The organism is Bacillus sp. BB51/4 (assembly GCF_008368845.1).
GTDB classification, from domain to species: Bacteria; Bacillota; Bacilli; order Bacillales; family Bacillaceae_G; genus Bacillus_A; species Bacillus_A wiedmannii.
This window is the reverse complement of sequence record NZ_QOSC01000006.1, coordinates 115,344-230,686: the sequence shown is the minus strand read 5'-3', so window position 1 is coordinate 230,686 and position 115,343 is coordinate 115,344. Positions and strand designations below refer to the sequence as shown.

Annotated in this window: 116 protein-coding genes, 6 pseudogenes and 1 riboswitch (1 of these 123 only partly in view); of the genes and pseudogenes, 86 read left to right on the top strand and 36 right to left on the bottom strand. The window is 35.5% G+C overall.

Features of this window, described 5'->3' with window-relative positions; all coding sequences use genetic code 11:
- The first annotated feature begins 114 nt into the window (after positions 1 to 114).
- The 3 genes from DN392_RS07255 to DN392_RS07245 all read left to right on the top strand — a co-directional run bounded on the left by DN392_RS07255 (position 115) and on the right by DN392_RS07245 (position 1,082).
- Complete coding sequence (locus tag DN392_RS07255) at positions 115 to 504, top strand: YflT domain-containing protein (RefSeq protein WP_000448802.1); 390 nt, start codon at positions 115 to 117, stop codon at positions 502 to 504.
- A 50-nt stretch (positions 505 to 554) separates the two neighbouring features.
- Complete coding sequence (locus DN392_RS07250) at positions 555 to 755, top strand: CsbD family protein (protein ID WP_029442042.1); 201 nt, start codon at positions 555 to 557, stop codon at positions 753 to 755.
- Positions 756 to 830: 75 nt separating this feature from the next.
- Complete coding sequence (locus tag DN392_RS07245) at positions 831 to 1,082, top strand: GlsB/YeaQ/YmgE family stress response membrane protein (protein ID WP_000522901.1); 252 nt, start codon at positions 831 to 833, stop codon at positions 1,080 to 1,082.
- Positions 1,083 to 1,263: 181 nt separating this feature from the next.
- Here the strand turns inward: DN392_RS07245 and DN392_RS07240 are convergent, their stop codons facing one another.
- A complete protein-coding gene (locus DN392_RS07240) occupies positions 1,264 to 1,464 on the bottom strand; it encodes a hypothetical protein (protein WP_061672069.1) in 201 nt (66 codons plus the stop codon).
- Between the two features lie 197 nt (positions 1,465 to 1,661).
- Here DN392_RS07240 and rsbV point away from each other — a divergent pair, with 197 nt between their 5' ends.
- The 5 genes from rsbV (at position 1,662) to DN392_RS07215 (ending at position 5,057) form a co-directional block, all read left to right on the top strand.
- On the top strand, positions 1,662 to 2,000 hold the full coding sequence (gene rsbV / locus DN392_RS07235; protein WP_002108734.1) for an anti sigma b factor antagonist RsbV: 339 nt from the start codon (positions 1,662 to 1,664) through the stop codon (positions 1,998 to 2,000).
- A 6-nt stretch (positions 2,001 to 2,006) separates the two neighbouring features.
- Complete coding sequence (rsbW, locus tag DN392_RS07230; RefSeq protein ID WP_000970216.1) at positions 2,007 to 2,489, top strand: anti-sigma B factor RsbW; 483 nt, start codon at positions 2,007 to 2,009, stop codon at positions 2,487 to 2,489.
- Positions 2,452 to 3,228, top strand: coding sequence for an RNA polymerase sigma factor SigB (gene sigB, locus DN392_RS07225; RefSeq protein ID WP_002108732.1), 777 nt, complete (start codon positions 2,452 to 2,454; stop codon positions 3,226 to 3,228). Before rsbW ends, sigB begins: the two co-directional genes overlap by 38 nt.
- 70 nt (positions 3,229 to 3,298) lie before the next feature.
- A complete protein-coding gene (locus tag DN392_RS07220; protein WP_064056324.1) occupies positions 3,299 to 3,739 on the top strand; it encodes a ferritin-like domain-containing protein in 441 nt (146 codons plus the stop codon).
- A gap of 175 nt (positions 3,740 to 3,914) precedes the next feature.
- Positions 3,915 to 5,057, top strand: a complete 1,143-nt coding sequence (locus tag DN392_RS07215) for a fused response regulator/phosphatase (RefSeq protein WP_048566986.1) — start codon at positions 3,915 to 3,917, stop codon at positions 5,055 to 5,057.
- A 38-nt stretch (positions 5,058 to 5,095) separates the two neighbouring features.
- Here DN392_RS07215 and DN392_RS07210 read toward each other — a convergent pair whose 3' ends face one another.
- The 3 genes from DN392_RS07210 to DN392_RS07200 form a co-directional block, all read right to left on the bottom strand.
- Positions 5,096 to 5,953 carry a CheR family methyltransferase gene (locus DN392_RS07210; RefSeq protein ID WP_016089041.1) on the bottom strand — a complete coding sequence of 286 codons (858 nt, stop codon included), beginning with the start codon at positions 5,951 to 5,953 and terminating at the stop codon, positions 5,096 to 5,098.
- A gap of 16 nt (positions 5,954 to 5,969) precedes the next feature.
- Positions 5,970 to 8,660, bottom strand: coding sequence for an ATP-binding protein (locus DN392_RS07205; RefSeq protein WP_149237973.1), 2,691 nt, complete (start codon positions 8,658 to 8,660; stop codon positions 5,970 to 5,972).
- Between the two features lie 205 nt (positions 8,661 to 8,865).
- Entirely contained in the window at positions 8,866 to 9,117 is a 252-nt protein-coding gene (locus DN392_RS07200) for a hypothetical protein (protein WP_000991708.1), read from the bottom strand.
- Positions 9,118 to 9,339: 222 nt separating this feature from the next.
- On the opposite strand from DN392_RS07200, the gene DN392_RS30285 reads away from it, so the two are divergent.
- From DN392_RS30285 to DN392_RS07180, 4 genes are all read left to right on the top strand, one after another.
- Positions 9,340 to 9,480, top strand: coding sequence for a hypothetical protein (locus tag DN392_RS30285; RefSeq protein WP_001004564.1), 141 nt, complete (start codon positions 9,340 to 9,342; stop codon positions 9,478 to 9,480).
- Between the two features lie 36 nt (positions 9,481 to 9,516).
- On the top strand, positions 9,517 to 10,047 hold the full coding sequence (locus DN392_RS07195) for a general stress protein (protein WP_048566990.1): 531 nt from the start codon (positions 9,517 to 9,519) through the stop codon (positions 10,045 to 10,047).
- A gap of 309 nt (positions 10,048 to 10,356) precedes the next feature.
- Positions 10,357 to 10,560, top strand: coding sequence for a DUF4028 family protein (locus DN392_RS07185; RefSeq protein WP_048566992.1), 204 nt, complete (start codon positions 10,357 to 10,359; stop codon positions 10,558 to 10,560).
- A 142-nt stretch (positions 10,561 to 10,702) separates the two neighbouring features.
- Positions 10,703 to 11,014: a YbjQ family protein gene (locus tag DN392_RS07180; RefSeq protein WP_000637510.1), complete on the top strand. Its 312-nt coding sequence runs from the start codon at positions 10,703 to 10,705 to the stop codon at positions 11,012 to 11,014.
- Between the two features lie 90 nt (positions 11,015 to 11,104).
- On the opposite strand, the gene DN392_RS30690 is transcribed toward DN392_RS07180, so the two are convergent.
- Both DN392_RS30690 and DN392_RS31140 read right to left on the bottom strand, forming a co-directional pair.
- Positions 11,105 to 11,518, bottom strand: a complete 414-nt coding sequence (locus DN392_RS30690) for an alcohol dehydrogenase catalytic domain-containing protein (protein WP_420885477.1) — start codon at positions 11,516 to 11,518, stop codon at positions 11,105 to 11,107.
- Between the two features lie 383 nt (positions 11,519 to 11,901).
- A pseudogene (locus DN392_RS31140) lies at positions 11,902 to 12,086 on the bottom strand (hypothetical protein).
- A 136-nt stretch (positions 12,087 to 12,222) separates the two neighbouring features.
- Between DN392_RS31140 and DN392_RS07170 the strand changes: the two are divergent.
- From DN392_RS07170 to DN392_RS07155, 4 genes are all read left to right on the top strand, one after another.
- A complete protein-coding gene (locus DN392_RS07170) occupies positions 12,223 to 13,440 on the top strand; it encodes a sensor histidine kinase (protein WP_000723583.1) in 1,218 nt (405 codons plus the stop codon).
- On the top strand, positions 13,430 to 14,074 hold the full coding sequence (locus DN392_RS07165; RefSeq protein WP_000876843.1) for a response regulator: 645 nt from the start codon (positions 13,430 to 13,432) through the stop codon (positions 14,072 to 14,074). The genes DN392_RS07170 and DN392_RS07165 overlap by 11 nt, the downstream gene beginning before the upstream one ends.
- A gap of 159 nt (positions 14,075 to 14,233) precedes the next feature.
- Positions 14,234 to 14,668 (top strand): hypothetical protein, encoded by a 435-nt coding sequence (locus DN392_RS07160; protein ID WP_000212319.1) that lies wholly within the window; start codon positions 14,234 to 14,236, stop codon positions 14,666 to 14,668.
- Positions 14,669 to 14,738: 70 nt separating this feature from the next.
- Complete coding sequence (locus DN392_RS07155) at positions 14,739 to 15,134, top strand: hypothetical protein (protein WP_000479664.1); 396 nt, start codon at positions 14,739 to 14,741, stop codon at positions 15,132 to 15,134.
- A gap of 66 nt (positions 15,135 to 15,200) precedes the next feature.
- On the opposite strand, the gene DN392_RS07150 is transcribed toward DN392_RS07155, so the two are convergent.
- A complete protein-coding gene (locus DN392_RS07150; protein ID WP_000273536.1) occupies positions 15,201 to 15,341 on the bottom strand; it encodes a YflJ family protein in 141 nt (46 codons plus the stop codon).
- Between the two features lie 154 nt (positions 15,342 to 15,495).
- Between DN392_RS07150 and DN392_RS07145 the strand changes: the two genes are divergently transcribed.
- On the top strand, positions 15,496 to 15,858 hold the full coding sequence (locus DN392_RS07145) for a hypothetical protein (RefSeq protein WP_000582795.1): 363 nt from the start codon (positions 15,496 to 15,498) through the stop codon (positions 15,856 to 15,858).
- Between the two features lie 25 nt (positions 15,859 to 15,883).
- Here DN392_RS07145 and DN392_RS07140 read toward each other — a convergent pair whose 3' ends face one another.
- Positions 15,884 to 16,069 carry a YhzD family protein gene (locus tag DN392_RS07140; protein ID WP_000539550.1) on the bottom strand — a complete coding sequence of 62 codons (186 nt, stop codon included), beginning with the start codon at positions 16,067 to 16,069 and terminating at the stop codon, positions 15,884 to 15,886.
- A 353-nt stretch (positions 16,070 to 16,422) separates the two neighbouring features.
- On the opposite strand from DN392_RS07140, the gene DN392_RS07135 reads away from it, so the two are divergent.
- The 6 genes from DN392_RS07135 (at position 16,423) to DN392_RS07105 (ending at position 23,029) form a co-directional block, all read left to right on the top strand.
- Entirely contained in the window at positions 16,423 to 17,664 is a 1,242-nt protein-coding gene (locus DN392_RS07135) for a metallophosphoesterase family protein (protein WP_000815724.1), read from the top strand.
- Positions 17,661 to 20,585, top strand: a complete 2,925-nt coding sequence (locus DN392_RS07130) for an ATP-binding protein (protein ID WP_149237972.1) — start codon at positions 17,661 to 17,663, stop codon at positions 20,583 to 20,585. Before DN392_RS07135 ends, DN392_RS07130 begins: the two co-directional genes overlap by 4 nt.
- Before the next feature lie 41 nt (positions 20,586 to 20,626).
- The gene (gene yhaM, locus DN392_RS07125) at positions 20,627 to 21,571 is read left to right on the top strand and encodes a 3'-5' exoribonuclease YhaM (protein ID WP_000726645.1); all 945 of its coding nucleotides are present in this window, start codon (positions 20,627 to 20,629) and stop codon (positions 21,569 to 21,571) included.
- A gap of 286 nt (positions 21,572 to 21,857) precedes the next feature.
- On the top strand, positions 21,858 to 22,115 hold the full coding sequence (locus DN392_RS07115; protein WP_000511218.1) for a hypothetical protein: 258 nt from the start codon (positions 21,858 to 21,860) through the stop codon (positions 22,113 to 22,115).
- A 178-nt stretch (positions 22,116 to 22,293) separates the two neighbouring features.
- On the top strand, positions 22,294 to 22,677 hold the full coding sequence (locus DN392_RS07110; RefSeq protein ID WP_000876519.1) for a hypothetical protein: 384 nt from the start codon (positions 22,294 to 22,296) through the stop codon (positions 22,675 to 22,677).
- A gap of 94 nt (positions 22,678 to 22,771) precedes the next feature.
- Positions 22,772 to 23,029 carry a hypothetical protein gene (locus DN392_RS07105; protein ID WP_000952060.1) on the top strand — a complete coding sequence of 86 codons (258 nt, stop codon included), beginning with the start codon at positions 22,772 to 22,774 and terminating at the stop codon, positions 23,027 to 23,029.
- 230 nt (positions 23,030 to 23,259) lie between these two features.
- Here the strand turns inward: DN392_RS07105 and DN392_RS07100 are convergent.
- Positions 23,260 to 24,125 (bottom strand): annotated as a pseudogene (locus DN392_RS07100) (IS4 family transposase); the annotation flags it as partial.
- A gap of 514 nt (positions 24,126 to 24,639) precedes the next feature.
- Here DN392_RS07100 and DN392_RS07090 point away from each other — a divergent pair.
- Positions 24,640 to 24,972, top strand: coding sequence for a DUF1904 family protein (locus DN392_RS07090; RefSeq protein ID WP_001120954.1), 333 nt, complete (start codon positions 24,640 to 24,642; stop codon positions 24,970 to 24,972).
- A 213-nt stretch (positions 24,973 to 25,185) separates the two neighbouring features.
- Here DN392_RS07090 and DN392_RS31135 read toward each other — a convergent pair.
- Both DN392_RS31135 and DN392_RS07080 read right to left on the bottom strand, forming a co-directional pair.
- Positions 25,186 to 25,466: pseudogene (locus DN392_RS31135) on the bottom strand (Tn3 family transposase); the annotation flags it as partial.
- 217 nt (positions 25,467 to 25,683) lie between these two features.
- On the bottom strand, positions 25,684 to 26,310 hold the full coding sequence (locus DN392_RS07080) for a LysE family translocator (protein ID WP_000432978.1): 627 nt from the start codon (positions 26,308 to 26,310) through the stop codon (positions 25,684 to 25,686).
- A gap of 924 nt (positions 26,311 to 27,234) precedes the next feature.
- Between DN392_RS07080 and DN392_RS07070 the strand changes: the two genes are divergently transcribed.
- The 12 genes from DN392_RS07070 to glpD all read left to right on the top strand — a co-directional run bounded on the left by DN392_RS07070 (position 27,235) and on the right by glpD (position 39,450).
- A complete protein-coding gene (locus DN392_RS07070) occupies positions 27,235 to 28,179 on the top strand; it encodes a ring-cleaving dioxygenase (RefSeq protein WP_000272958.1) in 945 nt (314 codons plus the stop codon).
- Positions 28,180 to 28,223: 44 nt separating this feature from the next.
- Positions 28,224 to 29,201: a ring-cleaving dioxygenase gene (locus DN392_RS07065; RefSeq protein WP_088083411.1), complete on the top strand. Its 978-nt coding sequence runs from the start codon at positions 28,224 to 28,226 to the stop codon at positions 29,199 to 29,201.
- Between the two features lie 271 nt (positions 29,202 to 29,472).
- Complete coding sequence (locus tag DN392_RS07060; RefSeq protein WP_033659809.1) at positions 29,473 to 30,348, top strand: alpha/beta fold hydrolase; 876 nt, start codon at positions 29,473 to 29,475, stop codon at positions 30,346 to 30,348.
- A 77-nt stretch (positions 30,349 to 30,425) separates the two neighbouring features.
- Complete coding sequence (locus DN392_RS07055) at positions 30,426 to 30,626, top strand: sporulation YhaL family protein (protein WP_000449230.1); 201 nt, start codon at positions 30,426 to 30,428, stop codon at positions 30,624 to 30,626.
- A gap of 171 nt (positions 30,627 to 30,797) precedes the next feature.
- Complete coding sequence (locus DN392_RS07050; RefSeq protein WP_098671147.1) at positions 30,798 to 31,649, top strand: DUF2935 domain-containing protein; 852 nt, start codon at positions 30,798 to 30,800, stop codon at positions 31,647 to 31,649.
- Between the two features lie 292 nt (positions 31,650 to 31,941).
- Complete coding sequence (locus tag DN392_RS07045) at positions 31,942 to 32,598, top strand: DUF7018 domain-containing (lipo)protein (protein ID WP_048567080.1); 657 nt, start codon at positions 31,942 to 31,944, stop codon at positions 32,596 to 32,598.
- A gap of 28 nt (positions 32,599 to 32,626) precedes the next feature.
- Positions 32,627 to 33,700: a DUF3994 domain-containing protein gene (locus DN392_RS07040; RefSeq protein ID WP_048566999.1), complete on the top strand. Its 1,074-nt coding sequence runs from the start codon at positions 32,627 to 32,629 to the stop codon at positions 33,698 to 33,700.
- A gap of 282 nt (positions 33,701 to 33,982) precedes the next feature.
- On the top strand, positions 33,983 to 34,432 hold the full coding sequence (locus DN392_RS07035; RefSeq protein WP_064473044.1) for a helix-turn-helix domain-containing protein: 450 nt from the start codon (positions 33,983 to 33,985) through the stop codon (positions 34,430 to 34,432).
- 88 nt (positions 34,433 to 34,520) lie between these two features.
- The gene (gene glpP / locus DN392_RS07030; RefSeq protein WP_000394290.1) at positions 34,521 to 35,081 is read left to right on the top strand and encodes a glycerol uptake operon antiterminator GlpP; all 561 of its coding nucleotides are present in this window, start codon (positions 34,521 to 34,523) and stop codon (positions 35,079 to 35,081) included.
- A gap of 228 nt (positions 35,082 to 35,309) precedes the next feature.
- Positions 35,310 to 36,131, top strand: coding sequence for a glycerol uptake facilitator protein GlpF (gene glpF / locus DN392_RS07025; RefSeq protein WP_001272204.1), 822 nt, complete (start codon positions 35,310 to 35,312; stop codon positions 36,129 to 36,131).
- Positions 36,132 to 36,143: 12 nt separating this feature from the next.
- Entirely contained in the window at positions 36,144 to 37,634 is a 1,491-nt protein-coding gene (gene glpK / locus DN392_RS07020) for a glycerol kinase GlpK (protein WP_000759998.1), read from the top strand.
- Between the two features lie 133 nt (positions 37,635 to 37,767).
- The gene (gene glpD / locus DN392_RS07015; protein ID WP_000672821.1) at positions 37,768 to 39,450 is read left to right on the top strand and encodes an aerobic glycerol-3-phosphate dehydrogenase; all 1,683 of its coding nucleotides are present in this window, start codon (positions 37,768 to 37,770) and stop codon (positions 39,448 to 39,450) included.
- Positions 39,451 to 39,649: 199 nt separating this feature from the next.
- Here the strand turns inward: glpD and DN392_RS30275 are convergent, their stop codons facing one another.
- Positions 39,650 to 39,814, bottom strand: a complete 165-nt coding sequence (locus tag DN392_RS30275) for a hypothetical protein (protein ID WP_000561154.1) — start codon at positions 39,812 to 39,814, stop codon at positions 39,650 to 39,652.
- 555 nt (positions 39,815 to 40,369) lie between these two features.
- Here DN392_RS30275 and DN392_RS07010 point away from each other — a divergent pair.
- Positions 40,370 to 40,780, top strand: coding sequence for a DUF2283 domain-containing protein (locus DN392_RS07010; protein ID WP_000734000.1), 411 nt, complete (start codon positions 40,370 to 40,372; stop codon positions 40,778 to 40,780).
- 251 nt (positions 40,781 to 41,031) lie between these two features.
- On the opposite strand, the gene DN392_RS07005 is transcribed toward DN392_RS07010, so the two are convergent.
- Positions 41,032 to 41,397 (bottom strand): DUF3221 domain-containing protein, encoded by a 366-nt coding sequence (locus tag DN392_RS07005; RefSeq protein ID WP_001124850.1) that lies wholly within the window; start codon positions 41,395 to 41,397, stop codon positions 41,032 to 41,034.
- 358 nt (positions 41,398 to 41,755) lie between these two features.
- Here DN392_RS07005 and DN392_RS07000 point away from each other — a divergent pair, with 358 nt between their 5' ends.
- From DN392_RS07000 to DN392_RS06990, 3 genes are read left to right on the top strand one after another with little or no spacing between them, the layout of a single operon-like run.
- A complete protein-coding gene (locus tag DN392_RS07000) occupies positions 41,756 to 42,289 on the top strand; it encodes a sigma-70 family RNA polymerase sigma factor (RefSeq protein WP_149237970.1) in 534 nt (177 codons plus the stop codon).
- A 4-nt stretch (positions 42,290 to 42,293) separates the two neighbouring features.
- Positions 42,294 to 42,701 carry a PadR family transcriptional regulator gene (locus tag DN392_RS06995; RefSeq protein WP_149237969.1) on the top strand — a complete coding sequence of 136 codons (408 nt, stop codon included), beginning with the start codon at positions 42,294 to 42,296 and terminating at the stop codon, positions 42,699 to 42,701.
- Between the two features lie 7 nt (positions 42,702 to 42,708).
- Positions 42,709 to 43,965, top strand: a complete 1,257-nt coding sequence (locus DN392_RS06990) for an FtsW/RodA/SpoVE family cell cycle protein (RefSeq protein ID WP_001034642.1) — start codon at positions 42,709 to 42,711, stop codon at positions 43,963 to 43,965.
- Between the two features lie 85 nt (positions 43,966 to 44,050).
- Here the strand turns inward: DN392_RS06990 and DN392_RS06985 are convergent.
- The 4 genes and pseudogenes from DN392_RS06985 to DN392_RS06970 all read right to left on the bottom strand — a co-directional run bounded on the left by DN392_RS06985 (position 44,051) and on the right by DN392_RS06970 (position 48,976).
- A pseudogene (locus tag DN392_RS06985) lies at positions 44,051 to 44,614 on the bottom strand (hypothetical protein).
- 84 nt (positions 44,615 to 44,698) lie between these two features.
- Positions 44,699 to 47,035 carry an RNA polymerase recycling motor HelD gene (gene helD, locus DN392_RS06980; protein WP_149237968.1) on the bottom strand — a complete coding sequence of 779 codons (2,337 nt, stop codon included), beginning with the start codon at positions 47,033 to 47,035 and terminating at the stop codon, positions 44,699 to 44,701.
- Between the two features lie 458 nt (positions 47,036 to 47,493).
- On the bottom strand, positions 47,494 to 48,357 hold the full coding sequence (gene prsA, locus DN392_RS06975; RefSeq protein WP_064056313.1) for a peptidylprolyl isomerase PrsA: 864 nt from the start codon (positions 48,355 to 48,357) through the stop codon (positions 47,494 to 47,496).
- A 424-nt stretch (positions 48,358 to 48,781) separates the two neighbouring features.
- Positions 48,782 to 48,976, bottom strand: a complete 195-nt coding sequence (locus DN392_RS06970; protein WP_000172691.1) for a hypothetical protein — start codon at positions 48,974 to 48,976, stop codon at positions 48,782 to 48,784.
- Between the two features lie 117 nt (positions 48,977 to 49,093).
- On the opposite strand from DN392_RS06970, the gene DN392_RS06965 reads away from it, so the two are divergent.
- Positions 49,094 to 49,429 carry a DUF1878 family protein gene (locus DN392_RS06965; RefSeq protein WP_064056312.1) on the top strand — a complete coding sequence of 112 codons (336 nt, stop codon included), beginning with the start codon at positions 49,094 to 49,096 and terminating at the stop codon, positions 49,427 to 49,429.
- Positions 49,430 to 49,434: 5 nt separating this feature from the next.
- Here the strand turns inward: DN392_RS06965 and DN392_RS06960 are convergent, their stop codons facing one another.
- The 3 genes from DN392_RS06960 to DN392_RS06950 form a co-directional block, all read right to left on the bottom strand.
- Positions 49,435 to 49,992 (bottom strand): HTH-type transcriptional regulator Hpr, encoded by a 558-nt coding sequence (locus tag DN392_RS06960; protein ID WP_000834920.1) that lies wholly within the window; start codon positions 49,990 to 49,992, stop codon positions 49,435 to 49,437.
- A gap of 298 nt (positions 49,993 to 50,290) precedes the next feature.
- Positions 50,291 to 50,653 carry a YtxH domain-containing protein gene (locus DN392_RS06955; RefSeq protein WP_088121566.1) on the bottom strand — a complete coding sequence of 121 codons (363 nt, stop codon included), beginning with the start codon at positions 50,651 to 50,653 and terminating at the stop codon, positions 50,291 to 50,293.
- A 185-nt stretch (positions 50,654 to 50,838) separates the two neighbouring features.
- On the bottom strand, positions 50,839 to 51,273 hold the full coding sequence (locus tag DN392_RS06950; RefSeq protein ID WP_001016839.1) for an HIT family protein: 435 nt from the start codon (positions 51,271 to 51,273) through the stop codon (positions 50,839 to 50,841).
- A 560-nt stretch (positions 51,274 to 51,833) separates the two neighbouring features.
- On the opposite strand from DN392_RS06950, the gene ecsA reads away from it, so the two are divergent.
- Genes ecsA through ecsC form a run of 3 tightly spaced genes read left to right on the top strand, consistent with a single transcriptional unit; the run spans position 51,834 to position 54,502 of the window.
- Positions 51,834 to 52,577, top strand: coding sequence for an ABC transporter ATP-binding protein EcsA (gene ecsA / locus DN392_RS06945; RefSeq protein WP_001292607.1), 744 nt, complete (start codon positions 51,834 to 51,836; stop codon positions 52,575 to 52,577).
- Positions 52,570 to 53,781 (top strand): ABC transporter permease EcsB, encoded by a 1,212-nt coding sequence (gene ecsB / locus DN392_RS06940; protein WP_001089119.1) that lies wholly within the window; start codon positions 52,570 to 52,572, stop codon positions 53,779 to 53,781. The genes ecsA and ecsB overlap by 8 nt, the downstream gene beginning before the upstream one ends.
- Positions 53,782 to 53,794: 13 nt before the next feature.
- Positions 53,795 to 54,502, top strand: a complete 708-nt coding sequence (gene ecsC / locus DN392_RS06935; RefSeq protein WP_064056311.1) for an ecs operon protein EcsC — start codon at positions 53,795 to 53,797, stop codon at positions 54,500 to 54,502.
- A 39-nt stretch (positions 54,503 to 54,541) separates the two neighbouring features.
- Here ecsC and DN392_RS06930 read toward each other — a convergent pair whose 3' ends face one another.
- On the bottom strand, positions 54,542 to 54,703 hold the full coding sequence (locus DN392_RS06930; RefSeq protein WP_149238006.1) for a sporulation protein YjcZ: 162 nt from the start codon (positions 54,701 to 54,703) through the stop codon (positions 54,542 to 54,544).
- Between the two features lie 156 nt (positions 54,704 to 54,859).
- Here DN392_RS06930 and DN392_RS06925 point away from each other — a divergent pair, with 156 nt between their 5' ends.
- The 5 genes and pseudogenes from DN392_RS06925 to DN392_RS06910 all read left to right on the top strand — a co-directional run.
- Complete coding sequence (locus tag DN392_RS06925; protein ID WP_000164863.1) at positions 54,860 to 55,441, top strand: TetR/AcrR family transcriptional regulator; 582 nt, start codon at positions 54,860 to 54,862, stop codon at positions 55,439 to 55,441.
- A 2-nt stretch (positions 55,442 to 55,443) separates the two neighbouring features.
- Positions 55,444 to 55,611, top strand: coding sequence for a hypothetical protein (locus DN392_RS30270; RefSeq protein ID WP_000783815.1), 168 nt, complete (start codon positions 55,444 to 55,446; stop codon positions 55,609 to 55,611).
- 79 nt (positions 55,612 to 55,690) lie between these two features.
- Positions 55,691 to 56,167 (top strand): PH domain-containing protein, encoded by a 477-nt coding sequence (locus tag DN392_RS06920; RefSeq protein ID WP_000371356.1) that lies wholly within the window; start codon positions 55,691 to 55,693, stop codon positions 56,165 to 56,167.
- A complete protein-coding gene (locus DN392_RS06915; RefSeq protein ID WP_000278229.1) occupies positions 56,160 to 57,599 on the top strand; it encodes a PH domain-containing protein in 1,440 nt (479 codons plus the stop codon). Before DN392_RS06920 ends, DN392_RS06915 begins: the two co-directional genes overlap by 8 nt.
- Before the next feature lie 22 nt (positions 57,600 to 57,621).
- Positions 57,622 to 57,765: pseudogene (locus DN392_RS06910) on the top strand (CPCC family cysteine-rich protein); the annotation flags it as partial.
- Between the two features lie 73 nt (positions 57,766 to 57,838).
- Here the strand turns inward: DN392_RS06910 and DN392_RS06905 are convergent.
- Positions 57,839 to 58,114, bottom strand: coding sequence for a hypothetical protein (locus tag DN392_RS06905; protein WP_239661039.1), 276 nt, complete (start codon positions 58,112 to 58,114; stop codon positions 57,839 to 57,841).
- Between the two features lie 439 nt (positions 58,115 to 58,553).
- Between DN392_RS06905 and DN392_RS06900 the strand changes: the two genes are divergently transcribed.
- The 6 genes from DN392_RS06900 (at position 58,554) to DN392_RS06875 (ending at position 70,118) form a co-directional block, all read left to right on the top strand.
- The gene (locus DN392_RS06900) at positions 58,554 to 59,090 is read left to right on the top strand and encodes a TetR/AcrR family transcriptional regulator (RefSeq protein ID WP_064471029.1); all 537 of its coding nucleotides are present in this window, start codon (positions 58,554 to 58,556) and stop codon (positions 59,088 to 59,090) included.
- A gap of 171 nt (positions 59,091 to 59,261) precedes the next feature.
- Positions 59,262 to 59,354: riboswitch (cyclic di-GMP riboswitch) on the top strand.
- 59 nt (positions 59,355 to 59,413) lie between these two features.
- Positions 59,414 to 65,842: a SpaA isopeptide-forming pilin-related protein gene (locus DN392_RS06895; protein WP_149237967.1), complete on the top strand. Its 6,429-nt coding sequence runs from the start codon at positions 59,414 to 59,416 to the stop codon at positions 65,840 to 65,842.
- Between the two features lie 729 nt (positions 65,843 to 66,571).
- The gene (locus DN392_RS06890) at positions 66,572 to 67,465 is read left to right on the top strand and encodes a hypothetical protein (protein WP_064473581.1); all 894 of its coding nucleotides are present in this window, start codon (positions 66,572 to 66,574) and stop codon (positions 67,463 to 67,465) included.
- A gap of 248 nt (positions 67,466 to 67,713) precedes the next feature.
- On the top strand, positions 67,714 to 68,010 hold the full coding sequence (locus tag DN392_RS06885) for a hypothetical protein (protein WP_000606811.1): 297 nt from the start codon (positions 67,714 to 67,716) through the stop codon (positions 68,008 to 68,010).
- A 220-nt stretch (positions 68,011 to 68,230) separates the two neighbouring features.
- Positions 68,231 to 68,707: a PH domain-containing protein gene (locus DN392_RS06880; RefSeq protein ID WP_088091237.1), complete on the top strand. Its 477-nt coding sequence runs from the start codon at positions 68,231 to 68,233 to the stop codon at positions 68,705 to 68,707.
- A complete protein-coding gene (locus DN392_RS06875) occupies positions 68,700 to 70,118 on the top strand; it encodes a PH domain-containing protein (RefSeq protein ID WP_000278138.1) in 1,419 nt (472 codons plus the stop codon). Before DN392_RS06880 ends, DN392_RS06875 begins: the two co-directional genes overlap by 8 nt.
- A gap of 146 nt (positions 70,119 to 70,264) precedes the next feature.
- On the opposite strand, the gene hmoB is transcribed toward DN392_RS06875, so the two are convergent.
- Positions 70,265 to 70,768 (bottom strand): heme-degrading monooxygenase HmoB, encoded by a 504-nt coding sequence (hmoB, locus tag DN392_RS06870; protein ID WP_061672953.1) that lies wholly within the window; start codon positions 70,766 to 70,768, stop codon positions 70,265 to 70,267.
- A gap of 127 nt (positions 70,769 to 70,895) precedes the next feature.
- Here hmoB and DN392_RS06865 point away from each other — a divergent pair, with 127 nt between their 5' ends.
- The 4 genes from DN392_RS06865 (at position 70,896) to hemY (ending at position 76,640) form a co-directional block, all read left to right on the top strand.
- Positions 70,896 to 73,013 (top strand): transglycosylase domain-containing protein, encoded by a 2,118-nt coding sequence (locus tag DN392_RS06865; RefSeq protein WP_000756245.1) that lies wholly within the window; start codon positions 70,896 to 70,898, stop codon positions 73,011 to 73,013.
- Between the two features lie 189 nt (positions 73,014 to 73,202).
- Complete coding sequence (gene hemE / locus DN392_RS06860; protein WP_000252602.1) at positions 73,203 to 74,249, top strand: uroporphyrinogen decarboxylase; 1,047 nt, start codon at positions 73,203 to 73,205, stop codon at positions 74,247 to 74,249.
- A 14-nt stretch (positions 74,250 to 74,263) separates the two neighbouring features.
- Positions 74,264 to 75,199: a ferrochelatase gene (hemH, locus tag DN392_RS06855; RefSeq protein ID WP_088608398.1), complete on the top strand. Its 936-nt coding sequence runs from the start codon at positions 74,264 to 74,266 to the stop codon at positions 75,197 to 75,199.
- A 19-nt stretch (positions 75,200 to 75,218) separates the two neighbouring features.
- Positions 75,219 to 76,640 (top strand): protoporphyrinogen oxidase, encoded by a 1,422-nt coding sequence (gene hemY / locus DN392_RS06850; RefSeq protein WP_149237966.1) that lies wholly within the window; start codon positions 75,219 to 75,221, stop codon positions 76,638 to 76,640.
- Between the two features lie 43 nt (positions 76,641 to 76,683).
- On the opposite strand, the gene DN392_RS06845 is transcribed toward hemY, so the two are convergent.
- Entirely contained in the window at positions 76,684 to 78,036 is a 1,353-nt protein-coding gene (locus tag DN392_RS06845) for a DUF4026 domain-containing protein (protein ID WP_149237965.1), read from the bottom strand.
- 241 nt (positions 78,037 to 78,277) lie between these two features.
- On the opposite strand from DN392_RS06845, the gene DN392_RS06840 reads away from it, so the two are divergent.
- Both DN392_RS06840 and DN392_RS06835 read left to right on the top strand, forming a co-directional pair.
- A complete protein-coding gene (locus tag DN392_RS06840) occupies positions 78,278 to 80,644 on the top strand; it encodes a DUF6359 domain-containing protein (protein ID WP_098189613.1) in 2,367 nt (788 codons plus the stop codon).
- 104 nt (positions 80,645 to 80,748) lie between these two features.
- Entirely contained in the window at positions 80,749 to 81,048 is a 300-nt protein-coding gene (locus DN392_RS06835; protein WP_149237964.1) for a hypothetical protein, read from the top strand.
- Positions 81,049 to 81,144: 96 nt separating this feature from the next.
- Here the strand turns inward: DN392_RS06835 and DN392_RS06830 are convergent, their stop codons facing one another.
- Entirely contained in the window at positions 81,145 to 81,999 is an 855-nt protein-coding gene (locus DN392_RS06830; RefSeq protein WP_046958356.1) for a hypothetical protein, read from the bottom strand.
- 327 nt (positions 82,000 to 82,326) lie between these two features.
- Between DN392_RS06830 and DN392_RS06825 the strand changes: the two genes are divergently transcribed.
- From DN392_RS06825 to DN392_RS06810, 4 genes are all read left to right on the top strand, one after another.
- Complete coding sequence (locus tag DN392_RS06825; RefSeq protein ID WP_000963376.1) at positions 82,327 to 82,899, top strand: TetR/AcrR family transcriptional regulator; 573 nt, start codon at positions 82,327 to 82,329, stop codon at positions 82,897 to 82,899.
- A 215-nt stretch (positions 82,900 to 83,114) separates the two neighbouring features.
- Positions 83,115 to 85,850 carry a YhgE/Pip domain-containing protein gene (locus DN392_RS06820; protein ID WP_048567014.1) on the top strand — a complete coding sequence of 912 codons (2,736 nt, stop codon included), beginning with the start codon at positions 83,115 to 83,117 and terminating at the stop codon, positions 85,848 to 85,850.
- 102 nt (positions 85,851 to 85,952) lie between these two features.
- Positions 85,953 to 86,168 carry a hypothetical protein gene (locus DN392_RS06815; protein ID WP_002108716.1) on the top strand — a complete coding sequence of 72 codons (216 nt, stop codon included), beginning with the start codon at positions 85,953 to 85,955 and terminating at the stop codon, positions 86,166 to 86,168.
- A 35-nt stretch (positions 86,169 to 86,203) separates the two neighbouring features.
- Positions 86,204 to 86,509, top strand: a complete 306-nt coding sequence (locus DN392_RS06810; RefSeq protein ID WP_000140288.1) for a DUF2087 domain-containing protein — start codon at positions 86,204 to 86,206, stop codon at positions 86,507 to 86,509.
- A gap of 27 nt (positions 86,510 to 86,536) precedes the next feature.
- On the opposite strand, the gene DN392_RS06805 is transcribed toward DN392_RS06810, so the two are convergent.
- From DN392_RS06805 to DN392_RS06795, 3 genes are all read right to left on the bottom strand, one after another.
- On the bottom strand, positions 86,537 to 86,890 hold the full coding sequence (locus tag DN392_RS06805; RefSeq protein WP_001068215.1) for a PH domain-containing protein: 354 nt from the start codon (positions 86,888 to 86,890) through the stop codon (positions 86,537 to 86,539).
- Between the two features lie 109 nt (positions 86,891 to 86,999).
- Positions 87,000 to 87,500: a DinB family protein gene (locus DN392_RS06800; protein WP_098189617.1), complete on the bottom strand. Its 501-nt coding sequence runs from the start codon at positions 87,498 to 87,500 to the stop codon at positions 87,000 to 87,002.
- A gap of 92 nt (positions 87,501 to 87,592) precedes the next feature.
- Positions 87,593 to 88,534 carry a helix-turn-helix transcriptional regulator gene (locus DN392_RS06795; RefSeq protein ID WP_098189618.1) on the bottom strand — a complete coding sequence of 314 codons (942 nt, stop codon included), beginning with the start codon at positions 88,532 to 88,534 and terminating at the stop codon, positions 87,593 to 87,595.
- Between the two features lie 196 nt (positions 88,535 to 88,730).
- Here DN392_RS06795 and DN392_RS06790 point away from each other — a divergent pair, with 196 nt between their 5' ends.
- Positions 88,731 to 89,747: a LacI family DNA-binding transcriptional regulator gene (locus DN392_RS06790; protein WP_088062396.1), complete on the top strand. Its 1,017-nt coding sequence runs from the start codon at positions 88,731 to 88,733 to the stop codon at positions 89,745 to 89,747.
- A 39-nt stretch (positions 89,748 to 89,786) separates the two neighbouring features.
- On the opposite strand, the gene yhfH is transcribed toward DN392_RS06790, so the two are convergent.
- A complete protein-coding gene (gene yhfH, locus DN392_RS06785) occupies positions 89,787 to 89,915 on the bottom strand; it encodes a protein YhfH (protein ID WP_000567010.1) in 129 nt (42 codons plus the stop codon).
- A gap of 180 nt (positions 89,916 to 90,095) precedes the next feature.
- Between yhfH and DN392_RS06780 the strand changes: the two genes are divergently transcribed.
- From DN392_RS06780 to DN392_RS06755, 6 genes and pseudogenes are all read left to right on the top strand, one after another.
- Positions 90,096 to 90,830 (top strand): MBL fold metallo-hydrolase, encoded by a 735-nt coding sequence (locus DN392_RS06780; RefSeq protein WP_088121591.1) that lies wholly within the window; start codon positions 90,096 to 90,098, stop codon positions 90,828 to 90,830.
- A gap of 9 nt (positions 90,831 to 90,839) precedes the next feature.
- Positions 90,840 to 91,829: a lipoate--protein ligase gene (locus tag DN392_RS06775; RefSeq protein ID WP_097908043.1), complete on the top strand. Its 990-nt coding sequence runs from the start codon at positions 90,840 to 90,842 to the stop codon at positions 91,827 to 91,829.
- Positions 91,830 to 92,002: 173 nt separating this feature from the next.
- Positions 92,003 to 92,431 carry a hypothetical protein gene (locus DN392_RS06770; RefSeq protein WP_098189620.1) on the top strand — a complete coding sequence of 143 codons (429 nt, stop codon included), beginning with the start codon at positions 92,003 to 92,005 and terminating at the stop codon, positions 92,429 to 92,431.
- Between the two features lie 161 nt (positions 92,432 to 92,592).
- Complete coding sequence (locus DN392_RS06765) at positions 92,593 to 94,125, top strand: fatty acid--CoA ligase family protein (RefSeq protein ID WP_149237072.1); 1,533 nt, start codon at positions 92,593 to 92,595, stop codon at positions 94,123 to 94,125.
- Positions 94,126 to 94,238: 113 nt separating this feature from the next.
- Positions 94,239 to 94,490, top strand: a complete 252-nt coding sequence (locus DN392_RS06760; protein ID WP_000435468.1) for a hypothetical protein — start codon at positions 94,239 to 94,241, stop codon at positions 94,488 to 94,490.
- Between the two features lie 99 nt (positions 94,491 to 94,589).
- Positions 94,590 to 94,759 (top strand): annotated as a pseudogene (locus tag DN392_RS06755) (S-layer protein); the annotation flags it as partial.
- A gap of 152 nt (positions 94,760 to 94,911) precedes the next feature.
- Here the strand turns inward: DN392_RS06755 and cytK2 are convergent.
- On the bottom strand, positions 94,912 to 95,922 hold the full coding sequence (cytK2, locus tag DN392_RS06750) for a beta-channel forming cytolysin CytK2 (RefSeq protein ID WP_149237071.1): 1,011 nt from the start codon (positions 95,920 to 95,922) through the stop codon (positions 94,912 to 94,914).
- 158 nt (positions 95,923 to 96,080) lie between these two features.
- On the bottom strand, positions 96,081 to 96,626 hold the full coding sequence (locus DN392_RS06745) for a TetR/AcrR family transcriptional regulator (RefSeq protein WP_064471091.1): 546 nt from the start codon (positions 96,624 to 96,626) through the stop codon (positions 96,081 to 96,083).
- A 169-nt stretch (positions 96,627 to 96,795) separates the two neighbouring features.
- On the opposite strand from DN392_RS06745, the gene DN392_RS06740 reads away from it, so the two are divergent.
- From DN392_RS06740 to DN392_RS06730, 3 genes are all read left to right on the top strand, one after another.
- Positions 96,796 to 97,713: an alpha/beta hydrolase gene (locus DN392_RS06740; RefSeq protein WP_149237963.1), complete on the top strand. Its 918-nt coding sequence runs from the start codon at positions 96,796 to 96,798 to the stop codon at positions 97,711 to 97,713.
- 146 nt (positions 97,714 to 97,859) lie between these two features.
- Entirely contained in the window at positions 97,860 to 98,966 is a 1,107-nt protein-coding gene (locus tag DN392_RS06735) for a metallophosphoesterase (protein ID WP_149237962.1), read from the top strand.
- 226 nt (positions 98,967 to 99,192) lie between these two features.
- Positions 99,193 to 100,170 (top strand): HD domain-containing protein, encoded by a 978-nt coding sequence (locus tag DN392_RS06730; protein ID WP_064471089.1) that lies wholly within the window; start codon positions 99,193 to 99,195, stop codon positions 100,168 to 100,170.
- Positions 100,171 to 100,209: 39 nt separating this feature from the next.
- Here the strand turns inward: DN392_RS06730 and DN392_RS06725 are convergent, their stop codons facing one another.
- Positions 100,210 to 100,542, bottom strand: a complete 333-nt coding sequence (locus DN392_RS06725) for a winged helix-turn-helix transcriptional regulator (protein ID WP_064449001.1) — start codon at positions 100,540 to 100,542, stop codon at positions 100,210 to 100,212.
- Between the two features lie 135 nt (positions 100,543 to 100,677).
- Here DN392_RS06725 and DN392_RS06720 point away from each other — a divergent pair, with 135 nt between their 5' ends.
- Positions 100,678 to 102,057, top strand: coding sequence for an MFS transporter (locus DN392_RS06720; RefSeq protein ID WP_064449000.1), 1,380 nt, complete (start codon positions 100,678 to 100,680; stop codon positions 102,055 to 102,057).
- Between the two features lie 41 nt (positions 102,058 to 102,098).
- Here DN392_RS06720 and DN392_RS06715 read toward each other — a convergent pair whose 3' ends face one another.
- Both DN392_RS06715 and DN392_RS06710 read right to left on the bottom strand, forming a co-directional pair.
- The gene (locus tag DN392_RS06715; RefSeq protein ID WP_064448999.1) at positions 102,099 to 103,217 is read right to left on the bottom strand and encodes an anti-sigma factor; all 1,119 of its coding nucleotides are present in this window, start codon (positions 103,215 to 103,217) and stop codon (positions 102,099 to 102,101) included.
- 5 nt (positions 103,218 to 103,222) lie between these two features.
- A complete protein-coding gene (locus tag DN392_RS06710) occupies positions 103,223 to 103,708 on the bottom strand; it encodes an RNA polymerase sigma factor (RefSeq protein WP_064448998.1) in 486 nt (161 codons plus the stop codon).
- A gap of 136 nt (positions 103,709 to 103,844) precedes the next feature.
- Here DN392_RS06710 and DN392_RS06700 point away from each other — a divergent pair, with 136 nt between their 5' ends.
- The gene (locus DN392_RS06700) at positions 103,845 to 104,747 is read left to right on the top strand and encodes an AraC family transcriptional regulator (protein WP_149237961.1); all 903 of its coding nucleotides are present in this window, start codon (positions 103,845 to 103,847) and stop codon (positions 104,745 to 104,747) included.
- Positions 104,748 to 105,014: 267 nt separating this feature from the next.
- Here the strand turns inward: DN392_RS06700 and DN392_RS06695 are convergent, their stop codons facing one another.
- Together DN392_RS06695 and DN392_RS06690 are read right to left on the bottom strand one after the other, a co-directional pair.
- Positions 105,015 to 106,757 (bottom strand): sensor histidine kinase, encoded by a 1,743-nt coding sequence (locus tag DN392_RS06695; RefSeq protein WP_149237960.1) that lies wholly within the window; start codon positions 106,755 to 106,757, stop codon positions 105,015 to 105,017.
- Between the two features lie 9 nt (positions 106,758 to 106,766).
- Complete coding sequence (locus DN392_RS06690) at positions 106,767 to 107,471, bottom strand: response regulator transcription factor (RefSeq protein WP_000283856.1); 705 nt, start codon at positions 107,469 to 107,471, stop codon at positions 106,767 to 106,769.
- Between the two features lie 140 nt (positions 107,472 to 107,611).
- Between DN392_RS06690 and DN392_RS06685 the strand changes: the two genes are divergently transcribed.
- From DN392_RS06685 to aceA, 9 genes are all read left to right on the top strand, one after another.
- Positions 107,612 to 108,460, top strand: a complete 849-nt coding sequence (locus tag DN392_RS06685; protein WP_001067969.1) for a CPBP family intramembrane glutamic endopeptidase — start codon at positions 107,612 to 107,614, stop codon at positions 108,458 to 108,460.
- A gap of 1 nt (position 108,461) precedes the next feature.
- A complete protein-coding gene (locus tag DN392_RS06680) occupies positions 108,462 to 108,818 on the top strand; it encodes a hypothetical protein (protein ID WP_064448996.1) in 357 nt (118 codons plus the stop codon).
- Between the two features lie 31 nt (positions 108,819 to 108,849).
- A complete protein-coding gene (locus DN392_RS06675) occupies positions 108,850 to 109,149 on the top strand; it encodes a hypothetical protein (protein WP_001006045.1) in 300 nt (99 codons plus the stop codon).
- A gap of 12 nt (positions 109,150 to 109,161) precedes the next feature.
- Positions 109,162 to 109,350, top strand: coding sequence for a hypothetical protein (locus DN392_RS06670; protein WP_000882301.1), 189 nt, complete (start codon positions 109,162 to 109,164; stop codon positions 109,348 to 109,350).
- Positions 109,351 to 109,484: 134 nt separating this feature from the next.
- Positions 109,485 to 110,750 carry a M48 family metallopeptidase gene (locus DN392_RS06665; protein ID WP_001233302.1) on the top strand — a complete coding sequence of 422 codons (1,266 nt, stop codon included), beginning with the start codon at positions 109,485 to 109,487 and terminating at the stop codon, positions 110,748 to 110,750.
- Between the two features lie 96 nt (positions 110,751 to 110,846).
- A complete protein-coding gene (locus DN392_RS06660) occupies positions 110,847 to 111,749 on the top strand; it encodes a DMT family transporter (RefSeq protein WP_081113559.1) in 903 nt (300 codons plus the stop codon).
- A 209-nt stretch (positions 111,750 to 111,958) separates the two neighbouring features.
- Positions 111,959 to 112,600, top strand: coding sequence for an S-layer homology domain-containing protein (locus DN392_RS06655; protein ID WP_341057524.1), 642 nt, complete (start codon positions 111,959 to 111,961; stop codon positions 112,598 to 112,600).
- A 216-nt stretch (positions 112,601 to 112,816) separates the two neighbouring features.
- A complete protein-coding gene (gene aceB, locus DN392_RS06650) occupies positions 112,817 to 114,406 on the top strand; it encodes a malate synthase A (RefSeq protein WP_061672207.1) in 1,590 nt (529 codons plus the stop codon).
- A 23-nt stretch (positions 114,407 to 114,429) separates the two neighbouring features.
- On the top strand, positions 114,430 to 115,343 hold the 5' portion of the coding sequence (gene aceA, locus DN392_RS06645) for an isocitrate lyase (protein WP_000787360.1). 364 nt of this gene lie beyond the right edge of the window; the window shows 914 of its 1,278 coding nt (coding positions 1-914); it begins with the start codon at positions 114,430 to 114,432; its stop codon lies beyond the right edge, outside the window.

Genomic DNA, 115,343 nt, shown 5'->3' with positions numbered 1-115,343 from the left:
ATTCTCTATAAAAAAATCTAAATAACTTTTTTCATATTTTATGTTTAACATTTCGAAAATGGGTGTATTACATATAATATAACAAATAATTCATTTTAAAGGAGGAAGTTAAAGATGGAAACGAAGTATAGTAAACCTTTTGTATATGAATTTATTACGGAGAAAGAGGTCATGAATGCGGCGAATGATCTAGTGAAGAAAGGGATAGACCAAAAAGATATTTACGTATTAACACATGAGAAAGATAGGACAGATAGAATCGCAGACAATGCGGACGTGAATACAATTGGAATAAAAGAGGAAGGACTTGGGACAAGCATTATTAACGTCTTTCAAAAAACGGGAGATCAGTTAAGAAATAAGATGCAAGAGTTAGGGCTTAATGAGGAAGAAGCAAACTTCTATGAAGAAAAACTGGATGAAGGGAAAATCTTGTTATTCGTTAAGGATTTAGAAAGAGTCGGTGAATGGTTACAAGAAAGAAGATGCATGTATTCTATTTAAATTTGTATCCTTTAAATCTATAAATCTATTACGAAAAGGAGATTAGAAATATGAGTGAGAGCGGGCTAAAAGAACAAATTACTGGTAAGGTTGAAAAGAAAAAGGGCCAAGTAAAAGAAGGAATTGGTGAAATTACAGAAGATAGAGAGTTGAAAAATGAAGGGAAGTGGGAGAAGACAAAAGGAACGATAAAAGAAAAAGTCGGAAAAGTGAAACAAAAGATAAGTGATGGGTTGGATAATAAAGAATAATACATGTTTATCAAGCTTTGGTTACATACCAAAGCTTGATAAATCCAATATAAAACGAATATAGGAGGTTTAATTGTGGGACTTATTATTACGTGTATTGTAGGTGGACTTATTGGTGCGTTAGCTGGAATGATTACAGGAAAAGACTTTCCTTTAGGTATAGTTGGTAATATTATTGCCGGATTAATCGGATCTTGGGTAGGTAGTGCGTTATTTGGTCATTGGGGTCCTGAATGGGGAGGCATCTTTATTCTTCCAGCTTTATTAGGTGCAATCGTCTTTATTTTAATCGTTACATTCTTTTCTAGAATGCTGCGGAAAGCGTAAGTATTATAATGAATAGTAATCTTAAGTTTATTATATATAGCTATAAAGTTAATAAACTGATAAATATACATAAAAAAGCATCCAATTAAACTAATTTGGATGCTTTTTTAATGTAATCTTCATAGGAATGAGTGGAGGATGAAGAACCCCCACTCATTAAAATTACACTTTCTATTATGTATTAAACCATCGTTACTTTTTCACAATTATTTATTTTTACGACCTGCCTTGGTTCTATATGAGATAAGTCATCGCTATTACCTATATCCACTACAATTGTATTCGTTAGTATGTTAATAATGGAACCAATTAATTTTGTAGCATGATCGTGTCGATAAGAAAATTGAACAAAATCTCCCTTTTTAAAGTTGTGCTCTTCCATAGATAGATCCCCCTAAAAATAATGTTTATACATTATACATACACAAATTTATAAGGTTTAAACATTTGGTAGTATTTTTTTTAGTGTTAAGCTGAGAAAGGTGTAGAAAATTTATTTATAATTAAAATGAAAAAATATGTTTAAAACTAATTTTTATGGGTAATTAAATAGTAGTAGTTTGAGATAAGGGGGCGGAAATGATGAATTTGGCAATAAATATTTTGCAAAATGATGTAGGTTATACAGTACAACTTAATGGTGAGATTGATGCATATACGGCATCAGATTTAAAAAATAAGATCATGCCTATTGCAAGTGAAAAAGAGGTTCATATTGTAGTAGATTTTCATAACGTAGATTATATGGATAGTACAGGTTTAGGCGTTTTTATAGCGCTATTAAAAGCAATTAAGAAAAATGATGGAAAACTAGAGTTTATTGGTGTATCTAAAAGACTAAAAAGATTATTTGATATTACAGGACTAACAGAAATATTAAATTTGAATTCAGATTTTGAAAAAGTAGAAAGAAGGTGACTAGGGATGATGGAGAAATTTGAAAAGATAGAAATGAAAATTCCTGCAAAAGCAGAATATGTGGCTATTATTCGTTTAACAATGGCTGGTGTTGCAAATCGAATGGGCTTTGCTTATGACGATATAGAAGATATGAAAATTGCTATTAGTGAAGCTTGTACAAATATTGTACAACATGCATATAAAGAAGATGTTGGAGAAATTACAATTGTCTTTGGTTTATATGAAGATCGATTAGAAATTATGGTTGCGGATAATGGGGTTAGCTTTAATTTTAATAACTTAAAAAGTAAAGTTGGTCCGTATGATATTAATAAACCAGTAGAACATTTGCCGGAAAATGGTTTAGGTTTATATTTAATAAATACGTTAATGGATGATATACAAATTATGCATGATGAGGGCATGACAGTTTTAATGACAAAATATATACAAAGAGAGCAGGTGGAGAATGATGGAAATCCAATCTCAACCTACAAATCTTACTAAAGAAGACGTTATTAAACTAATTGCAGAATTCCAACAAAACCAATGTGATGAAGCGCAGGAAAAATTAGTTAATCACTATAAAAATCTCGTACATTCCATTGCATATCGCTATTCAAAAGGTGGTCCGATGCATGAGGATATTATACAAGTAGGAATGTTAGGGCTCTTAGGCGCAATAAGAAGGTATGATTATTCGATAGGGAATGCTTTTGAGCCATTTGCAATACCTACGATAGTAGGGGAAATAAAAAAGTATTTACGTGATAAAACTTGGGGTATTCATGTTCCAAGGCGAATTAAAGATTTAGGCGGGAAGATTAAACTTGCGATAGAGGAGCTAACAGATCACCTGCAACGTTCACCGAAGATTATAGAGATTGCAGATCATTTAGGACTATCCGAAGAGGAAGTGCTAGAAATTATGGATGCGAAAAATAATTATAGAGTATCTTCCTTAGATGATGTAGTTGAAAACTCATCTGATGGCAGTTCGGTAGCGAGAATTGAATCTGTAGGTGAGGTAGAGCAAGGATATGAAGAGACAGAAAGACGTCTCGTTTTAAAGGATATTTTTAACGTATTAAATGATACGGAAAAGAGTGTTATTCATTATATATTTGGTGAAAATTTAAATCAAAAGGATACAGGGGAACGATTAGGTATTTCACAAATGCACGTTTCTCGTATTAAAAGACAAGCGATAAGTAAATTGAAGCAAGCGGCGTTTTTAGATACATAAAAAAATTTAAAGAATTATGTTTAAAACATGAGAAAAGGGGTAGTTATTAAGTATAGGAGGAGATATAAAAATGTCACACGATGTGAAAGAACTAATCGAAGGATTGAATAAAGATTTAGCAGGAGAATACTCGGCGATTATTATGTATAACCATAATGCAGCTACAGTTTCTGGTATATATAGACAAGTGTTAAAACCTTTCTTTGAATCTGAAATTAGTGATGAACAAGGACATGCCCTATATTTAGCGGAGAAAATTAAGACGTTAGGTGGTACACCTACTACGATCCCTTTACCAGTGAAACAAGTAGAAGATGTTAGAGAAATGTTAGAAGAAGCTAGGAAGTCAGAATATGAAACAATTAAGCGTTATGAAATGAGAAAAGAACAGGCAGCGAAGTTAAATATGACAGAGTTAGTTGTAAAGTTAGAAGATATGATCGCAGATGAAACAAATCATATGGAAGAGTTAGATCGTCTTTTAAGTGATAAAGCAATGGTGTTAAATTAAAAGTGGAAATTTATAGAGTGAAAGAACAAACTCTCATTTCTGGGGGTTTGTTCTTTTTCTGTATAAAAAATATGTTTGAGTAGGAAATTTTCATTTTATAACTGAGTATGTAATACTAGAAAAATAGAAAATGATAATAGATTTACATTTTAAATACGAAAAGGGGAAATAACTTGTGTCCATTTTAATTGTCGATGATAATCCGGTTAACATCTTTGTAATTGAAAAAATTTTAAAACAAGCCGGATATCAGGATCTTGTATCGCTGAATTCTGCACAAGAGCTTTTCGAATACATTCATTTTGGAAAAGATTCTTCCAGGCATAATGAAATAGATTTAATTCTATTAGATATCATGATGCCTGAAATTGATGGACTTGAAGTTTGTAGGCGATTACAAAAAGAGGAGAAGTTTAAAGATATTCCTATTATTTTTGTAACAGCTTTAGAAGATGCGAATAAATTAGCTGAGGCTCTTGATATGGGGGCAATGGATTATATTACGAAACCTATAAATAAAGTTGAATTGTTAGCGCGTATGCGTGTAGCATTACGCTTGAAATCGGAATTAAATTGGCATAAAGAACAAGAAGAAAATCTTCGAAATGAACTAGATTTAGCTACACAAGTACAAAGAAACTTATTAAGTAGCCCATTAAGAGAAGAGCATATAAAAATTGAAGCAAGTTACTTACCTTCATTTAAACTAGCTGGAGATATGTATTATTGGTATAAAATCGATGAAAATCGCTACGGTATTATATTATTAGATGTGATGGGACATGGTGTATCTGCTTCATTAGTTTGTATGTTTATTTCGTCTGTATTACGTGAAACGATTAAATGTTTAATCGATCCAGAACTCGTTATTAAAGACTTAAATAAATATATGACTCTTTTACATAATGAGAATGACAACATTCCATATTATTTTACAGCGATATACTTAGTAGTGAATACAGAAAATAGAACAATTGAATATGTAAATGCAGGACATCCTTCTGGATATGTTTTAGTTGATGAAACAAATGTAGTTGAACTAGATCGCGGGAGTTGTGCGGTAGGATTTTTTGATGAAATAAAAGTTCAGAAGACAGTTATACCTTTTGAGAAGAACGCTCAAATCGTATTGTTTACAGATGGTGTACTTGAAGCAATTGCAAATGATGAATTTGAGTCTGAAGAGAAACTACGCACTTTTACAGGAAGAAAATGGGGAGATTTAGAAGAAGAGATAGAAGGGTTTTATAAGGAAAAACAGAAGAAAGCACAATCAGATGATATGTGTCTAATTATGATACAAACGAATGCGAAATAAAAAGCGTATGAAATCCAAATAGAGGATTTCATACGCTTTTATTGTATTTTTTGATAAATTTGTTCGTTAGGATTAAATTGGATATAATGCGGCATTATATCTGAAAAACGAAGAGTTTCTTTATTTCCTAAACATAGGAATCCATTGTGACCTAAACTTTCATAAAATAGTTGCTGTACTTGGTTTTGAAGTTTACTCGTAAAGTAAATTAAAACGTTACGGCAAAGTATAATATGAAATTCGTTAAAAGATTGATCAGTTACTAAATTATGCTGCGCAAAAATAATGTTTTGTAAAAGAGAAGGATTAAAATAAGCGAAACGATTATCTGTTGAATAATAGTTAGAAAATGCTTGTGTACCACCAGCTTGTAAATAATTTTTCGTATAAGTTTGCATTTTATTTAACGGAAGGATAGCTTGTTTTGCTTTCTCTAACACATCTGTATTCATATCTGTTGCGTAAATAACAGCTTTTTCACTTAATCCTTCTTCGTGAAGTAAGATGGACATTGATAATACTTCTTCACCAGTTGCGCATCCAGCGTGCCAAATTCTAATTTCAGGATACTTTTTTAATTCAGGAATCACATGCTCTCTTAGCGCTTTAAAAAAGTTAGGGTTACGGAACATTTCAGTTACATTAATGGAGAAATCATTTAATAACTGTTCTAAAACCCCTTCCTCATGAATTACTTTTTCAATTAATTTTGAAATGGTAGGGATATTAGAGAGCTGCATTCGATTACAAATTCTTCTATAAATAGATGTGCGAGCATATTGTCGAAAATCAAATCCTGATAGTTTAAATACCGCTTCCAATAGTAATTCAATTTCTAAGTTCGTGCGCTTATCCATATCTACAGATGGATCAAAATTATAATACTTATTTTCCACTTAAACTAAACCTCACTTATTTTATTAACCATACACTCATTACCGAATAGAGTTGATGTAAATTTAATGGTTTACTTATATAATCTGAAGCGCCAGCAGATAAACATTTTTCTTTATCATTTGGCATTGCTTTAGCAGTTAATGCGATAATAGGTATTTCATGTAACCTTAAGTTCATTCGGATATGTTCCATCGTTTCATAACCGTCCATATTCGGCATCATAATATCCATTAAAATAAGGTCAATATTTGTATTGTTTTTTAGTATGTCTAAACACTCTATGCCGTTTTGTGCAGTAATAATGTTAGCATGTTGTTTTTCTAATGCATTTTGTAATGCAAATATATTTCGATGATCATCATCGACAATTAAAATAGTTTTCTCTTGGAAGACGTTATTTGTTTCTGGCGTCACGATAGTTTCCTCAACAACTTCAGCAGGAATAACGTCATCTATCGTTGCTGCGACTTCTAAATTGGATACCTGTATATCATGTAATCCATTTGGAAGGTTAGGAATGTATACCGTGAAAGTACTGCCTTCTCCTATATTACTCTGTAACGTAATCCAACCACCTAATAATCTAGCAAACTCTTTACAAATAGATAAACCTAAGCCTGTACCACCATACTTCCGAATCGTTGCGCCATCCGCCTGTTGAAAGGCTTCGAAAATAAGTTGATGCTGTTCTTTAGCGATACCAATACCAGTATCTTTTACTGAAATTGTAATCCAATCATTACTGATAGACTGCATATCATGACTCAAATTGGTTGTTTCTATTGAATCGAAATGTAAAGAGACAGATCCTTTTTCCGTGAATTTAAATGCATTGGATAATAAGTTTTTAATAATTTGTTCAATCCGTTTTGCATCTGTGTAAAACAAATCAGGAATCGTATCACTATCTTCAACAGTAAATTCAACATTTTTTTGTGCAGCGATATGTAAGAAGTTTTGGTGCATACTTGCCGCCATATCACTTATGTTCGTTGCTTCAAAAATGACGTCTAGTTTTCCGGCTTCTACTTTAGATAAATCTAGTATGTCATTAATTAAAGTAAGTAAATCTTTCCCTGATGAATGAATGACGGTTGCTAATTCAATTTCATCATCGGATAAATGATTATCATGATTTTCTCTTAACATTTCAGATAATAGTAAAATACTATTTAATGGTGTACGTAATTCATGTGACATATTTGCTAGGAATTCTGATTTGTATTTTGAGCTACGTAACAACTCGCTTGCTTTTTCTTCTAATTCTAATTTAGTAATTTGTAAGTCAGCTGTCTTTTGCTCAGCCTCTTCAGTTCTAGACTCTAATTGTTCATTGGTTGTTCGTAATTCTTCGGCTTGCATTTGTAGTTCTTCCGCTTGCGTTTGCAATTCTTCTGATTGAACTTGTAACTCTTCTGTCATTGCTTGTGATTCATGTAAAAGAGTTTGAATTCGCATACGTCCCATAATACTATGGATTGTTAAACCTAGATTATCAACAGTTTGTTGGATTAAATCTTGATGTAAGTCTGAGATCTCAGTTACACTTACTAACTCCATTACTGCAATCACTTTATCTTCAAATAAGATAGGGACGACTAGTAGATTTTGAGGGCGTATTTCTAATAAGCCGCTAGTGACATAACGAAATTCTTCTGGTATTTCTCGAAGAATAAAGCTTTGTTTTTCTAAAGCACATTGCCCAATTAAACCTTCCCCCATTTTAATAGATTGTTTTCCAATATCAGCACCTTGATCAGCGAAAGAAGCTTTCTTCACATAGTAGACAGTTTCTTCAACTTCTTCACGTACATAGAATGCACCGCAAGAAGTTTGCGTTTTTTGTATAATTCCACTCAAAATTTTGTTACCTAACATCTCAATAGAAGATACACCTTGATACATTAAAATTAATTCTGCAAGCTCAGTTTGTAACCATTCTCTTTTCGATATTTCGTCTAGTAGGTGATTTGTTGTATGAGCAAGATCTTTTATTTCATCATGTGTATTTACATGAATTCTTTCCGTAATTTTTTCTTTAGAAGAAATGGATTTAATAGCTTGAATTACATTTTTAATCGTTTTTGTAATGGAATTCGAAATATAGAGTGAAACGATAATAGAAATACAAGAAAGTAAGAACAATAAACTGTATAACCAAAGCTCTAATTTACTATTTTCAGTATCTAATTGTGCAGCTCTTTTTTTCGTTAGTTGCTCCTCAGTGCTGCGGAAGTTAGTTACCTGCGATTGTAATGATTGAATTTGAGTCGTATCGATTGCTTGTACGTTATTATTATTGCTATTCGTAATGAGTGGATGAATCTCTTTATTAATCCAACTAGTAATGTTTTCATTAATCTGTTTTAATTTTTCTTGCTGAGAGGGGTTATCCTCTAATAGAGCAAAAAGATCTTGATAATGTTTTTCGTAATCCTTTTCCGCAGCGTTAAGGGATTGAACGTAATTTGCATCATTAGAAGTGATAAATCCTTTCGCTTTATTTTCAATTGTTAGCAATTCTTTCTCCACTTGATTCGTTAAATTAAGAACTTTAAAATCGTGATCAATAATAAAATTACGAGATTTTTGTAAACTAGAAATCTCATTGTTTAGCATAATGAAAGAAATAAGTAAGAACAAAATGATAACTAAATAACCAGCCATAATTTTGTAGCGAATACTAAATTTTGCTTTCGATTTCATTAAAAATTCCTACCTTCAAGGTTATTCAAAGTTTTCTATTGTAAAGAATGAAAAACGTAATATATATTATATCAGTTTTCATAAGGCCAAACTAGAAATCCCCCTATTGTATTAGGGGGCTCATTTTTCATAGAGGAAATCATTTTGAAATATAAAACTATATATGAAAAGTAACAATCGAGGGAATAGGGGGATCATATAACTTTTAAGAAGGAAAGAGTGTTCTTAAAGCTTTTTTTGCATCTATTCCTTCAAAGATAAATAATACAAGCTCTCTCTTTTTTACAGTAAGGAAAAAGGATACTAATGTGCTTAAGTTTTTAATAGAAGTAAGTGTTCCATGTTTACTTATAAATACATTCGTTTGAAATGTTGTCATTAAAGCATAAAAATGATGAATCTGCGTTATTGTAGGTGTTTCATTATAAAGAATAGTAGTAGATTGGATTGCATTCATCGAAATATTCCTTTCCATATAGTAAGCATAACGATATAAACATACCCGTTTTAAAAAATGTTAAACATATAAACGTAAAAAAATATAATTATAGTTTTTTACGTTTAGAAAGCGTTACGAAGGGTATACATATACTACAAAGAGATTGACTGAAGATGAATTATAAGATTTCTAGTCTATAAAAATATACTTTTACTTTAAATAAAAAGGAGTCTGGTATACATGAATGAAATGATGATTGATATTACATTTGATTTAATTTACTTGTTAAGTAGTTCGCTTGTAATCCTTTTACTATTCGCTTTTTTCGTAAATGGTTATGTTAATAAGAAGATTAGTGTATACAGAAATGAAGAAAGATAAAGATACATTATATAAAACTTTAGGAGGTTAATAGTTATGGATGTAGATAGAAAAATAGTAGGTGTTTTTAGAACAATTGATGATGCGGCATGTGTTATTAATGAATTAAATGATAAAGGATACTCGGCGGATAATATTTCAGCTATTGCGAAGGATCAAAAGGAAATTGAACATCTGGAAGAAAAATCGGGTAAAAAAGTGAATCATGAAACTGCACATAAAGCGGATATCTTTTCAGCGACAGGGCTTGTGGCAGGAGGAGTAGCAGGCGGACTCGGTGGTTTATTAACAGGTCTTGGTATACTTGCCGTTTCTGGAATGGGTCCAATCGTAGCAGCGGGACCTATTGCAGCAGCTATTGGAGGAGCCGGTATTGGCGGAGGAGCTGGAAGTTTAATAGGAGCATTTATCGGATTAGGAATTCCTGAAGAACACGCTAAGAAATATGAAGAATACATTTACGATGGAAATATATTAATTTTAGTAGATGCAAAATTAGATGATAAGTTAGAAATTTATAAAATATTTGATAAGCATAATGCTTATAACTCTGATTTCTTTAAATAATATTTACTTCACATATCAATTATGCAAAATGTAAACATAGTGAATATCGTTTTTTGATCTTACAACTTTGGCGCGGCCGAGGAGTCGTATGACTATAAGAGAGGAAGGGCTTATAGTAAAAGATCAAGTTCTATTCTGTTATCCCGCATTAACGGGCAGTAAGACCCCCACCTCAAAATTCAGTGAAAACAAAGAAGTTAGGCGGGGATCAACTGCCCGTAAAAGCCCGATTGGTTCAACTAATAATCAGTGGGGATGCCCCCCACTGATTAAAGTTTCACTTTATTGAAAAGGAAGGGGTGTCTTTTCGTGATTGTAAAAATAGTAAAGGATAGTAGTAATAGTTTCCTTTGTACAGTTCAAAATCAAAATGGAGAGAAGTATGTGAAGAAATGGTTTCGTAAACAGAAAAACAATGAAGAATTAGGACGACCAACTTTTAAAGAAGTAGAAAAGGACTGGAAAGAAAATAGAGAATCTTTTATGTATCCCAATATTAAAGCGCTTTATTAAAATTAAACATAATGCGCGTTTTATTCTTACAAAACTGTCACATTCCTGTAAGGTAATTCAATAGATTAGTTACTTTTTCCATGTCATAATAAAGACATAAGAAAGCTAATTAAAACTACAACTTATTAGGAGAGTGTCAGTCATGATTGTAACAACAACGTCTGGAATTCAAGGTAAAGAAATTATTGAGTATATCGATATTGTAAATGGTGAAGCTATTATGGGTGCAAATATTGTTCGCGACTTATTCGCTTCTGTTCGTGATGTTGTCGGTGGTCGTGCTGGTTCTTACGAAAGCAAGCTAAAAGAAGCTCGTGATATCGCAATGGATGAAATGAAAGAACTTGCAAAACAAAAAGGTGCGAACGCTATCGTTGGTATTGACGTAGATTACGAAGTAGTTCGTGATGGAATGTTAATGGTTGCTGTAAGTGGTACAGCTGTACGTATATAAGTAAATAAAAAACAGGCTCACCTCTCGAAGCTTATGCTTTGAGGGGATTTTTTTGTCCTTGCTTATTCCAAGGTCGCTTCTGTTCTTGGATTATGAATAATTGTTTCCTGCCTTGCTATAAAATTCATAAGCAAAAAAGCCAAATAAATAGCCGATTGCAGCTCCTAAACTCACTGCAAGAAGTGAATAATCTGGGAAAAACATGCCGAAAATCAAACCGATTATACAGCCAAGGAGCATTCCAATTGGTATTAAACTATATAGTAACACTTGAGCGTTTTTTGATTTTTTCTTACCTAATGTGCCGTTGTCATATTTATTTTTAAGCCTTCCAATCACATCTTCTACAATACCAACGCCTTCATAACCAGGTATGTTAGGTAACGGAATTCTATGGGCATACGCTCCGGTAACAGGAATTAAGTCAGATGGATTAATTGGTCTAACTAACATACGAACGAGAACTTCATTCTCTTTTAATGGTTCTATATTTTTATATTCCACTTGTAATACATCTTTTGGGTTGCCAAACTTGTGAAATTGAATGTGTTTTCCGTGCAAGATGAATGTGCCCCTTAGTTTGATTGGGTTTATTATAGCATTTTTGGTTTGGGTGGTTATTTCATTAGTAAAAAATAAAGGGGAACAGAAAGTCGTCGTTTATCCATTTGATAAAATCGATTTCTCCTGAATACATAGTAATATAAGAAAAAGACGCTTTTGTGAGCGTCTTTTTCCAACTTGAGATAGATGCATCATTATTGTTCTGCTAGGTTACATAGTTCTCGTATAAAGTCTTCTCACACAAATGATCTGTGTATCAATTTGTTTTTGAAATACAGATCATTTGTATGAGAATTCTTATAAATGATTGCTGAATGATAACCTTACATGAATGCTTTTAAAAGCTCTTGAACTAATGGAATTACTCCACCTACAAATTTTAAAACTGCCATTGCGATTTCCATATGATTGCCTCCTTTTTTAATGGTAAGATGTAATGAATCTTTATACCATCATTATAGTAAGCGCTTACGTAAATATCGATGCATTTCGATATGCAATATTTCATATTTATATTTGGTAATGAGGATGAAGAGGAATCAGTAACTTATCCTGCTATTTGTGGGGGGCGGGCTGCATGTAAAAGCCTTCACTTTATCAAAATGTAAGCTGCATCTTGTATAATATAATGGTGGAGGTCGAATATGAAAAAAATAAATTCAAATATTGATTTGGATAAAAATGTATTGGAAGCGGTATTTATTCCGAGAAGGTTTATTGTTTTATGGATTACACTCGTATATATAGCTTCATTGCTTTTAGAATTTCGTAATAATATTCTCTCGATGGATAATTTCTTCTTTACAATGGTCATTGTTATTCATACTGTTTTTCATTGGTATGCTAGTTCATTAAGGAATAGGCAATTGTTATATTTCTTTTTTGTACAACTGTTCATTGTGTTTTTGGCAGCATTCATTGCATCAAATGCTTCGATAGCAATTTTTGTTGGATTAACCCCTATTTTAATTGCCCAAAGTCTATATGTTTATCACAATATATTTAAAGTAATAGCAGTTTTTACTCTTATGTATGCAATATTTTGTACTGCAATTAGTATAAATTATGGTGTGAATAAATTAGCTATTCTTATCTCTATGTTTCTGTTAGTGTTAGCAATTATTATTCCTTTTTCTTATATTAATAAGCAGCAATATGATGCACGGAATCGTATACAGAGCTACCTTCAAGAGTTAGAGTCTGCATATATGAGAGTAGAAGAATTGACATTAGCTAATGAAAGACAGCGAATGGCAAGAGATTTACATGATACGTTAGCGCAAGGTGTAGCGAGCTTAATTATGCAATTGGAAGCAATAGATGCCCATATGCAAAAAGGGAATACAGTGCGATCTCAAGAGATTATGAAACAAACTATGATAAGAGCGAGACAAACTTTACATGATGCAAGGCTGGTTATTGATGATTTGCGTCATACTACCAATTCATTTAATAAAGCAGTAGAGGAAGAAGTTCAACGTTTTTCTGAGGCTACGTCTATACACGTGAGATTTACTATTCAAAGCCCTCCGCATATTTCAAGCTTAGTAAAGGAACATTGTTTATATGTAATTAGTGAATGTTTAACGAATATCGCAAAACATTCGCAGGCAACAGAGGTAAATTTAAAAGTTGAATATATCGATGATCTTGAAAAACTTACTATTGAAGTTGAAGATAATGGAATTGGTTTTGACACTGGAGATATCGGTAAGAGTCCTGGACATTACGGCTTAATTGGCTTAAATGAGCGTGTTCGATTGATGAATGGAGAAATACATATATTGAGTGAAAAGATGAAGGGTACGAAAGTGTATATTCAAGTACCTATCAATAATGAAGGAGATAGCCATGAAGTATAACGTATTAATTGTGGATGATCATTTCGTTGTAAGAGAAGGTCTGAAATTAATATTAGAAACGAGTGATTCATTTCAAATTATAGGTGAGGCTGCAAACGGAGAAGAAGCCCTTTCTTTCATAGAAAAAAAGGAACCTGATGTTATTTTAATGGATTTAAATATGCCTAAAATGAGTGGTTTAGAAACAATTGAAGCTTTAAATAAAAAACAAAATCATACGCCGATTATTATATTAACTACTTATAACGAAGATGAATTAATGTTAAAGGGAATTGAGCTAGGAGCAAAAGGATATTTGCTAAAAGATACGGATCGTGAGAATTTGTTTCGAACATTGGAAGCGGCTATTCGAGGTGAGATATTACTACAACCCAATATTATGGAAAAGATAGTGAATTATAAAAGGAAAGAAATACATGCTAATATGGTTGAAGAAAATAACTTAACAGAAAAAGAATTGTTTGTGTTGAAAGCTATTGCGCGTGGAAATAAGAATAAAGAAATTGCATTCGATATGGGAATAGCTGAGCGAACGGTAAAAGCGTATTTAACAAATATATACAATAAATTAGGTGTTAATTCAAGGTCAGAAGCAGTAGCTGTATCTATTGAAAGGAAATTAATTCATTTTTAAAACATTATATATGCCCAATCGTACATTATAGGCTTGCCCTTTTGTACGATTTTTTTATTTCTTTCTCATGTTATGCTTTAGAAAGTATGAGAGATTTAAGAACGCTCTAATTGCATTACACAGACGTTTTTAATGTGGGAAAGGAAGAAGAATAATTAAATGGCAACTTTGTTTTTAATTTCTGTAGTAATTTTCTTTATTTGGCTGCAAAGCAAACAAACAAAATTAAACTGGATACATATTATTACTTTTCTCATGATGATAGGGATTATTACTTATACGGCGCCGCAACCAATGACTAGAGATTTACAAGCAGAGTTACTGGCAGTTACGCTTTTTTCTTTTGCTATTGGTGTTTGGCAAGGTGGGGGAATTATAGCCTGTAATAAGGATAAAATTTTATATATTACAAATGGAAAACAGTATTCTATTTCATGGATTCTCTTAATCATTGGCAACATAATTATTATTAACATATTTGAAGGCGGATTTATATTGAATGGAGTGTGGTTCCTTTTGTGTAGTGTTTTCATAGCATCTGGGGTAAAAAACAGTATTCTATGTGTTCAATACAAATTAACAGTGCGAAATTGAATGAAAAAGTAAAACTGTTTTCTTTTATCGCAACCTTGAACGTGTTGGAAGAATGGGGGAGTTAACGTAGATGTTTCTACCTATTACTAAATTTGATAAGTTTAATTGGCTTGGAAATGTTGCTTTCTCTTCAGAAAAGGTTAGCAGGAATCGAGTGCTTTCGAGGGCTGAAGAGAGAGAGGATAAGTTGCGTAATAAGAAATGTATAGATTCAGTTACTAAAGTTCATAAGGAAATAAAGATAGGTTTTGTGAAATATGGTGCTAATTATGTATCGGGCTGTGCAGAGCCTTATTCAATCATTGTCATAACGAGTGGTGATATGCTTGTTGGAAGTGGGCGGGTTAATAAGTTTGGCGAATTTAAAATATATACGAATGATTATTTGGAAGAGTATTTGGTAATAGAGATTCAGTTGATAACGGGTGGTTTCTATCAAGGGGGTATAACGATAGAGGTAGAATAAGGTATTATGATTTCCTTTTTATTTAATAAATAAAAAGGAAGCAACCGTAGTTGCTTCCTAAACCTATTAAGCCGAAGCTTTCTTCATTCTCTCAAGTAAACTAGATAATACATGCGTACGATACGATTCTAGTTTTTTACCTTCATAAGTACGGATACCTAATTTTTTAAGTTCTTTTACATACCAACCTTTGCTTCCGAAATACATGTGATCGCTCCCCTTCAACTTTGTTTTTATTTGTTCTGATTGCATATGGAGGTACAGGTAATATAATGAAGGAAATGAATTTCGCACGAAAATGGTTAACTTTGTTGCAAAAGACATATATACTAAGGATAGTATATAACGAGGTGGGCAAGACGTGATTATAGAGAAGCACGAAATTCAAATTGACCAAATTACGAGCGGTAAAGTGAATATCTTTACTTTCTATAGAAATAGAAAGCAAGTTGATGATCATTTTTTACGATTGCAAGAACCATCGCTTACAGCAAACTACTTCTTCCATTTTCATTTTGATGCAGAGAGCTTGCATCTACTGCAGGAAGAGTTTCCAAGCATATATCCGTACAACGGTAGTGAAACGATTCACGACTGGACGGAAAAGATGAAAGCAGAATTGCAACATCAGATCCAAACAGGAAAATGGAATAAGCGCGTACGTATCGGTAATCGCATTCTAGATGTGGTGTTTACGTGGTGTGACGAAGATATAGTAGAGTAAAAAGAAGCGGATGACGCTTCTTTTTTTAGCGCTGGAATAAAACGAGCTTACCTGCAGAAGATGTACAGCGATGTGTTTTTTCGTGCAATCCTTTTTCTTGTAAAATAGATTCACCTTTTGCTTTCGCTTCTTTTTCAGTTGCCGCCTCGAATGATTCGTCTAATGCTTTAGAACCATCTTTTTCAAAGACTGTTAGAACGTATACTCCCATGAAAATTCCCTCCAATGATAAAAATCAGAATCTTATAACTATTTTGGCATAAATCACTAGAATATGCAAAGAAATATATGACATTGCGTGTTACAATAAAGTGACACTTTAACTAGTGGGGAGTCTTTTCATCCCCACTAGTTATTAGTGGAACCAATCGGGTATTTACGGGCAGTTTGCTTTCAGACTGACTTCTTAGGCTTACTGCCCGTTAATACGGGGTAAAGTGAAACTTTAATCAGTGGGGAGTTTTTTATTTCCTGCTTATTACTAGTTTTCACCAATTGAGCATGTATTGTTTGTGCTCATGCGGATAAAATGAAACTTTTGAAATATAGAAAGGATCGTTATTTGTGAAACAAGTGAAGTTTATACATGCGGCTGATTTGCATTTGGATAGTCCGTTTAAAGGGATGGAAATGAATGTACCGCAGTCTGTTTGGGAAAGAATGAAACAAAGTACGTTTGAATCGTTCGAACGTATTGTTGATAAAGCGATTCAAGAGCGCGTTGATTTCGTATTACTAGCCGGGGATTTGTATGATGCGGAGACGAGAAGTTTGAGGGCGCAAGTGTTTGTGCGCGAGCAAATGAAGAGACTGTCGCAGTACGATATCCCTGTTTTTATTATTCACGGTAACCACGATCATTTAGGGGGAAGCTGGGCAGCAATTGAGTTTCCGGAAAATGTTCATGTGTTTACGGAGCCTTATGTAGAAGAGAAGTCGTTTTATAAAAATGGTGAGTTGTTAGCTTCTATTTACGGGTTTAGTTATTTGCAGCAAGCGGTAACGGATAATATGACAGCGCAGTATACGAAAATGAGTGATGCGCCTTTTCATATTGGCATGCTTCACGGAAGTGTTGAAGGGGATGCAGAGCATAATCGCTATGCACCGTTTCAAATTCGTGAGCTAAAAGAAAAGCAGTTTGATTATTGGGCTCTTGGCCATATACATAAACGTGAGATTTTATCAGAAGAGCCGTACATTATTTATCCAGGGAATATACAAGGACGTCATCGTAAGGAAACGGGCGAGAAGGGTGCATATCTGATTGAACTTACGAAACAAGGATCGCAATGTTCATTTTTCCATACGGCAGATGTTGTATGGGATGAAATTGAAGTGAATATTGATGGACTTGAAACTGTTGATGAACTTATGACGAACGTATCGAGTGCGATGAATGAATACCGAAGAGAAGAGGAAGGGACGCTACTTACTGTCGTATTTACAGGACAAGGCCCACTTTCTCCTTATTTACGTGATGAAAAACGTGTGGAAGAGATTTTTCATATTTTAGCAGCGGGCGAAGAGCGAAAAGACTTCGTATATGCGATGAAGTGGAAAAATGAGACGGTTTCTTTTGCGGAAATCGAGCGTTTGAAAGAAGAAAATCATTTCGTCGGTAGTGTGCTAAAAGAGCTAGAAGCTTTCACTAATATGGACGGTGTGTTACGCACGATTTGGACATCTCCTGTAGCGCGTAATAGTATTGAATCTTTTACAGAAGAAGAGAAGAAAGAGATTCAAAAAGAAGCAGAAAATATTATTTTAGAGCAATTATTCCAGCAAGAGAGGGATAAGAAATGAGAATTGAAAAACTCCATATTTATGGGTACGGAAAATTAGAGAATGTGGAAATGGATCTGTCATTGCTGACGGTGTTGTACGGTGAAAATGAAGCGGGGAAATCGACAATTCGCTCATTTATGAAAAGTATTTTATTCGGTTTTCCGACGAGGGGACAGCGCCGTTATGAGCCGAAAGAAGGCGGCAAGTATGGCGGTGCGATGACTGTACAAACAGAGAAGTACGGCCGTTTGAAAATTGAGCGATTGCCAAAGACGGCAGCTGGCGAGGTGACCGTTTATTTTGAAGACGGGAAAACGGGCGGCGAGGAAATTTTAAACGATATATTAAGCGGGATGAATGAAAGTTTATTTGAATCTGTCTTTTCATTTGATATGCACGGTCTTCAAAATATTCATCAGCTAGGCGAAGCGGATATCGGAAATTATTTATTTTCGGCAAGTGCAGTCGGAAGCGATGCGTTATTGCAGCTCGATAAAAAGCTAGAGAAAGAAATGGATCAGCGTTTTAAGCCGAGTGGGCGAAAACCAGAAATTAACGTGTCACTGCAAGAGATGAAGAAGCTTGAAGAGAAGATGAAAGAGTGGCAAGGGAAAATTGGCACGTATGAAAAGCAAGTGGAGCAGTTAAAAGAAAGTGAAGAGAAGCTAGCTTTTGTTCGCGTGGAAAAAGAGAGTGCAGAAAAGCGAAAGCAAGATTATGAAATATTAGCTGCGCTTGAGCCTCTCGTTATTGAAAAGCGTGCGCATGAGAAAGTGTTAGAAAATGAGAGCGGACAATTTCCTGTAAACGGGATGGCGCGCTATGAAGCGATTAAGGCGAAGATGGAGCCGCTCCAATTACAAGTTGATTCGCTCCAGAAAAAAATAGAGAATGTGCAATCGGAAATGGAATCGATTCAAATAGATGAAGAGTTTTTACAAAAAGAAAGTTATGTAGAAGAACTTCGTATGCAGCATATGTCTTACGAAAATGCACGCCAAGAAATGCGTGATATGACAGGAACAATTACGAATATAAAAGAAGAACTGGCAGAACTAGAGCAACAAATCGGTGCTACTTTTGAAAAAGAAACAGTTCTTTCGTTTGATATGAGTTTGGCAACGAAAGAGTTAATTACGCAAACGGTGCAAAAGGCGCGCGAACTAGAAACGCAAAAAACACAGCTGGATGAGCGTTTTAAAGTAGCGCAGGAGCAATTAGAAGAACAAGAAGAAAACATAAAACAGGTTAAGCAACAAATGTTAGCGGATGAAGAACGAAATACGCTAGTTGAGAAAGAAAAGTCATTCCAAGATGCGGCGTTTATCGGTATGGGCGCAGAGAGAATGAAGCGCAAGTATGAAGAGAAGGCAGGAGCGGCAGTGCAAAAGAAAAAACAGTGGCAAAGAGTTTGTCTTCTGTTACTTCTTATTAACACAGTTGTTTTATTCACAAGCTTATTTATGGACAACCGCCTACTCTTATTTATTAGTGTCATTATTTTTGTAGGGATCGTTCTTGCTCTCGTTTTATATAAAGATCCGTCAAGTGGATTACAAGAAGAGCTTCTTACTCTTCAGCAAAGTGCTGGCGGGAGACAAAGTGAAGAAGCGATGTCTGTGCGCTATGAGTTAGAAAAAGATGAAGAGATTCGTAAGCTATTTGAGCGCGAGTCGTATAAGTTGCAGCAAATGGAGCGAGCGTATGATAAAGTCGTTTCATCGTATGAGGAATGGGAGCGAGAAACGTTCCGCATTAGCGAACAAGTAAATGTGTATAAAATGCGCTATACGTTCCCTGAGTTTTATACGTATGCGCACATATTACCGGCGTTTGAGCGTATGGAAAAAATGCAGCAATTATATCGCGAATTAGAGAAGCAAGGCGCGCGAAAATCTTCATTATATGAAATGATTTCGCAATTTGAACATAAACTAGAAACTGTTATCGGTAGCGCAGAATATAGTAAGCTGCACGAGGCACAAAGTCGTATGCAAAATGAGAAAGAGAAGCGCCAAACTTGTAAGCAGCTAAAAGAGAAATTAGCGGAATGGCAAGAAGAATACGAGTTCACGCAAGAGCAATTGAAACAACTATTAGTAGAAAGAGATGGATTATGGCATATCGCATATTCTACAGATGAAGAGATGTTTTTAGAGGCAGGTAAACTGGCGGAAAAACGTGAAGATGCTGAGAAACAAGTAGGGCGTTTATTACCACAAATTGATCTATTAGAACAGCGTTTAACGAGTTTATCATTAGCTGAACATTATGAAGCTGACGGTTATGATGAAAAATTAAAGCAAGAAATGACAATCGCGCAAAATTGTCTTACGAAAGAGAAAGAACTGACAGAGCGTATTGCGAAACATCGTATGGAAATTGCGAATTTAGAAGAAGGCAGTACGTACGGCGATTTAATGCACGAATGGGAAATGAAAAAAGCGCAAGTGCGTGAACAAGTGAAGAAATGGGCTGCTTATGCGGCGGCAAAGACAGTGTTAACGAAAACGAAGCAATATTATCATGAGGTACACCTTCCTCGTATTTTACAAAAATCAGAAGAGTACTTCGTCTATTTAACAGGCGGACGATATAGTAAAATCTTTTCACCGTCAGAGGCGGAACCTTTTATTGTGGAACGTAACGACGGTATGCGTTTTTACAGTCATGAACTAAGCCAAGCGACAGCAGAGCAGTTATATTTATCGTTACGGTTTGCATTAGCGAAAACATTTGAGCATGATTATCCGTTTATTATTGATGATAGTTTCGTGCATTTTGATGCGGTAAGGACGAATCGTACGATTGAACTAATAAAGGAAATTGCGCAAGATAGACAAGTCATCTTCTTTACATGTCATGCACATTTGCTAACATATTTTACAGAAAAACAGATTATAAAATTAACGCATAAGCGTAAAGAAAATGAGTTGTAGTGTGCTATACTAAAAGTAACTGATATGGTGGAGGAATTCGAATGAAAAAGAAAATTGCAGAATATGAAGTTGGTGAACAAGTCGATGTTTTCTTGTTAATTAAAACAGCGACAAAAGGTTTAGCAAGCAATGGGAAACCATTTTTAACAGTAATCTTACAAGATCCAAGTGGAGATATTGAAGCGAAGCTATGGGACGTATCACCAGAAGTTGAGAAACAATATGTAGCGGAAACAATCGTTAAAGTAGCTGGTGATATTTTAAACTACAAAGGACGTATTCAATTACGTGTGAAACAAATCCGTGTTGCGAATGAAAATGAAGTAACGGACATATCGGATTTCGTAGAAAAAGCACCAGTGAAAAAAGAAGATATGGTTGAAAAAATTACGCAATACATATTTGAAATGAGAAACCCGAACATTCAACGTCTAACAAGACATTTGTTAAATAAGCATCAAAACGAATTTTTAGAATATCCAGCAGCGACAAAGAACCATCACGAGTTCGTATCGGGACTAGCTTATCACGTTGTATCGATGCTTGATTTAGCGAAAGCTATTGCGGCTTTATACCCATCGTTAGATAAAGACTTACTATATGCAGGCGTTATTTTACATGACCTTGGTAAAGTAATCGAATTATCTGGCCCAATTTCTACAACATACACGTTAGAAGGAAATTTATTAGGCCACATTTCTATTATGGTGAACGAAATTGGTAAAGCAGCAGACGAATTGCAAATCGATGCAGAAGAAGTATTAATTCTTCAACACATCGTCCTTTCTCACCACGGAAAAGCAGAATGGGGTAGCCCAAAACCACCGTTAGTAAAAGAAGCAGAAATTCTGCACTACATCGATAACTTAGATGCAAAAATGAACATGATGGACCGCGCATTAGGACGCACAAAACCAGGCGAATACACTGAACGTGTCTTTGCTCTTGATAATCGTTCGTTCTATAAACCGACGTTCCATAATTAATAGTGTGAATAAAGTGGCCTCATTAAGTGTTAATACGCTTAGTGAGGCTGTTTTTTTATTAAAAATGAAATGAAATAGTTAAAAGGAAATAATTGAAGAAGAATCTTTTAAAGAACATGATTTTTTATCAAATGATATGGAGTTAATTAGACATGAAATATTCGAATCTCGATTTGAAGGGATTTTTAAAACTGATTATAAAACAGCACATAATGCAACTTTAAGATCCGGTCGCCCTTGGAAGATATCTGATATAGATGCAGAATAAAAATGGAGGAGATACACTATGGGAATCCATATAACAATGAATAAAGAATTTGAAGATGCAGAGATAGTTGTATATCAATATTATCCATCTGAATCACCAGAAAAAGTTGGGAAAATGTATTTTCATAAAAAAGAGGAAATGTTTTATGATTTAGAACCTGTTCCAGAAGAATCAATCGGAACAAGAAATCATTATTTTAATTGTGCGATTTCTAGGATAGTAATATGCCTGAGAAATGGCGGAGAATTTTTGGAAGAAATGACATACGGAGTATAGCGCAACAAACAAAGATATAAAAAAATTAGCTCAAATAAAGAGCTGGTTTCTTTTTCATACTGTTACTAGGTTAATAGACTTCATTTACAATAACATCTTTACCCTGCCAAGAAGAGTATTATTGAAACGTAGATTATTAATCTATAAACCCTGCTGATTAATAATAGGAGGAAAAAATATGAAATACATGGCGTATGTAGAAAAAACCAATAAGTTAATCGAAGAGGAGGTTACAATAAATATTAACGGTGTAGTGTTTACGGGATTCTCCACTGTTTGTCCATATAAAATTGAAGAAGGAAAAAATTATCCTGTTATTCTCGACATTACAGTTTTTGATAGTATTGAAATAAATGAAGGAATAGATGGAGTGAAAAATTTAAAGAGAATTGATAATTCTTTCGAATATCGTATTAGTGGAATATTAAATCGTGGGTTTATTGATGCAGGGATTATTATTACAGACGAAGATGAAATATTCCCGGAACACAGTGAATACTTTAACAAGCATGTTGAAATTGAAGTTGATAGAATCAACATTGAATTTTTAAAAGAAGACTAGTCATTTTCAACAACTTCAAACTAGAAATCAGGAAATCATTTTTCTCAGACAACTTCAAACATGAAATTCAATATAAATAAAGGGGCCCTTATTTATGGCAATATGTTTATTAATGACTAAAGAATTTGAGGATGAAGAGATAGTTGTTTATCAATACTATCCTTCTGAATCACCCGCTAAAATAGGTAAGATGCACTATAATAAAAAGGAACGAATGTTTTATGACCTAGAGCAAGCTCCAGTGGATTCATTAAATATGAGAGAACATTATTTTAATTGTGCGTGTACTAGGATTGTGCGATGTCTTAGAAAGAACGAGGAATTTCCAGATAGCATGGCATATCAAGCATAATTAAACGAACATAAAAAAAGCCGCCCAACAGGACCATAGCCATCAAGTTTAAAAAAATGAGTCCGATGCCTTTTGGCATTGGACTCATTTTTTTACAATAGGGAGTAGAAGAGTGCCGTTTTGGACATACTCAAATAAGACTCTCTGGATTTCGTATTTTTTATACGGCTTTGTGAAGTCTTTTCGTACATTCTTGAGTGATACTAAGGATATCGAACGGTGTACGACACTTATACCTTCGTGCTTTTCGTCCGTTTTTGACAAGATCCTGGAAGAGCCTGGTTAGCACTGATACAGGATGTTGAAAGGTTGTGAAAAGCACGTCGTGTATACTAGAGAAGTAAATTTTGACGATATATGTACACTTATACTCACTAACCTCTTTTTGTTTTTTCTCCCATATAAGCCTTCTCATTCGATATGTAATGCTAGCTACCAAACACAAACCAATTAATTGCCCATATAAATGACATTGAAATCGTTCCAGTTTCACAGGTTTCACTTCATGAATTTTAAAAATAGACTTCCATGTTTTAAATATAATTTCAATTTGCCACCGTAAAGAATACAGTTCATACACTTCATTGTGTGGAAGGTGTTTACTAGATACGTTCGTAATAAGAAGGTTGATACGACTTGCATATTTCGGCATCTTCTTTTTCGCTTTCTTGTGATGTTCCAAACGTTTCGCCCACTCAGTTTGTGTTAGACGATATATGACAAGGCGTGTTTTATGTTTTTGGTGAAGCCCTATATAGATTTCCGGTAATTCTAGTATTTGTCCTTCAGGTAGGTCTTTCGTCAATTTTTCTAAATCGAGAAGATTCCATTTTCCACCTTTCTCTTTTTGATAGACTTGTGTATTCCAGCGAATACGTGACACATAAAATGCTTTTCGATCCGCAATTTTTTCTAAATCATAAATAGAAAAATAGCCAAGATCACGAAGAGAAAGTTCCCCTGGCTCTAATGTTTGCGTACGTTCCTGTCCATAACGGCAATCGCTACTTGTTCCATCTCTTACAGCTGTTTCTAAAAATTCTCCAGAAATCAGTTCATACTCTAATTGAATTTTCACGCCAGCTTCTGAACCTCCTTTTTTCGTTCTATGGACCTATGCATTTTTTCATACATTCCTATTCTGGCGCGGTTTTAGGTTTCTCGTTTGTTTTTGGATCAACCAAAGAACTGTATTAAATCTTGTTTGATCTTAGGGGTCACTATATATGAACACTACGTATTTGACTTTCTCAATGACCAACATTACTTAACGTGGTAAAATAATATCCAATGTTATTAAAATTAAAGTGGTTATCAAGTCGGAGGAAGGCACTTTAGGGTGTCCTTTCTTTTTTAAATATATAAGCGCACCATCCCTTTCCTAATAGAGATCCTCTCATGCATCCTTACAGGGAGAATGATAAGGCATTTTTTATTTACCCAATTACCGAGCTCTCACATGTTTTAAATAGTTACAATACTTGTATTGCTTCAATAACATATGATCATTCTTAAGAATGTCATTGAAATGTATCAATAGATTCTAGTGTAGCAAAATAAATTGTGCTATGATGTGAGCAAATATAAAACTATCTAACGGAGGGATTCACATGCCGCATGTTGTGTTTCGTGGAATTACTACTGAACAATTAAAACACATAAGCAAGCCATTAGTAGAAGAGCTCGCAGAGATTTGTGAGTGTGGTACGGATAATTTTACGTTGGAACTACCAAGTTCTACGTTTGTATTCAATGGAGAAGAAATAGAAGCGTTTCCTCTTATTGAAGTGAAATGGTTCGAGCGTGGACAGGAAATTCGTGATCGATTTGCCAAGGCCATTACTACATATGTAATGGATTTTGGACTTCCAGAAGTAGAGGTTGTATTTACGGTTTTCACAGAATCAGCGTATTATATTAACGGGAAGCATTGTGCAAGTTAGAGCTATTTGAAAGATTTTTGTAACATTTATAAGGGGTAGAACCACATCGCTATTAAGCTAACTAGACAAAATACCCCCTAAAAAGAAAAAGGCGTTATTCTTTCTGAGAAATCATAGGAAAGGATAACGCCTTTATATCAATATGGGGTACAGCCGAGATACGTGTAAAAATAGGTCATAGACTTCCTTTTTTCCAACTTTGACCTATTGAGTTTATAAAGGGATTGCTTCTTCTATTGGTTGGGGGATTTTCTGTAAATCAATTACATAATCCCCAAAGCGTTTTATATGCATAGTCATATAAGGACTTAGCCTTTCTAAATCTTGGCGTGAAAAGCGATAACCTTCTTTTTTAGTTGCCATAAAATTATAGTGATATCTACTACATTTTGAAAAATTACAGAATTGGTGATTAAATCATTGTATTTAATACGTTTTTCTTGTTCGATTGGATCGTTTTCCGTAATAATACCATCGCGGCCAAAAAACAACCATCATGATATAGAGGCAAATATAAAGAACATGTTAATCAAAACATGTTCTTATTTAATATAATCGATTCACTTTTTTATAAAAAGTTTGGTTATTTTATTGAAGCTTATTCCACAAACACACTCGTTTGTTAACTTTTTTACTGTTTGAAAGCCATATTTTTTATATTGATTCATTTATTGGAAAAACCGAAAGTTTTAAACTCTCTCTATTACATATTTATTTTTGGAAAAATAGCCTAACTCCAAATACTAATAATACTGTGCCAGTAATACCCTCTATTGTACGGTTCACCTTTTCTTTTCTTAAAAAAGTTCTTAATTGACGTATTAGAGAGATATAAAGTAAATACCATATTGCTGTCAAAGTCGTAAATGTGAATCCCAACAAAAGAAATTGGAAGAAATGACTTTGATTACTCACAATAAATTGGGGTAGAAAACTAAGGAAAAATACAGCCGTTTTTGGGTTTAAGATTGCCGTGGTAAATCCTTGTCTAAAACTTTTAACCGTTCCAATATCCTTAGAGTTTATTTCCACTGAACCTGACATATCTTCTTTTTTAGAAAAGGCACTTTTAATTGACTTTACAGCTAAATAAATTAAATAAAATGCCCCAGCATATTTTATTAATGTAAATAGCATAGCAAATTTCATTAAGATAGCAGAGAGTCCTAGTGTAGCCATTATTGTATGAATCATCATTCCAGATACCGTTCCTAAAACGGTCTTTATCCCACCATTTCTACCATGAGAGATAGTGTTTTTTGTAACTAAAGCAAAACCGGGACCAGGCATCATTATAATAAGGAGTGCTGTAAGGATAAATAGTAAGTAATTTTCCATGTTATGGTATTTCCTTTCTGGTTTTTAGTTTTGCTTATAGTATAGCTTTTTTCCTTAAAACATTAAATATGAAAAGTGTGATCAGGATAGTATCATAAACTTTCAAGGAGTTGTAATTGAATTATAGAGGGCTTCACTTGAATAATGTTCTTCTGTAAATGAGCGTTTTAATGGAATTTCAATTACATAAATAATCAGATTTTTGTATGAAAGGATAACTCAATTAAATAAATTAAGAGCGTTTTTTAATTACTTTTTCTCGGAACACTCTTAATTTTCTTTCGTTTATCGAGGGTATTAGTATCAACTTGACCAAACATTATCCAAAAACTACATTTAACATTTACGAAAGCATATTCGAATAATCATTCATTAAATTTCTTATCAATCACCAAAAATTAATAATCATAAGGAAGAGGTACGTGACCTTTTATTTAAGAAATTACTTATTCTTAAAAAAAATGAATGAACTCCCCATAAATAATTGTAAAGATATAAAATTCTATAATTCCCTCGGACCAAAAAATTATCCTTTATAGCAACGAAGTTCATTTTTATCGTTTTGGGGTAGTGTATTCTTGTTAGCTTGATGGGCATGGGGAGCTTTGAGTCTTTAGCTGGATAGTGACGCTATCCAGAAATTAATGATTTTACACCCTAAATGTTATTTAACTAAAAAAAATCTCAAATTCGAGATTTTTCGCTTGCTTTCCAATCACTTGAGGTGTAAAGTGATAGTAACGAAAGTGATTGAGTCATATGAAAAACATACACTCACTTGCTTTCGATTAAAAAACGAAGTAACTTATTCAGTAAAAACTAAGATGAATTTACAAAAATATAATGAGAATAAATTGAAAAGCTAAGAAGCATATTATTTTTTAATTATCACTTGACTAGTAAAATGAAGCGGAGGAATTATCAATGTATGAAATTAAAGGGCATCATCACATTTCAATGGTTACGAAAAATGCAAATGAAAATAATCACTTTTATAAAAATGTACTTGGTTTACGTCGTGTGAAAATGACAGTAAACCAAGATGATCCGTCAATGTATCACTTATTTTACGGAGATAAAACGGGAAGTCCAGGTACGGAGCTATCGTTTTTCGAAATTCCTTTAGTAGGAAAAACATACCGTGGTACGAATGCGATTACTCGAATTGGGTTACTTGTTCCTTCAGAGGATAGCTTGCATTACTGGAAAGCACGACTTGAGGAATTTGATGTGAAACATAGTGAAATGACAACATATGCAAATCGTCCTGCTTTGCAATTTGAGGATGCTGAAGGTCTTCGCTTAGTACTACTCGTTTCAAACGGAGAAAAAGTGGAGCACTGGGAGACTTGGGAGAAATCAGAAGTTCCTGCTGAACATCAAATCCAAGGAATGGGTTCTGTGGAAATGACAGTTCGTAGACTTGATAAAATGGCGAGTACACTTACAGAGATGTTTGGTTATACAGAGGTTAGCCGAAATGACGAAGAAGCGATTTTTCAGTCCATTAAAGGAGAAGCTTTTGGAGAAATCGTTGTGAAATATTTAGATGGTCCTACTGAAAAACCGGGCCGCGGTAGCATTCACCATTTAGCAATTCGTGTGAAAAATGATGCAGAGCTTGCTTATTGGGAAGAACAGGTGATACAAAGAGGCTTCCAGTCTTCAGGAATCATCGACCGTTTCTATTTTAAAAGCTTATATTTCCGTGAATCAAACGGAATCTTATTTGAAATTGCGACAGATGGACCAGGATTTACAGTTGATGGAGATGTAGAACATTTAGGAGAAAAACTTGATCTACCGCCGTTCCTAGAAAATCAGCGAGCAGAAATTGAAGCGAAATTAGCGCCTATTGAAGAGAAGTAATAGAAGAGAAACTATAAAATTGAAAACCACTGGAGGAATATAAAATGAATCAATTAAAAGGAATTCACCACGTTACAGCAATTACAAGTAGTGCAGAAAAGAACTATGAGTTCTTCACTCACATTTTAGGAATGCGTTTAGTTAAAAAAACAGTAAACCAAGATGATATTCAAACGTATCATTTATTCTTTGCAGATGATAAAGGTAGTGCAGGAACAGATATGACATTCTTTGACTTCCCAGGTATTCCTAAAGGAGTACACGGCACAAATGAAATTTCAAAAACTTCATTCCGCGTTCCAACTGATGCAGCATTAGAGTATTGGGTAAAACGCTTTGACCGTCTTGAAGTGGAGCATACAGGCATTAAAGAGCAATTTGGTAAGAAAACTCTTTCTTTCGTTGATTTCGATGATCAACACTATCAATTAATATCTGATGAATTAGATAAAGGGATCGAATCAGGTACACCGTGGCAAAACGGGCCAGTTCCATTAGAATATGCAATTACTGGTTTAGGACCTGTATTTATTCGAATCGCGAACTTTAGTTTCTTTAAAGAAGTGTTAGAAAAAGTTCTATTATTTAAAGAGGTTGCGCAAGAAGGAGAATTCTATTTATTTGAAGTAAACGAAGGTGGAAATGGTGCTTCTGTCATTGTAGAACATAATACAGTTCTTCCAGAAGCAAGACAAGGTTTTGGTACAGTGCACCATGCTGCATTCCGCGTAGAAAATCGCGCTGTATTAGAAGAGTGGATTGAGAGAATCGGTAGCGTTGGACTTCCTTCATCTGGCTATGTAGACCGTCACTTCTTCGAGTCATTATACGCAAGAGTTGCACCACAAATTTTATTTGAATTTGCAACAGACGGCCCAGGATTTATGGGAGATGAGCCATACGAAACACTTGGCGAAAAGTTATCATTACCTCCATTCCTAGAGCCAAAACGTGAAGAAATCGAAAAATTAGTTCGTCCAATCGATACAGTGAGAAGTACAAAGGAATTTATTAAAGAGTAAAAGTAGAGGTAATAAGTAGGAGAGCAAGTATTTTTGGCTGATAGCTAAAAATACTTGTTTTTTTATTTTCGCTTTATAAGTATATTGAATAAAATAATTGACTTACTTTTTATATGTAACTATAATAGTTACAAAGTAATCTTTAACAATGGCAGTGAGTAATATTTTTTTAGTATAATTGTAACTGTTATAGTTACAATTAAAATTAATCATAAAAAAACCAAATAATGTAAAAACTTTAAATAGCAACAAGAGAAAGGAGACGGGAATGTTGAAACGGTTTAAGTTTTATATGATTAGCGGTATTGTGCTCGTTTTGTTAATCGTTTGTAACTTCGTTGATAAGCCGATTGCGAAGGTTGGAGAAGTGAAAGATACTGTTATGATGAAGATAAATACGAAAGAGAGTATGGCACAGATTGATGGGCAGACGATTTATTTTAAGCAAATTGGTGAGGGAAAGCCACCTTTACTTATGCTGCACGGGTTTGGTGGTTCTTCTGATGGATTTAGTGATATTTATCCGGAACTTGCGCGAGATCACACAATTATCGCAGTTGATATTTTAGGATTTGGACGTTCTTCTAAGCCAGTTGATTTTCAGTATTCGTTTCCTGCGCAAGTGAATTTATATTATAAGTTAATGAAGAAGCTTGGATACGATCAGTTTGCGGTGCTCGGTCATTCAATGGGCGGAGAGATGTCTCTCAATTTAGCGTATTTATATCCGGATGCAGTGACGCATCTCATTTTGGCAGATTCTACAGGAATAGAGTCTTTCCAGCAAAAAGAAAGTTATGAAGTGCCGCCGTTATCAACTGATCTTCAAACGGTAACAGAGATTACGAATTATAATAAAGATGAAGTAAAAAATAGTCGCGACGATAAAGAGCATTATGATCAGCTGACGAAAATGAGAGAGCGCCGCATTGCGATGGAAGCTGATAAAATTAAGGTGCCTACTTTAATTATATGGGGACGACACGATAAGAGCGTTTCTTGGAAAAATGGTGAGCTGTATCATCAGCTATTTGCAAATAGTACGTTCCATATTATTGAAAAAGGATACCATGCGCCGTTTCGCCAGGAACCAATAGAGTTTATGGAATATGTACAAGCGTTCTTCGCGAAGAATCCACAACGATAAAATTTTAAGCATAAATCCACTTCTTTCCTCATACAGTGAAACTAATAAGGCTTGTCTAAGGAAAGGAATGAAGTGGAGTGGAAACTTTACCATGGTGGGTGTATCTTGTAATTGTTGGGATTGTACTAAGTGGCTACATGGTTTTATATACTTCAAAAAAAGAGCAAGAGATGGATAATGAGTTTATCGAAAAAGAAGGCGAAGTGTATATGAAGCGCTTAGAAGAAGAGCGTGAGAAACGTAATCAGAGTAGTGATAAGGATTCGGTATTGCTTTAATAGAAATTTTGAATGGCTACCATCTAGTAGAACTTTACATCTAGGTGGTAGCCTTTTTCTTTTTGGAAAGCATGTATACGAAATTCATCATGAACTTTTATTGATGGTATTTATATATATTTCTACTCATAAGAATGGAACTAGCGTGTTATTTACTGGGGGGGATTAACAATGCATAGGGATGAAACATCATTACATCCTGATACAGGTGTTACATCTGTAATGTTTGTTGAGCGTTCATTAAATGAAATTCGTTTTTGGTCTAGGATTATGAAAGAGCATTCTTTTTTTCTTCGCCTTGGATTTAGATGCGAGGATACGCAACTAATTGAAGAGGCGAATCAATTTTATCGATTGTTTGAACATATTGAACAAATAGCGCATTCCTATACAAATGAAACAGATCCTGAGCAAATAAAAAGATTTAATGCAGAAGTACAACAAGCCGCAACTAATATTTGGGGATTTAAACGAAAAATTTTAGGGTTGATTCTCACATGTAAATTGCCAGGACAAAATAACTTTCCGCTGTTAGTTGATCATACAAGTAGGGAAGCAGATTATTTTAGAAAACGTTTAATGGAATTAAATGAAGGGAAATTAGATGCTCTTCCTGATGCTATTATTAAAGAAAATGTTTTCTTTTTAAGGATTATGGCAGACCATGCTAAATTTATTGGTCATCTTCTTGATCCATCGGAAAGAAAGCTTGTAGACACAGCGCGGAATTTTAGCAATGATTTTGATGAATTGATGTATCAAGCAATTGACTTAGAATCTATGAAACCACAATCTCAAACAGTCCCACTTTTAGATCAATTTTTAGATCAAAATCGTGTGTCGGTTGCATCTCTTCGGGATTTTAAGAAAACAGCACGTGATTTAATTGAGCAATGTAAAATAAAGAGTATCATTCATCCGTTATTGGCAGACCATGTTTTCCGTGAAGCTGATAGATTTCTTGAAATCATTGATATGTATGATGTTCACCTTACAAATATTCAATCACAACCTAGATATTAGAAAAGATCAAGAAAGATAATATTTTATTTTCAGCTGAGAAGTTAACAATTTATTGTTAGCTTCTTTTCTTTGTGATTAAAATTCCTTTTCGTTTAGTAAATGTCTCTTTAAAGACTACATAAATCTCTTTGACCAAATATGTAATTCTCTGTAAAATGATATATGGAAAGATTATGAATATACAGGAAATCTATGGATAGTAGATGCTAAGAAATTATTCGGGGGGAATTTGTTAGTTAAGTATGTTAATTTGTTTGCACTACATTTTACAAATAAAGGGGTATTAGTAATCATGAAAGCAAAGAAATTAGTAAGTTTAGCGTTACCAGTTATGTTATTGAGCGGTTGTATTACAATTGAAACTGATGGTAAGAAAGCTGAACCAAAGAAAGAAGAAACGCAAAAGGTAGAGAAAGAGAGTAAGTCTGCTGACAAAGAGAGTAAGTCAACTGATAGCAAGAAAGAGGATAGCTTATCTGTAGCGAAAGGTGAAGGTACAAATAGTAGTTCATCAAGTAGTCAACAAGGTAATAATTCAACTGCTTCTAATTCTTCAACTGGTAAGGTAATGGGTTCAGATGTTGAAAGGTACAAGGCAGATATTATAAACAGTGCTACTCAAATTGAAGATACAATGAAATTAATTGAAGGAATAGCAGATTCAGACGTAAAATCATACAAACAAAAGAAAAGTGAAGTACAACTGAGTTTAGGTGGAGCAAAGGCAACTGCAACGAAACTGAAGAATCTACAAGCGCCTCCTGAATTACAGGGAGAGCAGGCGAAGATAAAGCAATCAATGGAACTGTATGCGGATTGTTTTCAACTTCTCTTTGATGCATTAGACCAAGAAGACGAGAGTAAAATGCATCAATCATTAAGTAAAGCACAAGAAGGCTCAAAACTGTTTGAAGAAGCAGCGAAGAGTATCGGTAGTAAAACCAACTAAGAACAAATGACTTAAAGGGGTATGAGGTATGAAAGTAAAAAAACTAATAGCTGCTGCAGTTCCAGTTGCCATATTATTAAGTGGTTGTGTTACAGTAAAAGATTCGGCAAATAAAGAGGAAAAGACAGAAGAAACAAGTAAATCTAAGGCTGCTGAAACGAAAGAAAAATCAACTAATTCGAAAGAAGAAAGTAAAGATGTTCAAAAGGTTCGAGTTTTAGATGAAGATTATGCACAGTATTTATTAGACATTGAACAGGATATGTTAAGACGATTTGATTACTATGATGCTTCTGTAAAAGATTTGAGAAATGGAAGTAAATCAAAAGCTGAGGTATTAGATAGTATTAAAGACATCTATAAAGTATTTGATAAGATAGAGAAGATTTACGCACCGCCAAAACATAAAGAAGACCAAAAAGAGATTGAAAGAGCGACAGGTAAACTAAGAGAAACATTCAGTGAAATAGAGAAGTTATTCAACGAGAAAGGCTTCAGCTTAGAGACTGATAAGGAAATCTTAAATAAAGCAAATACAAAACTAGAGGAAGCAAAACGTATTTGGAAACCTACATTCGATAAGTTAAGATCCGAAATAAAAGGTGATACAGCCACAGAAAAATCTACTAGTACAACAAGTAGTCCTACACCGACAAACCCAACTACTGGTAGTCAGGCTCAAACAGATAAAAGCCAAGCTAAAACGGGAGTATTTGTAGGTACAGTTGGTACAAGTGAAGAGTTGGGAATTAATTATGGAAACATGGAGAAGAACATCAAAGATGGTACTGAGATTATTGGAAATTGGGGTATTGATTACGGTAGTGGCGTAAAAACTACATTAGTACTAAAAGGTGATAAAACATTTGAGTCCTATGCGAATGGTTCTTATCCGAATAAAGATAACTACCTAACAGGAACATATGCGGTAGATGTTCCGTCATTCCAGTTATCCTTAAAAGTAACCAAAGCAGTTAAAGACGATCAAGAAGTAAAGTTAACAAATGATAGTATGATGTATAAATTACAAAACTATGATGGAAACACATTACAAATTTATCATATGGACGATAATGTTCGTATTCGTTATGCAAAACAATAAATACTTGGCAAAAAACTCTGTAATAAATTTTACAGGGTTTTTTGTTCGTTCTAATTGTATTTCTTTATTATTTTCCCTGGGGCTATCCGTAATAGTGGTGTATCCGTTCATTGTATTATTGTTCGGGAAATTATTATTTGAGCATAGTATATGAAAGCTCCATATGAAATAGCGTCATTATAACCTGTAACGCACAAGTTGCACAGGCTACGCAACGACAACTAGCTTTACTCTTCATCAGTTATTTGTCCATACTAGACGTAGAGAGGTGATAAACACAGTATGATTTTTAGTGAACGCTTAAAACAAGAACGAGAGAAACGAAATTGGTCGCAAAATGATTTGGCTGAAAAAATTCATGTAAGTAGGCAAGCTGTTTCGAAATGGGAGACGGGAAAGAACTATCCGAGCATCGAAATCATTATTCATTTAAGCGATCTGTTCGGTATTACGATTGATGAGATGCTAAGGAGTGATGAAGAGTTGACGCAGAAAGTAATTGAAGATAGTAAGCAATTAGCATATCCAAAGTGGAAGGTGTTTTTCGATAGTCTATTCATGCTGGGAGTATTTCTGTTTCTTACAAAAATCGTTGTATGGATGTTAAATAAGTTTGCAGGAGCAAGTATTACAATTGTAGCGGATGCGCCATATGTAATGAATTTTTTACCTCTCATATTAATGGTTATAGGTGGTATGGGATCTGATAAGTTGAAGAAAATATATAGATAGAGGAAATAATTTCCCCGCACTAGCTGTTCTTTCTACTCAAATTGTGTACTATAAAGGATAGGATGACATAAAGAAGGGGACATTTAGAATGGAATTTCATGAACAGAAGATTTTGCCGGCAGTGAGGCAAATTAAAGATTTGGAGAAGCTATTACATAGTTCGTATGAGTATATTGTTATTTTAGATATTCATGTTGGTCAATTGAAGAGTGTTGTGTCACTTGCGAAGCAGCATGGGAAAAAGGTGTTTTTACATGTTGATTTGATCCATGGATTACAAAGTGATGGGCATGCGACGGAGTTTTTATGCCAAGAATATAAACCGTACGGGTTATTGTCAACAAAGGCGAGCGTAATTATGAAGGCGAAGCAAAAGGGTGTCGTCTCAATTCAGCGCATCTTTTTAATTGATTCTAGCGCGATGGAAAAGAGCTGTAATTTGCTAGAAAAGACGAAGCCGGATTATATAGAGGTGCTTCCTGGAGCGTTAACGGATGTGATTGCTGAAGTGAAAGAGCGTACAGGTGTACCGATTTTAGCAGGTGGCTTCATTCGTACTGTAGAAGATGTTGAAAGAGCTTTAAATGCTGGTGCGACAGCGATTACGACATCGAAGAAAGAACTATGGAAACATTACCAAAAAAAGTGACGAAAATGTGAAAAAATTCTGTTGACACCGCTTTCATGAAAGGTTAACATTATAGACAAGTTAATAAACGTGACGGAGAAAAGAAGAGATCCACATTTCATTGTTTCTATATAAATTTATATAGAAGCGTGCAAAGCTGTGGGTCTTTTTCTTTTGACAAAAACGAATGGCCATTCATTTTACCTCTATCACATTTGGAAGCGTTTAAATTGATTGTGGAGGGATACTATGTCAGCATTTTTAGGAGAGTTAGTAGGGACTGCGTTGTTAATCTTACTTGGTGGCGGCGTTTGCGCTGGTGTAAGTTTAAAGAAATCGTTTGCGAAAGATTCTGGTTGGATTGTTATTACAATGGGCTGGGGCTTAGCAGTTGCTATGGCAGCGTATGCAGTTGGATCAATTAGTGGGGCACATTTGAATCCGGCTTTAACGATAGGATTAGCATTTAAGGGAGCGTTCCCATGGAGTGACGTACCAGGTTATATCGCAGCACAAATGATTGGGGCAATTATCGGGGCAGTTCTTGTATATTTACATTACTTACCACACTGGAAAGAAACAGAAGATCCAGGAACAAAATTAGGTGTATTTGCAACAGGTCCAGCAATTCCGAACACATTTGCAAACCTTTTAAGTGAAATGATTGGAACATTCGTTTTAGTATTTGGTATATTAGCAATTGGAGCAAATAAATTTGCAGATGGTTTAAATCCATTTATCGTAGGTTTCTTAATTGTAAGTATTGGTTTATCATTAGGTGGAACGACAGGATACGCGATCAACCCGGCTCGTGATTTAGGTCCGCGTATCGCACACTTCTTCCTTCCGATTGCAGGAAAAGGCGGTTCAAATTGGAAGTATGCATGGATTCCAGTAGTTGGTCCAATTTTAGGTGGATCACTTGCAGGATTATTCCATCAAGTTGTATTTGAAGGAAAACAAAATGCAGCACTTATTTATGTGATTATTGCAACTGTGATTGTACTAGCAATCTCTTATATGACAAGTAAAAAAAGTGAAAGCAATACAAATAGTAGAAAAGTAGCATAGGGGGAAACCGATATGAAAAAATATATTCTTTCTTTAGACCAAGGAACAACTAGCTCACGCGCAATTCTGTTCAATAAAAAAGGTGAAATTGTTCATTCAGCTCAAAAAGAGTTTACACAACATTTTCCAAAGCCAGGTTGGGTAGAGCATAATGCACAAGAAATTTGGGGATCTATTTTAGCAGTTATCGCAACTTGCTTAAGCGAAGCTGATGTAAAACCAGAACAAATCGCTGGTATCGGTATTACGAACCAACGTGAAACAGCGGTTGTGTGGGATAAAACGACTGGAAAACCAATTTACAACGCAATCGTATGGCAATCTCGTCAAACAGTTGAAATTTGTGATGAGCTAAAAGAAAAAGGTTATAGCGAAATGGTTCGCGAAAAAACAGGTCTTTTAATTGACGCATACTTCTCTGGTACGAAAGTAAAATGGATTTTAGATAACGTTGAAGGTGCAAGAGAAAAAGCAGAAAACGGCGATCTATTATTCGGAACGATTGATACGTGGCTTGTATGGAAATTGTCTGGCGGTAAAGCGCACGTAACGGATTACTCAAATGCATCACGTACATTAATGTTTAATATTCACGACTTACAGTGGGATGATGAGCTTCTAGACATGTTAACAGTACCAAAGAGCATGCTTCCAGAAGTACGTCCATCATCTGAAATATATGGAGAAACAATTGATTATCACTTCTTCGGTCAAAATATACCGATTGCAGGTGTAGCTGGTGACCAACAAGCAGCATTATTTGGACAAGCTTGTTTCGGTGAAGGTATGGCGAAGAACACGTACGGAACTGGTTGCTTCATGTTAATGAACACAGGTGAAAAAGCAGTAGCTTCTGAGCACGGCCTATTAACAACAATTGCATGGGGTATAGATGGTAAAGTAAACTACGCATTAGAAGGAAGTATTTTCGTAGCAGGTTCTGCAATTCAGTGGTTACGTGACGGAATGCGCATGTTTAAAGATGCAAGTGAGAGTGAGGTATATGCTTCTCGCGTTGAATCAACTGACGGTGTATATGTTGTACCAGCATTCGTAGGTTTAGGTACACCGTACTGGGATAGTGAAGTACGCGGCGCTATGTTTGGTGTAACGCGCGGTACGACGAAAGAGCATTTCATTCGTGCAACACTAGAATCTTTAGCGTACCAAACGAAAGATGTACTATGCGCAATGGAAGCAGATTCAGGTATTGAACTGAAAACATTACGCGTTGATGGCGGAGCAGTTAAAAATAACTTCTTAATGAAGTTCCAAAGTGATATTTTAGACGTTCCTGTAGAGCGTCCGGTGATCAATGAAACGACAGCTTTAGGTGCAGCGTACTTAGCTGGTCTTGCGGTTGGGTATTGGAAAAACCAAGATGAAATTAAAGAACAGTGGCATATGGACAAACGCTTTGAACCAACGATGGAAGCGGAAACAAGCGAAGAGTTATATGCTGGATGGAAAAAAGCAATTGAAGCAACAAAAGCTTTCAAATAATCATAAACAGTGTTATAATGGTGACAAGTTAATAATTCGGTAGGAGATTTGGAGAGACCACAACACGCTATAGAGGCGAAATCTATAGCGGAGTTCGTGGTCTCTTTTTTCGTTATCAAAGGGAGGAATTACCATGAAATTTTCAAGTAAACAACGTAAAGACGTATTAAACGGAGTAAATAAACAAGAGTTAGATGTGATCGTAATTGGTGGAGGTATTACTGGTTCTGGTATTGCATTAGATGGGGCAACACGCGGGTTATCAACAATTGTGTTTGAAATGCAGGACTTTGCAGCAGGTACATCAAGTCGTTCAACGAAGCTTGTACACGGTGGTCTACGTTATTTAAAACAACTTGAAGTGAAAATGGTAGCAGAGGTGGGGAAAGAGCGTGCGATCGTATATGAGAACGGTCCCCATGTAACAACACCAGAGTGGATGTTACTTCCGTTCCATACAGGCGGTACGTTCGGATCATTCAGTACATCAATTGGTCTTCGTGTATACGACTTCTTAGCAGGTGTAAAACGAAGCGAGCGCAGAAAGATGTTTAACCGTGAAGAAACATTAAACAAAGAGCCTCTTGTGAAAAAAGAAGGATTAAAAGGTGGCGGTTACTACGTAGAATATCGTACAGACGATGCGCGTCTTACAATTGAAGTAATGAAAGAAGCAATTGAGCATGGTGCGAAAGCTGTTAACTACGCAAAAGTAGACAGTTTCTTATATAAAGATGGGAAAGTATGCGGTGTACGTGTAATCGATTTACTAGACGGAGAAGTGTACGAAGTTTACGGTAAGAAAATTGTAAACGCAGCTGGTCCTTGGGTAGATACACTTCGTGAAAAAGATAACTCGAAAAAAGGGAAAGTACTTCAATTATCAAAAGGTGTTCACTTAGTCATTGACCAAAAACGTTTCCCATTAGGGCAAGCGATTTACTTTGATACACCAGATAAACGTATGGTGTTCGCGATTCCTCGCGGAGGAAAAACATACGTAGGTACAACAGATACTTTCTATGATAAAGATGCAGCTGTACCACACATGACAACAGAAGATCGCACATACATCATTAACGCGATTAACTACATGTTCCCAAGTGTGAAAATTACAGAAAAAGATGTGGAGTCAAGCTGGGCTGGTGTACGTCCGTTAATTTACGAAGAAGGTAAAAACGCATCTGAAATTTCTCGTAAAGATGAAATTTGGACTTCTGAATCTGGTTTAATTACAATCGCAGGTGGTAAATTAACAGGATACCGCAAAATGGCTGAAATGGTAGTAGACTACGTAACGAACTTACTACAAAAAGAAGGTCATAGTGCATATCCGAAGAGCGACACGAAACATATGCCAATCTCTGGTGGACATGTAGATGGTTCACACGGATTCCCAGCATTCGTTGCGAAAAAAGCAGGCGAAGGTACGAAACACGGTTTAACGACAGCACAAGCAGAAGAATTCGCGAAATTCTACGGCTCTAACGTTGACGTACTGTTCGACTTAGCGAAAAAACATAAAGACGAAGCGAAAGAATACAACATGCCGCTTGACGTTCTAATCCCACTTGTATACGCAATGGATTACGAAATGACAGCAAAACCAGTTGACTTCTTCGTACGCCGTAGAGGCGCTGTATTCTTCAACATCCACTGGGTATATGAGTGGAAAGAAGCAGTAATTAACTACATGGCTGCGAAACTAGGCTGGAGCAAAGAAGAGCAAATGAAATACACAGCTGAATTAGAAAAAGCATTAACAGACGCTGTCATTCCTGTAGATCAACAAGAACAGGCAGCTGCATTAGCATAAAATAGAGAAACACCTGGAGGGAAGCCCTTCAGGTGTTTTTCATCTTGACTAAAAATAAATAAAATGTGTTACAATGATGATAGAGTATTTAGTATGAATTTTGCATAAAATAAAGAAGACAGAAGCCTGAGAAACTTCTGCCTTGTGTAACCTAACTTGCTATTGTGGTGGTAGTAGGTGCGGTTATAAGACAATTACATTAACGTTTTAGCCGAGAACCGCCCTTACCTTTTCCACGAAGCAGGGTGGTTCTCGCTTTTTTGTATACAGAAATTAGCCATGGACCGACGTATCTTCTACCGATGACAACGCCAGCTCCGGTTAGGATACCATACACTAATTTAATTACAAACATCGCGATCATATTATCACCTCCCCCTTTTTTCAAAATGGAAGAGATGATTACCACACCTACTAGTTATAGCTTATTAAGTTACGTATTAATTGTATTATGTTTTAAAATAGGGAACAAGACATATGGATGAAAAGCCCTAGTTTTAAATGGTTGGTTATTGTGTAAAGTGTGGTTTGTCATATACAACTTGTTTGTGAGGTGCCTACAAGCTAAGGTTTTCATTTGAGTTACGTTTCTTTTCTTTAATTTCATTAAGTTGTTCCATCAAGAATGTAGCATCAGATTTTGTTAATTCAACTTTCGGAATGCCATTTTCAAAAATGATTAAAAAGTAACTTATAATTCTCCTTACAATTTGTTCCTTGTTAAATAAACAAACATAATTAAAAAAATAGGGATACTGATAACAACGTTCAAATGAAATACACAGCAGAACTAGAAAAAGCAGCTGTGTTATGTATAGAACTTCAAATACTATACTTGTATTTTATAACCAAAAAACCTAATATTTAGTTTATAAAGATAAATTTAATGAAAAAATAAGATACCAATATGAGGTGTATCATGAAAAAATTAATTACCTATGACCCTGAAATCCAGATGGCATATCTGTATGTAATTCCATTTACTTCAGAAATTGAGATTGAATCGACTGAAGAATTGGAAGAAAATCCGAAATTGAATTTAGATATAGATCAATTTGATCGTATAGTTGGGATTGAGTTTTTTGGAGAAAATGCAAGTAAATTAAAAGGATTAACAAATAGGAGTAAAATATATAAAAAGGAAACTTCAAATGATAATAACTACATATACTCATTTCGAGTTTCTCAGGAAAATCATTTGCAAAAAGTGTTATTTCATAATATCGTATTTTATTTTTCGGATAAAAAGTATGAAGAATTTATCGGTTTTGATATTATGAAGCCCTCTTTGTATGGCCATGAGATATTAGATTCTTTAAGTGAGTATTAGGAAGAAGGAGGACTCGGTGAAATGAGTTCTCTTTTTCATTTAGCGGTGAGGGGAATATTGACTATAGAAAACGAAGGCAAAATCCTTATTGCAAAATGAAAGAGCGCCTTGTGAGGAAGACGCTTTTTAGGTGAATGTAGTGTAATGACTATTCGGTTTATTATATGTAATTTGCTGAGGGAATGATTTCGCAAAAAATATTATTTTAAAAAGGGAGTTGTAATTGATGAAATCGAGAGTTCCTAAGGTTGCTATTCATTAGGTATTTTTTCAATCGTAGCATCATTTGCAATTGGAGGTGTAGATTTAGTCGTTGCGCCGAAAGATATAACGAGTTTATCCCCCAATTGATAATTCCTATTTTTTTCGATAGGAAGTTTTAATAGTTTATTTGGAATAAATTTCATTGCTTCCACCTCGGAGTAGGAAAGTGCTTCCTTTTTTGTAGGGGTATCTGCAACGAGTATGTATACAGTGTCAATTGAAATAACATATCCTGTGAAAGTCTCCGTTTTTAGAGAAGCAGTACTAGTTTGGTTGGGAGAATCTAGTGCTACTGTGCATCCGCAAGCTAATGTTAGGGTGGTTAGTAAAGTTATGATTTTTTTCTTTGGCATTATTAGTTTTGGCCTCCGTATAGTATATGTTTTGTATTATTATATTCGAATGTCTAGATAAATGAAATTATACCATGAGAAAGTGGATTTAAGTTAGAGATATAGTATAAGTACGATTAAAAATATTATTTGGAAGTGAAAATGAGCTTGAACTTTAGATGGAGATGGAGTAGTACTTATAAATAAGTGGCTGCCTCCTATGCAGAGTTTAAAGGGCTACATGGATTTTATGAAATCAAGAGTACTTGAAATAAAGGTTAAACAAAACGGTACGGACATTACCATCTGTATTTTTTTATAAATTTATAAAACTTTTCCATACAGTACGTCGTCTAATATATGGGAAGGAGGAAATGCTGTGGATGAATTAACGATAGAAGCGTTTGAAATAGAAGATAAGGAACTCCTTATTGATGAAATTATGAACAAGTATGGACAAGAAGTCCTGCAGCTTGTGTATTCATATGTGAACAATAAAGAGGTTGCGGAGGATGTAACGCAAGATATATTTGTGAAATGCTATAAATCTCTTCATACATATAAAGGGAATTCGAATGTAAAAACGTGGTTATGGAGAATTGCGATTAATCAATGTAAGGACTATATAAAAAGTTGGTATAACAAAAAGGTGATCGTGACAGAGGATGAATCTGCTTATATGGGGGTTCAAAATGATAGTGTCGAACAAACTGTCATTCAAAATGCGGAGGACCGTGAGCTCGCTTCTGCGGTAATGAATTTACCGATAAAATACCGAGAAGTCATTTATCTATTTTATTATGAAGAATTATCAATTAAAGAGATTGCTACGGTAATAGAAGTGAAGGAAAATACGATAAAAACGAGATTGAAAAAAGCGAAGGAGCTTTTGAAGAAAGGATTGGAGGAATAATCAAATGGAAGATCGATTAAAAGGCCTGCGAAAATCAATGGAGAATACAACGTTTCAACATTTGAGTTTTTCTGATCAGCATCGAAAGCGGGTGCGTGAAAAAATCAATCAATCGTCCGAAAAGGAAGAAGATATCCTTTTAGCAGTGTTGCAACTTCTTATGAATGAAAAAACAGGTTATGAATTGATGCAGTTACTGCGTGGGAGAGGGATTCAAAAATTCGAAGGTGATGAAGGGTCTCTATACACTTTATTACATCGTCTAGAACAGAATCGCTTTATCCAATCAAGCTGGGATCACGCGGGAGCTAAATATTATCAATTAAATGATAAAGGAAGAAAGATGCTGCGAAAGGCAGAAAAAAATGCTACGAAGGCACAATTTATATTAAAAGGCTTAGTACAGGAGTGAGGCGAAATTGAATAAAAAAGGGGAACGTTTTGTAAGCGAAGTTACGAATCATATTAAATCAAAAGAAGCAAAGGGCTTTGTAGCAACTGAACTAGATTTTCACTTAAAACAGGCAAAGAACACATGGGTAGAAAAAGGATTAAGTGAGGAAATTGCTGAAAATAAAGCTGTAGAACAAATGGGAAGTCCGATTAAACTAGGGCAAGAACTTAATAAACTGCATAAGCCAAAGGTGGATTGGTTTTTACTTATTTTATTAGTGGCTGCTATGGGGTTAGGGTTTTTGCCAATAATCGCTCTTGGGCATACAAACGATTTACTAATGAACAAATTAATTTCTGTTATTCTCGGCATTGCAACAGCTGTTGGGATCATGCTACTTGATTATCGGAAGTTAGAGAGGCTCGGGTGGCTGTTTTATACAATCGGTGTACTTATCTTGTTAATGATAAAATGTTTTCCGACTGGTTACGTGATTGGGGAAGCAATAATAAAAATTGGCCCCATCAAAATTGACTGTTTAATGACGATACCATTCTTCTTTCTAGCTTGGGCTTCTTTTTTCAATAATAGTAGGTTAAAGTTTATGCATCTTCTTATGTTGTACGTATTTTCTTTATATCTATTTTCAACTATATCAATTCTTTTACCAATTTTCATCTATATTACGATGGTATTCGTTATGCTTTGGTGGAGTAAGCTAGGAAAGAAAACGGCATGGCTTATTACAATATTACCAGTTTTACCCTTTATTATTAGGGATCTATTTTCTTGGTCTGCCGTAAAAGAATACCGGATAGCTAGAATTTTAGGATTTATAAACCCAGCGCATGATCAATGGGATTTACGTTTACAAGAGGCGATGTCTTCAGCAGGCTGGTTTGGTACATATGGAAATATAAAGTCTATCCCTGCTGCCCATACTGATTTTGTATTCGCGAGTTTGACTTACTATTATGGATATGTGCTTGCGCTAGTTCTTGTCCTGATTCTTTCTCTTTTTGCAGTAAGAATAATGAACATAGCTTATAAAATAAATGATGGTTATGGTAAATTGCTTCTCGTTGGCGGAGTGACTCTTTTTGTAGTTCATTTCATTTATAACGTTGGCATGATTTTAGGATTATTACCGCGTACTTCTATATCATTACCTTTTATTAGCTACGGATTGATACCAACTTTATTTCATGCATTTATAATGGGGATTGTGCTGAGTGTATATCGACGTAAAGATATGCCGTTTAGAATGAGAAAAACACCTTGATGCTAAAAGAATTCATTATTATGATCAAGTACAAACGTAAATAGATAGTAGGAGAGGGTTATCATAAATAACCCTCTTTTCGTGTTTAAATAAGTACACTCTCTTTAATAGAAATACATAATTCAGAACGAGATATCGATTCAGTTAGTTGTTGTAAATAAGCGTATTCTTCCACATTTTTTTCGGAAGTGCTAGGATCTAATAAAGGTGAAGATAGAAGTACATCAATTGTAAGTATGTCTGCATCATGAGAAGTGATGTGATAACCTGCAAATACTGGGCGTTTTAAGTCTTTTACTTTTTGAATCATCTTATGGAATTTCGTAACACTTATATGGATTGTGGCTAATGGAAAGCATTTTTCGGTAGGATTGTCGATAGTCTTTCTAATTTTATAATCGTATACGTAATAGTACTTTTATTGTTCTTCTAGTTTTTGTAACTCTTTCGTTAATAGATGATATGTATCTGTAATACCAGTTGTGAGTGCATTGTGTTCTGCGCCAACTAATAATGTGAAAGGTCTTGGTGATGAGATTGCGAGAGGGCGGACGTTTAGGTCGGTAAAAGTAGGATTAGATTGTAAAATGGTATGTAATTTTTCGGTAGGAAATACGCCGTCATAAATAGCAATAAAATAATGGTTCATCTTGTCACTCCTTAGCTTTTTCTAAACTGATATATTCTACTTTTAAGGTGTAAATCCTGCATAAAAAAGAAACACCTTGAATCATCAAGGTGTTTTCGTTATAAGCTCAAAACTCTCCGAATTAGCCCCAAGTATAAAAGGACTAACCTCACCAACGCTATATAGCTGTAATTCATGCATCGCACGCGTACAAGCAGTGTAGAACAATCTGCGTAGACTTTCATCACTATACACATCTTGAGAAGCATCGTAAATAATAACAGCATCAAATTCGATACCCTTCGCTAAGTAAGCAGGGATCACGACGATGCCTTGCTCATACTCGGCTGAGCTACTCTTCACGAGTTTAATATTCTCGATATGATTAAGTGCTTCGTAAGCAGCGGCACTTTCAGCTGCAGATTTACAGATAATTGCGATCGTATTGTGCTGTTGTTTTTGTAGTTCAGCAACTTTGGCAGTAATATGTTCGTGCAGTTCGCTATCATTCGATACTTTCGTCACTGTAGGTTTTTCGCCGTCACGTTCAAAGGCGTGAATGTCCTTTCCTTCCGGTACGAGAGCACGTGTAAATTCAATAATCGGTTTTGTTGAGCGGTAGCTACGAGTTAAGTTGATACCGTTCGTTTCATCTGGTCCGTATAAGCTAGTAAGTGTATTGAAATTCACTGCTTCACTCGCATGGGCAAATATCGCTTGGTTAAAGTCCCCGAGTACAGTCATTTTTGCGGCAGGGAAGAGACGTTTTAAAAACTCGAACTGAAACGGCGAATAATCTTGCGCTTCGTCTACGAGTACGTGTTTAATCGATCTATTCGTTTGGAAGCCTTCAATTAATTCTTTTAAAAGTAAAAATGGAGTCGCATCTTCGTAATATAGCTTTCCTTCATCTAACATGTTTACCGTTAATGAGCAAATGTCATCCCATTCTTTCGGTTTTTCTCCAGTAACCCATGATGCATCTGTGAAGAGTTGTTTATATATGCCTGTGAAATTGATAAAGCGCAATGTTTGAACACCTTTACGAAGTGGCTTCAATTTTTTACGGACAATCATACGTCCAAGTACTTTCGTTTCTTTCTCAAAATCATGAAAGGAGTTGTCGTCAAACTCGCCCTTTTTCTGCAAGTATTTATAAGCCTTTTGATATTCATCTTTACTAAGTAGTTCAATTTCTTCTTCTACCCAAGGCTTTTTCAGTTCTGTTTTTTCAATTGCATCTATTTGTTTATTTAGCCAATCTGTTAACTTTTCAATTCGATTATGGAAGCGGAGGGAGGAGTCAGTGTTGTAAAATTGTTCTGTAATTTCTTTAGCAGAAGCAATTAACTTTCCTCTAAATTTCATTCCTCTAAATAGCATGCCTGAAGATTCAAGAGATTGTCTGTACGCTCGAATCATCTCGAAAAATTGAGTAGATGCTTTAAATCGAATGCTCGCATTTCTCGTTTTATAGGTAGGGCTATTCGTTTCAGTTAACATATATTCTAATTGTTCATAAGGATCTTCTACGTCAAATGCTTTACTTAGTCTATGGTTTAAATATTCTTGGAATGTCACTTGCTGCATATTTTCTTCACCGAGTTCAGGTAGTACGTTAGAAACGTAGCTATTGAACATAGAGTTAGGGGAGAAGAGAATGATTTGATCCGCTTTTAGCCATTCGCGATATTTATATAGTAAGTAGGCGATTCGTTGCAAGGCAGCTGACGTTTTACCACTACCAGCAGCTCCTTGCACGATAAGGAGTCGGCCTTCATCGTGACGAATAATTTCATTTTGCTCGCGCTGAATCGTAGCAACGATACTTTGCATATGTTTGTTTGTGCCTTTTCCGAGCGCTTGTTGCAGAATTTCATCGCCAATTGTAAGACTCGTATCGAACATAGAATCAATCTCGCCATTTTGAATAATGTATTGTAATTTTTTCTCCACATTACCGTGAATTACGCCACCTGGTGTACTGTATTCAGCTGGTCCTGGTGGATAATCGTAGTACACACTCGAAATAGGTGCGCGCCAGTCATATATAAGAAAGTTTTCTCCGCTTGCATCAGTAAGTGTAGCCACGCCGATATAAATTTGATCCGCAGCAGATTCTCCTTCTTCTTTGAAATCAATTCGCCCAAAGTAAGGTGCTTTATGCATGCGTCTTAATGCGGCAAGTCGATTAAAGGTGTGCTTATGGGTAATTTGTGTGACAGCTAGTGACTGAGCTTGTTGTCTTAAGTTGATAACTGTTTCAAGGTAATCATCAAAAGTATCAGTATTCACTTTCACATCATCCCAAAAGTGTTTACGAATATGGATTACTTCTGCCCGGCGTCTCCCAGTTTCGTTTTCCAGTTTATCAATTTGCTCCGTAATCGTTTCAATTACGGTATCCAATCGTTTTTGCTCTAAATCAAGTTTTTTGTTCATACGTAAGCACTCCTTTAAAAGTGAAAAATAGAGGTTGACTGAAGATGTGTTTTGGTGTAAAATTAAGATACGGATAAATACGTTCTGTATATTTTCGAAAACGTGTTTCTGTACTAATTTACCATAGTTTTTTAATTTAATCAATGATAATAAGATAAACCTTGGTTCCGTGTGGCGGAATCGAGGTTTTTTGTTTTTCTTGAAGAGGGGATCGCGATCATTGTCAGTTTTTGTCGGTAAGTCGATATATTTTGAAAATCGCTGATATAATTGGAGTTGCGCTGATATATTTCGAAAATCGCCGATATAATTAGAGTTGCGGTCGATATAATTGAAAAATCGCCGATATAATTTAGATTCACGAAAACCAACTACATAATTTCATTTACCGAATCCGAATGCAATGTATCGAGAGAAGAGGGCAAACAAAAAAGCTCGGGATTAGCCCGAGCTTTTCATTATTTCTTTTCGTCTTTCTTAGCGTCAGCTTTTTGCTCTTTGAAAAGATCTTTCAAATCTTTATCGTCAACTTTTACGTCAGCTTTTTTGATTTCTTTCATCATAAGATCGTTCATGAATTCGCCGTCTTGTGCTTTCTTCGCAACTAACTCTTTTTTCAGGTCAGCTTTTGATTGCTCAAATGATTTTTCTGGTTCTTTAATGTCTGTTACTTTAATGATGTGGTAACCGAATTGTGTTTTTACAGGTTCGCTTACTTCATCTTTTTTCAGTTTATAAGCAGCATCTTCGAATTCTTTAACCATTTTACCATGTCCGAAGAATCCTAAGTCGCCACCTTTTTCTTTTGAACCAGTATCTTCAGAGTATTGTTTCGCTAACTCTTCGAAAGATTTACCTTGTCCAAGTTCTTCTTTCACCTTTTTAGCAGTCGCTTCATCTTTTACAAGAATGTGGCTTGCTTTAATTTCAGGCTTGTAGTTTTCTTTTAATTCTTTATCAGTGATTGTTTTTTCAATTGCTTTTTCTTGAGCTAGAGAGGCACGGATAGTATTTTTAAATGTTTCTTCTTTCATGCCTTGTTGTTTTAATAGTGTATCGAATTGATCACCAACTTGTTTTTTCGTTTCATCGAACTTTTTGTCTACTTCTTTGTCATCAACGTTGTAGTTTTTGGTAAGTACTTTTTCCATAACCATACCTTGTAAGACTTGGCTACCAGCTTTTTGCTTCATTTCATTGTAGAAATCGTCTTTCGTGATGTCACCAGCTTTAGATGTAACGATTTTGTCTGATGATGATGTTCCACATGCTGATAATGCGATTACACTTGTTGCGGCTAAGGCAAGCATAGCTTTCTTCATTCAATAAACACTCCTACTATTATGTATTTTTAATTTATCCTACACCAATGAATTTTAGTTCATAAGAGCCCGATTAAGTCTCACTGATACTTTTGCTTTGTATATTGGTAAAGCGCGCTTAACAGGGCTTACCGAGGCTGAGGATAAAGTTAAGATGCGTGTCATTTATTTCATAGTATAAGCAATATGTACAAAATTTAATATATCATATTTCGACTCAATTTCATATTGATAAAGAAAAATTAACCAGTGCGTGTCAGATTTTGAAGGTGTTCCATATTGGGCGCATGCCGCATATACAGAAAAGAGGAGGGGATGGGGATGAATTCTCAACTTATTTTATTACTTGTACTGTTTATTTTATTGGTTATAGTAGGTATAATTTGCTTATAGAGGAAAAAAGTGAGGAAGGGGCTTTCCTTCCTCACTTTCCATGAAATATAATTTCTATATAACTAGAAATTAATAAAATTGTTATACATACATTAATAACCCGAAAGACACTGGGTTGGCGGCTCGCAGCTATTTGTTTTCGTTCACACAGTGTATGTGTCATGAAATTCGTGTAAAATATAACAAGAAGTGCGAATGCGACAAAAACAACTGTTATAAGTGTCATGAGGCGAGACCTCCTTTTGGTAAAATACATATACTTTATATATTGTATCATACGATATTTTGTTCGTGTTATAAAATTCAGAAATAGAAGACTTTGTGTTAGAAAGAGAGGGAGAAAATGGACGTTGTTAGAAGATTAGAACAAGCTGAATACTACGTAGACCTACTATTTAAAATGATTGATGAAGAAAAGTGTCCATTTTATTCTTTGATCATAAAGAAAAAAGCCCGTAAAAAAGATATTGAACATATACTACATCTTTGTGAAATACTGAACGAGCAATATGTAGTGGAGAAAGCAGAAGGACTTCTTTTGTTCGATGCGCTGTTAGATCAATTTGAAAAAGCGCTTCCACATCAGCTCGAAGTACACGAAACTGCGGAAGCGCTAGCAAAACAAGGTTTATTTAAGCCGCTTATGAATGAATTCTTAAGCATGATTGCGAAAAAATAAATAGATTACTTCTTAACTAACTTCTGATCGGATTCCGTAAAATTCTCCTCAATATTCTCTAATGATTTCTCAAAAATATCGATGAAGTCTTGTCCGTAAATGTTGCGCAAGATAGCGATAAGTTCGATATTTTCTGGGAACTTACCATAGAAATTACGAAGTGCAAGAGCCCCATTAAATACAGAGTTATTTTCAGGATCATACTCCTCCATTAAGCGAAGTAGTAATTCTTCCCCTTTGTCTGTAATCTCAATGTACGTATTTCGTTTATCATCTTCTTTTTTTGAGAATACAAGATAGCCGCGTTCTTCCAGCTTTTTCGAGAAGTTAAACGCCGTTGATACGTGCATAACTCCAAACTTAGCAATCTCAGAAATAGAAGCCCCTTTTAAATGATAAGCGATTGATAAAATATGATGCTCATTAATGTTTAAATCGTAAGGCTTAATCCACTGTTGCCAATCTTTCTCTACACATTTCCATAACGCTTTCGATAATTGAGCAATGCGTTGGCTGAAAATCATCGCTTCTTTTACCGAGTAATCTTTTTCTCCACTTTTCATTTACTCACCCACTTTAACATTCTTTTTCATTACTATCTATTATGCCAGTAAAGTAAAAATTAATAAAGTCTTTTTGTGAGAATTGTGAAAATTTTTCGGAAAAATGACATTCTATACAAATCATGCATAACTATGGAAGCGTTTTATGAGTCGTGAATACATGTGTTGTCCTTACATGTTAAGTGATAACATATATTGTAAATGCATAAAAACACGGCATATCTGTGTGATATGCCGTGTTAAGGTCGATTTATATAAAAAATATTTGTTATATGCAAAAAACTAAGCAGGAATTTGTTTACGCTTTTTCCGGAACAGCTTCTTGTAGTTTCTCAATTGATTTTTGAATGTCCAAAATTTCTTGCTCAATATGTCGTTTGTTTTGAGAAATATCTTGCTTCCAGTTAGAAAGCGTGTCTTGCATATCTTCTTTTAATTCTTGAAACACTTCTTTACCTTCTGAAGCAGTTTCAACGATTTGACGTTTTAATAATTTTGTATCAGCTGTAATATCAGCTAAAGTCTTTTTAATATCAGTTCCTTTTTCTTTTAGCTTACCGCGCATAGTTTTACCAGAAGAAGGAGTAGAGAAAAGAACGGCTAATCCAGCAACTGCTCCGCCGCAAATGACACCTGTAATAAAGGATTTAGCTTTTGACATAAAAGGAAACCTCCTTATTTTTTGTTCGTATTCATGATGTGAAAAAATATGCATATCTTTAAGACAAGGGAAAGAAAAGTGTGCAATGCACATTCCCCGAGATCTTGAATGGAGAAACAAGCCGTGCAATATGTAATGACTTTAGGAAAGTGGCTTGTTATGTATTACTTCTTATTATAGTGTCACTATTCCACACTATTTGCAATTGTACTTGCGATGTTTTGTAAATTTTCCATTGTGTATTCATTTTGATGTGATTTCCAAACAGCACCGAAACCATCGTTTTCACCGTAGCGTGGAATTAAATGAAGGTGGAAGTGGAACACAGTTTGTCCAGCTTTTTCACCGTTATTGTTAAGTAGGTTAAAGCCAACTGGATTAAACTCTGCTTTAATCGCATTTGCGATTTTCGGAACGACAGAAAAAATGTGTGATGCGATTTCTGGCGTTAACGCAAAAATGTCTTGTTTGTGAACTTTTGGAATAACAAGAGTATGTCCTTTTGTTACTTGACTAATATCTAAAAATGCAAGCACATGTTCATCTTCGTATACTTTTGAGCAAGGGATTTGCCCATCAATAATTTTACAAAAAATACAATTGTCCGCTGTATGGTTCATTGATCTCATCCTTTCAAGTAGCCTTAGCCGTATTTTACCATAATTATATAAGAGAACAAACACGAAAAACAGGAAGCTGACTCAGCTTCCTGTTTTCTGAAGAGGGATTGAAAAAGCATTATCGTAATTTACGTTTCGCAGACACCTCATTTATTTAAGAAATGCACGGTAAATCGGCTAAAGTTTCTGCCGTAGACACCCCATTTTCAAGTGAAATGAATTGCAATCTTTATAAAAGGAAATTGTTTATTTTTTAAAACAGTATATGCTCTTTCGGAGACACCCCGTTTCGAAAATGAAACAAATGATCTGGTTATGTGTAAATTTCTTTGTCCAACATGGACACCCCATTTCATGATGACTTCACTATGTTGTTGTACTCATCAATTGGTGGTTGCTTTTTCAATGTGTTCCTTCTTCACTAATTATGATGTCCGCTTTCGTAAAAATATATGCTAACAAATTTAAATTTTTTTTTGAGGGCATCGATACTATGTAGTACAGCGCTATTTTTGGTAAGATGAATATAGAATGAATACTAATGAAGAAAGTGGTGTCGTATGAGCGAGTTATTGCGTGTAGAAAATGTTACAGGAGGATATACGAAACGACCTGTACTAAAAGATGTTTCGTTCTCTGTGAATAAAGGCGAACTTGTCGGCTTAATCGGTTTAAATGGAGCCGGGAAGAGTACGACAATTAAACATATTATCGGTTTAATGGAACCGAAAAAAGGAACTGTCACAATTAACGGGAAAACAATTCGTGATGATATGACAGCGTACCGTTCTAGTTTTTCGTTCATCCCAGAAACACCAGTATTATATGACGAGCTAACGCTAGAAGAACATTTGAAATTAACAGCGATGGCGTACGGTGTCGATGAACAACAATATGAAGAACGTGTAGGACAACTATTACAAGAATTTCGCATGAAAAATCGTTTAAAATGGTTTCCATCTCATTTCTCAAAAGGGATGAAACAAAAAGTAATGATTATGAGTGCGTTTTTAGTGGAACCATCTCTTTACATTGTGGACGAACCGTTCGTTGGGCTGGATCCGTTAGCGATTCAATCACTCCTTCAAATGATGGATCAAATGAAAAAGAGCGGCGCGGGCATTTTAATGAGTACACATATTTTAGCGACGGCAGAGCGTTATTGTGATTCGTTCATTATTTTGCATCAAGGCGAAGTAAGAGCGAAGGGAACATTATCTGAGCTGCAATCACAGTTTAATATGCCAGGTGCAACGCTAGATGATATTTATATTGCATTAACGAAGGAAGAAGATTATGAATAGCACAGCATTATGGAAAGAACGATTTCGTCACTTTCTAAAAGAAGTTCGTACATATAGTAAATACGTATTTAATGATCATTTGAAATTTATTTTTGTATTTATCATCGGCGCAGGAGCGTATTATTACCAGCAGTGGTTACAAACGTTAACACCGTCGTTTCCGACAGCACTTGTTATGGCAGTGCTGCTTGGACTCGTATTAACGGCCGGATCCATTCAAACGTTATTAAAAGAAGCAGATCTCGTTTACTTACTGCCAGTTGAACAAAAGTTAAAACCGTACTTTACAAAGGCATTTCTCTTTACGTTTATGATTCAGTTATACATAATCGCAATTGTAGCGGCAGCGCTTGCCCCGTTATACTTCCAACAAATGAAGCAAACAGGAGCGGCTTACATATGGATTGTACTCGCGTTTGTCATTGTAAAAGCGTGGAACTTATTCGTTGCATGGGAAAAATCATTTTTAACAGACCAAAATATACAAAGAGCTGATTGGTTCATTCGTTTTATTTTAAACGGTTTATTTGTGTACTTCCTTGTAGAGCGTACTTCCGTTATTTTTGTTGGCGGAATCGTCCTTCTCATGGTGTTATACCTTGTAGTACTGCATCAAATGGTGAAGGGAAAGCCGCTAAACTGGGAGTACTTAATTTCTGAAGAAGGTAAGAAGATGATGCTGCTGTACCGCATCGCGAACATGTTCGTTGATGTACCAGCATTAAAAGAAAGAGTAGCACGTAGAAAATGGCTTGATTTCATTCTTTCGATGATTGGTGAGAAGCGTACATATTTATACTTATATACGAGAACGTTTTTACGATCTGGTAACTATTTCGGTTTATATATGCGTTTGCTCGCTCTTGGAGGAGTTATTCTTTACTTTATTCCGTTTTTATATGGACGATTTATCGTAAGCCTTATTTTCCTATACTTAATCGGTTATCAGCTATTAACTTTATGGAAGCATCACCGCATGAAGATTTGGCTTGATTTGTATCCGGTAGGGGGAGAAGAGAAGAAGAAAGATTTTCTTGTCTTATTAAATGCGATCCTTATTACCGGCAGCGTTGTATTTACAGTTATATTCGCCCTTGCGACGAAAGATTTCATGATGACGGGAATTTTACTAGTCGTAAGCATAGTATTTAGTATCGGTTTCGTTTATCAATACGGGGCGAAACGTATTGAGCGTTTAAATTGAAGGGAATGAACCTATGATTACATACGAAGAGAAGGTTATAAAAGAATTGGAGCAGTGGAAAGCTACATTCATGAAAGATTCTTCTATGATGACACGGTTCTCTAAGAAAGTGCAGACGAAAGTGCAACAGCTTATTCCGGTGAAAGTGCAAAAAGTATTAACGGAAACGATTCGGATGATGGTGCAAACGATTAGTGCTGGATCAAACTTTATAAAGCCGAAATTAAAAGAGACGAACTGGTCATTGCAAAGAAGAGACGACGAAGTACGTAAAAAAATGGATGAGTACAAAAAAATAGCAGCGGCAGAAGGAGCAGGGACGGGAGCTGGCGGTATTCTCCTTGGCCTTGCTGATTTTCCGCTTTTACTCGGCATTAAAATTAAATTTTTATTCGATGCCGCAACATTGTACGGATTTGATACAAGTAACAAAGAAGAGCGCCTTTTTATCCTTCACGTTTTTCAACTTGCCTTTTCAAGTGACGATCACCGAAAAGAAATATGGAAAGCAATCGAAACGTGGGATACAGAAGAAGAAAATCATATGGACTGGGAAAAGTTCCAAACAGAGTACCGAGACTATATCGATTTAGCAAAAATGCTTCAGCTCGTACCAATAATCGGTGCCCCGGTCGGCGCATATGCGAACTATCAATTACTGCAAAGGCTCGGAGAAGTGACGATGAATTGTTATCGTATGCGAATACTTAATAGAAATTAGAAAGAAAGCATCCTACATGTGTAATGTAGGATGCTTTTTTTAGAAGTTAATGCCGTTATAGCCAACTCCGACTACAATCAATACGATAAAGAGCACAATGAGTACTATATACCCACTACTAACGCTCTTACCGTCTTGTCCAGCTTCACCGCCACCAGTGCCACCACTACCACCACTACCGCCTTTACCGCCAAGTCCCATAGGAATATCCTCCTTATTGTTATATGTTGCTTTTACTTTATACTTTTCTTTATTTACCAATAAATTCCTCCTGGAGCGCTAACTAACTTGCAAATCATTTCGTTTCATTTTATAATTTACTTACCGACCGGTAAGTAAAAATAAGTGAGGTACAGTATGACAAAGAATTTACAAACATCGCAAAACATTGTAGAGGCATCATTTAAACTCATGGCAGAGCACGGCATTGAGAAAATGAGCCTTTCCATGATCGCGAAAGAGGTAGGTATTTCAAAACCGGCTATTTATTATCATTTTTCTTCTAAAGAAGCGTTAGTTGATTTTTTATTTGAAGAAATTTTTTCTGGGTATCATTTCGTGAGTTATTTCAATAAAGAACAATATACGAAAGAAAACTTTGCAGAAAAATTAATTGCCGATGGTTTACATATGCTCTCTGAGTATGAAGGCCAAGAAGGAATATTACGTGTTATAAATGAATTCATCGTAACTGCGGCGCGAAATGAAAAGTATCAGAAACGCTTATTTGAAATACAAGAAGATTTCTTAAATGGTTTCCACGATTTATTGAAGAAAGGTGTAGAACTTGACGTTGTGTCACAACATGCAACGGAAGAAAATGCTCATACGTTAGCGCTCGTAATCGATAATATGAGTAATTACATGCTGATGGGATTCCAGTTAAAGTATAAAGAAATTTGGATTCAAAATGTGAAAAACGTAATGAAGGAGGAATAAAAGTGAAAATGCAAAAAAACTGGTGGCTCGGTTTTCTTGGGTTCATTGGAGTGTATAAAATTCCAGGCATGATAGAAGCTTTTCAAGCGGATGGAAGTTGGATGAAGCTAATCGGTTTCATTTGGCTACTGTGGTTCGGATATTTTATTCCCGAGAAGAAAGAAGATTGAATTTCAATTCCCTGTAAAGTTATGTAAAATATAATTTGAGAGTATTCATATATTAGATTACTAGATTTGGAGTGGTTACATGGATCCATTGAAGAATGAAATTCACCCTGACATGGTCAAGGTGTGGAAAGTTCGTGCTGTCATTGAAGAAGGGATTGGTATCCTCGTTATTTTAGCTTACCTTTTCCTCATGATAAAGTTTGATTGGTGGGCGTGGATTTTGTATGTGATGATTGGGCTAACAGTTGCGTTCGCACCATTTTCGTACTTCTTATTCCCGAAACTACGTCAACGTTATTACAGTTATCAATTAAATGAAGAAGAGCTTGAAATTCAGCACGGTCTTTTCGTCGTAAAGCGCGTATTAGTGCCGATGATTCGTGTACAACACGTGACGATTGAACAAGGGCCGATTATGAGAAAATATGGCTTAGCAGAATTACACATTTCAACGGCGGCAACTTCTCACAGCATCCCAGGCTTAACGATGTATGAAGCGGAAATGTTGAAAACGAAAATCGCAGAATTAGCGAAAGTGAGTGATGAGGATGTATAAGAGGCAGCATCCCATTACGATGTTATTAGAATTAAAAATAACAGACTTTATACCACTCATTATTTTCATGTTTAGCTTAAACGGAAAATTCCCGTTTTGGTATTTAATTCCCGCTGGATTCGGTTTACTCACCGTTTTTTCAGCGTTTGAAAAATGGTACTACACAACATATTGGGTTGAAAATAACGTATTACATGTGAAACAAGGGCTCTTTGTGAAGAAGGAGAGCTATTTAAATAAAGAACGTGTTCAAACGATTAACACAAGTTCTAACGTGTTATATCAAATGCTCGGTTTAAAGAAAATTCAGATTGAAACAGCTGGCGGAGGCGATGATGCAGAAGTTAGCTTAGCTGGTATTACAGTAGAAGAGGCAACAGAGCTTATTGCAATGCTAAATGAGCCAACTCCAGAAGTGAAAGCAGAAGATACATCAGAAAAAGTAGTCGAAAAAGAAATCGTTACAGAAGAAAAACAAGCGACAGAATACAAATTAACTTGGAAAGAAATTTTATTAGCATCTGTTACATCTGGTCAGTTTGGACTATTATTCTCATTAATCTTTTTCGTGTACCACCAAGTAGATGAGTACATTCCAAAATGGATAGAGAATGGCGTAAAGTCGTATGTAATGGAACATGATATATATGGCTGGATTTTCATGGTAGCCATTTTGATCGTCCTTTCGTGGATTATATCGACAATCGGTTATGCGCTAAAACATGGAGATTTCACAGTGAATCGAAGGAATGACGAAGTCCGCATTTCGCAAGGTTTGCTTGAAAAGAAAGAGCTTGTACTAAAATTGCACCGTATTCAAGGTATTACGATAAAAGAAAGTATTTTGCGTCAGCCATTCGGTTATTGTGCTGTACAAGTAGAAGTGATTCAAAGTAAAGGACTGGGGGACGAGAAAGAAAAAGTTACGTTGCATCCTATCATTCGAAAAGATCGCGTACAACAGTTACTCGCACATTTACAACTACCATATGAACTGAATAAAAACATTATTTCACTACCAAAAGCAGCATTACGCCGCTATCTCATTGATAGTTTTATATTCTTCGCTATGCTAGCAATCCCGCTTACTGGAATAAGTATATACTTTGAAAAGTATTACATCATGTGGGCATTAATTCCGCTAGCAATCCTCATCTTTACACTTGGATACGCAACATTTAAAACAAATGGTTACAGTGTAAACGGAGAGCAAATTACGCTTGTATATCGCAGCGTCGGCAAATATACAGGGCTTGTTAGAAGAAGGCACGTCCAATCAATGGAAAAGACACAATCATATTTCCAGCGCCGAGCGGATTTATGTACGTATAAGTTCTCTAACGCATCATCCAATTATAAACTAGAGCATACGAGAGTAGCAGATGCGGAGAGAATGCAGGATTGGTATAAGAAGAGATTAAGTGAGGATTAAATAGAATGGCTCGTCTTTTACGGAAGACGGGGCGAATGAAGTCTCGTTAAGACAAGCACAGAAAAATTTCATTGCATTTGGTGCTTGCGAGGAATGTTTTGTGAAATCAGTTAGAAAGCCGACTAGTGAAGATGTGAAGGATGCTAGTTGGAAACAAATTTGTTAAATAGCTTAAAATAAAAATGTTATTACTCAATGTAACAGGAGTAATAACATTTTTTTATGTAGTGAATAAAGAATTAACGCCGTCTTACAAGATAAAACAGTAAAGATGATACAGTAATAGGAAGGCCAGTATCCAGAAAAGCTTCTAAATAAAAGGATAAAAAATCTCTGTCGTTAAACCACATAAAGAATAAATGATTGTAAGAAATACCTAACAATATAAATAAAGGAATTCCGATCTTTAATTCGTGACTTCTTTTTATTTTTCTATAACAAAATTCACCAAATAAACAACCGATAAGAAAAGGGATGCTTCCAAGAATTGAAAACATAATAATAGATACCCAAATCGGTCCCCAGGAGTCAGCATAATTTGGAACTAGTGTATACTATAAAACGTTCACAATGATAGAAAAAACCAGTAAGCATATTAAATAACTAATAGAGAATTTTTCCAATGGAATCAGCCTTATAAAATTCCACTTTATTTTTATGAAAATATAAACCTCTTTAAATTATAGATTAGATATATAAGGATAATCAATTTTTATACATTTCGTGTTTATGGATATATTTTCAATGAATATAAAAGTATAGATGTATAGTCAACTTTCGGTATTTAATGTTATCATATTGAATGATATGGAAATTTTTAATAGAAGAAGCAATGAACAATTCAAAGGCAATGAAGCTTTTGTTGTATAAAGAAAATATTTATTATTACTCAGCGATATTAAAAATAAGGTACGTATTTATATAAATTTAGTAGAAATGGGGTTTTAAAAAGGAATGAGTACAAGTATCACACGGCAAAAGATTTTAGAAGCCGCTTCTCAAATTGTGCAATGTAAAGGGGTTGCTAAGTTAACTTTAGAAGCGGTAGCAAAAGAGGCGGGGATAAGTAAAGGTGGATTGTTGTATCACTTTTCAAATAAAGAAGCTTTAATAGAGGGCATGATACTCAAAGGGACGGAGGAGTATCAAGACGCTATTCACAATAAAGTAGCGGAAGACTTAGAGAAGAAAGGAAGGTGGGTACGTTCTTTTGTAGAGGAAAGATTAAGTAATGAGAGAAGAGTAGAAGAGCTGGGTAGTAGTATGATGGCAGCATTAATGCTAAAACCTGAATTACTTGAACCGTTACAACAATCATTTCAGCAACTGCAACATAAAATAGAAAATGATGAGATAGATTCAGTTTGTGCCACAATTATTAGATTAGCGGCAGATGGATTATGGTATTCGGAATATTTAGGGGTTGGAAGACTAAGCCCCGAATTAAGAGAGAAAGTGATTCAAGCTCTTATTTTTAATTCATATAAATAGAATATACGAACTATATAATGTAAAATAATTCACCATTGCTTATTTAATGCACTGGTGAATTATTTTTTTTATTAGAAAAATAGAACAATTTCATAGAGTATTGAATTATAACCGTCCAGACGGTATAGTAATATTTGGTTTAAGAGGAAAATGAAACAAAAAAAGAATAAAAAATATTTTTAGCACACTATTCGAAAGGATAGGCCGCAAAGCTTAGAGTCTACGGTAATACATATTGGTTACTAAGATCGTCTGGTTGCACATTTTTGATGCAACCGGACGGTCTTTTTTTGTTATATAAATATAAAAAATAGGAGGGAATTATGCAAATGAAAAGTACTAAAAGGTATATTTCGATGGTTTCATTAGTTTTTCTGGTATTATTTTCAGTGCTAAATGTGTGGGCTCCAGTTATTCAAGCCGCTGTGATAAAAAATCCAGTGGACGAGATTAATATCTCCCGTACTGATGGTACAACGTCTGAACCATATCAAGCCTCAGATGGCATGAAAGTAGAAGTGAAGTGGTCAGCTAAAGAAAAAATAAAAAGTGGAGATCAATTCACAATTGATATGCCAAAAGAATTCAGAAAAGATCTTATGAATATGAGTTTTCCTTTAAAAGATGCTGAAGGAAAAACAGTTGGTACATGTGAGATGAAAAAGGGTCTATTGACATGTACTATGGGTGATTACGTAGAAGGAAAGAATAACATTAAAGGTTCTTTATTCGTAGAATTCTACTTTGGGCTAGAAGCATATGATGGTGTCAAAGAAATTCCATTAGAATTTAACGTTGATGGTCAAATCGTTAATAAAGAAGTAAGTGTAAATAATACGACAGAGAGACCGAAGCCACATCCCAATACAGATAATCTATTGAAATGGGGTTCTTATAATCAAGAAGATCCGTCCATTGCTGATTGGCTTGTATATGTAAATGCAACTGGAACAGAAATGCAAGATCTTAAATTAACAGACACATTAGGACCTGGGCATGAATTAATTACAGATAGCTTAGTATTAGAAGAGGCTGTATTTGAAGATGGCTATGCACCAACAAATGTTAAGCCAGCAGATTTATCTAAAATTAAAATTAATGCAACGAAAACTGGATTTACAATTGAATTTCCAGACAGTTCAAAAGGTTATATTTTAAGATATAAAACAAAGATTACTAATCCTGCTGCAAAGCCTCATAAAAATACAGTGAAATTAGAAGGTAAAAATATTGTAACTGAAGAAAAAGTTGGAGAAGTATTTGTAAGTGGTGGGGGAGGAACCGGTTCAGGTGACGATAATCCACCTAGCATTGAAAAAAATATAGTTGATGAGAATGATAAGCTTGTAGAGAATCAGCAGTTAACACAAATGGATCAAGCTATTCAATACCAAGTTGGTACACATATACCGAAAAATCCGTCTAATTATACGTCAATGGTAATTAGTGATGATTTAGAGGATGTTTTAGAAGTATTAGAGGCAAAAGTATATGATCAAAATGGTCAAGATATTACTTCTAAAGGAACGTTAAATATAGATAAACAAAAGAGTGAAGTAACATTTACGTTTGGTGAGAATTTTGACTATAAGTCATATGAAGACCAGGTAATTAACCTCAGCATTAAGGCGAAAATTAAAGCTAATGCAGATTTATCTTCTTACGTAGATAAGAAGATTCCTAATAAAGCGGAATTACATTTTGATGATAAAACATTAACATCGAAAGAAGTAACTGTTACGCCGCCTGAAGCTCCAAAAGAAGGTACAGTATCGATTCGTAAAATAGATGCTGAGAATCCGAACAAAGGGTTAAAAGGTGCTGAATTTGAAGTTCAAAATAGTGCAAATGAAGTTGTTGCAAAATTGATAACGGACGAAAACGGTTTTTCAGTACCTCAAACTTTAGCTCCTGGGACGTATAAAATTTATGAAACAGTAGCGCCAGAAGGATATCAAAAATTAACAATTCCAGTAGAGGTTACACTTCAAGCTGGTGAAACAAAAGCCATTGAAGTCAAAAATACTTTGCAAAAGGGTCAAATTGAATTAAAGAAAATTGATTCGGAAAATGGTGAAAAACCATTAGCAAATGCAGAGTTTGATATAGTAAAAGACGATGTAGTAGTTGAGCATATTATTACAGATAAAGATGGTAAGGCAATTTCTCAACCGTTAGCGCCAGGAAAATATATTTTAAAAGAAACGAAAGCGCCTGAAGGATACCAATTAAAAGAAACAGAATTCGAAGTAAATGTAACAGGGGACGGCATATTCCCAATAACAGTAGAAAATGCAATGACAGATAAAGGTAATGTAGAAATTACAAAGGTGGACAAAGAAAACGGTTCAGCATTAGCGGATGTCGAATTTGAAGTCCAAAATGAGAAAGGTGAAGTAGTAAGAAAAGTAACGACGGATAAAGAAGGAAAGGCAAACGTTTCAGATCTTTCAGTAGGAAAGTACAAATTAGTAGAGACGAAAAGCTTACCAGGTTACAAGAAACTAACAGAGCCAGTATCGTTTGAAATTACAAAAGGTATGACGAAAGTCCTATCATTAAAAGTAGAGAATGAACAGTTAGAAAACGGTTCAGTAGAAATTACAAAAGTGGATAAAGATAGCCAGAAAGCATTAAAAGGCGTAGTTTTCGAAGTACGAGATGAAAAAGATAAAGTAGTCAAAGAGGTAACAACAGATAAAGAAGGAAAAGCAACCGTTTCAGATTTATCAGTAGGAAAGTACAAATTAGTAGAGACGAAAAGCTTACCAGGTTATAAGAAACTAACAGATCCAGTATCATTTGAAATTACAAAAGGTATGACGAAAGTCCTATCATTAAAAGTAGAGAATGAACAGTTAGATAAAGGTTCAGTAGAAATCACAAAAGTAGATAAAGACAGCCAGAAAGCATTAAAAGGCGTAGTCTTCGAAGTACGAGATGAAAAAGATAAAGTAGTCAAAGAAGTAACAACAGATAAAGAAGGAAAAGCAACAATTGATGATTTATCAGTAGGAAAGTATAAATTAGTAGAAAAAGAAAGTTTACCAGGTTATAAGAAATTAATAGAGCCAGTATCGTTTGAAATTACAAAAGGCATGACCGAGGTCTTATCATTAAAAATAGAAAATGAAATGGTAGATACGGGGAATGTAGAAATAACAAAGATAGACAAAGATAATAAAGCACCGTTAGCGGGAGTAACGTTCGTTGTCCAAGATGAGAAAGGTAACGAAGTTAAAAAAGTAACGACAGATAAAGAAGGAAAAGCAAATGTTTCAGATTTATCAGTAGGAAAGTATGACTTAGTAGAGGTAGAAAGTTTACCTGGTTATAAAAAGTTAGAAAAACCAGTATCATTTGAAATTAAAAAAGGCATGACCGAAGTCCTATCATTAAAAGTAGAAAATGAAATGGTGGATACAGGGAATGTCGAGATAACAAAAATAGATAAAGATAGTAAAGCACCATTAGAAAATGTTGTATTTGAAGTACGTGATTCAAAAGGAAAAGTAGTTGCGAAAGTAAAAACGGATAAAGAAGGAAAAGCAAACGTTTCAGATTTATCTATTGGAAAGTATGAGTTGGTAGAAGTAGAAACACCGGCAGGATACAAACCACTAGAAAAGCCAATTTCATTCGAAATTGAAAAGGGTAGAGTTACAGCATTACAATTGACTGTAGAAAATGAATTAGTGGATGTAGGAAATGTAGAAATTACAAAAGTAGACAAAGAAACGAAAGATGCTTTAGCTGATGCAGTATTTGAGATTCAAGATGCAGCAGGACAAGTAGTCGCTAAAATAACGACAGATAAAAAAGGACACGCACAAGTTACTAATTTAGCAGTTGGAACATACAAGTTAGTAGAAGTAAAAGCACCAAAAGGATATAAGCAATTAGTAGATCCGATTACTTTCCAAATTGAAAAAGGCATGACAAAATCTCTTGCTTTAACAGTAGAAAACGAAATGTTAGACAAGGGAAATGTAGAAATCACAAAAGTAGATAAAGATAGTCAAAAAGCATTAGCAGGTGTAGTCTTCGAAGTACAAGACGAACAAGGCAAAGTAGTAACAGAAGTAACGACAGATAAAGAAGGAAAAGCAAAAATCTCAGACTTATCTGTAGGAAAGTACAAATTAGTAGAAAAAGAAAGCTTACCGGGTTACAAAAAATTAACAGAGCCAGTATCATTCGAAATCAAAAAAGGTATGACGAAAGTTTTATCATTGAAAGTAGAGAACGAACTGTTGGATAAAGGTTCAGTAGAGATTACAAAAGTAGACAAAGAAAGTGGCGCAGTATTAGCGGGCGTAACATTCGAAGTGCAAGATGAAAAAGGCAAAGTAGTAACAAAAGTAACGACAGATAAAGAAGGAAAAGCAAAAATTGCTGATTTATCAGTAGGAAAATATAAGCTAGTAGAGGTAGAAAGCTTACCAGGATATAAAAAACTAGCGAAGCCAGTATCATTCGAAATCAAAAAAGGTATGACAGAAGTTTTACCACTAAAAGTAGAGAATGAACTAGTAGATAAAGGTTCAGTAGAAATTACAAAAGTAGATAAAGATAGTCAAAAAGTATTAGAAGGCGTAGTCTTTGAAATCCAAGATGAAGCAGGCAAAGTAGTAACAAAAGTAACAACAGATAAAGAAGGAAAAGCGAAAATTTCAGATCTATCTGTAGGGAATTACAAACTAGTAGAAGTAGAAAGCTTACCAGGCTACAAAAAGCTAACAGAGCCAGTATCATTCGAAATCAAAAAAGGTATGACAGAAGTCTTATCATTAAAAGTAGAGAATGAACTAGTAGATAAAGGTTCAGTAGAAATTACAAAAGTAGATAAAGATAGTCAAAAAGTATTAGAAGGCGTAGTTTTCGAAGTACAAGATGAAAAAGGCAAAGTAGTAACAGAAGTAACGACAGATAAAAATGGTAAAGCAAAAATCTCAGACTTATCTGTAGGAAAGTACAAATTAGTAGAAAAAGAAAGCTTACCGGGTTACAAAAAATTAACAGAGCCAGTATCATTCGAAATCAAAAAAGGTATGACGAAAGTTTTATCATTGAAAGTAGAGAACGAACTGTTGGATAAAGGTTCAGTAGAGATTACAAAAGTAGACAAAGAAAGTGGCGCAGTATTAGCGGGCGTAACATTCGAAGTTCAAGACGACAAAGGCAAGGTAGTAACGAAAGTAACGACAGATAAAGCTGGAAAAGCAACAGTTGCAGATTTATCAGTAGGAAAGTACAAGCTAGTAGAAGTAGAGAGTTTACCAGGCTACAAAAAATTAGAAAAGCCTGTACCATTTGAAATTACAAAAGGTATGACAAAATCTTTAGCGTTCACTGTAGAAAATGAAATGGTAGATACGGGGAATGTAGAAATCACAAAAATAGATAAAGACAGTAAAGCACCATTAGAAAATGTTGTATTTGAAGTACGTGATTCAAAAGGAAAAGTAGTTGCGAAAGTAAAAACGGATAAAGAAGGAAAAGCAAACGTTTCAGATTTATCTATTGGAAAGTATGAGTTAGTAGAAGTAGAAACACCGGCAGGATACAAACCACTAGAAAAGCCAATTTCATTCGAAATTGAAAAGGGTAGAGTTACAGCATTACAATTGACTGTAGAAAATGAATTAGTGGATGTAGGAAATGTAGAAATTACAAAAGTAGACAAAGAAACGAAAGATGCTTTAGCTGATGCAGTATTTGAGATTCAAGATGCAGCAGGACAAGTAGTCGCTAAAATAACGACAGATAAAAAAGGACACGCACAAGTTACTAATTTATCAGTTGGCACATACAAGCTAGTAGAAGTAAAAGCACCAAAAGGATATAAGCAATTGGTAGATCCAATTACTTTCCAAATTGAAAAAGGTATGACGAAATCTCTTGCTTTAACAGTAGAAAATGAAATGTTAGACAAGGGAAATGTAGAAGTAACAAAAGTAGATAAAGATAGCCAAAAAGTATTAGAAGGCGTAGTCTTTGAAGTACAAGATGAGCAAGGAAAAGTAGTAACGAAAGTGACAACAGATAAAGAAGGAAAAGCGAAAGTTTCAGATCTATCAGTAGGAAAATACAAATTAGTAGAAACGGAGAGTTTACCAGGTTACAAAAAACTAACAGAACCAGTATCATTCGAAATCAAAAAAGGTCTGACAGAAGTTTTATTACTAAAAGTAGAGAATGAACAGTTAGACAAAGGTTCAGTAGAAATTACAAAAATGGCTGCTGAAAGTAAGAATGTATTATCAGGGGCAGTGTTTGAAGTTCATGACGAAAAAGGAAAAGTAGTAACGAAAGTAACAACAGATAAAGAAGGAAAAGCGAAAGTCTCAGACTTATCTGTAGGTCACTACACACTTGTAGAAGTAGAAGCACCAAAGGGTTATGAAAAATTAACTAATCCAATTCCATTTGAAATTACAAAAGGAATGATAAGTCCAGTTCAATTAGAAGTATTAAACAAATTGACTTCTTTAGCACCACCAGGCCCAGAGAAACCAGAAACGACGGATCCAGAAAAACCAGAAACAACGGATCCAGAAAAACCAGAAACAACGGATCCAGAAAAACCAGAAACAACGGATCCAGAGAAACCAGAAACAACGGATCCAGAGAAGCCTGAAAAAGAATTACCGAAGACAGGACAGAAAATGCCTGTGGAACCATATATGGGAGCACTTCTTATTATGATGAGTTTTGGATTGCTCGTATTAGGTAGAAAACAGCAGAGATAATAAAAATGAAAAGGTATCCTCAAAGTATTGGAGGATACCTTTTTTATTTGGCATAAAAAACATTTAGCAAAAGAACTCGATGCAAATAGAAACAAAAAGGAAGAAAAAGTTCGTCCTATTTTCTTAATATTGTTATATCAAAAACTATATATTTAATGTGAAAATAAAAGGTTAAAGGCCTTCGTAATGTTTGTTTGAGTACTTTAAGAAAGAGGGCTTTTTCCTAAAGTATTCAAAGGATGATAGTCCAATAGCAGGTGGGAGATGAAACTCGTTTTAGCACTGTATTAACACCTTAAAATGTAGATAGGGGAAAATAATGTAAAGAAACTATTGTATGTTTAAAAATCATATGTTACATTTGTGTTACAAAACAATTACAAAGTGTAACTTATGTTACGAATTGTTTTCTGTTGCTTTTCGATATGTTACGATTTGAAGTTCATATCCAATCAACCGAGAATATGTAAAGTTAAAAAAATAGCAACCTAAAAATAGTTTTTCTATGTGTATAAAAGTGTGTGTAGTAAAGAGTCTGGTGAGAGCTTTACGCACATTATTAAAATTCCTTTCTGTCTTAAAAGAAGAAAAACAAATACCAACTATTTAGGTGTTTTAAGTAATGATAGTAAATGAAATGTACAGTACATATTTACTTTCAGTCTAATTACTACACAGACTTTTATACATATGCTGTTATTGTTTTAGGAACACATAGGGGGAGAAAGAATGAGGAAGTTATTAACGGTAATTGGAATTACATGTTTAATGTTAGCTGGATGTAGTAATGGGAATTTTGAAAAAGAAATGGATGCAGGGAAGACCGCGTTAACGAATAAAGAATATAAAAATGCCTTATCATCATTTGAAAAAGCGCTAGATGAGAAACAAGACGATTCAGATGTAATGGTGCTTGTAGAACAAACGAAAATAATGATTGAAGCAGTGAAGTTAAAAGAAGAAACAAAGGTAGAAGAATCAATCAAGTCATTTGAAAAAGTAGAGAACATGAAGGATGGGAATAATACACTTATAAAGCAGGCAAAGGAAGAACGAACAGCATTACTAGCTGTGTTAGAACAAAAAAAGAAGTATAGTGAGCAATTGGCGAAAAGTGAAGAGTTAATAAGTAAGAAAAATTATGCACAAGCGAAAGAGATATTAAATAAGTTAGTTGCAGAAACAAAAGATAATAAGAACCTTGAAGAATATAATAAAAAAGCAGTAGGATTAGTTACTAAAATTAATGAAGAAGAAAAAAATGCAAAGAGTGAAGCAGCAGTGAAGGCACAAAAAAATGTAGTAACGAATCAAAAGGTAGCAACAGAAAAGAACGAAAAAACTGAGACAGAAAAAAATCAAAAGGTAGCAACAGAAAAGAACGGAAAAACTGAGGCAGGAAAGAATCAAAATGCATTTACTTTTGAGAAAGCTAAAGAATATATCAAAAATGAATATAAAGAAGAATATGATTACACGCTAGAAGATACACAAGTAGAAAATGGAAAGAAATATTATAAAATTAGAGTGCGTACGACATATAAAATAGAAGGCGCAGCTGGATCAGGATTTACTGGCGTATTCAAAGTATTCGAAGATGGTACGATTATTGAAATGCACTAAATCGATGAAAAAGGTATCCTCAAAGTATATGAGGGTACCTTTTTTAGCATAAAAAAAGCATCTAGCAAAAGTACTAGATGCAAATAAAAACACAAGGGAAGACAAAATTCTTCCCGTTTCCCGTATGTAATTATATCAAAAAATATATAAAAAACTAGCTTTATTTTTTATATAATTGATGTGTAAAGCTATGAAAGTATAAGATTACACTGTTTTCATAGTGTTTTATTAAAAAAGGAGCTGTGTATATGATTAATTTTAAACCAGAAAATTTGAACCAACTATTAAAAGTAATGTTAATTAGTGCGAATAAATCTTATGATGCGATTAAAGATTATGAATTTACAGGGGAAGCGGTAGTATTCCGTGTGGATTTCGAATATATTGACGTTTCTCTAATGATTGTAGATATGTTAGGAAGATCAGCTTCTAAATTTACTATTTTGCCATATGCCCGTCCGAATACGAATGAAATAGACTACATTCAGTTTCATGTGTATGCGATTAATGAAGGGAATTTTAAGGAAATGATTGATACGATGTAGGAAACTATAAAGTGAAACTTTAATCAGTGGGGGATTCATCCCCACTGATTATTAGCCCTCACCAATCGGACGTTTACGGGCAGCCCGACGCCCACCTAACTTCTTTGCTCCAGCTGAAATTTTTGGGGAGTTTTACTGCCCGTTAACGCGGGATAATTTTACAAATATGTATATACCAACTAATATATAATTAATACATTCATATAATTGGAGTGATGAGATGCAGCCGTTAGAAAGGGAGATTCATTCTGATATGCTGAAAGTGTGGCGAATCCACGCTTTCATTGGGGCGGCAGTTATACTAGCAGTCGTAATTGCGTATTTCTTTTTTATGATCAATTTTAACTGGTGGGGCTGGTTGTTTGGCTTGCTAGTAACAGGAGCTATTACATTTATCCCGCTTGATTATTTTGTGTTTCCAAATTTACGTCAACGTTATTATAGTTACAGATTAAATGAAGAAGAGATTGAGATTCAAAAGGGAATGTTCGTTGTAAAACGCGTACTCATTCCGATGATTCGTGTGCAGCACGTAACGATTGAACAAGGCCCGATTATGAGAAAGTATAATTTAGCGGAATTACATATTTCAACAGCGGCAACTTCTCATAGTATTCCAGGTTTAACGAAGGAAGAAGCAGAGCAGCTGAAAAGACAAATTGGAGAACTTGCGAAAGTGAGTGATGAGGATGTATAAGAGGCAACATCCGATCACAATTTTATTAGGTATTCGAATTGCGACTTTGTTGCCTTTTATTTTTCTTGTTTTATTTCGTTCAGATGGTGAAGTAAAACCTTGGTATTTCTTACATCTTGTTCTTTTGGCCATATTATTTATTATGGCAATTTTCTCAGCTATAAAATGGTATTTCAAAGTGTACTGGGTTGAAAATAATATTTTACATATAAAGCACGGTGTGTTCGTTAAGAAAGAAAGTTACTTAAATAAAGAACGTGTGCAAAATATTAGTACGTCTTCTAACATCATTTATCAAGTACTTGGCCTGACGAAACTAAACATAGAAGTAGCCGGCGGGGGTAGTGAGCCAGAAGTGATGTTAGCTGGCATTAGAGAAGAGGAAGCGAAGGAACTGATTGCTTTATTAAATAAAAAAAGAAGCGCTGCGAGTGAAGAAGTACCCATGGCAGAAGAAAGTAAGACGATTTATCAGTTAACGATGAAAGAAATTTTAGCAGCTTCCATTACGTCTGGTAGATTCGGATTAGTGTTTTCAGGATTACTTCTTATTTACACAGAGTTTAATCAATTTCTTCCAGAATGGCTCATAAATAAAGTGGAAGCGTATGTGATGGATAACGGTGTATATGAATTAATCGTTATGGCCGCGATTTTAATGGCGGTTTCGTGGGTCATTTCAACAGCTGGCTATGCGTTAAAATATGCGAACTTTAAAATAGAGCGAAAAGGAAATGAAATTCGTATCGTACAAGGGTTATTTGATAAGAAAGAGTTTGTTTTAAAATTACACCGTATTCAAGCGATCACTGTGAAAGAAGGAATTCTCCGCCAGCCTTTCGGTTATTGCTCTGTCGAAGTGGAAGTCATTCAAAGTATAGAAGCAGCTGGAAATGAAGTTATGTTACATCCTTTTATGAAAAAGAAAGATGTCCAGCAGTTACTTACATATTTGCAGTTACCGTATGAAATGGAAGAGGAAATCGTTCATTTACCGAAGGCTGCATTACGTCGTTACGTAATAATGGGCTGGATTACAAGTGCTGTGCTCGCACTGCCGATCATCGGTACGAGTATATATTTCAAACAAAATATTGCGTTGTTCACTTTAATACCACTATTTATCATATTTACGTTGCTTGCATACGCTCGGTATACAAGTGGCGGATATATGATACGAGACAATCAGTTAGTCATGGTATACCGTGGTCTTGCGAAATATACAGGAATTATGCGAAGAAGACATGTTCAAGCAGTAGGATACAATCAATCATATTTTCAAAAGAAAGACGAGCTATGTACAGCAGTGGTATCGGTAGCGGGGCATCGTTACAAAGTGAAGCATATGCAAAAAGAAGATGCGCTTCGTATATATAATTGGTACAAAGAAAAAGGAAGCACCGGCGTGTAACGGTGTTTCCTTTTTTATGTCGTCATTTGTCGAATCGTCGATATATTGAAAAAATCGTTGATATATTCAAAGATATGATAGATATATTCGGAAAATCGTTGATATAATTTCACATACCGTGGTCTTCAAACTCCGAACTCAAAAACTTAAACTAACACATCAAAAGTAGTCACAAATGACGGACGAGAGAAAATACTTTTCTGCTGCTCTGCATGTGGATGCGCCTGAGCCGGAGCTTGTCCTTCTGCTTGTGCAGGGCGTTTTTTATGAGCGTTTTCGAATGAACGTGATTCTGTCCAATCTTTAAAGTTTTGTTCCGTTTCCCACATCGTTAAGATGACATATGTATCGTTACTTAATGGGCGTAGAACACGGATTGCTTGGAAGCCGGGTTCGTTTTCAATAAGGCCTGCTCGGTTTTTAAATCGGTTTTCAAATACTGGGCGACCTTCGTCTGTTACAGAAATGTTGTTACAAACGATATAGCCAGGTTGTCCTTTAAATTCGCCAACAGCGTCTAGTACGTCATATTGAAGCGCTGATTCTACTGATTCTTCTGTATTTTCTTTATAAAACATATCTTTTTCATTATTTTTTGCAGTGAAATGTGCTTGTTCTAGAGGTGTTTCGTATGAAATAATAGCCTTCATTTTAATGCCCCCTTAATTATTTGTTTCTATTATATCAACTCTCTTAAAAAACTTCGAAGATTATATACATAAAGATACTTCTTTTTCAAATAATAAATGTACCATCATTTGGAAAGAAGGCCGATGTATGAAGAAAGTAAAGTGGACTTTATTAGGTGGATTCGCAACGCTAGTATTAGCGATTGTACTTTATAAACTTATTGTGTTAGCTGGTGGCTATATGATGGATGAAAAGCAGCTCGTTTTCCACTCTTCATCACGTATCGTTGACCAGAAAGGGAAAGAGATTACGAAATTATATGTAGAAAATAGAGATCTCGTACCAGTAGAGCAAATTCCAAAGCATGTCCAGCAGGCGTTTATTGCGGTGGAAGATTCTCGTTTTTATGAGCATCAAGGAATTGATTACCCGTCTATATTCCGTGCTCTTTATAAAGATACGTTAGCTGGAGAGAAGGTCGAAGGCGGTAGTACCATTACACAGCAACTAGCGAAAAACGTCTTTTTAACTCGTGAAAAAACAGTTACGCGTAAATTGAAGGAAGTCGCAATTTCGCTTCAATTAGAGCAAAAATATACGAAGCAACAAATTCTTGAAATGTATATGAATCATATTTATTTTGGGCATGGGGCTTACGGTATTCAAGCAGCAGCAAAGTTGTATTTTAATAAAAATGTAGAAGATCTAACCGTAGAAGAAGGAGCAATGCTTGCAGGTCTTCCGAAGTCACCAAACGGATATTCACCTTATTTCTCTCCAGAGAAAAGTAAGGAGCGCCGTGATCTCGTATTGTCACTTATGCATAAACAAGGCTATTTGACTGCCGAAGATAGTGTACGTTATCAAGGAAAGACAATTGCTTTATATAAAAACTTAGACGAGAATGAACTCGCATATATGCCGTATATTGATATGGTTATAGATGAAGCAGCTCGTTTATACGGATTGTCTCATCAAGAAGTACTGCGCGGAGGATATACGTTTGTCGTACCGATGGATGAAAAGATTCAAAAGGTAGCGTATAACCAGTTTCAAGATGCAAGGAATTTCCCTGGTAAAGAAGAGGGGGCGCAAGGTGCTTTTTTATTAATGGATAATCGTACGGGCGGAATTAAAGCGGCGATTGGCGGAAGAAAGTACGTCCCGAGAGGCTTTAATCGTATTTTCGCAAAGAGACAGCCCGGTTCTGTGCTAAAACCACTTATCGTCTATGCACCAGCACTCGAAACGAAAAAGTATAATCCGTATTCTTTATTGACGAATGAAAGAAATTCATTTGAAGGCTATGAACCCCGAAATTATAACCATGCGTATTCGAAAGAAATGACGATGTACGATGCGATTTTAGAGTCAGCAAATGTGCCGGCAGTTTCTTTATTAAATGAGTTAGGGGTAGAAGAAGGAAAGCAATATTTAGAGAAAGGAAATGTTCATATTGCCGATGCTGGTTTAAGTACAGCACTTGGCGGGCTGAAAAATGGTGTTTCAACATTTGATCTTGTGAAAATGTATCGTGCATTTTTAGCAAATGGCGCTATTATTGAGCCGCACGTGATTGATAAAGTGTTAAATAGACACGGCGCAGTTATTGGAGAATCGCCAAAAGTAGAAACGAAAATTTTCTCGAAACAAACGGCATGGTATATGACGAAAATGTTAGAAGGGGTTGTGAAGGAAGGGACAGCGAAAGCAGGCATATATAGCGGTGCATTAGCTGGGAAAACAGGTACAACTTCCTTACCGAATGACGATAATGGAGCTAGAGATATGTGGTTCGTTGGCTATACGCCAAATTTAGTAGGTGCTGTTTGGATTGGTTATGACCGTACGGATAAAGAGCATCAGTTGCAAGGAGAAAGTGCGTCAGCAACGAAATTGTTTAAGAAAATTTTAACGAAGGCAAATGTAGAACAGAAAGAGCAGTTTATGAAACCAGAAGGTGTGGAAACAATCGGTGCTCCGATTCGGCTGCGCAAGATTGAAGATGTGAAAATGAAATTAGCGTTTAGCCCTTTCGGTTTATTTAAAGCAAAATTAAGCTGGACACCACTTCCAGATGAAAGAATTATGTATCGTATTTATAGAGTGGAAAACGGAGTTCATACGCATGTAGGCACTGTAAATGGTGCCGGAGAATATGAGGAAAAGTTCGTTAACATCTTTTCAAAACCGAGTTTTTACGTTGTACCATATAACACACAAACGAAACGTGAAGGAGAAAAGTCAAAAGTAGCTAAACCATAGTTTTTCTCTGTGCTATAATAAGAATGTTGTGAAAATAGTAAGCGGTTTTACGAATGTTTGTGTCAATTTCATGAACAACGTACATAATGTTATGCATTTTGTTTTTACAAGCTGTATAGTAAAAAAAGATAAATATCGGAATAGAACGTATTTAGAGCAAAAGCATTGGCAAGGAAGGGAGCAAGGGTCTTGGTAAGAACTATAAATGAGACATTTTTAAAAGCATGTAGGGGGGAACGTACTGATTATGTACCAGCATGGTATATGCGTCAAGCAGGTCGTTCGCAGCCGGAATATAGAAAGATAAAAGAAAAGTATTCTTTATTTGAAATTACACATAATCCAGAGTTATGTGCTTACGTTACAAAGTTGCCAGTCGATCAATATAACGTAGACGCAGCAATTCTTTATAAAGATATTATGTCACCACTACCTGCAATTGGTGTGGATGTAGAAATTAAATCAGGTATTGGCCCAGTTATTGATAATCCAATTCGTTCTTTACAAGACGTAGAAAAACTAGGGGAAATCAATCCAGAAGATGACGTACCGTACATATTAGATACGATTCGTTTATTAACGACTGAAATGTTAGACGTACCGTTAATCGGTTTTTCAGGAGCTCCATTTACGTTAGCGAGCTATATGATTGAAGGCGGTCCATCTCGTAATTACCATAATACGAAAGCGTTCATGTATGCAGAGCCGAAAGCTTGGTTCGCATTAATGGATAAGTTAGCAGATATGGTTATTACATATTTAAAAGCGCAAATTAACGCAGGAGCAAAAGCAGTTCAAATTTTCGATTCTTGGGTTGGCACAGTGAATGTAGCAGATTACCGCATATTTATTAAACCAGCGATGGAGCGTATTTTTGCAGAAGTTCGTACGATGGGTGTTCCAATGATTATGCACGGCGTAGGAGCTGCGCACTTAGTGAATGAATGGCATGACTTACCTCTTGATGTTGTAGGTTTAGACTGGCGTTTACCGATTGAAGAAGCACGTGCACGCGGTGTTCATAAGGCGGTACAAGGAAATATGGATCCTTCATTCTTACTAGCACCTTGGTCTGTTATTGAAGAACATGTAAAAGCTATTTTAGATCAAGGGATGAAAGAGCCAGGTTATATCTTTAACTTAGGTCACGGTGTATTCCCAGAGGTAAATCCAGATACATTAAAACAATTAACTACATTTATTCATGAATACTCTAAAGAACAGTTAGCGAAGTAAAGGAGAATAGCTGTATGAAAAAGAAAATTGGTTTGCTTGTAATGGCATACGGAACGCCATATAAAGAAGAAGATATTGAACGTTACTATACACATATTCGTAGAGGAAGAAAGCCAAGTCCTGAAATGCTAGAAGATTTAACAGAGCGTTACCGTGCAATTGGTGGCATTTCTCCTTTAGCTACTATTACATTAGAGCAAGCTAAAAAGTTAGAACAGCGTTTAAATGAAGTACAAGATGAAGTAGAGTACCATATGTATCTTGGTTTAAAACATATCGAACCTTTCATTGAAGATGCAGTGAAGGATATGCATAACGACGGTATACAAGATGCAATCGCACTTGTTCTTGCGCCGCACTATTCTACATTTAGCGTGAAATCGTATGTAGGACGAGCACAAGAAGAAGCTGAGAAACTTGGAAACTTAACAATTCACGGCATTGATAGCTGGTATAAAGAACCGAAATTCATCCAGTACTGGGTTGATGCAGTGAAAGGTATATATAACGGTATGTCAGAAGCAGAGCGTGAAAAAGCAGTATTAATCGTATCTGCACATAGCTTACCAGAAAAAATTATCGCGCTTGGCGATCCATATCCAGACCAATTAAATGAAACAGCTGACTATATTGCAAGAGGTGCTGAAGTAGCCAACTATGCAGTAGGTTGGCAAAGTGCAGGAAATACGCCAGATCCTTGGATTGGTCCAGATGTACAAGATTTAACGAGAGAATTAAATGAAAAGTACGGTTATACTTCATTCGTATACGCACCAGTTGGATTTGTTGCGGAACATTTAGAAGTTTTATATGACAACGACTTTGAGTGTAAAGTTGTGACAGATGAAATTGGCGCGAAATATTATCGTCCAGAAATGCCAAATGCATCGGACGCATTTATTGATTGCTTAACAGATGTTGTATTAAAGAAAAAAGAATCTGTATTGTAAAAAGAAAGGGGGAGCATGCTTGAGGAAAAAAGTTGTAATCATCGGCGGTGGCATCACAGGATTAACAACAATGTATAACTTGCAAAAAGATATTCATGACAAGAACTTGCCGATCGATACATTACTTATAGAAGCATCTGGTAAACTTGGCGGGAAAATTCAAACCGTTCGAAAAGATGGATTTACAATTGAACGCGGACCGGATTCTTTCTTAGCACGAAAAGAAAGTGCCTCTAGACTGGCGCGAGAATTAGGTCTTGGTGATGAACTTGTAAATAATAAGGCCGGTCAATCATTTATCCTCGTAAACAATCGGTTACATAAAATGCCGAGCGGATCGATGATGGGAATTCCAACGCAAATTACGCCGTTTCTATTTTCCAGGCTGTTCTCCCCAATTGGTAAACTAAGAGCTGGTTTTGATCTATTAATGCCGAGATCAAAGCCAGTATCTGACCAATCACTCGGGCATTTTTTCAGACATCGCCTCGGCAACGAAGTGGTTGAAAATTTAATAGAACCATTACTATCGGGTATTTATGCAGGGGATATTGATGAAATGAGCTTAATGTCAACATTCCCGCAAATGTATCAAATTGAGCAGAAACATCGCAGTATTTCACTCGGTATGCGTACGCTTGCTCCGAAAAAAGAGAAATCTGAACCGAAAAAGGGAATCTTCCAAACAGTGAAAACAGGTTTAGAATCTATAGTAGAATCTCTCGAAGCAAAGATACATGAAGGTACGATAATAAAGGGAACTCGCATTGAAAAAGTTACAAAACTTGGTGATGCTTACACGATTACTCTTAGTAACGGAAAAGAAATAGAAGCGGACGCGGTCGTAGTGGCAAGCTCACATAAAGTATTGCCATCTATGTTTGCACAGTACAAGCAGTTTCGTTTCTTCCGCAACATTCCGTCTACATCAGTTGCAAATGTGGCAATGGCTTTCCCGCAATCAGCCATTCAGCGCGATATTGACGGCACAGGGTTTGTCGTATCTCGAAATAGCGACTACACAATTACAGCATGTACGTGGACACATAAAAAATGGCCACATACAACGCCAGAAGGAAAAACGCTTCTTCGTTGTTACGTCGGTCGTGCTGGTGATGAAGCAGTTGTAGAACAAACAGAAGAGGAACTCGTTCAGCTCGTACTAGAAGACTTACGAAAGACGATGGATATTACAGAAGATCCAGAGTTTACAGTCGTAAGCCGCTGGAAAGAAGCAATGCCTCAATATACAGTAGGCCATAACGAGCGAATGAAGAAACTCACAGCATTTATGGAGAAAGAGTTGCCAGGTATATACTTGGCAGGTAGTTCTTACGCTGGTTCTGGTCTTCCGGACTGTATTGATCAAGGTGAGAAAGCCGCAAAGCGTGTACTATCTCATTTGGAGAAAGTAATGGAGACGGAATTACTCGTACAATAAAATATAAGAAACGCCTTCAATCACATTGAAGGCGTTTTGTTACTTATTCACCAATAAACATATATAAGTTATTTGGCTTTATAACGGAATCTCCCGCATAAATAACCCATTCTGTTAAGTTTTCAAACTCTAACTGATAACTATTTCCCTCACTCATATCTTTTATAAAATATGGTTCATTAATGAGTATTCCTTGAATGAAATCTTCCGTAATGTTTTGCATTTCAAACCACATATGTTCACTTTTTCCTTCTTCGTAGGAAACACCAAACTTAGCGAGGAAACGAAAATCTTCATTTGCTTGTTCAATGTGAAAAATATTGCTGAAATACCCGAAAGTATTCTTCGCATTGTAAGCCATACGATCGGTTTCACTATTTGTTTTATAGAACATGAGCCCTGTAGCTTCCTCGCGTTCTTTGAAAAAACTTTCAATATATTCTTCTGAAGTATTAAATTTGAATAAAAGAACGGACGGAGATTGATGGTATTCATCTCGGTCATCCATCCCGCCTAAGAATACGTTTTGTGCATCTATTGGTTGTAGTTTCACTTCTTCATCCTCGATTGAAGACAATTGATCCATACTCGTTTTATGCCCAATATAAGATAATCCCTTTTCCCACGGAACAGCTACTGTATGGATAGAACCTTGCTGACTATGCGCGATCACGATAGGCTCATTCATAGGGACTTGTCCATTCTCAACGGCATTATTAGCAAATGTTTGAAAGAGATCACCAATGCCGTAATAGGACGAAATGCGATTTGGAATAATTAATTCTATTTCTGTTACGCCTGCTCTTAAAAGGCCATGTGTATGAAACCAATATTGCGTAGGCTCACCTTCTTTATCGTCTTCATAAACAGAATGAATAACGTACAAGTCAGGAATGTCAGGTAATAATTCATTTTCAACGTGATATTCAATATAGCTTCTAGATATTACTTTCATTGCTGCACTTGAATCGATTACAAATAACAAGTCTGGAGCGAGGTTCCATAAAAACTGTAACTGCTGGAAAAAGCAGTCCAGCACATCGCCTACAAATAGCGTACGAGTGAAAATTTCAGTGCCATAAGCAGCATCTTCAAAATTACGATCTACGATTGTAGAATCTTGTCTATTGTATATTTTATATTCTTCTGGATCGCTCGTTTCATCAATATGCAGTTCATACGGTATGATTGTTTCATTCATATGTAACTCAACAATAAGGCTTGTCTCATCACTGTAAACAATTTTTAATTCATCCACTTTAGTAGAGATAGTCTCTAGCCGCTGTTTTAACTGTTCAATTGTAATTCTAGTTGGTATAACGGCAATCATATCTGAAAAATGACGTTCTAATGTTCCATTCATAGCTGCGCGGTATGTTTCTGTTTGCACTTCCATCCAATCACTCCTATTCAAATGAATCCATTTTACATGCCAATGAAATTTCAATATTTTCTGTTTTCTCTCTCTACTATTATAGGTCGCATTCGTAGAAGGTGTAAAATTATTATTTTGTATTATAGTTTGAAAGCTTGTAAATTAAATAAATTTTTTGTAAAACTTGTCGAAATAGCATTCTATATAACGAATCATTTGTTATGATAGAAATGCTGAGAAAATATGAAATAGGGAGAGGAAAATGGCTGTGAAGAAATTGTTAAGTGTCTTTTTATCATTATTGCTATTGCTTTCATTTACTGGAACTTTAGCGCAGGCAGAAGAAAATACTTCTATGTCAGTAGAAAAAGCAATTCAAGTATTTAAGCAGCAAGGGAAAACGAAGGGGACAGTGGAAGGATACATCGTTGGATATACGCAAAGTCCTTCTAAATACACGAAAGATCCTGCTAAGTTTGATGATACAAACGTAGCAATTGCGGATTCGCCAACTGAAACGAATCCAGACAAAATCATGCCTGTTCAGTTGCCAAAAGGCGATGTGAGAGCGGCAGTAAACGTGAAAGATCATCCTGAAAATATCGGGAAGAAAGTTAGTTTAACAGGGACGCTTGAATTATATTTTAGTAGCCCGGGTTTAAAATCGGTAACAGCTCATAAGTTTCAAGGGGAAGGACAAAACCGTGTTAGCGATGTAGTAGCTTCGCCTGGTAGTGGAGAAGTTGCGAAGGGAACAGCGGTAACATTAACAACGAATACAGAAGGAGCAACAATCTACTATACGTTAGATGGCTCTAACCCTACAAATAAGAGTGTTCGTTATAACGGACAAATTGTAGTGAATGAAAATAGTGTGATTAAAGCAATCGCAGAGAAAGAAGGGCTTACTTCTTCAGCCATTTCAACATTTTCATTTATTATCGTAAATAATGAACCAGTTCGTATTCATGATATTCAAGGAAAATCACATCTTTCCCCTTACAAAGGAAAGAAAGTATACAATGTGGAAGGCGTTGTAACAGCACTTGATAAAAATGGTTTTTATATAGAAGATAACCAGCCGGATAATGATCCAGCTACGTCAGAAGGTATGTACGTATACAAAAAAGATGCGAATGTAGCGGTAGGAGATCTTATTCAAGTTGATGGAGAAGTAGAAGAATATGTTGGGCCTGGATATGCAGAGCGATTTGAAACAGACTTAACGACGACGGAAATTAAAGCGAGCCGCGTTGCTGTAATCGCAAAAGATCAAGCTTTACCAGCGCCGATTGTACTTGGAGAAAACGGTGTGAAAATTCCTGATCAAATTATCGATAATGATGCATTTGGTTTATTTGATCCAAATGAAGATGCAATCGACTTTTATGAAAGTATAGAAGGTATGCGCGTTACGATGCCAACGCCAAAAATTATTGCACCTCAGAAAAACGGGAATTTATATGTAACAGTAGAAAATGGCGGAAATAAAGTCGTAACGAAATATGGCACACCTGTATTAGATGAAAATCAATTAAATCCAGAGCGTCTTTCTGTAAAAGTCCCTCGTGATTATGTAGCAAAAGTAGGAGATACTTTCACTGGAGATATAACAGGGGTAGTCGGATATGATTACGGTTCGTTCCGCATTGCGCCAATAACGGAATTACCATCTGTAGTGGAAGGTGGATTTAAGCAAGTAGGCGCGAATATTCAGCCTCGTCTTGATAAGTTAACCGTTGCTACATATAACATTGAAAACTTCTCGGCGAATAAAAAAGAAACAACAGATGAAAAAGTAAAAGCGTTAGCGTATTCTATTAAATACAACTTAAAAATGCCAGATATTATCGGTGTAGAGGAAATGCAAGATAATAACGGAACGATTAATGACGGTACAACAGATGCTTCTTTAAGCGCAAAACGTATCATTGATGCAGTTCTAGAAATTCGTGGACCAAAGTATGAGTATGTAGAAATTGCTCCGAATAATAATCTAGACGGAGGAGCACCAGGAGCGAATATTCGCGTCGGTTTCTTCTACAACCCATCACGCGTGAAATTAGCAGCAGTACCGAAGTTACTTGATAAAAATGTCGTTCGCATTGGAGACGAAAATCCATTATTTGAAAGTACACGTAAACCGCTTGCAGCAGAATTTACGTTCCAAGGACAAAACGTTGTTGTCGTTGCAAATCACTTAAACTCAAAAATAGGAGATGCAACGCCATTTGGAAAAGTGCAGCCGCTCGTATTAAAGAGTGAAGAAAAACGAATTCAGTTAGCGCAAGAAGTAAATCAATTCGTACAAGGAATTCAGAAAAAGAACACGAATGCACCAGTTGTTGTGTTAGGAGATATGAACGATTTTGAGTTCGCTAAACCACTAAAAACATTAGAAGGAACAAACTTAAAAAATATGTTAAACACAGTGCCGAAAGAGAACCGCTACACGTACATTCATGAAGGAAATGCACAAGTGTTAGATCATATTTTAGTAACAAACAACATCGCACCACACACAATTGTAGACCCAGTACACTTAAACTCAAACATTATGAAAGAACATGGACGTGTAAGTGACCACGATCCAGTACTTGCTCAAATTGATTTGAAGAAAGCTTCTTAAATAGTCATGAAAGAACGCTTAGAGATATACTGAGCGTTCTTTTTCTGTAAAAATCATGTTAAAATTAATTAAAAATTCAGCTTTTTATAATGAGGAGGTTAAAGATGCAAGCGTGGTTAAATGGAAAATTAATGAATCAGCTTGCAATTTTGTTTTGTACAATCGTCATGCTCCAATTTGTAGCGGAGGTAACAGGACTTACTCAAAATTTGGATATTACGTATAACTTAATACATACAGCATTGTCCTATGTAACATTTAGTTTCGCAGTCATTTTTACTCTAATAGGCGCAAGAAGAGAATTAAGTACATATGCAGTTGTTTTATTATGTTTAGTTGTAGGTATTAAAGCGATTTATTTTGCGGCGGTCGTTATTTTATGGGGATTGGCAGGTACGCCGTAAAGGGGAGATGATTATACGATTGATAAATGTAAATGAGAATAAGAGCGTAATTCTCTAAGCTAACTTAGGGAATTACGCTCTTATTCGTTCAATTATTTAGTCCGAAATTGCTTGAAACGCTTTTCTACACCGCTCTCTTTTTTGCAGTCTTCTTCTATATTTTTTTCTATCCCGCTTTACTCCTTGTATATACATAAATAAGCTAACGAGAAGGAAGAAAGCACATTGCATCGTTAAAATATACGGTGACATGCCCTGCAGTGGTTGTTTCGGATCGTATAAATGAATAGGTGCTCCGCCTATTGAAGGAAATATTGTATTTAGCAGGACGTAAGGAATGGAGGCAACTGCAAATGGAAAGAGAATTGCCATATAGTCCTTTTGTGACCATACAGATGCAGCAAGTCCTAAAAGGGCCATTAAACCTGCAAATAAAAAATTAATTCCGATATATACAGTAATGTAAGTGAGAGGCGCATCGAAATATAGGTTTGCGAACATTCCATCAGCATTTATGATGCCTGAACCAATCGTAGGTGTTCCGTCTGGAATGGTTAATTTGCAAAATAATAACGATAAGATGAATGGAAATGTATAAAGAAATCCTCCGCAAAAAAACGTAACGATATATTTCATTACTGAATAAGGAAATAAAGAAATCCCCTTACTCACAAACGGTTTAAAACCATCTGACTTATCCGAATTGTAACTTGTACTAAAGGGGAAACTCGCAATAACTGGCATTAATAATAAATAAACATCCATTTCATTGTCGCGAAATCCGATCCATTTTATATCTGTTGAAATAGGTCCACTCGCTGCGTCTCCTAAATAACGAATGACATAGTAATAGTGATAAATACAAATAAGAACGAATCCACTAAACATAATAATTAAAGAAATACGACTACAAAAAGCTTGCTTTATATTTAAACGAAGCGCACGCATCATGACTGAAAAAGCCTCCACTATTTTGATAAACTTGTCTATTTTCTATATTACTATTAAATGTAAAGATTTTCTTGTTTTTTTATTTGATTATTTGAAAAAAGGGAAATTTGTTGTTGTTAAGTAAGGTTTAATTGTATATCTTAAGAACACCTTTTCCTTTTCTCTTTTCTTCTGATAAACTATGGACAGTATGATATACACTGACTGGAATTTTTTTATACTGGAAATAATAAAAAAGAGAACTTGTCTAGAATGTAAGCGTGTGGTAATATCAAAGATGTACTGATTGACTATATTATCCAATTGGTCATTTTTGGAGGTGACGATGTGGCGATAGATCGAAAACGTTCTATTATTGAAGCTGCAACAAAGTCTTTTTCAGCGTTCGGTTATAAAGCAACAACGATGGATCAAGTAGCGAAGTTAGCGAATGTAGGAAAAGGAACGATTTATACTTTTTTCAAAAATAAAGAAGAGCTATTTGGTGAGATTATTTCTAATTTAATTACAGAAATGAAACAAGTTGCAGAAAATGCAATTCGTTCAGATGTTTCATTTTTTGAAAATGTACATAGAGCATTATATAGCATATTAGAATTCAGAAAAGAACATCAGCTCATGATTAAATTAATTCAAGAAGAGCGCGACATGGGAACGAAAGAAGTACAAGAAGTGATGCAACAAGTAGATGTGGAAATCGTTTCTGTTATTCAATCGTATTTAAAGATTGCGATTGATAAAGGTGAAATTAGCAAATGTGATCCAGAAATTACAGCATTTATTATGCTTCGCTTATACGTATCGCTTATTTTTGATTGGGAAAAAAATCATAAACCGCTAGAAAAAGAAGAAATTGCAGAATTATTTGAACTTTATTTATTAAAAGGATTGTCAAACTAAGATAATCCTTTTATTATTATAAAAAGTGACCACTTGAACGAAATGGTCATATATTTATTTTAGGAGGGATAATAGAAATATTTACTTCATAGTAAGGAACAGTTGCATAGTATAAATTCGGGGATAAGGCATATGTATGAATAAGTATAGCCTTTTTGTTTGGGTAAAAATGACCAAATGAACATTTTGGTCATTTTAATAAAGGGGGAGAAATGATGAAATGGAATCAGTTACTTCGTAAAGAGTTTACTGAAATTATAAAAAGTAAAAAAATATTAATTCCAATTATCGCGGTTTTATTCGTACCAATTTTATATGCAGGTATGTTTTTATGGGCCTTTTGGGATCCGTATAAACAGTTAGATGATTTACCAGTTGCGGTAGTTAATTTAGATAAAGGTGCAGTATTTGATGGGAAACCAATTGAGGTTGGAAAAGGGCTCGTTGATAATTTAAAAGATAATACAAGTTTCAAATGGGAGTTTGTAAGTGAAAAAGAAGCGAAAAAAGGAATGGAAGGTAGAAAGTATTACATGTTAGTACGCATTCCAAATGACTTCTCAAGTAACGCTACAACGTTATTAAAAGATGATCCAAAACCATTAAACTTAGAATATATTCCAAACGAAAGCTTAAACTTCTTATCTTCACAAATTGGTGGAACAGCGATTGAAAAAATTAAAGGTGAAGTATCAAGTACGTTAACGAAAACATATGCAGAGAAAATGTTTGATTCCATTAAAGACGTCTCAAAAGGATTAGCAGATGGGGCGGAAGGAGCAAATAAACTACATGACGGATCAAGTGAATTGCACGATGGTTCAAGTAAAGTGACAGATGGCCTTCATACACTTCAAGGAAAGTCTGGGGAGATGAAGGATGGAGTTGGGAAATTAGCAGATGGATCTAATAAGTTAGTAGATGGGTCTGGAAAAGTAACAGCAGGTTTAAATACATTAAATAGCAAAACGGGTATAGGGAAATTACAAGATGGATCCGGAAAAGTAACAGACGGTTTAAATACGCTAAATGGCAAAACAGGTGAAATGCAGACAGGTATAGGAAAATTAGTGGACGGATCCGGAAAAGTAACGAACGGTTTAAATACGTTAAATAGCAAAACGGGTGAATTGCGTGATGGATCTGAGAAAGTGACTGGTGGCTTGAACAAACTAGTAAGTAAATCTGGTGAATTACAAACAGGAACAACTGACCTATCAAATGGTATGGGAAAACTTGCTGAAGGGCAAAGTCAATTAGAAAAAGGGTCTCAAGAAATTCAAAAGGGATTGCAAGAGTTAAATAGTAACGTACAAAAGTCTGCTGTAGGCTTAGAGGAAATGCAGTCGAAAGTTCCTTCTATATTGAATACAGTAAATGAGAAAATAGATGGAGCTGGGGCGAATGTAAATCAGTTAAATGAACTTACACAATCAACAGCAGGAGATGCAAAAAATGCAGCGCAAGAGGTAGCGAATTTACAAAAGCAAATTGAAAGTTTACCAAAAGAATATCAAGAGCAGTTACAGCCATTCGTAACAAGTGCTGTAAAAAGTACAGCGACAGTTCAGCAAAAAGCTGCCGGAGTAGCAGGTGGAACAAATAAATTAAATGAAGAAGTAAAACAATTAACAGGCGAAATACATCAAACAACAAATGGATTGCAAAACAAATTACCAAATCCAGCAGGGGTGAAAACTCTGGCAGGTGGTGTTGAAAAATTAACGAACGCACAAAATGAATTTGTTAGTAAGTTTCATGGGTTTGGTGAAGGATTAGATAAAGCAAAAATAGGTGCTGATAAATTAAAAGATGGATCAGTTCAATTAATTGATGGAGTAACGCAATTACAAAGCGGATCCGGAAAAGTGACAGCTGGATTAGGTCAATTATCTGCAGGAGCAAATCAATTAGCAGATGGCTCAAACCAAGTAACAGGCGGTTTAGGTACGTTATCTGTAGGAGCAAACCAAATGGCAGGTGGAATAAATCAATTAGCGGACGGTTCAAGTCAAGTAACAGGTGGTTTAGGTACATTATCAGTAGGAGTAACCAAATTAGCAGATGGTTCAAATCAAGTAACAACAGGTCTGGGCGATCTAAATGGTGGCCTAAATAAAATGTCAACCGGCTCAACCCAGCTAATCGACGGCGTTAATAAACTAGCAGACGGTTCCGGAAAAGTAACGGATGGCCTTGTAAAAGTAAACGACGGTTCAGGTGAACTTGCTGAGAAACTTGGCGAAGGGGCAGAGAAAACGGGTGAAGTAAAAGGAACGGATAAAACGTATGATATGTTTGCAAGCCCTGTAAAAGTGAAGACGGAGAAAATGGCGGAAGTTCCAAACTACGGGACTGGATTTACACCGTATTTCTTATCACTCGGTTTATTTGTTGGGGCATTATTATTATCTATCGTATATCCATTACGTGACACAGTTGGTGTTCCAAAATCGGGGTTTAGCTGGTTTATTAGTAAGTTTGGCGTTTTACTATCAGTCGGTATTATTCAAGCAGTAGTAGCTGATGTCATATTACTGTTCGGATTAGGTGTAGAAGTACAAAGTATGCCGTATTTTATACTCTTTAGCATCGTTACAAGTTTAGCGTTTATCGCATTAATTCAATGTTTAGTAACAGCATTCGGTGATGCAGGGCGTTTCATCGCCATCATCACATTAATCATTCAGCTTACAACAAGTGCTGGAACATTCCCACTAGAATTGATTCCGAAGTTTTTACAACCATTCAATGCTTGGTTACCGATGACATATTCTGTATCAGGATTGAAAGCAGTCGTATCAAGTGGAGACTTTAACTTCATGTGGCAAAACGTAGGAATACTCATGATTTTCATCGTGGTATTATCACTTGGAACAATCGCATCCTTAACTTGGATGCACAAAAGACAATTTAGAAATATTGCGGAAAATCAATCAGTTGAAGCGTAGAAAAAAGCACCTTTTTGGTGCTTTTTTTATTTTAATGTAGGGCTAAATAAAAGGACAGGAATTGCAACCATTTGAACAGAAGTATAGTACATAGGAGTTGATATGATGAAAGGAAATCTTACTTATTATTTTATCGTAAATCCGCTAATCATCTTTCTTGTTTACGCCCTTTCACCTATCTTGTTTCATAAAGAAAAATATATAAATATGAAAGATGCACTAGGAATACTTTTAGTTTACTATGTGCTAATTAGCGGGTATTACCTTATGGATGTTATAAGTAAAAGAATGAAGAAGGATAGTAAAGATAAACGATAAATTTTATGGCATAAAAACCGATGGAGGACAACAAAATGACTGAAAGTGAAATGAAATTTCGTGATACAACCATTCGTAACTTTTTCGATAAAGAGGACCGCCTAAAATCGATTCCAGGTCAAAAGAAGAAAAAACTAGTATTGTTAGAGCATTTAATTAGCAAGTTAAACGCTGAAAATCAATATACGGAAAAAGAAATTAATACATTTATAAAACAATATCATGATGATTTCTGTACGATTAGACGTGAGTTTATTGTGCACGGATTTATGGATCGAGAGGATAATATGTACCATATAAACGGGAGAGAAGTTTGGACGAAGTGGGAGGAGTTAAAATAATGAATCAGCAGGGGGAATCCCTGCTGATTATAAGTCCGTGCTAGTCTTACATTTTCTTTGAAGTAAGTCTATGAACTCTTCAACATTCGAACTTGTAATGTATCCAAGCGTTATATATTCATCTTCATAGTAAAATATTATTTTTTTGTCAAAGATTCTTCTCTTCGTTTCTATGGATAGAATTTTTTCATAATCAAATTCGGCAATGAACGTGTTTTTATGTTGGCTAAAAAAGAGAAGTCTTCTATTAGTAGCAAGTAACATGCCAGGATGCGGGACTTTATGCGTAATAATATAGCCAGTAAGTGAACATTTTAAAGTAGATAAAATCTTTTCTTCTTTATGTAATAGTTGTTTTGCAGCTGTTAAGATTGGATTCATTTTATATATTCCTTTTATATAGATTTAAAGATATTATATCAAAACTAAAGAGACTCCCGATATGTATTATTGCATATTGGCAGTCTCTTTTTAGTGGAAATGTTTACATTTAGTAAACTTTAAGTTCCAGTCGCTCTTTCTGGCGCAGATGATGTGCAAAATGCATAGAAATAAGCTGGAACCATTCTGCTGCATGTAAGTAACCAAGCCCAGGGTGCTGTACCTTACAATCATTTGGAATAGAAGGAAGTGTTGGCTCTATTTTTTTTACAATTGTAATTAATTCTAGAAGCTGTTTCTGTACGTCTTCTTTATTAGCTGGGTTTTCAGGCGTATATCCAGGATGATCTGGTAATTTGATTTTTATGTCTGGGAAAGCTCCCATCATATATACCTTTTCTCCCATATCCGTTTTCTTGTTAGTTACAGAAGGTACTTCAGTTCTGCATTTCACGATTGCATCTAACTGCATGCGGGTAGCTGAAATTAAGTGATTATACATTTGACCGAGAGACCATTCCTCATTAGAAGGCTTCATCCTAAATTGTTCTATAGAGTACTTTTCTAATTCCTCTATGTAGTACGTTGCTAACTCTTCAAATTTCTTCATATCACTAACTCCTTTTTATGAAAATGTATTTGTTACTACCTACTATAAAGAACTAATGCTGACAACATTATGTCAGTAGTGAAATAAAAAAATTAAAGTTTTAACATTTTCTTTGCTTCATCACGGATTTTCTCAGATAGAACGTTTGGTTCAAGTACTTGCACTTGGCTTCCCCAGCTTAATACCCATTGAAATACTTCGTCTATGTTTCTTGATTTCAAAAAGACGTGAAAACCATTTTCTCTATGCTCGTATGAATCGATAAAGAAGTATCGTGATTCAATAATTTTATGTGCAATATGGGCTGGGAATAATAAATGAATCATCACAGTACGGTTGCTTTCAGGCTGATATTTTTGCAAAGAAAAGTCTTCGGGTTTTGTAAAGAATTCTTGTTCTCGCTGTAATTCCTCCATTCGATTTAAGCGGAAATTACGTATTTGTTTTCGAAGTAAACAATGGGCAACGACGTACCAAATTCCAGAAATATTGACTAAGCCGTAAGGATGAACGGTCCGTTTTATTTTTGTAGTTTCTCTTGGTTTACGATAAGAAAAAGAGATAGCCTGTTCTTTTTGGATAGATTCTTGCAACAGGATAAGTTGTTTTTCAAGTTTTTCTTGTTCAGATTGTTTGTGTGAAAATATAGGAGAAAGGAAACGAAAAGTTCCCCGTAATTCCTGGGCTTTCTTTTTTTGATCAGTAGGGAGGACAACCTCAAGTTTCTCTTTTGCCGATTTTGCATGTACAGAAAAAGAAGAAGTGAAAGTTTTCTCGATATAATCACCGCCTAGTAAAAGAGTAACAGCCTCTTCAGGTGTAAGCTGAATAGGTGGTAAGAAATAACCATCCATTAATGAATAACCTTGGCCAGGCATTGAAAAAATAGGAACACCCGATTCATTAAGTGCATCCATATCTCGATAAATAGTTCTTATACTTGTTTCGAATTTTTCGGCTAAGCTTTGTGCTGTAACAGTTTGTCTTCTTTGTAATTCAATTAATATAGCTAACAAACGATCTGTCCGATTCATGAAAATTCCCCTTTATCTTTTATGAATATGCCTACTATAAACTTCTAAAAGTAGTATAAACTCTCCTCCCATTAACAGACTTTTTCCTATGTATAATATTAATATAGTAAAATCATAACAACCCATATTGCAGTTTCCAATAATATACTATATAATCAGTTTAAGAAAACGTTTTCATGCAAAGGGGGAGGATTTCGTGTCGACTATAGAGGACGTGGCGAAATTAGCGGGGTTATCAAGGACAACGGTTTCTAGGGTGATTAATAATCATCCATATGTTTCAGATGAGAAGAAAAAAAGGGTTCAATTAGCAATGAAGCATTTAGGTTTCGTTCCTAATTCTGCGGCGAGAAGGCTTCGTAAACAAAAGACGGAAACAATTGCGGTGCTAGTTCCAAGGATTACAAATCCTTTCTTCAGTAGATTTATTGAAGCAATCGAGATTGCTGCTTCTGAACATAAATATAAACTGATTATTTGTCAAACAAGATATTTACCGGAAAAAGAGATGGAGTATTTACAATTATTATCTACGAAACAAGTAGATGGGATTATTCTATGTTCACTAGAAAATCCGTGGGAAGATGTAGAGCCATACTTACAGCACGGTCCAATCGTGTTATGTAATGAATATATTGAGGAAGCAAATGTTCCAACAGTGAAGTTTGATCATGCGCAAGGAGCATACATAGCTGCTAAGCATGTGTTAGAACAAGGATATCGTAATCTTATTTTTTGTCGTGGTAACGAAACCAAAGTGGTTAGCCAGCAGCGAAAAATGGGCTTTTTACGTGCAATAACTGAGAAGAGCCGCCAAGTAGAAGCGATCGATTTTCTTGAAAACGCTTTCTCTTGGGATGATGGAAAGAGAATATTCCATGAAGTATTAAAGGACAAAAAAAATCCTACCGCGATTTTGGCAGGAGGCGATGAAGTAGCAGCTGGAATTATTTCAGAGGCGAAACGCCATGACTGGAGCATTCCAGATGATCTCGCTGTTATCGGTTTTGATAATCAAATTTTATCACAGATTACAGAGCCAGGTATTACGACAATTGAACAGCCAATCGATGAGATGGCCCGAAAAGTTGTTGACCTGATGATGGATAAAATCCATACGAAAAATTATCGAAAAAAAGAATTGTATGAGTTTGAACTGGAGCTCTTGGTGAAAGGTTCGACGATGAAGAAGGATACGATGTTATTAGCCTAGTAGACTATGTCTGCTAGGTTTTTTTATGTTCACAAACTACTATTCTTCGTGAACGCAATCGTCACATTTGTTATGGTATGCTTCGTGCTGCTCATCAATTTCTTTCCCGCAATGTGCACAAGTTTTCGTCGGTAAATTTCTGAAAAACTCCATTGGTTGATCGATCATGTCAATCCCTCCATTTCCATTTCTTACTATCATTGTATTAGTACAAAAAACAAAAGTCAATAACTGTTTTATAACAAAAGTGAAAAATAATGAAAAAGTTTAGGAAATGGATTATAGTTAACAATGTAGAATGTAAGTGAAACATGCATTCCTACTCGGTTTTAGAAAGGATGGATACATATGAAAATGACTGTTGTCGGCTTTTGGGGCGGCTTTCCAGAAGCGGGAGACGCAACGTCGGGGTATTTGTTTGAACACGATGGTTTTCGTTTACTTGTAGACTGTGGTAGTGGTGTACTAGCACAGCTTCAAAAATATATAACACCATCTGATATAGATGCAGTTGTACTGTCACACTATCATCACGATCATGTTGCAGACATTGGGGTATTGCAATATGCGAGATTAATTACAAGTGCGACAAAGGGGCAACTACCGGAATTACCAATATACGGTCATACGTTTGACGAGAATGGATTCCATTCTTTAACGCATGAACCACATACGAAAGGAATCGCGTACAATCCAGAAGAAACACTTCAAATTGGACCGTTCTCGATTTCATTCTTAAAAACTGTTCATCCTGTTACATGCTTTGCGATGCGTATTACAGCTGGTAGTGACGCTGTAGTATATAGCGCTGATTCAAGTTATATTCCTGAATTCATTCCATTCACAAAAGATGCTAATCTTTTCATTTGTGAGTGTAATATGTATGCACATCAAGAGGCTGCAAAAGCAGGGCATATGAATAGTACAGAAGTGGCAAGTATTGCGAAAGATGCGAATGTAAAAGAACTTTTATTAACGCACTTACCGCATACAGGAAACACATCTGATTTAGTAACAGAAGCAAAACAAATTTTCAGTGGCCATATTACGCTAGCGCATAGTGGTTACATTTGGAACTCATGAGGTGATACGATGTTATTTATTGATAATAAAGGGATTACAGATCCTAGAATAAACTTAGCAATTGAAGAATATTGTGTGAAGAATTTAGATATTAACGAAACATATTTACTGTTCTACATTAACGAACCTTCCATTATTATTGGTAAAAACCAAAACACAGTAGAAGAAATTAATGCAGATTACGTAAAAGAACAAGGAATTCATGTCGTTCGTCGTCTATCAGGCGGAGGTGCAGTATATCATGATTTAGGAAACTTAAACTTCAGCTTTATTACGAAAGATGATGGAGACAGTTTCAGCAACTTCAAAAAATTTACAGAACCTGTAACGAAAGCGCTTGGTAAATTAGGCGTAAATGCAGAACTAAGTGGTCGTAACGACATTTTAGCTGAAGGCAGAAAAATTTCAGGTAACGCGCAGTTCTCAACGAAAGGTCGTATGTTCAGTCACGGTACGTTACTATTTGACTCTGAAATCGATCACGTCGTATCAGCGTTAAAAGTAAAAATGGATAAGATCCAATCAAAAGGAATCAAATCAATCCGTAGCCGCGTTGCGAACATTACAGAGTTCCTAAACGAAAAAATGACGACAGAAGAGTTTAGACAACTTCTTCTAGAAACAATTTTCGAAGGGGAAACAGAAATTCCGACGTACGAATTAACAGAAAATGATTGGAAAGAGATCCATAAACTTTCTGAAGAACGTTACCAAAATTGGGACTGGAACTACGGAAAATCTCCGAAGTTCAACTTACAACATTCACACCGCTTCCCAGTTGGACAAGTTGACGTTCGTCTTGAAGTGAAAAAAGGAACAGTAACAGAATGTAAAATTTACGGTGACTTCTTCGGTTCACTAGATGTCCATGACATTGAAGAGCGTCTAACAGGCGTACAATTTGATAAAGATGCATTCACTGTAGCTTTAGAAGATGTAGATATCAAACGCTACTTCGGTAATATTACAACAGAAGATTTCTTACATTTATTCTTCTAAAAATAAGGGAGGCTGCCGTAACGGGCAGCCTCTTTATTTTTGCGTAGATTGTCACGTTTTATCGGTAAGTCGATATATTTTAAAAATCACCGATATAATTTCACTCATCATAAAATCACAGGACATTTGCCTCTCATAAAGGAATATATATATTCAAAAGGAGGCGAATTGAAATGAGAAGGGTAATGTACGTTGCATTATTGCTCAGCTTCGTCATCGGAATGACAGCTTGTAACGATGAAACTTCCTCAAGTCGCACACTTTTATCGATTGGAAAGCCAGGGAAGGATAATGTTATATACTTTACGAATACGGATAATAAACGAAAGATAGCTGATATACAAGCTATGTTTCAAAATAAGAAATGGAAAAGAAATGAAGCTTTTAGTACGATGAATAAAACGCCAGATCTTGTCTTGTCAATAGATGAGGCCAATACCGGGTTACCGACATTATATGTAACATTGTTTTTTCATGAACACGGAGCGGATGCAATCAACTTGTATGGGGAGCATACGAGCTTGAATAAAAAGGAACTAGAAAAACTTAGTGAAAAGATGAGTGCATATTATCCTGAAATGATTTTAGCCTTAGTTTCATAATGTGTAGGCGAATAGAATTCCCTTATTTTTCTAAAGTGAATCAACAGGAGGTGATCCTTGTATATGCAGTTAATGGAATATCACTTGCTACTTTAATTTTCTTTTAATATAATTAATTTAGAATTTTTAAATATTCTAAATTTTATAAAGGTGGGGTTTGTGTGAATCTCGTTCAATCTTTGGCTGAAACGGCGAAAAAGAAGGGGGATAAACCGGCTTATATATTTATGGATCAGTCGGTCTCATATGACCAATTAAACAAAATGGTCACAAGGTTTTCTAGCAATTTAGCAGAAATGGGCATTGGAAAAGGGGACAATGTCGCATTAGTTGTTGGAAATTCACCACATTTTTTGGTCGGTTTATACGGAACAATGAAAGCTGGAGCAACTGTTATTCCAGTTAATCCAATTTATACAGCAGACGAAATGCATTATATTTTACAAAATGGAGATGTAAAAACAATCATCGTACTCGACGTCCTTCTACCTGTTATACAATCTCTTACAACAAGACTTCCTTCACTTGAAAACATCATCATATGCGAAACCTCATCAGATTTTAACTATACAGAAACCGAAAAAATGAAAACGTTTACGAGAATGATAGGGGCTGGAGATTTAACTTTTGAAGGCCCAGAATTAGATGAAGAAGATGTAGCGGTTATTCTATACACTTCAGGTACAACTGGAAAACCGAAAGGTGCGATGTTAACACATAAAAACTTATATAGTAATGCGAGCGATGTGGCGGCATATTTACAATATACGGCTGATGATCGCGTCGTTGCGGCACTGCCGATGTTCCATGTATTTTGCTTAACAGTGGCGGTAAATGCACCGATTGTGAACGGAGCAACTATTTTAATGTTACCGAAATTTAGTCCGAAAGAAGTATTCCGTATTTGTCGTACGTATGAGCCAACGATTTTTGCTGGTGTACCGACGATGTACAATTATTTATATTTATTCGAAGAAGCAAGCGCAGAAGATGTGAAGACGCTTCGCCTTTGTATTTCAGGTGGTGCATCAATGCCTGTTGCTCTTCTGCAAAACTTTGAAAAACGTTTTGACGTAATCGTTTCAGAAGGATACGGTTTATCGGAAGCATCACCAGTTACTTGTTTTAATCCGCTAGATCGTCCGCGTAAACCAGGATCAATCGGTACAAATATTTGGCATGTAGAAAACAAAATTGTGAACGAACTTGGGGAAGCAGTACCTGTTGGCGCAGTCGGTGAATTAATTGTTCGCGGGCCTAACGTTATGAAAGGATACTATAACGCGCCAGAAGATACAGCAGCGACATTGAAAGATGGTTGGTTGTATACAGGTGACTTAGCGAAAATGGATGAAGAAGGTTACTTCTATATCGTTGATCGTAAAAAAGATATCGTCTTAGTTGGCGGTTATAACGTATACCCTCGTGAAGTAGAGGAAGTATTATATACACACGAATCTGTAGCAGAAGTTGTCGTAATTGGCGTTCCTGATGAAAACTTAGGAGAAGCAGTCCGAGCATACGTCGTTTTGAAACAAGCTCAAGTAACAGAAGAAGAACTGATGCATTATTGCACGTTACATTTAGCGAAATATAAAGTACCAAAGAGTATCGAGTTTTTAACAGAATTACCAAAGAATACGACAGGTAAATTGTTAAGAAGAGCGTTAAAAGAGAAAGCGATGCAAGTTTAAAAATGGGGGGCAACCATCTTTATGAAGGTGGTTGCCTTTGTATTTTTTAGAATTGGTTAAGCTATAGCCCCATATATTTAAACCGTAATATGACTAATAAGGAGGAGATATACGTGGAGCAAAAGGAATTACGTTTACGGAGAGTTCAATACCTTATTTGTGACATTATGGATGAAATGAACGCTGAAAGTGAGAAGAAAAACTTAGAAATACTGCAGCAAGTAATCGATCATCTTTCAGGTGCGATAGGTGATTTAGTCGATCCATCAAGCTCGTATTCTATTGATTATTTGGAAAGAAAAGTTCACACGGCGCATTATTTACTGTTTAAAAATGAGCGAAAGGCATATTTGTGTAGGAAATGATATTTTTTACACTTCATTGATAATTATTATCAATGAAGGGATTGTGTTGCGTATATTCATATGGAAGCAGCTGATACATACGATGTTAATTTTAAAACTTATAAAGAGCAAACAAATGAAAATATGAAACTACTAAAAAATGTGCTGCTTAAAAAAATTATTGGGGTGCGAAGTATGTTAATAGTTTAATTCAAGAAAATATTTCAGTTGGAGCAGATAAGGGCTGGGTTCCAGATGAAGCGGTAAGCCGCGCGGAAGCAGTACAATAACATAATATATTTTATCAGTAGATATTGATTCGGGGGATAAGGATGATTGTGTTACGAAAAAATGAATATTGTATATTTTTACCTAAAAGAAATGAAAAGTTTGCTGTTCACATAAAAAACCGAACCACCATCTAAATAGCGGTTCGGTTTTTTTATTTTTTCTCTACTAACTTTTTATTCTTCCAATCTAGTGTGAATGATTTATTAAATGTTTTTTGATCAACGTCTTTTACGTTGTTTCCAAACCAGTTTGCAGTTCCGAATGTGAAGCCTGGACGAAGTTGGTAGTCGTCAGCGTGTTTTGTATAAGCGACTTGTAAGTTAGATTGGTCTGTATTCTTTTCAGAGATAACAACAGCAATCATACCAGGTGAGAAACCGCTATTTGTTAGTGCTGGAAGTTGATCCATCGGTATTAAATTACCTTTTGCATCAGATTCATATAGGTATGTGCGAGAGTACATGAACAGTTGGTTTCCATATAAAGAATGGTAGGAATCACGTGTGTAAATACCCCAGTTTTGGTTGTTATATCCGTTAAAGAATACGTTCCATTTTACGTTTTTATTTGTTTGGTCAATTAAGTTTGTTTTATAACTTGTTTGTTTATAGCTTACAGAGTCAGACCAAGTGATTTGACCAGTTGCGCCAGCTTCAGCGCTAGGCCCATTTGGTGTTGCAGAAGCTTTAACAGAACCACCAAGTTGATAAGATACGCTAGAGGTTACAGTTGTTTCTTCTACAGCGTTTGTAGGTGCTACGTTAAAGAAGCGAGCGCTGTTATCTTGAAGATTAAATGCAATATCATATTGTGAAGGATAGCGTAATGTTGCACTAGCGCCAGGGATTGGGTAGTTATCAATAGGCGCACTACTTATAGTAGGATTTGCTTTTAGAAAACTACCAGTTGTATTAATAACAGCAATCTGTTTATCGGCACTTGGATCATCAATAAAAGTTACCTTTAAAGACATTGTCATATTATCAGTTTGATCATTATTAAATGTATTATAGCTTGTATGTGTTTTGGCATTTTGCCCGATATCTGTTACAACTTGTGATGTCGTTTGAGCGTAAGCAGCCGGTGTTGAAAGGGTTAAAGCGCTACTAGCAAAAACAGCGGATAATGCTAAACATTTTAAATATGTTTTAGAACGTTTCATGCAATCACTTCCTTTTATTTTTTGTCGATATATGTCGTATTCCATTTATATCGTAACATGAAAATAAAACGGAAGAGATGATTATGCATAATTGCACAGGTGAGTTTTGTATAATGAAATTTTATGAATCTTTCTCAAGGGAATCGCCGCTGTATTGTTTATATATTCCTCTTCATCAACTCCCCAACTTGCGTCGCAACATACTCAACATCACTATCAATTTCATCCAATACGTAAGATTCCAAAATGCCCATTACAGCCGTTCCTAAAAACTTTAAAACGATATGTTTATCAATGTTTTTATTTACTGACGTATTTGTGTTTAATTTTTTCTCTAGTTCACCCATGATGAACGTTAGGAACTTTTTCTGAAATGATAATGTGCTATTACTTTTAAATAACGCCGCAAAAAATGGTTTGTGTTCTTTGAAGTATTCAAACCATATGATCGTTCCTTCTATAAACCCTTTGTTTTGTTTCTCATAGCATATTTCTTTTAATTGGTCCAAATGATCGTCCACAATTTTATCTAATAAATTGTACTTATCTAGATAGTGTAAGTAAAAAGTTTTTCGCCCGATGTTTGCTTTTTCGGTAATGTTTTTTACGGTAATTTCGTCGAAACCATCTGTAATTAACATTTCTATAAATGCCGATTGAATGGCGTTTTGTGATTTTATAATTCTTCGATCGATTTTCTCCATATCGTGTTCCTCCGTTATTGATACACATATTTCTGTATGTGTGTATTATGACCCAAATGCGTAAATGTGGTCATTGAAACAAGTGGTTGCTCGCTTTATTATAAATATACACGTGAGTAATAACTCTCACAAGTGTAAAATTAAAAATGAGATAAAGGTGGTTTTATATATGGCAGTTACGAAGGAAAATGTACGATTTTATGCAAGAGGTTTACAAGTTGCAGGTATTTTGAACATTCCTGAAGGTGCGGAAGAAAAGAAAAACAATCCAGCGATTGTTTGTGTGCATCCAGGTAGTAGCTGTAAGGATCAAACAGCAGGATTGTATGCGGAGAAGTTAGCAGAACAAGGCTATGTAACGCTTGCGTTTGATGCATCGTATCAAGGTGAAAGTGAAGGTGCACCGAGATATATGGAAGAGCCAGCTGCGCGAGTTGAGGATATTCGCTCAGCAGTAGATTATGTAACTACTCTACCTTATATAGATGAAGAACGTATCGGTGTGTTAGGTGTTTGTGCAGGCGGTGGTTATGCGGTAAATGCTGCTATGACAGAGCGCCGTATTAAAGCGGTTGGTACAGTTGTTGGTGCAAATATCGGTCGTTTAAATCGTGAGTCTAACCCGATTGGTGTGTTAGAGGCAATTGGTAAACAACGTACTGCTGAAGCACGCGGAGCAGAGGCGATGATTACGAACTGGATTCCTAAAAATAAGGAAGAATTAGAAGCAGCTGGTATGACGGATATAGATATTGTAGAGGCGGTTGAGTATTATACAACGCCGCGAGGTCAAAGTGTGAACTCGCCAAATAAGTTAAACTTTACGAGCATGGGATCGGTAATTGGTTTTGATGCGTTCCATTTAGCAGATATGTTATTAACGCAGCCGCTGCAAATTATTGTCGGCAGCAAGCAAGGCGCATTCGGTTCTTATAAAGATGGTCATGAGCTGTATGAGAAAGCAGCTTCAGAGAAAAAAGATTTACTTGTTGTGGAAGGTGCGAGTCACTACGATTTATACGATCAACCAGAACCAGTAAAAATTGCAGTTGAAAAATTAACAAGTTTCTATAACGAAAATCTGTAAAAGGAATGTTGTTTTGAATTGCACCTCTAATTGTTAGATTTGCGTCTAGCAATTAGGGGTTTTTATTGTGAAGATTGCAGTGCTTAATATTTACGTTTAACGTGCATAACAAGATATAATAGAAGAAATCAATAAGGAGGCACGCTGTGAAGAATCGTCGTTATTTCAATATATTTACTATGTTACTTGTATACACACTACTTATGTTTTACATCGGCTGGAACGGATGGGTTTGGCTTAGCACGGTATTTGGCTGGGAGTCTTGGGGATATTACGCTTTCATAGTTGGTCTCATTTCCTATGCGTACATTCTCGTACAAGTGTTTAAGTTTTTGCCATTTCTACGAACGATAGGTTCGATTTGGTTTGCGGTTATACAATACGCGCTTATGTTATTGCCTTTAGCTAATATCATGGTCTTTCTTTTACAGTTTTCAGTGGAGAAAGAAGCGGCAATTATTTGGACAGGGGCGGCTGTGTTAGCTGCATTTATTTTTATCTTTGCGTATGGAGTATTCAACGCATATAGCCCGGTAGTAAGAAAATACGAGGTGCACATACCGAAAAAAGTAGAGGGACGTAAAAGCTTACGCATTGCGATGGCTTCTGATATGCATTTTGGTAAATTATCTGGCGTTTCGCATTTAAAAAGACTTGTTCGTCATGTAAATGAAATGGAGCCTGATATTATTTTACTGCCAGGAGATATTATCGATGATCATCCAGGTGTGTTCATTCAAAAAAATATGGGACCAATTATGAAACAAATGAAAGCTCCACTAGGCGTATATGGTGTGTTAGGAAACCACGAATATTACGGACGAGCGGTTCCTGAATTTTTACAAGAGATGGATAAGATTGATATTCGTATGCTGTTAGATGAAGTGATTACAATTGAAGATGATTTTTATATCGTTGGAAGAAGAGATAAAACAGAGCGAGATCGCCAAAGCTTTGAAAGTTTAATGAGTACGGTAGATAAATCCATGCCTGTTATTGCAATGGATCACCAACCATTTGAGTTGAAACAAGCAGCGGATGCTGGCGTCGATTTATTATTATCCGGCCACACGCACCGCGGACAAATGGCGCCGAATCATATTGTAACGAGAAGAATGTACGAACTAGACTGGGGATACGCACAAAAAGGTGCATTCCACGCGATTGTTTCGTCTGGTTTCGGATTCTGGGGACCACCGCTTAGACTTGGAAGTAGATCAGAGATTGTACAGGTGGAAGTTACGTTTGAATAAGTGTATGTAATAGAGAGCTAATGGCTCTCTATTTTTACAAATAAAAAAAGGCTCCATATAAGGAGCACTCAATAAAAACAAATGAATTAAAACAAATAACAGACATGTATAATATATAACATTTTCAATTTAATATAAATATATTCGAATTTAAAAATTTCGTTGGTGTTGATTTTATAAAAGAGGTACGATTATAAGAGGCGGCTAAGATAGAGGGGGATTATAAGTGATCATATCAGATATACTATACGGAGAATTTAAAGTGGATCAAGTGTTAGAAGAATTAATCTTAAGTAAGTCTGTGCAAAGACTAAAAGGTATTCATCAAACTGGCGCAAGTTATTTAGTGAACAAGGAATGGAATGTAACGCGCTTTGATCATTCAGTTGGTGTTATGTTGTTAGTTAAAAAGCTAGGTGGTTCAGTAGAAGAGCAAATTGCAGGTTTACTGCACGACGTATCGCATACTGCTTTTTCTCATGTGATTGATTACGTTTTTGATAATAGAAATGAAAGTTATCATGAAGAGATATTTAGTTCTGTTGTGAAAAACTCAGAAATTCCAGCGATTCTTGCAAAGTATGGCTATAACTATGAAGATATTTTATTAGATGATTCAAAGTGGACGTTATTGGAAAGGTCAGCGCCCGAATTATGCGCAGATCGAGTGGATTATACGTTACGAGATATGTATACATATGGGTATATTTCTTTAGAAGAAGCTCACAGTTTTTTAGAAGATGTAATTGAAGTAAACGGAAAAATGGTCCTTCAAAACATCGAAATGGCAGAGTGGTTTACAGAAACGTATTACAAAGAAGTCATCGATTTCTTTATGCAACCAATGAATAGTTATGGAAATGATATGTTAACTAAGACGCTAAAGTTAGCTCTGCATAAAGAGGTTATTCATGCAGATGATTTTCTTCTTGAAGATGATTCGCTTATTTCGAAATTGCAGCAATGTGATGATCCGGAAGTGCATGCTCTATTAAGCAAAGTTCATCCGAATGTAAAAGTAAAAGAAGATAGAAATGATTATGATTTATATCAGAACAATAAAGTACGCCTTATTGATCCGCCATTACTTCGTGAAGGGGAAGTCGTTCCATCGTCTGTTGTGTCAGAAAACATAAGACGGATGAGTGATAGCGCTTATGAAAAAGCGGTGAGAGGGATGTATGTGAAAGTGGTTTCGGATTAACAGAAAGAAGGTATCATCACATAAGATGATACCTTCTTTCTATTCATCTAATATTTTCCACTCGTTTCCCCAATCCTTCATCGCGTCAAAAATAGGACGGAGTGTTTCGCCTTTTTTTGTTAGTGAATATTCCACGTGAGGTGGCATAGTTGAGTAGATTGTTCTATTTATAATATTTTCTTGTTCAAGTTCTTTTAAGCGAAGAGATAGAGTGCGTGGGCTAATACCGTTTAGGCATCTTTCAAGCTCAGCAAAACGTTTAGGACTATAAAACAAATCTCTTAAAATTAAGAAAGTCCACTTGCCACCTATTACAGACATTGTTTTTTCAATGGGGCATTTTAATAAAATTTCTTCATTTATATTTTCCATATAAACGCTCCTCACTATATAAAAGTATAGGTACTATATAAAAAATCAGTACTTTTATAAATAAAGTACTTTATTTATTATAGTCCTAAAGGAATATATAGGTAAATTACTAATTTTTGAGAGGGGAGTTAGCAAGTGAATGGAGTGGCTAGTAGAAATTTAGATGTTCAAACAAAAGAGAAATCAGGTATCGTCATTTTAATAACTTTGGCAATGGGTTTTATTATGGCAACATTAGACGTAACAGTAGTAAATGTTGCGGTGGTGAATATTCAAGAAACATTAGGACTGACATTGTATAGTTCGACATGGATTGTTGACGGATATATTTTATCTTTTGCGGCATTATTACTAGTTGGAGGGGCGTTGGCCAATCGATTTGGAGCAAAAAAAATATATATGATTGGTTTAATTATTTTTGTATTTGCATCTCTTTTATGTGCGGTTGCTACAACGGGGAACACTCTTGTCATAGGACGGATAATTCAAGGTGTTGGAGCAGCTTTATTTATGCCAAGTTCACTTAGTTTATTAGTAGTATCATTTCCGAATGAAAAGAAGAGAGCTAAAATGTTTGGTATATGGTCCGCAATTGTCTCCATTGCTTCTGGTACGGGTCCTTTTATTGGTGGCCTTTTAGTAAATACATTTGGCTGGCGAAGCATTTTTATTATAAACCTACCAATCGGGATGATTGGTATTTTAATGGCCTTTGTAATTATTCCAAAGGTTTTACCGAAAAAGGAGAAAATAAATGTAGCGAATCATTTAATCGGTATAATTACAATAACATTATTGGCGTTTACTCTAATTGAAGGTCCAAGTTATGGATGGTCCTCGTTTCAAATATTAGGAGGAGTAGTGGGAACGGTATTGACTGCTATTCTCTTTGTTTATGCAGAACGAAAATCAAAAAACTCGGTTGTACCAAGAGTATTGTTCCAGAACGAGACGTTTTCCTCAGCAAATATAGTTGGATTTCTATTAAACTTTTCTTTATTTGGCGGCATATTTATGTTTGGGCTCTTTTTGCAAAAAGCATATGGAGCAAGCCCGTTTGTAGCAGGACTACAACTATTGCCAATGATGAGTGTATTTGTTATTGGAAATTTATTATTTGCAAAAATGGTGACTAAGTTTAGCTCAAAGTCGTTATTATTCATAGCGTTATTTATAGCTAGTATAGGGTCTGTATTATTAATGCTTGTAGTAAATAATGTGAGTTATATAGGAATTGCAGTTATATATAGTATGGTTAACCTTGGGATAGGTATCGCGGTACCTGCCATGACTACAATTGTGATGAAATCTGCCGGTCGTGAAAATGGGAATATGGCTGGGGCAACTTTAAATGTAAATCGTCAAATTGGTGCATTGGTCGGTATAGCAATTATGGGAATCATTTTAAATGAATCATCGAATTGGTACAGAGGGGCAAGCTATAGTTTTTTAGTTATTGGGCTTTCCTATCTATGTGCAGTATTTTTAGTTTGGGAGTTTGTTGAGAGGGAATAAAAAAGAAGAGCATCACCCCTAGATGCTCTACTTTTCCCACATCACTGATCAAACCAATTCCAAACCTCAATATCCCCAAGAGTCGCATAACGAACGTGAGGTGAGTTTTGTAATTTTAATAACTCTTTCGACGGGCCAGTAATGACCATGCCGTATACTTTAACGCCGTTATCTTTTACGTACTGATAGCGCTTATCTAAGTTCAGATCTTTTTCACGAGTCCGAGTAGCTTCACTCACAATTTTTTTATGTTCAGAAAGAATGCGCATCATTTCGATTACTTCACCTTCTTTTGTTTTCGGTTGCTCTGCTTCACTATCAGGAAGGTCTATATGTTCTCGAAATCCGATAATCTCTCCGCTGTGCAAGATAAAATCGTCTTCATTTATTCTTTCTTGTCCTGTGTCTAAAGCGTACCATAAAGGAGTTGGCGGCATTTCTTGTGCTTCAAATGCGCTATAGAGAATTGATTCAACTTCTTGTAACGTATAAGGTTTGTCAAAAGATAGCGCTACTTCTGCAACTGTTCCCTCGTGTATCTTTCCAAGTGTATCCCAAACTTTTTTAGATGATTCTTTCAAAGAAGCTTCTTCCTTGATTTTTGGATGAACAAAGGAAAGTTTTTTTGAATAGGCTCTGTTTGCCCAAGGTTGATTTGTGATAGCTACAGATGATAAGAAACTACGCGTTGTTACTGTCCCAATTGGAAATTCTTTTTTGCCGACCGTTTTATATAAATCCATTTCATTTTCTGTACGGAAAAACGGTTTAATCTTTGTACTGCCTCCAGCGGAACGACTATTTGGCATTGTCGCTTCTAGTGCGAGTGCTGGAATCTCATCTACTTCAGCTAATTTTTTCATATTATAGAAGTAAAAAGAAGATGAAAAATGGCCAACAAAATAGATTGCTATACAAACGGCAAGGACAAAACTAACGGTTTGCCAACGCTGTTTCCATTTTATTTTCCAAAATGGGACTTTCAGATTTTGTGGCGGTAGTCTTTTCTTTATCGGTTCACTCTTCGAAAGCAACGCATCTAAGTACACTTCACACTCTTCACATGTCTCAATATGACTTTCTAACTGCTCTTGTTCATCATGCGTGAGCGTTCCATTTTCGTATTTCTCCCACAGTTTTTTAAACTCTGTACAACCCATCCTGATCACTCCTTTATGCTTTTCGTTTCTTTTCGTCCCCTGTGTAATTCAATTTTCACTTTCGCTAGTGAGAGACCAGTCATTTCTGCTATTTCCTTATACGAGAATCCGTAGTAATCTCGTAGTAGCAGGACATTTCGTCTTTCAAGGGGAAGAGAAGATAAGCTGTTTAACCAACTAGCAATCTCATGTTTTACGAAATAAGCATGCTCTGTACTTGGTACGTTTGGTAAATGGAATTCTTCAACTGTCGTTGTTTTATATCTTTTTTCTTTTCGATACCAATCGATAAAGGCGTTGTAGGCAATTGTAAATAACCACGGCCTAATTTCTTCTCCTTTATAATAGTCAATATGGACGAGCATTCGATAAAATGTTTCTTGCATGAGATCTTCCGCGTAGTGGGAATCTCCGGTTAGGGAGAGAAGATAGCGAAATAAATCTTGCATATGTTCGGAGTAAATCTCTTCTAATGATTGTTTGCGTTTCACTACATTTCCCTCCCTTCATACATAACAACGAAATACATATAAAAAAGTTACAATTTTTATGGAATTATAGTAAAAAACGTCAAGAATTGGATTGCGTTCTCTTTTATCATAATACATATAAGGCGGGTGAACAGAGATGGAAAGCTATGAAACACAAATTCAAAGGTCCATTGATTATATTGAGGAAGATGTAATGGAAAAACAGACGCTGCGTAAGTTAGCTCGCATTGCAGGTTTTTCTGAGTCGCATTTTCATCGTGTATTTCAGGCGTTAGTAGGTGATACAGTAATGGAGTATGTTCGAAAGAGGAGGTTAGCCCGGGCAGCTTATCAACTTTCTCATACGGATGAAAAGGTTATTGATATCGCATTTGAGCATGGCTTTCAATCTCACGAAACGTTCACGAGAGCCTTTAAAAAAATATTTCAAATGACACCGAGTGAATATCGAAAACAAGAAATTGAAACACCGATGTATTACAGCGTGAATGTAAAGCAAAGAAAATTAAATCCGTATTTAGGAGGCATACAAATGGAATATCGTATTGTAAATAAACCAGAATTTTTAATGGCGGGTTATGAACTGAAGACGACAAGTAAAGAAGGGAAAAACCATCAAGACATCCCAGCATTTTGGCAAGAATATTTACAAAAAGACCTTGGAACGACGATTCCGAATCGTAAAGATACGAGCCAATGGGTAGAGCTTGGATTATGTACTGATTTTAATTTAGAAACGGGCGATTTCACTTATATTATCGGAATGGAAGTTACAGGCTTTGAAAATGTACCAAATGAAGCTGCAAAGCGTACTTTCCCAGCAGCAACATATGCCGTATTTACAACACCGAAAGTTCCTCATGAAGAAATGGTATCGTCTATTCACCAAACGTGGAATGCAGTATTCTCAGAATGGTTCCCGCATTCAGGATACGAACATTGCGGCGTTAATGAGTTTGAGCTATACGATGAACGTTCCCATGCAGATAAAAGTGAGTTCGCTCAAATTGAACTTTGGATACCGGTGAAGAAGAAATAATAGAAAGAAAAGCGAGCCACTGAGTGGTTCGCTTTTTTAATTCGTAAAAACCCCGATTGTTGAATCGTTGTTTTTACGAAATATGAAACAGCTGCTCTTATCATATAGGTTGCTATATTTGCCGATTTTTGTCGGTAAATCGATATAACTTGAAAATCGCTCATATATTTTGAGTTACGCCGATATATTCAGAAAATCGCCGATATAATTTCATTTACCGATGCTCCCTAGAAATGAAAAAAGAAAAGACGCCACTTAGCGTCTTTTCTACGAATGAAACGGGAACACAAGTATAATCGTTGTTCCTTTTCCAAGTTCGCTATCGATAGAAATCGTTCCGTTATGAGCATGAACGAGCTGTTTCGTAATGGCGAGGCCAAGTCCCGTTCCGATGTTGCTTTCTTCTGTATTTGTTCCTCTGTAATATCGTTCAAATAGAAGCTCTTTCGTTTTATCATCCATCCCTTTTCCGTTATCTGAAATAGAGAGTGTGAATGAAGTAGCGTTTTGCGAAAGTTTTACTATGACATTAGTCGTTTCATTATTATGTTTTACCGCGTTTACTAGTAAGTTTTCGATAATACGCTGGAACCATTTTTCTTCAATGAAATATTGAATTTTGTTTGAGCTTGGTACGAATTCAATATTTTGATTTTGAAGTGTCGGATTATTAATAAATTGTAATAAGACTTTTTGGACGAATTGATTCATTTCAATGTTTACGTGCTGCGCAGGAAGACTGTTATTTTTTAATTGATACGTTAAGCTTAAGTCATCGATTAATGTCGTCATATATTGAGATTTCTCTTTCATAACGCTGCCGAATTGTTGAATGTCGCGATCAGTCCAGTTGTATTGCTGTGATTCTAGTAATAATGCGTAGCCATATATAGAACTAAGTGGTGTTTTTAAATCATGTGTGAGACCGGTAATCCATTCTTCACGTGTTTGCTGCAGTACTTGCCTCATCGCATCATTTTTTTTGAGTGTAATAGAAAGGTGCTCTAGTGAATTTGTCACATCACTAAATAAGCGGAATGACCATTTTTCTTTACCAGATCGCCGGAACCTGACAGGTTTCCCTTTTTTACTAACAGGTTCTTCGCACTTTCCACCAGCGATGTTTTTAAGCCAGCGCATCGCATGGAGTAACGGTTTTCCGAATTTATTACCGTACCAAATAGAAAGAATGACTAAATAAACAAATACGATAAGAAGGATTAATCCGCATCCGATTAGAAACTTTTTAGTAAATACATCGTCTATTTCATCATCTGGGTAGTAGTATTCATTTTTGGCAGTTACAACAAGAAGATGATTGCTATTTGTGTCGTAAAAGCTAGACGTGTTTTCTTTATGATTCCACGGTTCCTTTTCGCTAAGAGCAGCTTGTATGACAGAAAACGTTTTTTTCTTTCCATCTGGATAGGAGAATACTTCTTCGCCATCACTATTAAAGATTTGAAGTGCTGCTTTTTCTTTAGAAAGTAACTGTTTTTCCTCTTCTGTTAATATGAACGAATCCGTAGATACAGACGGGTGCTCTTTCTGTATTGTTTTCAGTAATACATTGCTTTTTAACATACCACCGTATATAACAAGTACGTTCTTTTCTTCTAATTCAATTTCCCAATATGTAAATGTATAAGGGCTTTCTATATGATTCTGTATATACGAGAATAAAGATGTTCTCGTATAAGATGTCGGTACGTCACTCGGCGTATTAAAGTGATAGAGAACTTTTCCATTTTCCTCTACAACTTGAATCCAATCATTTTTTTCTTTAATTAAGTCTTTTACTTCAGCTTTTAACGAAATATCGCCATCTTCTGAAGAGATATATCTTGCAATCATAAAATTATCAGCATCTGGAATATTCGGTTCGTATGAAGTACTAGTAACAAGGAAAATTAAATAAGTGAAAGCAGCTACTACAGCAAGCAGTAATGTAACTAAAACAAATACGTGTTGCAGGATAAACTGGATAATAAGTCGTTTATTAAAATTCATATCGTCACCTTACTTTGTAATGAACTTATAGCCAAGTCCGCGAACGGTTTTTATATATTCTGGTTTACTAGGGTCTTGTTCAATTTTTTCACGTAGTTTTCGAATGTGAACCATAACGGTATTATCATCGCCATTATAGGCAGGTGCTCCCCAAACTTTTTCGTATATTTCTTCTTTCGAAAATACGTAGTTCGGATTCTCGCAAAAGAAGAGTAATAGCTGAAATAGCTGGGCGGAACATTCGACAACATGTCCATTTACTGTAAGTTCTGCGGAATATCGATCAATTTCAAATCTACCAAATGAACTGAAGTTTGCTTTTTGTTCGTGTGGTACTGCTTGTTTTATATGTCTTCGGAGTTGTGCTTTCATACGAGCGACTACTTCAAGTGGATTAAATGGCTTCGTAATATAATCATCTGCACCGTGTGAAAATCCAGATATTTTATCTAAATCAGATGTTTTGGCTGTGAGGAAGAAGATAGGGCAATCTGTTTTTTCGCGAATGATTGGACAAATATCAAAACCAGATTGTCCAGGAAGCATGACATCTAAAATAATTAAATCGTAATCGTTTTGCGCGGTGAGAGATAAAGCTATTTCAGCGGATGTTGCAGTTGTAATATGAGAAAAACCTTCTTTTTCAAGAATGGTAGTTAGTAATTGTAAAATTGCTGTTTCATCATCAACGAGCAAAATATTTGCTTGGTACATAAAAAATCCCTCCTAATTTCCTCGAATATCATATCATCTTTCTATAATTTATGGAATTTTTAAGGAAATTTTAAGGTTTTCTTTCGCAAAAAATTAAGAATCAAATGATATGATAAAAGAACATAGGGGAGGAGATGAGTGTGAATCCGTTTCAAACGATGCGAGCTAGATATTTTTTAATTGTATTTGCACTATTAACTTTAGTTGCAAGAGTCAGTAATGAATTGATAGAAAATACATTTCATATGCAAAATTCTACTTTTATAAATATTCTTATATTCTACATCCTTCCGATTATATGGATTTTTTATGAATATAGAAAACACCGTGTTTCATTTTCATTATTTGTTAATAAAAATGAAACATTTAACCTGGTGCAAGTTTTATACATTACGATTATGTTATGCGTGTTTAGTTACGGGTATCTTATTTTGTACATGTATAGCTTTGCGTGGATTACACCGGAATTTATTATGAACGCATTACGTGAACCGATTATAGATAGTACAGGGGGATATGTATATCAATTTATTATGGTCGTATTCATTGCACCAATTATTGGTGAATTTGTTTTTCGTGGATTTTTACTGCAACGCTTTGCAGCAAAATGGGGAACGAGTATAGCGATTATTGTAGTAGCGATGTTGTTTGCGTTGTTACATGTTGATTTCCTAGGCGCAGTAGTATTTAGCGTTGTACTATCAATCGTATATATTCGTACGAATAGTTTACTTATGCCAATTGCTATTCACATGTTAAACAATGCATTTGTAATCGGCGCTTCTTATTTAATAAATAAAGAAGAAATAATGAGTTTTGCAGATTTCTCAAATTATACGACCTTTTTCCCAGGACTTATTATTTTTATAACAGGATTAAACTTAGTACTCATCTTCTTATTTGTTAACCGCAAATATTGGAGTAAAGAAATGCCAGCTATATATGTAGAGCAGGAAAAAAGCTTTTCAGACGTAGTGGGGAGTAAATGAGATGAAGAAGACGATTGAAAAAATATTGAAAGACATTATAGATTCTACGTCTATTACAGATATGTGTGATAAAAGCGTTTGTCATTGGGTGCAACCTGTAGTAGATGCGATTGTGTTTCCAGAGTATTACTTATTTTCTAGTACTCATGTAAAAGAAAATATTATTTCTCTTCTTATTGTGTTAGGGGTTTTACTAATATTTGGTCTAATTGTAGAAGAAATGATGAAGCGCATCTTCAGAAAAAATGAAGAGAAGTATATGTGGGTTCATAAAGTATTCGAGAAAGTAATAGTGGCTTTCCTTTTGTTTTATAGTATGAAAACAATCATTTACTTTATAGCTTTGAAACATCATTAATTCTAAATTTGAAAGGGATGTATAAAATTATATGAATGAAACAATATCATCAAATAAGTTTTTTTATTTGATTTTGCTTAGTATTGTGCTGATAACGACAGTCAATGTTATTCTTCGCTGGGAGGAAGCTTATTTCTTTATGTATTTAGCACTCCATTTGTTAGGAATATTATGTATAAGCGGCGGAATAGTTGCTGAAAAAAAGAGTGAAGAAAGCATTAATTATATGTGTGTGACCGGTCTTATTTTACTTTTAGCTGTACAAGGTATTATGAAATATAGTACTTTTTCTTTACAAGATTTTAGTTTATTAGTGGATGTACTTCCTTAAGGGGGACACGTTATGTTATGTAAGAAGCAAATAGGATACGTACTAGTTTTAATTGGATTTTTTACGCTTATTGTAACGACTTTATTTTTTCAAGACTATGAATATATACGCTATATAAAAGGCGCTGGTTTAATATGTTGGGTTGTAAGTACGTTTCTTATCCCAGAGTATGAACCGAAGAAAGTGTCTAAAGGTAGGTGAAACTCTTCTTTTTGTAGAAGAGTTTTTTTATGTAAATAAAAGGATCTCGAGCAATTCGCGTAATAAGCTTGTTCTAATTTAGCATGTACGAACTTACAATAATAATAGACAGGCAGCATAGAGGAGGGAATAGCGTGAGGAAGGTTATTGGGTGGTCGCTTTTTTTGTACGTTGGGTTTGCGTTGCTTATATATTGGTATTTATTTGGATGGAATCATGAACTGATTCCGGACATGTATAAAGGAACAAAGGCAGATCCAGAAACGTTTATGAATGCAAGAGAGCTTACGCTAAGCCAAGATTATTCGCGCGTGAAAAATTTACTGTACTTTTTAGCGACGCCTCTTGAATGGATTATTTTATTATTTGTACTGGTGCTCGGTGTTTCAAGAAAGTTTGAGAAATGGTCGAAGGAAACGACGAAAATAAGTGTCCTGCAAGTCGCGATTTATTTCTTTTATTTATCACTACTCACAACAGTTCTAGCCCTGCCGATGCAATGGATTAGCCGAAAAGTGTCAGTTGATTACGGCATTTCAACGCAAAGTACACAAAGCTGGATAAAAGATCACATTATCGGTTTTTGGGAGAGTTATGCGACGATGCTAATCGTAGTTACCGTTCTGTTATGGCTTATCCGTAAATTCCCGAAGCGATGGTGGCTAGCAGGGTGGGCACTCTCTGTTCCATTTACAATCTTTTTAACATTTATACAGCCGGTCGTTATTGATCCACTTTATAATGACTTCTCGACGCTGAAAAATAAAGAATTAGAAACGAAGATTTTAGCGATAGCAGAAAAAGCTGATATTCCAGCTAAACATGTATATGAAGTAAATATGTCGGAAAAAACGAATGCATTAAATGCATATGTAACAGGAATTGGCCCTAACGCTCGTATTGTAATGTGGGATACAACGCTTAAGCAATTAAAAGATAAAGAGATTTTATTTATAATGGCCCATGAAATGGGGCATTATGTTATGAAACATATATATTGGGGCGTTGCGAGTTATGTGTTGCTATCGTTTATAGGGATGTATTTCATTAGTCGTATTATAAATATGTGTATTCGAAAATGGGGAGATACGCTGCAAATTTCAAAAGTAGCATGTTTCTCAATTTTACCTTTATTTTTCTTAATTTCTTCAGTACTCTCTTTTGCATCACAGCCAGCAACAAACTATGTTTCTCGTATAGAAGAACGAGCGGCAGATCAATATGCTTTAAATATGACGAAAGATGGGGCATCTGGTGTAAAAACGTTTCAATATTTATCAAAAACGAGTTTAAGCCAAGTAAATCCGCCTGCGTTAGTGAAGTTTTTCTTATACACACATCCACCAATTTTCGAAAGAATTCATACGTTTGAACAATATGAAAAAGAAAAGAAGCAGTAGTGTACTGCTTCTTTTTTTTATGGAGTATTCGAGTTTTGGAAAATTATAGTGTATAATATATGGAATATTCAGTGAAATATTTAGGAGGTTAATATTTTGTTTCATTCAAAATCAATGCCGGCTATAAAAATGATCCTTTCGATGTCTATTTTCGGATCAATTGGATTTTTTTCTACTCAAACAGGCTTACCGTCTTTTGAATTAGTATTCGTTCGTTGCATTTGTGCGACTATATTTTTAGCATTGTGTTGGCTCGTAACAGGACAGTATAAAAGTGAGAAATGGAATAAAAAAGAAGTAATGCAAATATTAGCATGCGGCGTATTTCTCGTTTTTAACTGGGTATTTTTATTTAAAGCGTTTGAAGTTATGTCGATTACAATTGCGATTTCAGTGTACCATCTTGCACCCATTATCGTATTAATGATTGGTAGTATTGTATTTAAAGAGAGACTTACAGTATTTGCGGTTATGTCCATTGTCATTTGTTTTATCGGTACCGTTTTAGTAGCTGGAGTAGACGGTAGTATGTCGTTAGAGAAATTAATGTCATCTGGAATGGTATGGGCACTTCTTGCAGCGTTATTTTATGCTTTTACCACTTTATTAGGAAAAGGAATTCAGCATACGAGCGCATATGCGATGACATTTTTACAAACGTTTTTAGGTATATTTTTATTGCTACCATTCGTAGATTTTGGCAAGTTTCAAGGGTTAACAGAGATGAACTGGATGATGATTACAGCAACAGGACTTATACATACGGGATTTGTATATTACTTATTTTTTGACAGTTTAAGAGGTTTATCGACGAGATTAATTTCTGTATTAGTGTTTTTAGATCCTGCGGTTGCAATATTATTAGATACAGTCTTTACCGGGTTTAGACCGACTAGTATGCAAGTAGTAGGGATTGTTCTTATATTTGTAGGAATGGCATTTACTTTTCGCAAGGGAACAGAGAAGGAATTATCGATGAAGGAAAGTGCTACTTTATAATTTGAACAAAATGATATTGAAAAGACACATATATATACTATTTGCGTCTTTTTGTGTCAATAAAGTGAAATTTAAAAATGTAAAGGAGTTCACAAAGAGATTGTAGAATTTTTAATATATAGTACCTTAGATGTGACAGCTTCCTTTTTGAAATAAGAAAGAAGGAGGTATAAAGCAGAGAGGACAATGAAGAAAAAATATTGGGTGTAATGATGATTGCGACAATGGTAGGCGGTATATTTGCAGGGACGAATGTGGCCCCTGTAAAAGCGGAAAGTGCACCATTACAAAATACAAATCCAATTGTATTTAAAGATGTACCAAAAGGACATTGGTCAGAAGAGGCAATTCATAATTTATCGGCAAACGAAATTATTTTTGGATATGGGGATGGAATTTTCGGTTTTGGTGATGACGTAACACGTGAACAAGTTGCAGCTTTAATTTATCGTGTATTTGATATAGAAGAACAAGAGGAATATGAAAACCCATATGGGGATATCGATGAAAACTCAACAAACTTTATTGAAGAGATATTAGCTTTAACGGAACTAGAAATTTTTATGGGAGACAAGCATGGAAACTTTAGACCGAAAGCAACGTTAACTCGTGTGGAAATGGCGCAAGTGCTTACGAATGCTTTTGATTTACAGGCGAAGGGATCTCATACGCTTAATGATGTTTCAGCAAATTCATGGGCAAAGAATGCAATTAGTGCAATACAAACAAATGGTATTACAGCGGGAATCGGAGATAATAAATTCGGCCTATCCATGAAAGTAAAAAGAGAGCAATACGCACAGTTTTTATACAAAGCAATTTTGCATGATATGGAACAAAGACAGCAATAAGGTTTAACTAGTAAAGTGATATTTGAAAAATAATACAAAAAGGTCATTGTTGTATAACAGTGGCCTTTTTTGTATGGGATAAAGTGCGAAAGAAAGGTATTTTGAAAAAAAACGAAATGAATTTTCAAAAAAAACTTCCTTTTCTGAAGATTTGTTATATAATATAAAACATAAAATCAAATCTGTTATAAAACAGTTTAAGAAGGGGATGCTAATATGTCGACGCAAACTTCACGGGTTACATTGCCCGGAGAAATGTTACCAGCGTACAACGAAATATTGACACCTGAGGCGCTTAGTTTTTTAAAGGAACTACATGAAAATTTTAATAAGCGCCGCATAGAACTTTTACAAAAGCGCGCGGAGAAACAAAAGAGAATTGATGCAGGAGAGTTTCCGAAGTTTTTAGAAGAAACAAAGCGCATACGTGAAGCGGATTGGACAATTGCTCAATTGCCAAAAGATTTAGAGGATCGCCGCGTAGAGATTACTGGACCAGTGGATAGAAAGATGGTTATTAACGCTTTAAATTCAGGAGCGCATCTTTTTATGGCAGATTTCGAAGATTCGAATTCACCAACTTGGGAAAATGCGATTGAAGGTCAAATAAATTTACGAGATGCAGTGCAGGGAACGATTTCACATAAAAATGAAAATGGAAAAGAATATCGTTTAAATAGTAAAACAGCAGTATTAATTGTGCGTCCAAGAGGATGGCATTTAGAAGAAAAACATATGCAAGTTGATGGGAAGAATATGTCTGGTAGCTTAGTAGATTTCGGACTTTATTTTTTCCATAATGCGAAAGCTCTCTTAGCAAAAGGAAGCGGTCCATACTTTTATTTACCGAAAATGGAAAGCCATTTAGAAGCAAGGTTATGGAATGATGTTTTCGTATTTGCTCAAAAATATATCGGTATTCCAAACGGAACGATTAAAGCGACGGTGTTACTGGAAACGATTCACGCTTCGTTTGAAATGGATGAAATTTTGTATGAGCTTAAAGATCATTCTGCTGGATTAAATTGCGGAAGATGGGATTATATTTTCAGCTTTCTAAAGAGTTTCCGTAATCATAATAAATGTTTACTTCCAGATAGAGCGCAAGTCACGATGACGGCGCCGTTTATGCGCGCGTATTCTTTGAAAGTCATTCAAACGTGTCACCGCCGTAATGCACCAGCTATTGGAGGAATGGCAGCACAAATTCCAATTAAAAACAATCCAGAAGCGAATGAAGCAGCTTTCGAAAAAGTGCGTGCAGATAAAGAGCGCGAAGCTTTAGACGGTCATGACGGGACTTGGGTTGCCCACCCGGGACTTGTACCAGTCGCGATGGAAGTATTTAATCACATTATGAAAACACCGAATCAAATTTTTAGAAAACGTGAAGAAATACATGTTACAGAAAAGGATTTATTAGAAGTACCGATGGGAACGATTACAGAAGAGGGGATTCGCCTAAATATTAGCGTAGGTATTCAATATATTGCATCTTGGTTAAGCGGACGGGGAGCAGCACCAATTTATAACTTAATGGAAGATGCGGCAACAGCGGAAATTTCTAGGGCACAAGTATGGCAATGGATTCGTCATGAAGGTGGAAAGCTAAATGACGGCCGTAATATTACGCTTGAATTGATGGAAGAGCTAAAAGAAGAAGAATTAGCAAAAATAGAAAGAGAGATTGGTAAAGAAGCCTTTAAGAAAGGGAGATTCCAAGAGGCGACAACGTTGTTTACAAATCTCGTTCGAAATGATGAATTCGTACCATTTTTAACACTACCGGGTTATGAAATTTTATAAAAAATGAAAAGGGGATGGAACAAATGAAAAACGAAAGAATCGAGAAATTACAAGAGAGTTGGGAACTAGATACGCGCTGGAAAGGGATTACACGCCCATATTCGGCAGAAGATGTAATTCGCTTGCGCGGGTCAATTGATATTGAACATACATTAGCGCGCCGCGGTGCTGAAAAGCTTTGGTCATCGCTTCATACGGAAGATTATATTAACGCACTTGGCGCATTAACAGGAAACCAAGCGATGCAACAAGTGAAAGCTGGGCTAAAAGCAATTTATTTAAGTGGATGGCAAGTCGCTGCAGATGCGAACCTTTCTGGACATATGTATCCAGACCAAAGTCTATATCCAGCGAACAGCGTACCTGCTGTAGTAAAACGAATCAATCAAACGCTTCAACGTGCGGATCAAATTCAGCATATGGAAGGAAGCGATGATACAGATTATTTCGTACCGATTGTAGCAGATGCAGAAGCAGGATTTGGCGGACAACTAAACGTATTTGAACTGATGAAAGGTATGATTGAAGCGGGTGCATCAGGTGTGCACTTTGAAGATCAATTATCTTCAGAGAAAAAATGCGGCCATTTAGGCGGAAAAGTATTATTACCAACGCAAACAGCGGTGCGTAATTTAATCTCGGCACGCCTTGCAGCAGACGTAATGGGAGTGCCGACAATTATTGTTGCAAGAACAGACGCGGATGCAGCAGATTTAATTACGAGCGATATTGATCCAGTTGATAAAGCATTTATTACAGGTGAAAGAACTCCAGAAGGATTTTACCGTACGAAAGCAGGTCTTGATCAAGCAATTGCACGTGGTTTAGCATACGCTCCTTATGCAGATCTCGTTTGGTGCGAAACATCTGAACCAAATTTAGAAGATGCAAAACGATTTGCGGACGCAATTCATAAAGAGCATCCAGGGAAATTGCT

Bases quoted from the DNA above. Each gene is read 5' to 3' on its own strand.
- DN392_RS07255 (WP_000448802.1), top strand. From the start codon at position 115: ATGGAAACGAAGTATAGTAAACCTTTTGTATATGAATTTATTACGGAG.
- DN392_RS07250 (WP_029442042.1), top strand. From the start codon at position 555: ATGAGTGAGAGCGGGCTAAAAGAACAAATTACTGGTAAGGTTGAAAAG.
- DN392_RS07240 (WP_061672069.1), bottom strand. From the start codon at position 1,464: ATGGAAGAGCACAACTTTAAAAAGGGAGATTTTGTTCAATTTTCTTAT.
- rsbV (WP_002108734.1), top strand. From the start codon at position 1,662: ATGATGAATTTGGCAATAAATATTTTGCAAAATGATGTAGGTTATACA.
- rsbW (WP_000970216.1), top strand. From the start codon at position 2,007: ATGATGGAGAAATTTGAAAAGATAGAAATGAAAATTCCTGCAAAAGCA.
- sigB (WP_002108732.1), top strand. From the start codon at position 2,452: ATGATGGAAATCCAATCTCAACCTACAAATCTTACTAAAGAAGACGTT.
- DN392_RS07220 (WP_064056324.1), top strand. From the start codon at position 3,299: ATGTCACACGATGTGAAAGAACTAATCGAAGGATTGAATAAAGATTTA.
- DN392_RS07205 (WP_149237973.1), bottom strand. From the start codon at position 8,660: ATGAAATCGAAAGCAAAATTTAGTATTCGCTACAAAATTATGGCTGGT.
- DN392_RS07200 (WP_000991708.1), bottom strand. From the start codon at position 9,117: ATGAATGCAATCCAATCTACTACTATTCTTTATAATGAAACACCTACA.
- DN392_RS30285 (WP_001004564.1), top strand. From the start codon at position 9,340: ATGAATGAAATGATGATTGATATTACATTTGATTTAATTTACTTGTTA.
- DN392_RS07195 (WP_048566990.1), top strand. From the start codon at position 9,517: ATGGATGTAGATAGAAAAATAGTAGGTGTTTTTAGAACAATTGATGAT.
- DN392_RS07180 (WP_000637510.1), top strand. From the start codon at position 10,703: ATGATTGTAACAACAACGTCTGGAATTCAAGGTAAAGAAATTATTGAG.
- DN392_RS07170 (WP_000723583.1), top strand. From the start codon at position 12,223: ATGAAAAAAATAAATTCAAATATTGATTTGGATAAAAATGTATTGGAA.
- DN392_RS07165 (WP_000876843.1), top strand. From the start codon at position 13,430: ATGAAGTATAACGTATTAATTGTGGATGATCATTTCGTTGTAAGAGAA.
- DN392_RS07160 (WP_000212319.1), top strand. From the start codon at position 14,234: ATGGCAACTTTGTTTTTAATTTCTGTAGTAATTTTCTTTATTTGGCTG.
- DN392_RS07155 (WP_000479664.1), top strand. From the start codon at position 14,739: ATGTTTCTACCTATTACTAAATTTGATAAGTTTAATTGGCTTGGAAAT.
- DN392_RS07150 (WP_000273536.1), bottom strand. From the start codon at position 15,341: ATGTATTTCGGAAGCAAAGGTTGGTATGTAAAAGAACTTAAAAAATTA.
- DN392_RS07140 (WP_000539550.1), bottom strand. From the start codon at position 16,069: ATGGGAGTATACGTTCTAACAGTCTTTGAAAAAGATGGTTCTAAAGCA.
- DN392_RS07130 (WP_149237972.1), top strand. From the start codon at position 17,661: ATGAGAATTGAAAAACTCCATATTTATGGGTACGGAAAATTAGAGAAT.
- yhaM (WP_000726645.1), top strand. From the start codon at position 20,627: ATGAAAAAGAAAATTGCAGAATATGAAGTTGGTGAACAAGTCGATGTT.
- DN392_RS07115 (WP_000511218.1), top strand. From the start codon at position 21,858: ATGGGAATCCATATAACAATGAATAAAGAATTTGAAGATGCAGAGATA.
- DN392_RS07110 (WP_000876519.1), top strand. From the start codon at position 22,294: ATGAAATACATGGCGTATGTAGAAAAAACCAATAAGTTAATCGAAGAG.
- DN392_RS07105 (WP_000952060.1), top strand. From the start codon at position 22,772: ATGGCAATATGTTTATTAATGACTAAAGAATTTGAGGATGAAGAGATA.
- DN392_RS07090 (WP_001120954.1), top strand. From the start codon at position 24,640: ATGCCGCATGTTGTGTTTCGTGGAATTACTACTGAACAATTAAAACAC.
- DN392_RS07080 (WP_000432978.1), bottom strand. From the start codon at position 26,310: ATGGAAAATTACTTACTATTTATCCTTACAGCACTCCTTATTATAATG.
- DN392_RS07070 (WP_000272958.1), top strand. From the start codon at position 27,235: ATGTATGAAATTAAAGGGCATCATCACATTTCAATGGTTACGAAAAAT.
- DN392_RS07065 (WP_088083411.1), top strand. From the start codon at position 28,224: ATGAATCAATTAAAAGGAATTCACCACGTTACAGCAATTACAAGTAGT.
- DN392_RS07050 (WP_098671147.1), top strand. From the start codon at position 30,798: ATGCATAGGGATGAAACATCATTACATCCTGATACAGGTGTTACATCT.
- DN392_RS07045 (WP_048567080.1), top strand. From the start codon at position 31,942: ATGAAAGCAAAGAAATTAGTAAGTTTAGCGTTACCAGTTATGTTATTG.
- DN392_RS07040 (WP_048566999.1), top strand. From the start codon at position 32,627: ATGAAAGTAAAAAAACTAATAGCTGCTGCAGTTCCAGTTGCCATATTA.
- DN392_RS07035 (WP_064473044.1), top strand. From the start codon at position 33,983: ATGATTTTTAGTGAACGCTTAAAACAAGAACGAGAGAAACGAAATTGG.
- glpP (WP_000394290.1), top strand. From the start codon at position 34,521: ATGGAATTTCATGAACAGAAGATTTTGCCGGCAGTGAGGCAAATTAAA.
- glpF (WP_001272204.1), top strand. From the start codon at position 35,310: ATGTCAGCATTTTTAGGAGAGTTAGTAGGGACTGCGTTGTTAATCTTA.
- glpK (WP_000759998.1), top strand. From the start codon at position 36,144: ATGAAAAAATATATTCTTTCTTTAGACCAAGGAACAACTAGCTCACGC.
- glpD (WP_000672821.1), top strand. From the start codon at position 37,768: ATGAAATTTTCAAGTAAACAACGTAAAGACGTATTAAACGGAGTAAAT.
- DN392_RS30275 (WP_000561154.1), bottom strand. From the start codon at position 39,814: ATGATCGCGATGTTTGTAATTAAATTAGTGTATGGTATCCTAACCGGA.
- DN392_RS07010 (WP_000734000.1), top strand. From the start codon at position 40,370: ATGAAAAAATTAATTACCTATGACCCTGAAATCCAGATGGCATATCTG.
- DN392_RS07005 (WP_001124850.1), bottom strand. From the start codon at position 41,397: ATGCCAAAGAAAAAAATCATAACTTTACTAACCACCCTAACATTAGCT.
- DN392_RS06995 (WP_149237969.1), top strand. From the start codon at position 42,294: ATGGAAGATCGATTAAAAGGCCTGCGAAAATCAATGGAGAATACAACG.
- helD (WP_149237968.1), bottom strand. From the start codon at position 47,035: ATGAACAAAAAACTTGATTTAGAGCAAAAACGATTGGATACCGTAATT.
- prsA (WP_064056313.1), bottom strand. From the start codon at position 48,357: ATGAAGAAAGCTATGCTTGCCTTAGCCGCAACAAGTGTAATCGCATTA.
- DN392_RS06970 (WP_000172691.1), bottom strand. From the start codon at position 48,976: ATGACACTTATAACAGTTGTTTTTGTCGCATTCGCACTTCTTGTTATA.
- DN392_RS06965 (WP_064056312.1), top strand. From the start codon at position 49,094: ATGGACGTTGTTAGAAGATTAGAACAAGCTGAATACTACGTAGACCTA.
- DN392_RS06960 (WP_000834920.1), bottom strand. From the start codon at position 49,992: ATGAAAAGTGGAGAAAAAGATTACTCGGTAAAAGAAGCGATGATTTTC.
- DN392_RS06955 (WP_088121566.1), bottom strand. From the start codon at position 50,653: ATGTCAAAAGCTAAATCCTTTATTACAGGTGTCATTTGCGGCGGAGCA.
- DN392_RS06950 (WP_001016839.1), bottom strand. From the start codon at position 51,273: ATGAACCATACAGCGGACAATTGTATTTTTTGTAAAATTATTGATGGG.
- ecsA (WP_001292607.1), top strand. From the start codon at position 51,834: ATGAGCGAGTTATTGCGTGTAGAAAATGTTACAGGAGGATATACGAAA.
- ecsB (WP_001089119.1), top strand. From the start codon at position 52,570: ATGAATAGCACAGCATTATGGAAAGAACGATTTCGTCACTTTCTAAAA.
- ecsC (WP_064056311.1), top strand. From the start codon at position 53,795: ATGATTACATACGAAGAGAAGGTTATAAAAGAATTGGAGCAGTGGAAA.
- DN392_RS06930 (WP_149238006.1), bottom strand. From the start codon at position 54,703: ATGGGACTTGGCGGTAAAGGCGGTAGTGGTGGTAGTGGTGGCACTGGT.
- DN392_RS06925 (WP_000164863.1), top strand. From the start codon at position 54,860: ATGACAAAGAATTTACAAACATCGCAAAACATTGTAGAGGCATCATTT.
- DN392_RS06920 (WP_000371356.1), top strand. From the start codon at position 55,691: ATGGATCCATTGAAGAATGAAATTCACCCTGACATGGTCAAGGTGTGG.
- DN392_RS06915 (WP_000278229.1), top strand. From the start codon at position 56,160: ATGTATAAGAGGCAGCATCCCATTACGATGTTATTAGAATTAAAAATA.
- DN392_RS06900 (WP_064471029.1), top strand. From the start codon at position 58,554: ATGAGTACAAGTATCACACGGCAAAAGATTTTAGAAGCCGCTTCTCAA.
- DN392_RS06895 (WP_149237967.1), top strand. From the start codon at position 59,414: ATGCAAATGAAAAGTACTAAAAGGTATATTTCGATGGTTTCATTAGTT.
- DN392_RS06890 (WP_064473581.1), top strand. From the start codon at position 66,572: ATGAGGAAGTTATTAACGGTAATTGGAATTACATGTTTAATGTTAGCT.
- DN392_RS06885 (WP_000606811.1), top strand. From the start codon at position 67,714: ATGATTAATTTTAAACCAGAAAATTTGAACCAACTATTAAAAGTAATG.
- DN392_RS06880 (WP_088091237.1), top strand. From the start codon at position 68,231: ATGCAGCCGTTAGAAAGGGAGATTCATTCTGATATGCTGAAAGTGTGG.
- DN392_RS06875 (WP_000278138.1), top strand. From the start codon at position 68,700: ATGTATAAGAGGCAACATCCGATCACAATTTTATTAGGTATTCGAATT.
- hmoB (WP_061672953.1), bottom strand. From the start codon at position 70,768: ATGAAGGCTATTATTTCATACGAAACACCTCTAGAACAAGCACATTTC.
- DN392_RS06865 (WP_000756245.1), top strand. From the start codon at position 70,896: ATGAAGAAAGTAAAGTGGACTTTATTAGGTGGATTCGCAACGCTAGTA.
- hemH (WP_088608398.1), top strand. From the start codon at position 74,264: ATGAAAAAGAAAATTGGTTTGCTTGTAATGGCATACGGAACGCCATAT.
- DN392_RS06845 (WP_149237965.1), bottom strand. From the start codon at position 78,036: ATGGAAGTGCAAACAGAAACATACCGCGCAGCTATGAATGGAACATTA.
- DN392_RS06840 (WP_098189613.1), top strand. From the start codon at position 78,278: ATGGCTGTGAAGAAATTGTTAAGTGTCTTTTTATCATTATTGCTATTG.
- DN392_RS06835 (WP_149237964.1), top strand. From the start codon at position 80,749: ATGCAAGCGTGGTTAAATGGAAAATTAATGAATCAGCTTGCAATTTTG.
- DN392_RS06830 (WP_046958356.1), bottom strand. From the start codon at position 81,999: ATGATGCGTGCGCTTCGTTTAAATATAAAGCAAGCTTTTTGTAGTCGT.
- DN392_RS06820 (WP_048567014.1), top strand. From the start codon at position 83,115: ATGAAATGGAATCAGTTACTTCGTAAAGAGTTTACTGAAATTATAAAA.
- DN392_RS06815 (WP_002108716.1), top strand. From the start codon at position 85,953: ATGATGAAAGGAAATCTTACTTATTATTTTATCGTAAATCCGCTAATC.
- DN392_RS06810 (WP_000140288.1), top strand. From the start codon at position 86,204: ATGACTGAAAGTGAAATGAAATTTCGTGATACAACCATTCGTAACTTT.
- DN392_RS06805 (WP_001068215.1), bottom strand. From the start codon at position 86,890: ATGAATCCAATCTTAACAGCTGCAAAACAACTATTACATAAAGAAGAA.
- DN392_RS06800 (WP_098189617.1), bottom strand. From the start codon at position 87,500: ATGAAGAAATTTGAAGAGTTAGCAACGTACTACATAGAGGAATTAGAA.
- DN392_RS06795 (WP_098189618.1), bottom strand. From the start codon at position 88,534: ATGAATCGGACAGATCGTTTGTTAGCTATATTAATTGAATTACAAAGA.
- yhfH (WP_000567010.1), bottom strand. From the start codon at position 89,915: ATGATCGATCAACCAATGGAGTTTTTCAGAAATTTACCGACGAAAACT.
- DN392_RS06780 (WP_088121591.1), top strand. From the start codon at position 90,096: ATGAAAATGACTGTTGTCGGCTTTTGGGGCGGCTTTCCAGAAGCGGGA.
- DN392_RS06775 (WP_097908043.1), top strand. From the start codon at position 90,840: ATGTTATTTATTGATAATAAAGGGATTACAGATCCTAGAATAAACTTA.
- DN392_RS06770 (WP_098189620.1), top strand. From the start codon at position 92,003: ATGAGAAGGGTAATGTACGTTGCATTATTGCTCAGCTTCGTCATCGGA.
- cytK2 (WP_149237071.1), bottom strand. From the start codon at position 95,922: ATGAAACGTTCTAAAACATATTTAAAATGTTTAGCATTATCCGCTGTT.
- DN392_RS06745 (WP_064471091.1), bottom strand. From the start codon at position 96,626: ATGGAGAAAATCGATCGAAGAATTATAAAATCACAAAACGCCATTCAA.
- DN392_RS06740 (WP_149237963.1), top strand. From the start codon at position 96,796: ATGGCAGTTACGAAGGAAAATGTACGATTTTATGCAAGAGGTTTACAA.
- DN392_RS06725 (WP_064449001.1), bottom strand. From the start codon at position 100,542: ATGGAAAATATAAATGAAGAAATTTTATTAAAATGCCCCATTGAAAAA.
- DN392_RS06715 (WP_064448999.1), bottom strand. From the start codon at position 103,217: ATGGGTTGTACAGAGTTTAAAAAACTGTGGGAGAAATACGAAAATGGA.
- DN392_RS06700 (WP_149237961.1), top strand. From the start codon at position 103,845: ATGGAAAGCTATGAAACACAAATTCAAAGGTCCATTGATTATATTGAG.
- DN392_RS06695 (WP_149237960.1), bottom strand. From the start codon at position 106,757: ATGAATTTTAATAAACGACTTATTATCCAGTTTATCCTGCAACACGTA.
- DN392_RS06690 (WP_000283856.1), bottom strand. From the start codon at position 107,471: ATGTACCAAGCAAATATTTTGCTCGTTGATGATGAAACAGCAATTTTA.
- DN392_RS06680 (WP_064448996.1), top strand. From the start codon at position 108,462: ATGAAGAAGACGATTGAAAAAATATTGAAAGACATTATAGATTCTACG.
- DN392_RS06675 (WP_001006045.1), top strand. From the start codon at position 108,850: ATGAATGAAACAATATCATCAAATAAGTTTTTTTATTTGATTTTGCTT.
- DN392_RS06670 (WP_000882301.1), top strand. From the start codon at position 109,162: ATGTTATGTAAGAAGCAAATAGGATACGTACTAGTTTTAATTGGATTT.
- DN392_RS06655 (WP_341057524.1), top strand. From the start codon at position 111,959: ATGATGATTGCGACAATGGTAGGCGGTATATTTGCAGGGACGAATGTG.
- aceB (WP_061672207.1), top strand. From the start codon at position 112,817: ATGTCGACGCAAACTTCACGGGTTACATTGCCCGGAGAAATGTTACCA.